This window comes from Rhizobium sp. KDH_Rht_773_N, assembly GCF_052946295.1.
In genome coordinates, this window is record NZ_JBRFNB010000002.1 from 114,480 (window position 1) to 227,555 (window position 113,076).

At 62.1% G+C, this 113,076-nt stretch carries 109 protein-coding genes (2 of these 109 running past the window's edge); 61 read left to right on the plus strand and 48 right to left on the minus strand.

All coding sequences use genetic code 11. The features are described from left to right. The 4 genes from ACU8HS_RS22465 to ACU8HS_RS22480 form a co-directional block, all read right to left on the minus strand. A protein-coding gene (locus ACU8HS_RS22465) for a class II D-tagatose-bisphosphate aldolase non-catalytic subunit (protein ID WP_447016223.1) crosses the window boundary here: on the minus strand, nt 1-449 show its 5' portion. The gene continues 826 nt to the left of window position 1, outside the view; the window shows 449 of its 1,275 coding nt (coding positions 1-449); the start codon lies at nt 447-449; its stop codon lies beyond the left edge, outside the window. Beyond that, on the minus strand, nt 449-1,426 hold the full coding sequence (locus tag ACU8HS_RS22470; RefSeq protein ID WP_113497177.1) for a tagatose kinase: 978 nt from the start codon (nt 1,424-1,426) through the stop codon (nt 449-451). Before ACU8HS_RS22470 ends, ACU8HS_RS22465 begins: the two co-directional genes overlap by 1 nt. Nucleotides 1,427-1,452: 26 nt before the next feature. Then, nucleotides 1,453-2,667 carry an ROK family protein gene (locus tag ACU8HS_RS22475; RefSeq protein ID WP_112754123.1) on the minus strand — a complete coding sequence of 405 codons (1,215 nt, stop codon included), beginning with the start codon at nt 2,665-2,667 and terminating at the stop codon, nt 1,453-1,455. Between the two features lie 64 nt (nt 2,668-2,731). Beyond that, nucleotides 2,732-3,616: a sugar phosphate isomerase/epimerase family protein gene (locus ACU8HS_RS22480; protein WP_112703495.1), complete on the minus strand. Its 885-nt coding sequence runs from the start codon at nt 3,614-3,616 to the stop codon at nt 2,732-2,734. Nucleotides 3,617-3,912: 296 nt separating this feature from the next. Between ACU8HS_RS22480 and ACU8HS_RS22485 the strand changes: the two genes are divergently transcribed. The 6 genes from ACU8HS_RS22485 (at nt 3,913) to ACU8HS_RS22510 (ending at nt 9,231) form a co-directional block, all read left to right on the plus strand. Continuing rightward, nucleotides 3,913-5,346 carry an extracellular solute-binding protein gene (locus ACU8HS_RS22485; RefSeq protein ID WP_112570195.1) on the plus strand — a complete coding sequence of 478 codons (1,434 nt, stop codon included), beginning with the start codon at nt 3,913-3,915 and terminating at the stop codon, nt 5,344-5,346. A 96-nt stretch (nt 5,347-5,442) separates the two neighbouring features. Then, the gene (locus tag ACU8HS_RS22490) at nt 5,443-6,318 is read left to right on the plus strand and encodes a carbohydrate ABC transporter permease (RefSeq protein WP_447016224.1); all 876 of its coding nucleotides are present in this window, start codon (nt 5,443-5,445) and stop codon (nt 6,316-6,318) included. A gap of 4 nt (nt 6,319-6,322) precedes the next feature. Beyond that, on the plus strand, nt 6,323-7,159 hold the full coding sequence (locus ACU8HS_RS22495) for a carbohydrate ABC transporter permease (RefSeq protein WP_447016225.1): 837 nt from the start codon (nt 6,323-6,325) through the stop codon (nt 7,157-7,159). A 4-nt stretch (nt 7,160-7,163) separates the two neighbouring features. Then, entirely contained in the window at nt 7,164-7,370 is a 207-nt protein-coding gene (locus ACU8HS_RS22500; protein WP_112570201.1) for a DUF2160 family membrane protein, read from the plus strand. Between the two features lie 61 nt (nt 7,371-7,431). After that, a complete protein-coding gene (locus tag ACU8HS_RS22505; protein WP_447016226.1) occupies nt 7,432-8,493 on the plus strand; it encodes an ABC transporter ATP-binding protein in 1,062 nt (353 codons plus the stop codon). Between the two features lie 12 nt (nt 8,494-8,505). Then, nucleotides 8,506-9,231: an SDR family oxidoreductase gene (locus ACU8HS_RS22510; protein WP_112753872.1), complete on the plus strand. Its 726-nt coding sequence runs from the start codon at nt 8,506-8,508 to the stop codon at nt 9,229-9,231. Between the two features lie 43 nt (nt 9,232-9,274). On the opposite strand, the gene ACU8HS_RS22515 is transcribed toward ACU8HS_RS22510, so the two are convergent. The 3 genes from ACU8HS_RS22515 to ACU8HS_RS22525 are packed head-to-tail and all read right to left on the minus strand — an operon-like array spanning nt 9,275 to nt 14,223. Continuing rightward, nucleotides 9,275-11,011: a dihydroxy-acid dehydratase gene (locus ACU8HS_RS22515; protein WP_113413730.1), complete on the minus strand. Its 1,737-nt coding sequence runs from the start codon at nt 11,009-11,011 to the stop codon at nt 9,275-9,277. Between the two features lie 13 nt (nt 11,012-11,024). Beyond that, the gene (gene araD, locus ACU8HS_RS22520; RefSeq protein WP_447016227.1) at nt 11,025-12,767 is read right to left on the minus strand and encodes an L-arabinonate dehydratase; all 1,743 of its coding nucleotides are present in this window, start codon (nt 12,765-12,767) and stop codon (nt 11,025-11,027) included. A gap of 10 nt (nt 12,768-12,777) precedes the next feature. Beyond that, nucleotides 12,778-14,223, minus strand: a complete 1,446-nt coding sequence (locus ACU8HS_RS22525) for an NAD-dependent succinate-semialdehyde dehydrogenase (protein WP_447016228.1) — start codon at nt 14,221-14,223, stop codon at nt 12,778-12,780. A gap of 223 nt (nt 14,224-14,446) precedes the next feature. Between ACU8HS_RS22525 and eda the strand changes: the two genes are divergently transcribed. Further along, entirely contained in the window at nt 14,447-15,085 is a 639-nt protein-coding gene (gene eda / locus ACU8HS_RS22530) for a bifunctional 4-hydroxy-2-oxoglutarate aldolase/2-dehydro-3-deoxy-phosphogluconate aldolase (protein WP_377312565.1), read from the plus strand. Here eda and ACU8HS_RS22535 read toward each other — a convergent pair whose 3' ends face one another. Beyond that, nucleotides 15,086-15,958: an SMP-30/gluconolactonase/LRE family protein gene (locus ACU8HS_RS22535; protein ID WP_447016229.1), complete on the minus strand. Its 873-nt coding sequence runs from the start codon at nt 15,956-15,958 to the stop codon at nt 15,086-15,088. 163 nt (nt 15,959-16,121) lie between these two features. On the opposite strand from ACU8HS_RS22535, the gene ACU8HS_RS22540 reads away from it, so the two are divergent. Next, nucleotides 16,122-17,306, plus strand: a complete 1,185-nt coding sequence (locus ACU8HS_RS22540; protein WP_447016230.1) for a Gfo/Idh/MocA family protein — start codon at nt 16,122-16,124, stop codon at nt 17,304-17,306. Between the two features lie 21 nt (nt 17,307-17,327). Here ACU8HS_RS22540 and ACU8HS_RS22545 read toward each other — a convergent pair whose 3' ends face one another. From ACU8HS_RS22545 to ACU8HS_RS22570, 6 genes are all read right to left on the minus strand, one after another. Then, a complete protein-coding gene (locus tag ACU8HS_RS22545; protein WP_447016231.1) occupies nt 17,328-18,389 on the minus strand; it encodes a sugar phosphate isomerase/epimerase family protein in 1,062 nt (353 codons plus the stop codon). Between the two features lie 29 nt (nt 18,390-18,418). Continuing rightward, the gene (locus ACU8HS_RS22550) at nt 18,419-19,213 is read right to left on the minus strand and encodes an aldolase/citrate lyase family protein (protein WP_112570222.1); all 795 of its coding nucleotides are present in this window, start codon (nt 19,211-19,213) and stop codon (nt 18,419-18,421) included. A gap of 10 nt (nt 19,214-19,223) precedes the next feature. Then, on the minus strand, nt 19,224-20,702 hold the full coding sequence (locus ACU8HS_RS22555; protein ID WP_112570224.1) for an NAD-dependent succinate-semialdehyde dehydrogenase: 1,479 nt from the start codon (nt 20,700-20,702) through the stop codon (nt 19,224-19,226). A 34-nt stretch (nt 20,703-20,736) separates the two neighbouring features. Next, complete coding sequence (locus ACU8HS_RS22560) at nt 20,737-21,861, minus strand: tartrate dehydrogenase (protein ID WP_112570226.1); 1,125 nt, start codon at nt 21,859-21,861, stop codon at nt 20,737-20,739. 18 nt (nt 21,862-21,879) lie between these two features. Then, on the minus strand, nt 21,880-22,644 hold the full coding sequence (locus tag ACU8HS_RS22565) for an SDR family NAD(P)-dependent oxidoreductase (protein ID WP_447016232.1): 765 nt from the start codon (nt 22,642-22,644) through the stop codon (nt 21,880-21,882). Nucleotides 22,645-22,716: 72 nt separating this feature from the next. Continuing rightward, the gene (locus ACU8HS_RS22570) at nt 22,717-23,403 is read right to left on the minus strand and encodes a GntR family transcriptional regulator (protein WP_447016233.1); all 687 of its coding nucleotides are present in this window, start codon (nt 23,401-23,403) and stop codon (nt 22,717-22,719) included. Between the two features lie 188 nt (nt 23,404-23,591). Between ACU8HS_RS22570 and ACU8HS_RS22575 the strand changes: the two genes are divergently transcribed. The 8 genes from ACU8HS_RS22575 to ACU8HS_RS22610 all read left to right on the plus strand — a co-directional run bounded on the left by ACU8HS_RS22575 (nt 23,592) and on the right by ACU8HS_RS22610 (nt 32,353). After that, nucleotides 23,592-24,737, plus strand: a complete 1,146-nt coding sequence (locus tag ACU8HS_RS22575) for a mandelate racemase/muconate lactonizing enzyme family protein (RefSeq protein WP_447016234.1) — start codon at nt 23,592-23,594, stop codon at nt 24,735-24,737. A 66-nt stretch (nt 24,738-24,803) separates the two neighbouring features. Further along, nucleotides 24,804-25,943 (plus strand): Gfo/Idh/MocA family protein, encoded by a 1,140-nt coding sequence (locus tag ACU8HS_RS22580; RefSeq protein ID WP_112570234.1) that lies wholly within the window; start codon nt 24,804-24,806, stop codon nt 25,941-25,943. A 336-nt stretch (nt 25,944-26,279) separates the two neighbouring features. Then, a complete protein-coding gene (locus ACU8HS_RS22585) occupies nt 26,280-27,203 on the plus strand; it encodes a sugar phosphate isomerase/epimerase family protein (protein WP_447016235.1) in 924 nt (307 codons plus the stop codon). Between the two features lie 91 nt (nt 27,204-27,294). After that, nucleotides 27,295-28,539 carry an ABC transporter substrate-binding protein gene (locus ACU8HS_RS22590; protein WP_377312574.1) on the plus strand — a complete coding sequence of 415 codons (1,245 nt, stop codon included), beginning with the start codon at nt 27,295-27,297 and terminating at the stop codon, nt 28,537-28,539. Nucleotides 28,540-28,609: 70 nt separating this feature from the next. Next, nucleotides 28,610-29,497: a carbohydrate ABC transporter permease gene (locus tag ACU8HS_RS22595; RefSeq protein WP_447016236.1), complete on the plus strand. Its 888-nt coding sequence runs from the start codon at nt 28,610-28,612 to the stop codon at nt 29,495-29,497. Beyond that, complete coding sequence (locus ACU8HS_RS22600) at nt 29,494-30,423, plus strand: carbohydrate ABC transporter permease (RefSeq protein WP_113413742.1); 930 nt, start codon at nt 29,494-29,496, stop codon at nt 30,421-30,423. Before ACU8HS_RS22595 ends, ACU8HS_RS22600 begins: the two co-directional genes overlap by 4 nt. 4 nt (nt 30,424-30,427) lie before the next feature. Next, nucleotides 30,428-31,519 (plus strand): sn-glycerol-3-phosphate ABC transporter ATP-binding protein UgpC, encoded by a 1,092-nt coding sequence (locus ACU8HS_RS22605; RefSeq protein ID WP_113413743.1) that lies wholly within the window; start codon nt 30,428-30,430, stop codon nt 31,517-31,519. A gap of 144 nt (nt 31,520-31,663) precedes the next feature. Then, nucleotides 31,664-32,353, plus strand: a complete 690-nt coding sequence (locus ACU8HS_RS22610; protein WP_377312575.1) for a GntR family transcriptional regulator — start codon at nt 31,664-31,666, stop codon at nt 32,351-32,353. Nucleotides 32,354-32,360: 7 nt separating this feature from the next. Here the strand turns inward: ACU8HS_RS22610 and ACU8HS_RS22615 are convergent, their stop codons facing one another. The 6 genes from ACU8HS_RS22615 to pobA all read right to left on the minus strand — a co-directional run bounded on the left by ACU8HS_RS22615 (nt 32,361) and on the right by pobA (nt 38,190). Further along, the gene (locus tag ACU8HS_RS22615) at nt 32,361-33,077 is read right to left on the minus strand and encodes an ABC transporter ATP-binding protein (protein ID WP_113413744.1); all 717 of its coding nucleotides are present in this window, start codon (nt 33,075-33,077) and stop codon (nt 32,361-32,363) included. Continuing rightward, nucleotides 33,058-33,822: an ABC transporter ATP-binding protein gene (locus tag ACU8HS_RS22620; RefSeq protein WP_112570248.1), complete on the minus strand. Its 765-nt coding sequence runs from the start codon at nt 33,820-33,822 to the stop codon at nt 33,058-33,060. The genes ACU8HS_RS22615 and ACU8HS_RS22620 overlap by 20 nt, the downstream gene beginning before the upstream one ends. Next, nucleotides 33,819-34,823 (minus strand): branched-chain amino acid ABC transporter permease, encoded by a 1,005-nt coding sequence (locus tag ACU8HS_RS22625; RefSeq protein WP_447016237.1) that lies wholly within the window; start codon nt 34,821-34,823, stop codon nt 33,819-33,821. The genes ACU8HS_RS22620 and ACU8HS_RS22625 overlap by 4 nt, the downstream gene beginning before the upstream one ends. Beyond that, nucleotides 34,820-35,683, minus strand: coding sequence for a branched-chain amino acid ABC transporter permease (locus ACU8HS_RS22630; RefSeq protein WP_447016238.1), 864 nt, complete (start codon nt 35,681-35,683; stop codon nt 34,820-34,822). The genes ACU8HS_RS22625 and ACU8HS_RS22630 overlap by 4 nt, the downstream gene beginning before the upstream one ends. Nucleotides 35,684-35,776: 93 nt before the next feature. Next, complete coding sequence (locus tag ACU8HS_RS22635) at nt 35,777-36,949, minus strand: ABC transporter substrate-binding protein (protein ID WP_447016239.1); 1,173 nt, start codon at nt 36,947-36,949, stop codon at nt 35,777-35,779. A gap of 68 nt (nt 36,950-37,017) precedes the next feature. Further along, nucleotides 37,018-38,190: a 4-hydroxybenzoate 3-monooxygenase gene (pobA, locus tag ACU8HS_RS22640; RefSeq protein ID WP_447016240.1), complete on the minus strand. Its 1,173-nt coding sequence runs from the start codon at nt 38,188-38,190 to the stop codon at nt 37,018-37,020. Between the two features lie 116 nt (nt 38,191-38,306). Between pobA and ACU8HS_RS22645 the strand changes: the two genes are divergently transcribed. Further along, nucleotides 38,307-39,197 carry a helix-turn-helix domain-containing protein gene (locus tag ACU8HS_RS22645; protein WP_447016241.1) on the plus strand — a complete coding sequence of 297 codons (891 nt, stop codon included), beginning with the start codon at nt 38,307-38,309 and terminating at the stop codon, nt 39,195-39,197. On the opposite strand, the gene ACU8HS_RS22650 is transcribed toward ACU8HS_RS22645, so the two are convergent. Then, the gene (locus tag ACU8HS_RS22650) at nt 39,194-40,054 is read right to left on the minus strand and encodes a sugar phosphate isomerase/epimerase family protein (RefSeq protein ID WP_447016485.1); all 861 of its coding nucleotides are present in this window, start codon (nt 40,052-40,054) and stop codon (nt 39,194-39,196) included. The two genes, ACU8HS_RS22645 and ACU8HS_RS22650, sit on opposite strands and share 4 nt — an antisense overlap. A gap of 70 nt (nt 40,055-40,124) precedes the next feature. Beyond that, nucleotides 40,125-41,495: an amidase gene (locus tag ACU8HS_RS22655; RefSeq protein WP_447016242.1), complete on the minus strand. Its 1,371-nt coding sequence runs from the start codon at nt 41,493-41,495 to the stop codon at nt 40,125-40,127. Nucleotides 41,496-41,767: 272 nt separating this feature from the next. Here ACU8HS_RS22655 and ACU8HS_RS22660 point away from each other — a divergent pair, with 272 nt between their 5' ends. Together ACU8HS_RS22660 and ACU8HS_RS22665 are read left to right on the plus strand one after the other, a co-directional pair. After that, nucleotides 41,768-42,061: a hypothetical protein gene (locus ACU8HS_RS22660; protein WP_377312712.1), complete on the plus strand. Its 294-nt coding sequence runs from the start codon at nt 41,768-41,770 to the stop codon at nt 42,059-42,061. 76 nt (nt 42,062-42,137) lie between these two features. Beyond that, nucleotides 42,138-42,578 carry a DUF1810 domain-containing protein gene (locus ACU8HS_RS22665; protein ID WP_447016243.1) on the plus strand — a complete coding sequence of 147 codons (441 nt, stop codon included), beginning with the start codon at nt 42,138-42,140 and terminating at the stop codon, nt 42,576-42,578. Here ACU8HS_RS22665 and ACU8HS_RS22670 read toward each other — a convergent pair. Both ACU8HS_RS22670 and ACU8HS_RS22675 read right to left on the minus strand, forming a co-directional pair. Next, entirely contained in the window at nt 42,575-42,760 is a 186-nt protein-coding gene (locus tag ACU8HS_RS22670) for a hypothetical protein (protein ID WP_112753916.1), read from the minus strand. The genes ACU8HS_RS22665 and ACU8HS_RS22670 overlap by 4 nt on opposite strands. Nucleotides 42,761-42,834: 74 nt before the next feature. Beyond that, nucleotides 42,835-43,458: a TetR/AcrR family transcriptional regulator gene (locus ACU8HS_RS22675; RefSeq protein WP_112570269.1), complete on the minus strand. Its 624-nt coding sequence runs from the start codon at nt 43,456-43,458 to the stop codon at nt 42,835-42,837. 130 nt (nt 43,459-43,588) lie between these two features. On the opposite strand from ACU8HS_RS22675, the gene ACU8HS_RS22680 reads away from it, so the two are divergent. Beyond that, nucleotides 43,589-43,804 (plus strand): hypothetical protein, encoded by a 216-nt coding sequence (locus ACU8HS_RS22680; RefSeq protein ID WP_112570271.1) that lies wholly within the window; start codon nt 43,589-43,591, stop codon nt 43,802-43,804. Nucleotides 43,805-44,316: 512 nt separating this feature from the next. After that, nucleotides 44,317-45,150 (plus strand): IclR family transcriptional regulator, encoded by an 834-nt coding sequence (locus tag ACU8HS_RS22685; protein ID WP_112570273.1) that lies wholly within the window; start codon nt 44,317-44,319, stop codon nt 45,148-45,150. 68 nt (nt 45,151-45,218) lie between these two features. On the opposite strand, the gene ACU8HS_RS22690 is transcribed toward ACU8HS_RS22685, so the two are convergent. The 7 genes from ACU8HS_RS22690 to ACU8HS_RS22720 form a co-directional block, all read right to left on the minus strand. Then, the gene (locus ACU8HS_RS22690; protein WP_112753920.1) at nt 45,219-46,031 is read right to left on the minus strand and encodes a cytochrome c4; all 813 of its coding nucleotides are present in this window, start codon (nt 46,029-46,031) and stop codon (nt 45,219-45,221) included. Next, complete coding sequence (locus ACU8HS_RS22695) at nt 46,031-47,653, minus strand: b(o/a)3-type cytochrome-c oxidase subunit 1 (protein ID WP_447016244.1); 1,623 nt, start codon at nt 47,651-47,653, stop codon at nt 46,031-46,033. Before ACU8HS_RS22695 ends, ACU8HS_RS22690 begins: the two co-directional genes overlap by 1 nt. Beyond that, nucleotides 47,643-48,200, minus strand: coding sequence for a cytochrome C oxidase subunit II (locus ACU8HS_RS22700; protein WP_112753922.1), 558 nt, complete (start codon nt 48,198-48,200; stop codon nt 47,643-47,645). Before ACU8HS_RS22700 ends, ACU8HS_RS22695 begins: the two co-directional genes overlap by 11 nt. Next, entirely contained in the window at nt 48,200-48,367 is a 168-nt protein-coding gene (locus ACU8HS_RS22705; protein ID WP_447016245.1) for a hypothetical protein, read from the minus strand. The genes ACU8HS_RS22700 and ACU8HS_RS22705 overlap by 1 nt, the downstream gene beginning before the upstream one ends. A gap of 7 nt (nt 48,368-48,374) precedes the next feature. Next, the gene (locus tag ACU8HS_RS22710; protein WP_447016246.1) at nt 48,375-49,637 is read right to left on the minus strand and encodes a c-type cytochrome; all 1,263 of its coding nucleotides are present in this window, start codon (nt 49,635-49,637) and stop codon (nt 48,375-48,377) included. Beyond that, nucleotides 49,634-50,257 carry a c-type cytochrome gene (locus ACU8HS_RS22715; protein ID WP_447016486.1) on the minus strand — a complete coding sequence of 208 codons (624 nt, stop codon included), beginning with the start codon at nt 50,255-50,257 and terminating at the stop codon, nt 49,634-49,636. Before ACU8HS_RS22715 ends, ACU8HS_RS22710 begins: the two co-directional genes overlap by 4 nt. A gap of 339 nt (nt 50,258-50,596) precedes the next feature. Beyond that, entirely contained in the window at nt 50,597-51,466 is an 870-nt protein-coding gene (locus ACU8HS_RS22720; RefSeq protein WP_447016247.1) for a sigma-70 family RNA polymerase sigma factor, read from the minus strand. 165 nt (nt 51,467-51,631) lie between these two features. On the opposite strand from ACU8HS_RS22720, the gene ACU8HS_RS22725 reads away from it, so the two are divergent. The 3 genes from ACU8HS_RS22725 (at nt 51,632) to ACU8HS_RS22735 (ending at nt 53,671) form a co-directional block, all read left to right on the plus strand. Next, nucleotides 51,632-52,294, plus strand: a complete 663-nt coding sequence (locus ACU8HS_RS22725; RefSeq protein ID WP_112703466.1) for an HAD-IA family hydrolase — start codon at nt 51,632-51,634, stop codon at nt 52,292-52,294. Nucleotides 52,295-52,326: 32 nt separating this feature from the next. Then, a complete protein-coding gene (locus ACU8HS_RS22730; RefSeq protein WP_447016248.1) occupies nt 52,327-53,025 on the plus strand; it encodes a RibD family protein in 699 nt (232 codons plus the stop codon). Nucleotides 53,026-53,212: 187 nt separating this feature from the next. Further along, nucleotides 53,213-53,671 (plus strand): carboxymuconolactone decarboxylase family protein, encoded by a 459-nt coding sequence (locus ACU8HS_RS22735; RefSeq protein ID WP_112753928.1) that lies wholly within the window; start codon nt 53,213-53,215, stop codon nt 53,669-53,671. Nucleotides 53,672-53,689: 18 nt separating this feature from the next. Here ACU8HS_RS22735 and rhaI read toward each other — a convergent pair whose 3' ends face one another. Further along, entirely contained in the window at nt 53,690-54,982 is a 1,293-nt protein-coding gene (gene rhaI, locus ACU8HS_RS22740; RefSeq protein ID WP_447016249.1) for an L-rhamnose catabolism isomerase, read from the minus strand. A gap of 49 nt (nt 54,983-55,031) precedes the next feature. After that, complete coding sequence (locus ACU8HS_RS22745) at nt 55,032-57,128, minus strand: bifunctional rhamnulose-1-phosphate aldolase/short-chain dehydrogenase (protein ID WP_447016250.1); 2,097 nt, start codon at nt 57,126-57,128, stop codon at nt 55,032-55,034. A gap of 197 nt (nt 57,129-57,325) precedes the next feature. On the opposite strand from ACU8HS_RS22745, the gene ACU8HS_RS22750 reads away from it, so the two are divergent. The 14 genes from ACU8HS_RS22750 (at nt 57,326) to ACU8HS_RS22815 (ending at nt 73,404) form a co-directional block, all read left to right on the plus strand. Continuing rightward, a complete protein-coding gene (locus ACU8HS_RS22750) occupies nt 57,326-58,138 on the plus strand; it encodes a DeoR/GlpR family DNA-binding transcription regulator (protein WP_112570296.1) in 813 nt (270 codons plus the stop codon). A 46-nt stretch (nt 58,139-58,184) separates the two neighbouring features. Then, nucleotides 58,185-59,180, plus strand: a complete 996-nt coding sequence (gene rhaS / locus ACU8HS_RS22755; protein ID WP_112570298.1) for a rhamnose ABC transporter substrate-binding protein — start codon at nt 58,185-58,187, stop codon at nt 59,178-59,180. Between the two features lie 73 nt (nt 59,181-59,253). Then, nucleotides 59,254-60,789 carry a sugar ABC transporter ATP-binding protein gene (locus ACU8HS_RS22760; RefSeq protein WP_112703564.1) on the plus strand — a complete coding sequence of 512 codons (1,536 nt, stop codon included), beginning with the start codon at nt 59,254-59,256 and terminating at the stop codon, nt 60,787-60,789. A gap of 9 nt (nt 60,790-60,798) precedes the next feature. Next, complete coding sequence (locus ACU8HS_RS22765; RefSeq protein ID WP_007825791.1) at nt 60,799-61,788, plus strand: ABC transporter permease; 990 nt, start codon at nt 60,799-60,801, stop codon at nt 61,786-61,788. Then, the gene (locus ACU8HS_RS22770) at nt 61,785-62,795 is read left to right on the plus strand and encodes an ABC transporter permease (RefSeq protein ID WP_447016251.1); all 1,011 of its coding nucleotides are present in this window, start codon (nt 61,785-61,787) and stop codon (nt 62,793-62,795) included. Before ACU8HS_RS22765 ends, ACU8HS_RS22770 begins: the two co-directional genes overlap by 4 nt. Beyond that, nucleotides 62,792-63,112: an L-rhamnose mutarotase gene (rhaM, locus tag ACU8HS_RS22775; protein WP_112703459.1), complete on the plus strand. Its 321-nt coding sequence runs from the start codon at nt 62,792-62,794 to the stop codon at nt 63,110-63,112. Before ACU8HS_RS22770 ends, rhaM begins: the two co-directional genes overlap by 4 nt. Beyond that, nucleotides 63,109-64,476: an FGGY-family carbohydrate kinase gene (locus ACU8HS_RS22780; protein WP_447016252.1), complete on the plus strand. Its 1,368-nt coding sequence runs from the start codon at nt 63,109-63,111 to the stop codon at nt 64,474-64,476. The genes rhaM and ACU8HS_RS22780 overlap by 4 nt, the downstream gene beginning before the upstream one ends. 78 nt (nt 64,477-64,554) lie before the next feature. Then, entirely contained in the window at nt 64,555-65,310 is a 756-nt protein-coding gene (locus ACU8HS_RS22785; protein ID WP_447016253.1) for a fumarylacetoacetate hydrolase family protein, read from the plus strand. 117 nt (nt 65,311-65,427) lie between these two features. Continuing rightward, on the plus strand, nt 65,428-66,312 hold the full coding sequence (locus tag ACU8HS_RS22790; protein ID WP_447016254.1) for a helix-turn-helix domain-containing protein: 885 nt from the start codon (nt 65,428-65,430) through the stop codon (nt 66,310-66,312). 162 nt (nt 66,313-66,474) lie between these two features. Beyond that, on the plus strand, nt 66,475-68,628 hold the full coding sequence (locus tag ACU8HS_RS22795) for a TonB-dependent siderophore receptor (protein WP_112755303.1): 2,154 nt from the start codon (nt 66,475-66,477) through the stop codon (nt 68,626-68,628). A 90-nt stretch (nt 68,629-68,718) separates the two neighbouring features. After that, entirely contained in the window at nt 68,719-69,498 is a 780-nt protein-coding gene (locus tag ACU8HS_RS22800) for an ABC transporter ATP-binding protein (protein WP_112703455.1), read from the plus strand. 3 nt (nt 69,499-69,501) lie between these two features. Further along, on the plus strand, nt 69,502-70,377 hold the full coding sequence (locus ACU8HS_RS22805; RefSeq protein WP_447016255.1) for an ABC transporter substrate-binding protein: 876 nt from the start codon (nt 69,502-69,504) through the stop codon (nt 70,375-70,377). Next, the gene (gene fhuB, locus ACU8HS_RS22810; protein ID WP_447016256.1) at nt 70,361-72,358 is read left to right on the plus strand and encodes a Fe(3+)-hydroxamate ABC transporter permease FhuB; all 1,998 of its coding nucleotides are present in this window, start codon (nt 70,361-70,363) and stop codon (nt 72,356-72,358) included. The genes ACU8HS_RS22805 and fhuB overlap by 17 nt, the downstream gene beginning before the upstream one ends. Continuing rightward, nucleotides 72,355-73,404, plus strand: a complete 1,050-nt coding sequence (locus ACU8HS_RS22815) for a DUF2218 domain-containing protein (RefSeq protein WP_447016257.1) — start codon at nt 72,355-72,357, stop codon at nt 73,402-73,404. The genes fhuB and ACU8HS_RS22815 overlap by 4 nt, the downstream gene beginning before the upstream one ends. 7 nt (nt 73,405-73,411) lie before the next feature. Here ACU8HS_RS22815 and mmsB read toward each other — a convergent pair whose 3' ends face one another. From mmsB to ACU8HS_RS22850, 7 genes are all read right to left on the minus strand, one after another. Beyond that, nucleotides 73,412-74,293: a 3-hydroxyisobutyrate dehydrogenase gene (gene mmsB / locus ACU8HS_RS22820; protein WP_447016258.1), complete on the minus strand. Its 882-nt coding sequence runs from the start codon at nt 74,291-74,293 to the stop codon at nt 73,412-73,414. A gap of 9 nt (nt 74,294-74,302) precedes the next feature. Continuing rightward, a complete protein-coding gene (locus ACU8HS_RS22825) occupies nt 74,303-75,898 on the minus strand; it encodes a GMC family oxidoreductase (protein ID WP_112703451.1) in 1,596 nt (531 codons plus the stop codon). A 115-nt stretch (nt 75,899-76,013) separates the two neighbouring features. Further along, nucleotides 76,014-77,003 (minus strand): branched-chain amino acid ABC transporter permease, encoded by a 990-nt coding sequence (locus ACU8HS_RS22830; RefSeq protein ID WP_112755287.1) that lies wholly within the window; start codon nt 77,001-77,003, stop codon nt 76,014-76,016. 1 nt (nt 77,004) lies between these two features. Beyond that, the gene (locus ACU8HS_RS22835; RefSeq protein ID WP_112570324.1) at nt 77,005-77,892 is read right to left on the minus strand and encodes a branched-chain amino acid ABC transporter permease; all 888 of its coding nucleotides are present in this window, start codon (nt 77,890-77,892) and stop codon (nt 77,005-77,007) included. 4 nt (nt 77,893-77,896) lie between these two features. Continuing rightward, complete coding sequence (locus ACU8HS_RS22840) at nt 77,897-78,598, minus strand: ABC transporter ATP-binding protein (protein WP_447016259.1); 702 nt, start codon at nt 78,596-78,598, stop codon at nt 77,897-77,899. Further along, nucleotides 78,598-79,383: an ABC transporter ATP-binding protein gene (locus tag ACU8HS_RS22845; protein WP_447016260.1), complete on the minus strand. Its 786-nt coding sequence runs from the start codon at nt 79,381-79,383 to the stop codon at nt 78,598-78,600. The genes ACU8HS_RS22840 and ACU8HS_RS22845 overlap by 1 nt, the downstream gene beginning before the upstream one ends. Before the next feature lie 3 nt (nt 79,384-79,386). Then, the gene (locus ACU8HS_RS22850; protein ID WP_112570330.1) at nt 79,387-80,598 is read right to left on the minus strand and encodes an ABC transporter substrate-binding protein; all 1,212 of its coding nucleotides are present in this window, start codon (nt 80,596-80,598) and stop codon (nt 79,387-79,389) included. A gap of 252 nt (nt 80,599-80,850) precedes the next feature. On the opposite strand from ACU8HS_RS22850, the gene ACU8HS_RS22855 reads away from it, so the two are divergent. Further along, nucleotides 80,851-81,798, plus strand: coding sequence for a LysR family transcriptional regulator (locus ACU8HS_RS22855; RefSeq protein ID WP_447016261.1), 948 nt, complete (start codon nt 80,851-80,853; stop codon nt 81,796-81,798). On the opposite strand, the gene ACU8HS_RS22860 is transcribed toward ACU8HS_RS22855, so the two are convergent. Further along, a complete protein-coding gene (locus ACU8HS_RS22860) occupies nt 81,799-82,137 on the minus strand; it encodes a cupin domain-containing protein (RefSeq protein ID WP_112570334.1) in 339 nt (112 codons plus the stop codon). Between the two features lie 182 nt (nt 82,138-82,319). Between ACU8HS_RS22860 and ACU8HS_RS22865 the strand changes: the two genes are divergently transcribed. The 4 genes from ACU8HS_RS22865 (at nt 82,320) to ACU8HS_RS22880 (ending at nt 86,027) form a co-directional block, all read left to right on the plus strand. Beyond that, nucleotides 82,320-83,507, plus strand: coding sequence for an acyl-CoA dehydrogenase (locus tag ACU8HS_RS22865; protein ID WP_112570336.1), 1,188 nt, complete (start codon nt 82,320-82,322; stop codon nt 83,505-83,507). A 96-nt stretch (nt 83,508-83,603) separates the two neighbouring features. After that, nucleotides 83,604-84,062, plus strand: a complete 459-nt coding sequence (locus tag ACU8HS_RS22870) for a DUF4126 family protein (RefSeq protein ID WP_112570338.1) — start codon at nt 83,604-83,606, stop codon at nt 84,060-84,062. Beyond that, nucleotides 84,062-85,423 carry an FAD-containing oxidoreductase gene (locus ACU8HS_RS22875; protein ID WP_447016262.1) on the plus strand — a complete coding sequence of 454 codons (1,362 nt, stop codon included), beginning with the start codon at nt 84,062-84,064 and terminating at the stop codon, nt 85,421-85,423. Before ACU8HS_RS22870 ends, ACU8HS_RS22875 begins: the two co-directional genes overlap by 1 nt. A gap of 34 nt (nt 85,424-85,457) precedes the next feature. Next, nucleotides 85,458-86,027 carry a DedA family protein gene (locus ACU8HS_RS22880; protein ID WP_113413766.1) on the plus strand — a complete coding sequence of 190 codons (570 nt, stop codon included), beginning with the start codon at nt 85,458-85,460 and terminating at the stop codon, nt 86,025-86,027. A gap of 6 nt (nt 86,028-86,033) precedes the next feature. Here ACU8HS_RS22880 and ACU8HS_RS22885 read toward each other — a convergent pair whose 3' ends face one another. Next, on the minus strand, nt 86,034-87,077 hold the full coding sequence (locus ACU8HS_RS22885) for an NAD(P)-dependent alcohol dehydrogenase (protein WP_112570344.1): 1,044 nt from the start codon (nt 87,075-87,077) through the stop codon (nt 86,034-86,036). A 238-nt stretch (nt 87,078-87,315) separates the two neighbouring features. Here ACU8HS_RS22885 and ACU8HS_RS22890 point away from each other — a divergent pair, with 238 nt between their 5' ends. Beyond that, nucleotides 87,316-87,516: a hypothetical protein gene (locus tag ACU8HS_RS22890; protein WP_112570346.1), complete on the plus strand. Its 201-nt coding sequence runs from the start codon at nt 87,316-87,318 to the stop codon at nt 87,514-87,516. 74 nt (nt 87,517-87,590) lie between these two features. Continuing rightward, nucleotides 87,591-87,953: a copper resistance CopC family protein gene (locus ACU8HS_RS22895; protein WP_112703446.1), complete on the plus strand. Its 363-nt coding sequence runs from the start codon at nt 87,591-87,593 to the stop codon at nt 87,951-87,953. A 102-nt stretch (nt 87,954-88,055) separates the two neighbouring features. Here the strand turns inward: ACU8HS_RS22895 and ACU8HS_RS22900 are convergent, their stop codons facing one another. Together ACU8HS_RS22900 and ACU8HS_RS22905 are read right to left on the minus strand one after the other, a co-directional pair. After that, nucleotides 88,056-88,763 (minus strand): LuxR C-terminal-related transcriptional regulator, encoded by a 708-nt coding sequence (locus tag ACU8HS_RS22900; RefSeq protein ID WP_447016487.1) that lies wholly within the window; start codon nt 88,761-88,763, stop codon nt 88,056-88,058. Nucleotides 88,764-89,323: 560 nt separating this feature from the next. Continuing rightward, nucleotides 89,324-90,412 carry a hypothetical protein gene (locus ACU8HS_RS22905; RefSeq protein WP_112703444.1) on the minus strand — a complete coding sequence of 363 codons (1,089 nt, stop codon included), beginning with the start codon at nt 90,410-90,412 and terminating at the stop codon, nt 89,324-89,326. A gap of 562 nt (nt 90,413-90,974) precedes the next feature. Here ACU8HS_RS22905 and ACU8HS_RS22910 point away from each other — a divergent pair. The 11 genes from ACU8HS_RS22910 to ACU8HS_RS22960 all read left to right on the plus strand — a co-directional run bounded on the left by ACU8HS_RS22910 (nt 90,975) and on the right by ACU8HS_RS22960 (nt 104,110). Next, a complete protein-coding gene (locus ACU8HS_RS22910; protein ID WP_112570354.1) occupies nt 90,975-91,550 on the plus strand; it encodes a PE-PGRS family protein in 576 nt (191 codons plus the stop codon). A 103-nt stretch (nt 91,551-91,653) separates the two neighbouring features. Further along, complete coding sequence (locus tag ACU8HS_RS22915) at nt 91,654-93,369, plus strand: type I secretion system permease/ATPase (RefSeq protein ID WP_112570356.1); 1,716 nt, start codon at nt 91,654-91,656, stop codon at nt 93,367-93,369. A 14-nt stretch (nt 93,370-93,383) separates the two neighbouring features. Next, on the plus strand, nt 93,384-94,829 hold the full coding sequence (locus ACU8HS_RS22920) for an HlyD family type I secretion periplasmic adaptor subunit (protein WP_112753964.1): 1,446 nt from the start codon (nt 93,384-93,386) through the stop codon (nt 94,827-94,829). A gap of 7 nt (nt 94,830-94,836) precedes the next feature. After that, complete coding sequence (locus ACU8HS_RS22925; RefSeq protein ID WP_162702903.1) at nt 94,837-95,109, plus strand: transposase; 273 nt, start codon at nt 94,837-94,839, stop codon at nt 95,107-95,109. Between the two features lie 350 nt (nt 95,110-95,459). Beyond that, on the plus strand, nt 95,460-95,549 hold the full coding sequence (locus tag ACU8HS_RS22930) for a K(+)-transporting ATPase subunit F (protein ID WP_007825856.1): 90 nt from the start codon (nt 95,460-95,462) through the stop codon (nt 95,547-95,549). A 52-nt stretch (nt 95,550-95,601) separates the two neighbouring features. After that, the gene (kdpA, locus tag ACU8HS_RS22935) at nt 95,602-97,305 is read left to right on the plus strand and encodes a potassium-transporting ATPase subunit KdpA (protein WP_112753966.1); all 1,704 of its coding nucleotides are present in this window, start codon (nt 95,602-95,604) and stop codon (nt 97,303-97,305) included. A 211-nt stretch (nt 97,306-97,516) separates the two neighbouring features. After that, a complete protein-coding gene (gene kdpB / locus ACU8HS_RS22940; RefSeq protein ID WP_112753968.1) occupies nt 97,517-99,577 on the plus strand; it encodes a potassium-transporting ATPase subunit KdpB in 2,061 nt (686 codons plus the stop codon). Nucleotides 99,578-99,589: 12 nt separating this feature from the next. Then, the gene (gene kdpC, locus ACU8HS_RS22945; RefSeq protein WP_112570366.1) at nt 99,590-100,159 is read left to right on the plus strand and encodes a potassium-transporting ATPase subunit KdpC; all 570 of its coding nucleotides are present in this window, start codon (nt 99,590-99,592) and stop codon (nt 100,157-100,159) included. 65 nt (nt 100,160-100,224) lie between these two features. Then, complete coding sequence (locus ACU8HS_RS22950) at nt 100,225-102,936, plus strand: DUF4118 domain-containing protein (RefSeq protein ID WP_112753970.1); 2,712 nt, start codon at nt 100,225-100,227, stop codon at nt 102,934-102,936. Continuing rightward, nucleotides 102,933-103,625, plus strand: coding sequence for a response regulator transcription factor (locus ACU8HS_RS22955; RefSeq protein WP_112703437.1), 693 nt, complete (start codon nt 102,933-102,935; stop codon nt 103,623-103,625). Before ACU8HS_RS22950 ends, ACU8HS_RS22955 begins: the two co-directional genes overlap by 4 nt. A gap of 29 nt (nt 103,626-103,654) precedes the next feature. Further along, the gene (locus ACU8HS_RS22960) at nt 103,655-104,110 is read left to right on the plus strand and encodes a PTS sugar transporter subunit IIA (protein WP_112753972.1); all 456 of its coding nucleotides are present in this window, start codon (nt 103,655-103,657) and stop codon (nt 104,108-104,110) included. A gap of 87 nt (nt 104,111-104,197) precedes the next feature. On the opposite strand, the gene ACU8HS_RS22965 is transcribed toward ACU8HS_RS22960, so the two are convergent. Continuing rightward, entirely contained in the window at nt 104,198-105,214 is a 1,017-nt protein-coding gene (locus tag ACU8HS_RS22965) for a porin (RefSeq protein ID WP_112753974.1), read from the minus strand. A 354-nt stretch (nt 105,215-105,568) separates the two neighbouring features. Between ACU8HS_RS22965 and ACU8HS_RS22970 the strand changes: the two genes are divergently transcribed. The 5 genes from ACU8HS_RS22970 (at nt 105,569) to ACU8HS_RS22990 (ending at nt 110,357) form a co-directional block, all read left to right on the plus strand. After that, nucleotides 105,569-106,594, plus strand: coding sequence for a sulfate ABC transporter substrate-binding protein (locus ACU8HS_RS22970; RefSeq protein ID WP_112703434.1), 1,026 nt, complete (start codon nt 105,569-105,571; stop codon nt 106,592-106,594). Between the two features lie 8 nt (nt 106,595-106,602). Next, complete coding sequence (gene cysT / locus ACU8HS_RS22975) at nt 106,603-107,460, plus strand: sulfate ABC transporter permease subunit CysT (RefSeq protein WP_112570379.1); 858 nt, start codon at nt 106,603-106,605, stop codon at nt 107,458-107,460. Then, a complete protein-coding gene (cysW, locus tag ACU8HS_RS22980) occupies nt 107,450-108,337 on the plus strand; it encodes a sulfate ABC transporter permease subunit CysW (protein WP_447016263.1) in 888 nt (295 codons plus the stop codon). The genes cysT and cysW overlap by 11 nt, the downstream gene beginning before the upstream one ends. Before the next feature lie 10 nt (nt 108,338-108,347). Further along, nucleotides 108,348-109,388: a sulfate/molybdate ABC transporter ATP-binding protein gene (locus ACU8HS_RS22985; RefSeq protein ID WP_447016264.1), complete on the plus strand. Its 1,041-nt coding sequence runs from the start codon at nt 108,348-108,350 to the stop codon at nt 109,386-109,388. Nucleotides 109,389-109,547: 159 nt separating this feature from the next. Continuing rightward, a complete protein-coding gene (locus ACU8HS_RS22990; protein WP_112753982.1) occupies nt 109,548-110,357 on the plus strand; it encodes a cell wall hydrolase in 810 nt (269 codons plus the stop codon). A gap of 90 nt (nt 110,358-110,447) precedes the next feature. Here the strand turns inward: ACU8HS_RS22990 and pepT are convergent, their stop codons facing one another. The 3 genes from pepT to ACU8HS_RS23005 all read right to left on the minus strand — a co-directional run. After that, nucleotides 110,448-111,680, minus strand: a complete 1,233-nt coding sequence (pepT, locus tag ACU8HS_RS22995; protein WP_112570387.1) for a peptidase T — start codon at nt 111,678-111,680, stop codon at nt 110,448-110,450. A 107-nt stretch (nt 111,681-111,787) separates the two neighbouring features. Continuing rightward, nucleotides 111,788-112,645, minus strand: a complete 858-nt coding sequence (locus tag ACU8HS_RS23000; RefSeq protein WP_447016265.1) for a metallophosphoesterase — start codon at nt 112,643-112,645, stop codon at nt 111,788-111,790. Beyond that, a protein-coding gene (locus ACU8HS_RS23005; RefSeq protein ID WP_112753988.1) for a sn-glycerol-3-phosphate ABC transporter ATP-binding protein UgpC crosses the window boundary here: on the minus strand, nt 112,611-113,076 show its 3' end. It continues 593 nt past the right edge of the window; the window shows 466 of its 1,059 coding nt (coding positions 594-1,059); the start codon falls outside the window, past its right edge; its stop codon occupies nt 112,611-112,613. The genes ACU8HS_RS23000 and ACU8HS_RS23005 overlap by 35 nt, the downstream gene beginning before the upstream one ends.

The following is a 113,076-nucleotide window of genomic DNA, read 5'->3' on the forward strand; positions in this document are numbered from 1 at the left end:
GCCGCGCGACGGGCGGTCGCCTCGTCGTCCAATGCGGCGGGTTCCCCCAGGCAGCCCATCGATGCGTCGAGATGGATCTTGCGGAACCCGGCCTCGATATAGGCCGCCACCATCCGCTCGGCTTCAGCTATGGCCTCGTCAGCCGCCCGATCCCGCCAGGGGTTCGGTCCGAGATGGTCGCCGCCCAGCACAATGAGGCTTTCCGGGCAGCCCTCCTCTTTGGCAATGCGCAAAACCAGAGCCGCAAAGTCTGCGGGGGTCATCCCGGTATAGCCGCCCAGATGGTTCACCTGGTTGCAGGTGGCTTCGATCAGAACCGTGCTCGAACGGTCGCGCCCGTGACGCAGTGCCGCCCGCAAGACGACCGGATGGGCCGAGCAGACGGAGGTAATGCCGGCCGGACGACCCTCAGCCCTGAGCGCAGCCAGTTCGGTGAGCGCAATCTGCATCAGGAGCGCCTTTGCGTTGAGGCGATGAACGCGTCGAGTTCCCAGCGGGTGCCTGCACCCTCCATCGGGCCGCGGACCGTCACGTTGCGCGCACCAGCGGCCGACCCGTAGGTGAGTGCCTCGCCTGGTGACATTCCGAGCCGCCGGCAGGTGAGGTAGGCCCCGCCGAAACAGTCGCCGGCGCCGGTCGGATCGACCTCCTCGACGAGGAAGGCAGGAGCATCGATACGGTCCCCCTCTCTGCCGAAATAGGTCGCGCCCTCTGCACCGCGCTTCAGCACGATCTCCTTCACGCCGATGTCGAACAGGCGCCGGATCGCATCGGCCTCGCCCGCGATGCCTGCGGCGCGCTCGAGTTCTTCCCCCGACGGCAAGAGCAGATCGGCCGTGGCGACAAGCCGGGAAAACCGGCGCTCGGTATCCTCGTCGAGCTGCAATTCCTTGCGCAGGTTCGGATCGACCGAGAGCGTGCCGCCGCGCGCCTTCACGATATCGACCGCCCTGTCGATGACCTCCCGCGCGCTGGGAACGGAGAGAGCCGAACCCATGACATGAAGATGCCCGCTGCGGCTCACGAGATCGCTGACCCCCGCGGACCAGCCGAAGCGGGCGGCCGCCGATCTGGCTATATTGTAGACGAAGTCGCGGGAGCCGTCCTTGCGGTAGCGGACGAAGGCGCTTCCCGTCGGATAATCGGGATCGACGGTGATGGCGGACACATCGACACCATCGCGCTTGAGGCGGTCGATATTGACGCGGCCGAAATCGTCGTTGCCGACCGCCCCCACCATTGCTGCCGCTCCGCCGAGCCGGCCGCATTGCGAGATGAAGATTGCCGGCGCCCCGCTTGCGAACGGCCCGACAAGCGGCTGGGCTTCAAGGAACCCCTCGCCGAGCGTCGTGGCGACGATCTCCACCAGGATCTCGCCGACGCAAACCGTGGGGCCGAGTTGGTCCGGAGCCAGCACTGAAGCCATTGCAATCCCGCTTTCGATAGATGCCGCTAAATCGCAGTTGATCGTTGTATTGCACCGTCTTCGCCACCGAATTCCTCGTTTTCGAGGGAAAGGAAGCGCCCGTGCAGCATGCATGCCGCCCCAAAGGCGGAACCGAATTCCGCGTCGTCATCGACGACGATCGCGGGTGTCGGAAAAGGAATATTCTGGCCCTCCGACATGTGGACGGCCACGCGGGCCGCCACCATCGGATAAAGCGAGGCGACGGAACCGCCCAGAACGATCCGGTCCGGATCGAGCAGGCGGCAGGCCTGCAGCAGCGCATAGGCCAGATGCCGCGACCAGATCTCCGCTATGTTTACCGCGTCCGGAACGCGATCGCGAACGTCGGTGAGAAATTCCTGCAGGTCGGCGTCGGCGCGGCCGGTCGCTTCCCTGTACTGCCGGATCAGCACCTCGCGGCCGATCAGCTGCTCGAATTTCTGCCCGCCGCTTCCCGGCACGAGGGTATGGCCGATCTCACCCGCGAGGCCATGGCCGCCGCGAAACAGCTTTCCATCGATCATGATCCCGCCGCCGACACCGGTCTCCATGAGCAGGAAGAGCGTCACGCCGGCAACGCCGTGACGATAGCTGTCGCCGATCGCGAAAGCGTTGGCGTCGTTTTCCACCGCGATCGGCACCTCGGCCGGAAAGGCGCTGCGGCCGATCTCCTTCAACGGCACGTCCCGCCAGCCGATGATCGGCGCAAGCGTGACAATTCCGTCCGGCCGGATATGGGCCGGCACGGATATGCCGAGCCCCTTGCAGCGCTCGATCATCTGCTTCGGCATGGCGTCCGTGATGAGCTCGACCCCGCGCGCCACGGCCTCCTCCACGCTTGAGGACTGGGCGTGGAAAGCGAGCCTGCGGCAGACCCGGACATCTGCCGAAAAATCCACGACAACGGCAGATATATGCTCGACGCCGAGTTCGATCCCGGCAAAGAACGCGGCATCCGGCACCAGTTCGAGCATGATTCCCGGACGGCCGGCGCGGGATTGCTCCGAGCGCTGCTTGCTGCTCTCCTCCGATTCCTGGACCAGGCCGCTTTCCGTCAGTTCGGCAACGATCTCGCCTGACGACGAACGGTTCATGCCGAGCTTCCGCGCCAGATCGGCCCGGCTCAGGCGGCGATGGCTGTAGATCGTCTGCAGGGCGGCAACGATGTTGTTCTGCCGGATCCTGCGCGGCGAGCTTCCGATGGAGACAGTGTCATTCATTTTCATTTCTCTTCAAATCGACTGCTCCAGCCTATACGTGCGAAGCAGATCGGCAGAAGGATTATCACGGGCGCGCGTTCGTGACGCGCCGCCGCTTGGCTTCCTCGTATTTCAGTTCGATATAGCGCTTGGCATGAGCGGCCAGCGGATCGTTGTCGGTCCAGGTATCGCGCCAGATTGCACAGGCGAGCGAGAGGCCTTCGTCGACCACGGCGGTCGAAAAGCTTTCGAACACGATGTCGCGCCTGTAGTCGATATCGAGCAGCGCATCGAAAATAAGGTCGAAATTGATGACGCCGTCGCCGAGGTAGCCGCGATTGCTTTCGCCAATGTGGAAATAGCCGATCTTGTCGCCGGCAAGCCGGATCGCGGCCGCCGGATTTGCTTCCTCGATATTCATGTGGAACGTGTCGAGATGCAGCCGGACATGGTCCGACCCGGTTTCGGAGATGAACTTCAATCCCTGGGCCGTGGTGTTCAGAAGGTTCGTCTCGAAACGGTTCACGATCTCCAGGACGAGATCGACCCTCGCATCCCGCGCGATATCCGCAGTCGCGGCGATCGCGGCGACGCTGTTGTCCCAGCCCCTCTTCGTCGGCTGCCGGTTATATTTGGTATGCGCGGAATAAAGGATGCCGCCGAGCTTGTTTCCACCGATGTCACGAACCGCCCGCACGGCATCGGCCAGCATCTGCCTGCCGGCGGCAACGGCCGCCATATCCTCGCTAGAAATATCCTTGTCGACAGGCAGGCCCATCGTCACGCCGATCTCGACATCGAGCGACTGGGCGAGCTTCGCCAGACGATCGAGATTGAATCTCTCGGGGCGCAGATAGGCAAATTCGATCGTACGATATCCGTGCTCGGCTGTCTTGTTGAGAGCCATTTCGAGCCCCTCCTGCGTTTGGCCGCCTGTCCATACAAATGAATGGATACCCAATCGACGCATAGCCGTTTTCCTCCGCTGGATGCCTATCTCCGCGCCACAGCTATGCCATTTAGTATGGTAACGCAACAAATAAATTTACAGATCGTAATTTTGCTTCCGCGAGAAATCTGATTGCGATGCAGCAATTTCCATCGTATCTGCGTCGCCATGGATTTTATGCGAAAATTACTTTCTACCGAAATCAACGACATAGCCCACATATTTGCAGGTTTAGACAACAAATATTGCGCGGACACCGATTTTCATCTACACAATGACCCGGCGAAATGATCTCGCTGCTATCTGGGAGGATTGAAATGAACTACGCTTTGAAAGCCAGCGCGCTTGCGCTGACGCTCAGCCTCGCCACCGCCGCGTCGCCGGCCTGGGCAGACTTCTGGTCGGACGCCGGCGCCAAATTCAAGGGCGTGACCCTGCACGGCGTGACCGAAAGCACGCCGCCGTCCAATTACATCAAGGATGTGCTCGCGCCCGAATTCGAGAAGAAGACCGGCATCAAGGTCGAAATCGAGACGACGTCCTGGGATCAGATGTACGACAAGGCCATCAAGGACATGGAGGCCAAGACCGGCATCTACGACATGGTCTACATCGAGCAGGACATCATCTACTCGTATCTGGCGCGCAATTTCCTGGTCGACATCACCCAGACGCTGAAGGATCAGCCGGATCTGAAGGCGCCGACCTACGATGACGCGAACTTCACCAGCTTCGCCGACTATTTCAAGGACGCGAAGGGAGATCTCTTCGGCGTGCCGATGGAAGCCTTCCTCAAGACCTACCTCTACCGCAAGGACCTCTTCGACGACCCGAAGATCAAGGAAGCCTTCAAGAAGGAAACCGGCAAGGACCTGAAGCCGGCGACCACGCATGAGGACTACACACAGATCGCCGAATTCTTCACCAAATACGGAAAGGACAACGGTCTCGAGCTCTGGGGTACGACCGCTCAGGCCCATACGGGCCACGCCGCATCCTGGTACGAATATTTCGAATCCATCGCGCCGACCTTCGGCGTCTACAACTGGGGCATCGACGCCAGCAACAACTACGCGGCGACGGTCGAGCATGGCGGCGCCATGAACAGCGACAAGGCGAAGGCCGCGTTGAAATACTGGCTGCACCTGCGCGATATCGCGCCGCCGGAATCGACGCAATCGACCTGGACGGAAACGGCGACGACCTTCGCGGCGGGCCGCGTCGCCCAGGGATTGATCTACGGCGAGAACGCGGCCTGGATCGCCAGCGATCCTGCGCAGTCAAAGGTGGTCGACAAGGTAGGCTTCGCCCTGCCGCCGCTTGAACCGGGCGTTCTGGAGGATGCCAAGTCCGGAAAGGGCTACATCGGCTATTATGACGGTGGCGCCTTCGGCCTGCCGATTACATCCAAGAACAAGGAAGCCGCGCTGCTCTTCCTCGAATTCATGGGGCAGAACGACGTGCAGCCCGATTGGGCGATCGCCGCACCGCGCATCACCAACACGGCAACCTTCGACGATCCGAAGGTCAAGGCGATGGATGTCAAGCTCGGCGGCTTCTATACGATGCTGAAGGATCAGGGCAAGCTCTTCGCCGGCGCCCCCCCGTATCCGTTCCACGCCCAGCTGCGTGAAGCCACCCTGCCGATCTTCTTCGACATTCTGACCGGCAAGATCGCCCCCGACGAAGGCCTCGACCAGATGGCGGCCAAGACGGAAGAGGAGCTCACGTCGCTCGGCTATCGCAAATAAGTCATCCTCCCCACCTTGGCGGGTCGTCTTCGCTTGGCGACCCGTCTCTTTCCTGGCTCGATAGGTCGCCCAACGGGCGCCAAAGAGGATGAAGCGATGCATTCGCAAAAGTTTGGATGGCTGCTGCTGTCACCGACGATCCTGATCCTCGGGCTCTTCGGTATTTTTCCTTTCATCTATGTCGTCTGGGTTTCCTTTCATCAATGGAACCCTTTTGCCGCAAATCCGCTGATGGTCTTCAACTGGGCTTCGAACTACCGAAGTCTCGTCTTCGACAAACAGTTCCTCGCCTCGCTCGGCATCACCGTCGCCTTCGTCTTCTTTGCCGTCGTTTCCGAGCTCGTGCTTGGATATATGCTCGCGCAGGCACTGATGAAGGACTTTCCGGGAAAGGCCTTCTTCCGCACCATCCACACTCTTCCGCTGATCATGGCGCCTATCATCGTCGGCTCGGTGTGGAAACTGATGACCACACCGTCGATCGGCATCATCCCGTACCTGCTGCGAAACTGGTTCGGCTATGATCTGAACATCGGCCAGAGCGCGCTCGCCGCCTTCACCATCACCGTCATCATGGACGTCTGGCACTGGACGCCATTGGTCACGCTGTCCCTGATCGCCGCCCTGGTTTCGCTTCCGCCCGATCCCTTCGAACAGGCGCAGATCGATGGCGCCGGCAAGAGCCAGATCTTCTGGCATATTACGCTGCCACTGATCCGCCCTGCCCTTCTGGCAACGGTATTCATCAGGCTCATGGACGCGCTGCGCACGGTCGACGAGGTTCTGATGCTGACCGGCGGCGGTCCGGGGTCCTCGACGCGCTATATCGGCGTCCACATCTTCAGGGAAGTCTTCCCGAAAACGAACTACGGCTACGGTTCGGCGATCTCGGTCGTCGTGCTCTACCTCACCATCGTCGTCTGCTGGCTGCTCTATGTCGGCCTGATTGCTCCCCGCGCGAAGAGAGGCTGATGCCATGAAGAGACAGAACCCCTGGCTTTCGGTTCTCCTGTGGACGCTGATCAGCTTTGCGACCCTTTTCCCGATTTACTGGCTCTTCGTCATCTCGGTGAAGCAGCCCTTCGATCTGTTCTCTACGCCTGATGTCGTCCTGCGGAGCTTCTTCTGGAAGAATTACCAGGACGTGCTGACGAACGAGACCCTGCGGCGATACATGATCAACTCGCTCGTCATCTCGTCCGGCAACGCGGTCCTGGTCACGACACTCGGCTTCCTGGCCTGTTACGCGCTGTCGCGCTTCGACCTCGCCGGCAAGGAAAGCATCTTCTTCTGGACGATCACCAACCGCATGGCGCCGCCGGCGGTCTTCCTGCTGCCGCTCTTCCTGCTTCTGACCCAGGTCTACAAGTTCGGCGACTTCTCACTCGCGGATTCCAGGCTCGGCATGATCCTGGTCTACTGCTCGTTCAACCTTCCCTTCGCCATCTGGACGCTGCGACCGACGGTAGAGGGCATTCCGAAGGAACTGGACGAAGCGGCCTATGTGGATGGCGCAAGTCCCTGGATGGTCCTCTACGACATCGTCTTCCCCCTGGCGCGACCGGGCCTTGCGGTGACGCTCATCCTCACCTGGGTCTTCGCGTGGAACGAATATCTGCTTGCCGCCACGCTGACCAATTTCAACGCCCGAACGCTTACAACCGGCCTATCGGAATATGTGACGACGACTGGCACGGCCTGGGGCATCATGGCGGCGATCTCCATGCTGACTTTGATCCCGGCGCTCATCGTCTTCTCGGTCGTGCAGCGTCACATCGTTGCCGGTCTGACCTTCGGCGCAGTGAAAGGATAGCAAGATGGCTTCGGATTCTGAAAACAACGAAAAGCAGCCGGGCTTCCTGCCGATCGAGACCAACTGGTTCGACCGGCTGTTCATCTCGGTCGTCATCTGGGTCGCGCTGTCCCTGCTCTGGATGCGGTTCATCGAACCGTTCGGGCTTTCGGTGTGGTTTGCGGTGGCAATCTCCGCCGCGCTTGGCGCCTACATTATCTGGAAAGGGTGAACCGATGGTCTTTTTGAACAAAATCAAGACGCAAGCCGTGCTGGACTAGGGAGAAACGACATTGGCAAATGTACAGGTCAGCGACGTCACCAAGAGATATGGCGCTCTTCAGGTCATGCACGGCGTCAGCGTCGATATCGAGGATGGCGAATTCGTCGTTCTGGTCGGCCCTTCCGGCTGCGGCAAGTCCACGCTGCTGCGCATGATCGCCGGTCTCGAGACCGTCAGCAGCGGCGATATCAGGATCGGCGGGCGCGACGTCACCAACGCTCCGCCGAAGGAACGCGACATCGCCATGGTCTTCCAGAGCTACGCGCTCTATCCGCACAAGACGGTCGCCGAAAATATGGGCTTTCCGCTGAAGATGGCCAAACGGCCAAAGTCGGAGATCGACGAGAAGGTCGGAAAGGCAGCCGCAATCCTCGATCTGACGCGGTATCTCGACCGCTATCCGAAACAGCTGTCGGGCGGGCAGCGGCAGCGCGTCGCCATGGGCCGGGCGATCGTGCGCGACCCGCAGGTCTTCCTTTTCGACGAGCCGCTGTCCAACCTCGACGCCAAACTTCGCGTCACCATGCGTGTCGAGATCAAGGAGCTGCACCAGCGGCTGAAAACGACCACAATCTATGTCACGCATGACCAGATCGAAGCCATGACGATGGCGAACAAGATCGTCGTCATGCGTGACGGACGGGTGGAACAGGTCGGCAAGCCCCTCGACCTCTACGACTTCCCGGCCAATCTCTTCGTCGCCGGCTTCATCGGCAGCCCGTCGATGAACTTCCTCCAGGGCAAGATCGCAACGCGGGACGGCAGGCAGGTCGTCGTCACCGATCAGGGCGTCGTCCTGCCGGTGGACCGCGTGAATGCCGAGGACGGCAAGACGGTGACATACGGCATTCGGCCGGAACACATCACCATCGCCGAGGACGGCATTCCGGTTGAGGTGTCGGTCTATGAGCCGACGGGCTCCGAAACGTTGATCTTCGGCCGTGTCGGCGGCGTGCCGATCGACGCGCTTATCCGCGAGCGCATCGAAGTCACGCCCGGCAAGGTGCTGCATTTTCATATTGATCCCCGCCGCGTTCACATCTTTGATCAGGCAACGGGTCAACGATTGTAAGGTGAGGAACAGATGGATTTCCAAGGCAAAAAAGTAATCGTCACCGGTGCCGGCAAGGGCATCGGTCGCGTCGTCGCAGAAACATTGGTCAGGCGGGGCGCTGACGTCGCGGCATTGACGAGAAGTGCCGATGATGTCGTATCGCTCCGCGAGGAACTGGGCTGCCAGGCCGTTCAGGTCGACCTTGCCGATGCGAAGGCGACGCGGGAGGCTGCACGCGCCGTGCTCCCGGCCGATTTTCTGATCAATTGCGCGGGGACCACCGAACTGCAGTCCTTTCTCGATACGACCGTCGAGGCCTTCGATCATCTGATCGCCGTCAACACGCGCGCGCCGATGATCGTCGCCCAGGAATATGCGCGCTCGTTGATCGAGGCCGGCCGTCACGGCGCCATCGTCAATGTCTCCTCCGTCGCCGCCTTCGTCGGCATCCCCGACCATGCGGCCTATTGCGCTTCAAAGGGCGGTCTGGACGGGTTGACGCGGGTCATGGCCAAGGAGCTGGCGCCACAGGGCATTCGCGTGAACGGGGTGCACCCGACGGTGACGCTGACGCCGATGGCGATCAAGGCCTGGAGCGATCCGGAAAAGGCCGCCGGCATGCTGAAGCGCATTCCCGTCGGGCGGTTCGCAGAGTCTCAGGACGTGGCGGAGGTGATCCTGTTCCTGCTCTCGGACGAAGCCGCGATGGTCAACGGCATTTCGATGCCGGTTGACGGCGGCTACATGATCGCGTGAGGCTTCGCATGACCTGGCCGGACAGATCTTGCCCGGTCAGGCCTCAAGCCTTGGCGGGCATTTTCATCACCCTGGCCTCGGCTGCGTCCTGCGCATCCGGCAGCATGAAATCCAGGTCGCAGCCGTTTTCGGCCTGCATTACATGCCGATTGTAAAGCCCGAGCCAGCCGCGGGTTTCGGCGGCCGGTGCAGGCGTCGGCAAACGTCTGGCAAGTTCTGCCTCCTCGACCAGCAGTTCCAGCCGGCGCTCCCGGACGCTCATGCGGATCATATCGCCGTTGCGCACCAGCGCCAGCGGTCCCCCGGCTGCCGATTCCGGCGAGACGTGCAGCACGATCGTGCCATAGGCCGTACCGCTCATGCGCGCATCGGAAATGCGCAGCATGTCCTTCACACCCTTGCGGGCAAGTTTGGACGGAATCGGCAGATAGCCCGATTCCGGCATGCCCGATGCCTTCGGTCCGGCATTCTTCAGCACCAGAATATCGTCTTCCGTGACATCCAGATCGGGATCGTCGATGCGGTCGGAGAGATCCTTCAGCCCTTCGAACACGACCGCGCGGCCGGTCTTTTCGAACAGCCGCTCGTCGGCTGCCGCACGTTTCAGGATCGCGCCCTTCGGCGCCAGGTTGCCGAAGAGGGCAACAAGCCCGCCATCGGCGCGGATCGGCGTTTCCACCGGCCGGATGACGCTGCCGTCGATCCAGCTGTCGTCGGGCGGCACGAGGTCGGCCAGCGCCTCGCCCGTCACTGTGCGGGCCGAAAGGTCGAGATGGTCGCCGAGCCGCCGCAACAGCGCGCCGACGCCGCCGGCATAGAAGAAGTCCTCCATATAGGCGTCACCGGTTGGCTTGAGATCGACAAGCACGGGTGTGGCGTCCGACATGGCGTTGAGCTTGTCGAGATCGACCTTGAGGCCGAGCCGGCCGGCGATGGCCGCCAGATGGATGATGGCATTGGTGGAACCGCTGATGGCGAGCAGCGTCTTCAGCGCGTTGTCGATCGTCGCCTGCGTCACCGTCTCCTTGAACGTGCGGCCGGAAGCGATGAGACCCATGGCCGCCGTACCCGTGGCTTCGGCGGCACGGAGGCGATCGGCATGGACGGCGGGAATGGCAGCCGTTCCCGGCAGCATCAGACCCATGACCTCGAGCATGATCGCCATGCTGGAGGCCGTGCCCATGACGGCGCAGGTGCCGGCCGTGGTCGCCAGCGAACCTTCGACCTGATCGATCTGTTTGTCTTCCAGCTCCCCGGCGCGATAGCGCGCCCAGAAACGGCGGCAATCGGTGCAGGCGCCAAGGCGCTCGCCCTGATAGCGCGATGTCATCATCGGCCCGGTCGCAAGCACGATCGCCGGCTTGTTGGCCGAGGCGGCCCCCATGACGAGCGCCGGAAGCGTCTTGTCGCACCCGCCAACGAGCACGACGGCATCCATCGGCTGGGCGCGGACCATTTCCTCCACGTCCATCGCCATCAGGTTGCGGAAAACCATGCTGGTCGGGTTCAGAAAGACCTCACCGAGCGAGGTGACGGGGAAATCGAGCGGCAGGCCGCCCGCGGCGAGAACCCCGCGCTTGACGGCTTCCACCAGCTCCGGCACGCCGCGATGGCAATTGTTGAAGCCGCTTGCCGTCCAGGTAATACCGACGACAGGCTTTTCCAGCATCTTGCGGGAATAGCCCATGGAGGATGCGAAGGAGCGGCGCAGATAGGCGGCGAAGCGCGGATCGCCGTAGTTCGTCAGGCCGTTGGTAATGCCTTTCTCGGTCTTGGTCATGCGGGCCGGCCTTTCAGGAGAAACGTGCTTCAGGGTCCGGCGTATCGCCAGGCTTGGCCAGAAAATCGAGGTCGCAGCCCTCATCCGCCTGCAGCACATGCTGGGAGAAGAGCGCACCGTAACCCCGCTCGTAATGCGGTGGCGGCGGGACCCATTCGGCGCGGCGACGGGCAAATTCTTCCTCGGAGATCAGCAGATCAAGGCTGCGCCCCTCTGTGTCCAGGCTGATGAGATCGCCGGTCTTGACCAGCGCCAGAGGGCCGCCAACGCGGCTTTCCGGACAGACATGCAGGATGCAGGTGCCATAGCTCGTGCCGCTCATGCGCGCGTCGGAGAGGCGCACCATGTCACGCACCCCCTGTTCGAGCAATTTCTTGGGGATCGGCAGCATGCCCCATTCCGGCATGCCCGGCGCGCCGGTCGGCCCGGCATCCTGCAGCACGAGGACGCTATCGGGTGTCACGTCGAGATCGGGATTGTCGATCTGTGCGAGCATCTCCTTGAAGTTCTTGAAGACGATTGCCGGACCGGTGTGCTGCAGGAGGTTCGGGCTTGCCGCAGCGCGCTTCAGCACAGCGCCGCGCGGCGCAAGATTGCCCTTGAGCACCACGAGCCCACCGGCCGCATAGACCGGATCGGACAGCGGCCGGATGACCTCGTCATCGTAGGGTGCCGCCCCCTCGATCTCCTCTCCGAGCGTACGACCCGTCACGGTCATGCAGGAAAGATCGAGATGATCCCTGATGACGGAGAGCAGCGCGCGAAGCCCGCCGGAATAATAGAAGTCTTCCATCAGGTATTTGCCCGACGGCTGCAAATTGCAGATGACGGGCACGGCCTCGGCCGCCGCGGAAAAGTCATCGAGCGACAGGTCGACATTCAGGCGCCTTGCCATCGCGATCAGATGGATCAGCGAATTGGTGGAGCCCGACAGCGCCATGTCGGTGACGATAGCATTAAGGAAGCTTGCCCGCGTGACGACGTCGCGCGGGCGCAGGTCTTCCCAGACCATCTCGACGATGCGCCGGCCGGCTGTGCTCGCCATCTGCGAATGCGTGGAATCGACGGCCGGAATGGAGCTTGCGCCCGGCAGCGTCATGCCGAGAACATCGGCAAGCGAGGTCATGGTGGAAGCCGTGCCCATCGTGTTGCAGGTGCCGGGCGAACGTGCCGTGCCTTCGCCGAAGGCCCGCCAGGTCTTCTCGTCGATCTTGCCGGCGCGGAAATCGGCAAGTGCTGCCCAGGTGCTGGAGCCCGTGCCGAGATTGCGACGGCCACGGAAATGGCCGCTCAGCATCGCGCCCGCCGGCACGAAGATCGCCGGAATGTTCATGCTGGCCGCGCCCATCAGCAGGGCCGGCGTGGTCTTGTCGCAGCCGCCCATCAATACGGCGCCGTCGATCGGATGCGAGCGGAGGATTTCCTCCGTGTCCATGGCGAGCAGATTGCGATAGATCAGCGTACTCGGGCGCACATAGGTCTCGCCGACGCTAAGCGCCGGCAGTTCCACCGGAAAGCCGCCGGCCTGCCAGATGCCGCGCTTCACTTCCTCGACGCGCTGCGGGAAATGCGTGTGGCAGGAATTGAGATCGGACCAGGTATTGAGGATGCCGATGACGGGCTTGCCCTGAAAATCCTCGCTCGTATAGCCCATCTGTTTGGTGCGGTAGGACTTGTGGTTGCCAGGCTGGCCGCTTGCGCCGAACCAGCGCTGGCTGCGCAGATCCGCAAGGGCAATCTTCTTGTCTTTTGTCATCGGCTTGCCTTCAGAGCAGACGCGTATGCGTGAACTTGATGTTGAGATAGTCGTGGATCGCCGTCGGCCCACCCTCGCGGCCATAACCGCTCTGCTTGACGCCGCCGAAAGGCCCTTCTGGGATCGCAACCACGCAGGTGTTGATGCCAACCATGCCGGCCTCGATGCGTTCGGAGACCATGGTCGCCGCACTCAGCGAACGGGTGAAGAGATAGGAGGCAAGGCCGGCCTCAAGCGCATTGGCCCGAGCGATCGCTTCCTCGACGTCGGAGAAAGGCAGGATGGGGGCGACCGGCGCGAAAGGCTCCTCGCGCAGAATCTCCGAGTCCGGATGCACATCCATCATCACGGTCGGCTCGAAGAAATAGCCGGCATTGATATCGGCAGGACGCCCGCCGCCGCACAGGATATTTGCGCCGCGCTGGCGGGCATCCGCCACCAGCGCTTCGGCGCGGTCGCGCTGGCGGATCGTGGTCATCGGTCCCATGGTGACGGCGCGGTCGAGCCCGTTGCCGAGCTTGAGACGCTTGGCGACTTTCACAAAACCATCGGCGAATTCATCGGCCAGCTTTTCGTGCACATAGAAGCGGCTCGGAGCGGCGCAGACCTGTCCGGAATTGCGGAATTTGGCGAGAGCCGCCGTTTCCGCCGCAAAGGCGACATCGGCGTCTTCGAGCACGAGGACCGGCGCATGGCCGCCAAGCTCCATCGTCAACCGCTTCACCGTATCGGCGCTCTGGTGAATCAGGATCTTGCCGACGCGGGTCGAGCCGGTGAAGGAAACCTTGCGTACCGAGGTTGCTGCCATCAGTGGCGCAATCACCTCTTCCGGCGTACCGAAGAGCAAGGTGATGGCGCCTGCCGGCAGGCCGGCGTCCACGCAACATTGCACCATGGCGGCAACGCAGGCCGGCGCTTCCTCGGCGGGACGTACGATGACGCTGCAGCCGGCGGCAAGCGCCATGCAGATCTTGCGGGCCGAGAGGTTGATCAGGAAATTCCAGGCCGTCAGCGCCAGCACGACACCGACAGGCTCGTAGGTCATCAGGCCGCGACCGCCCGGGCCACGCGAATTGACGGTTTCGCCGGAAAGCTGGCGGGCCTGATCGGCGGCCCATTCGAAATGCTCAGCGCCGGAGATGACCTCCGCCTCGGCTTCGCCGATCGGCTTGCCGACCTCCATCGTCAAAAGCCGGGCGATCTCCGGCATGCGTTCGCGGATCAGGCCGGCGATCTTGCGCAGCATGTCGGAGCGTGCCCAGGGACCGACCTTGCGCCATTCGGCAAAGCCGCGCTCGGCCGATACCAATGCGTCAGCGACGTCGGCACCGCTGGCGAAAGCCAGCTCGCCGAGGACCTCTTCGGTTGCGGGATTGATCACCGCAAAATCGCTGCGGCTGCGGCCCTTTCGAAGCTCATTGCCGATGATCAGCGCAGGCGCCTGATATGTCATCATTCCTCCCTGTCCCGCCTCCGTCAGATTTGCCATGTGCCTATAATCTCTGCACTATCGGCCTCTGCCGGCGAACGGGGACAATTCCTGTCGGCTCCACATTCCAAATTGCGCACAAAATTGTCAACAAAATAGTTGCCGAAAAATTTCATCCGTGCCAGTTTTTCTTCGCCGTGTGGTGATATGGTCTTTCCGTCACCCTTTCTCCTTTCACATGTGATCCGCTATGACCCAATATCCCGTCGCCGCCCTCATCGCCCCGCATGCCAAGCTCATCCCGGTTCTGCATGTGGAAAATGCCGATCATGCCGAACCGCTGCTGGAGGCGCTTGTCAGCGCCGGCATCAAGATCCTCGAAGTGACGCTGCGCAGTGCGGCCGGCCCCGAAGTCATCCGCCGTATGCGCAAGATGAACACCGATGCGGTCATCGGTGCCGGTACCGTCACCAAGGCCGATCAGCTGAAACCGGTCGTCGAAGCCGGCGCGATGTTTGGTGTCAGCCCTGCCCTCACACCCGCGCTTGCCGAGCAGGTCCGGCTTTCCGGCCTTCCCTTCCTGCCGGGCATCTGCACGCCGAGCGAATCCCTCTACGCGCGCGAATGCGGCTTCTTCGAACAGAAGTTCTTTCCCGCCGACCTCTTCGGCGGCATGGGCTTCATCAAGCATGTCGATCCGCTCTTTCCCGACGTGCGCTTCTGCCCGACCGGCGGCATTTCGGACGAGAACTCGAGCCAGTATCTGGCACTGCGCAACATTTTCGCCGTTGGCGGCGCCTTTCTCGCGCCACGCGATCTCATCGAAAAGGCCGACTGGAAGACGATTCACGAACGCGGCAAGGCATCGGTGGCAGCCGCCAGCCGTTGATCAACCTTCGAACAGCGGCTCCGGCAGGCCCGTGACGTCGAGATGGATGGCAAAGAGGCCGCCCACCAGGGGTTCGGCCTCCTTTTCCGCAGCGCTCATGCCCTCGTTTGCCGTGGTGATGAACAGCGTGCGGTAATCCGCGCCACCGAAGGCGCACATGGTCACGCGGCTCGCCGGCACTTCGACAATGCGATCGACCCGGCCATCGGGCGTGAAGCGGACGACGCAGCCGCCCATCCAGCGGCCGCTCCAATAGCAGCCATCGGCATCGACAGCGCCGCCGTCGGGCCTTCCCGGTGCACTCTCCCGCTCCAGCCAAAGGCGCCGGTTGCAGGCGATACCGTCGGAGCCGTAGTCGAACCGGAACACTTGCTGTCGGCCGCCGTCGACCCAGTACATGACCCGTCCCTCCGGGCTGAAAGCGAGGCCATTGGCGATGGTGCTGTCATTGGCGAGCGGACGAACGCATTTATCCCGGCTGAGCTGCCAGAGCCGCGCCGAGGCGGCATCGCGCGCCAGATTCATCGAACCTGCGAGAAACCGCCCCTCCCGGTCGCAGCGCCCGTCATTGAAGCGGTGGTTTGCAAGACCGACCTCGGGCTCTGCTATTGTCTCGATCGCACCGCTATCCGGATCGAAGAAGGAAAAGCCGTGCTCCATGGCAAGCACCAGTCCGCGGCTGCGCCGCAACGCGAAGCACCCCACGCGTCCGGGCATCGTGAAACTCCCCACGAGACCTGTCGCCGGATCGATCCGGTGAAGGCGTTTCGCCGGAATGTCCGTCCACCAGAGACACTGGCTTCGTTCATCCCAGACCGGCGATTCCCCGGTCTCGTTTCCGGCCGCCAGCAGCAGTTCAGCCTTCAGTCTCATCCTTTGCCCGCCCCCCGATCCATGCGATAAAAGGACCGTGCCCAGGGGTGGCGAATTTTGTCAACAATTTTGTAGATAAAATGGATGACATTTCACAAGCCGCTGCTAGTGTGACCGCAACTCTCCGCCAACTCCTTCATTCGATTACAGGAAAGGTAAATCCATGTCACAGGCTGCGGTTTTGAACCTCCTCGGCCGGCGGGTCCGGCTCGGTCTCGTCGGTGGGGCGCAGGGCTCGCTGATCGGCCCGGTCCACCGCACTGCCGCCCGCCTGGACGATTGCTTCGAGATCGCCGCCGGCGTCTTCTCCTCCAACGCGACGCGCTCCCTGGAATCGGCGGCCGCTTTCGGCATTCCGCGCGGCTATGCCGATATCGCCTCGATGATATCGGCGGAGAAGGCGCGGCCCGACGGTATCGATGCGGTCGCCATCATGACGCCGAACGACAGCCACTACGACTACGCTGCCGCAGCCCTCGAAGCCGGGCTGGACGTCATCTGCGACAAGCCGCTCACCAATGATTTCGACAGTGCGCAGGCGCTTGCTCGCAAGGCTCGAGAAAAGGGCCGCATCCTGTCGCTCACCCATAATTATTCCGGCTATCCGATGGTGCGCGAAGCTCGCGCCGCCATTGAAGCCGGCGAGATCGGGCCGCTGCGCCTCGTCAATGTCCGCTATGTCCAGGGCTCGCTTGCCAAATATGTCGAGGCCGAGCCGGACAAGATCTCGTCCCGCGTCAAATGGCGTCTCGATGCGGCCAAGGGCGGCAAGAGCCATGTGCTCGGCGACATCGGCACGCATGCGCACCAATTGATGAGCTTCGTCACCGGGCGGCGCATCACCTCCGTGCTCGCCGACGTCGGCCCGTCGCTGCCCGGCCGCACGACCCATGACACGGCACAGATCATTCTCAGGCTCGACGATGGCACGCGCGGACAGATGCTGGTGAGCAAGGTCGCCACCGGCGCCCAGAATGTCGTCGCCATCGAAGCCTATGGCGAGGAAGGCGGTGTCTACTGGAGCCAGTCGGACGCCGACGACCTTCGTGTCATGCGCGCCAATCGTGGCGACGAAATCCGCACCCGCGGCCTGCCGTCGCTGCATCCGCTGGCGCAGCGCGCCACACGCCTGCCCGTCGGCCACCCCGAAGCCTTTTTCGAGGCCTTTGCCAATATCTATACGGATTTCGCCGAACTGGTCGCCGCGCGTATCGCCGGCTCAGCACCCGATCCGCTCGCCAGCCTGATCCCGGACGCATGGACGGGCGTCGACGGCCTCGCCTTCATCGATGCCTGCCTGCAATCGACCGAGACCGGCACCTGGGCCGATGTGAGACCGGTAGAATAAGAAGGCCCGAGCCGCTAAAAATCAGCGGCTCCCGATCCCGAGGATCGACGCGACGGTCTTGTCTTCCAGCGTCTTGCGCATGCCGGCGTCGAAGGCGGATTCTGTGACCTTGATCAGATGGTCGCTGATGAACTGGCGGCCTTCGCGCGCACCGTCATATTTGTTCTTGAAGCAGCATTCCCATTCCAGCGTCGCCCAGCCGTCGTAGCCGAGCCCCGTCAGCCGCGAGAAGATCGTCTTGAAGTCGATCTGACCGTCGCCGGGGCTGCGGAATCGGCCGGCGCGGCCGGCCCAGTCGTTGTAACCGCCATAGACGCCGGTTTTCGCCGACTTGACGAATTCGGCATCCTTGACGTGGAAGGCCCTGATGTAATCGGCATAGAGATCGATGAAGCCGATGTAGTCGACATGCTGCAGCAGGAAGTGGCTCGGATCGTAGAGCAGCTTGCAGCGGGAATGGTTTCCAATCAGGTCGAGGAAGCGCTCGAAGGTCGACCCGTCGTGCAGATCCTCGGTCGGATGCAATTCGAAGCAGATATCGACACCTTCGCTTTCGCAATGATCGAGCACCGGCCTCCAGCGCCTGGCAAGCTCCGCGAAACCCGCCGAAACCAGTTCCTGCGGTACCGGCGGATAGGGATAGAGATAGGGCCAGAGCAGCGAGCCGGAGAACGTGACCATGCGGTCGATGCCGAGACGGCGAGAGGCGGTCGCCGTCAGCTTCAGCTGCTCTTCGGCCCATTGGCGTCGTGCTTCCGGACTGCCGCGAACCTCCACGGGCGCAATCGCATCCTGCGTCACGTCGAAAGCAGGATGCACGGCCATGAGCTGGCCCTGCCGCTGGCTGGTCAGTTCCGTGAGCTCGAGACCATATCTGGCAAGCGTGCCCAGAAAGTCGTCCGCATAGGCCTGGCTTTCGGCCGCTCTCTTCACGTCGAACATATACGGGAAGAAGGTCGGCACCTGCAGAGCCTTGAAGCCGAGATCCGCCGCCCATTCGCAGAGCCCGTCGAGGGTGGAAAGACGGGCATCGGCATTGACGAACTGCGCGATGAAAAGCGCGGGACCTCTGATGGTACGCATGGACGAACTCCGTGGGGGACTGGGATGGATCAGCCGCCGGAAGCAATCTTCCTGGCGGCGTTGATCGCCTTGCGGGCACCGGAGCGCAGCTGCGCGGTTTCGGCGCCGGCAATGACGAAGGCGAAGCCGAATTTCAGAAGCTCGCCTGCGCGTTCGCCGTCACCGGCAAAGGCGCAGGCGAATTTTCCATGTGCGCTGCAGCGCGCGACGGCGTGCTGCATGGCGCTGTCGATCTCGGCGGCATTCGGCGCCACCTGATCGCCGTTCGAGAGCGCGATGGAGAGATCCGAAGGGCCGATGAAGATGCCGTCGATACCGGGCACGCCAAGAATATCGTCAATCGCCTCGAGCGCTGCGCGCGTCTCGATCATGGCAATTGCGACAGTCAGGTCATTGGCCTTCTTGAGATAGTCGTCAGCCGACAGGCCGGTATGGTTGAGCGCGAGCGACGGACCCCAGCTGCGTTCGCCGACCGGCGGATATTTGGTGGTCTTGACGAATGCCTTCGCATCCTCGGCCGAATTGATCATCGGCGCGATGATGCCGGACGCACCGGCATCGAGCAGGCGCGAGGCGGAAGCGAAATCGCCGACCGGAATGCGGGCAATCGCCGGCTTGCCGGCAATGCGCACATGGCCGACGGCGGCGGCCGCAGACGGCAAGTCCCACATCCCGTGCTGCATGTCGAGCACGACGGCATCGAAGGCCTCCTGGGCCAGATGATTGACCAGCAGCGGATCGGGAATACCCACCCAGGCAGAAATCATCTGGCTTTCATGGGTTCTGATCCGGGCCGCAAAGCCGTCGATGTCCGCTGCACTCATGGCATTCTCCTCAATTCGCCAGGCCACCAATGGCCATGTATTTGACCTCGAGGAACTCTTCGATGCCGTATTTCGAACCTTCCCGGCCGATGCCGGACTGCTTCATGCCGCCGAAAGGAGCGACTGCCGTCGAGATGAGTCCCTCGTTGATACCGACAATGCCGAATTCAAGAGCCTCGGCAACCCGGAAGATGCGGCCGACGTCACGCGCGTAGAAATAGGCGGCAAGGCCGAAGGGCGTATCGTTCGCCATTTCGATCGCCTCTTCCTCGGTCTTGAAGCGGAAAAGCGGAGCCACCGGGCCGAAGGTCTCGTCCGAAAAGATCTCCGCCTTGCGGGAGACATCCGAGAGAATGGTGGGCAGATAGAAATTGCCGCCGCGCTGATCGCGCTTGCCGCCGGAGACGATCCTGGCACCGTGTTTGACGGCATCCTCGACATGCGTCTCGACCTTCCTGACCGCCGCTTCGTCGATCAGCGGACCGAGAGTGACGCCCTCCTCCATGCCGTCGCCGAGTTTCAGCTTGGCAACGGCAGCAGCAAGCTTCTCGGCAAAGGCGTCATGCACCTTGTCCTGAACGAGAATGCGGTTGGCGCAGACGCAGGTCTGCCCGGTGTTGCGGAACTTCGAACCGATGGCACCCTTGACCGCCTCATCGAGATCGGCATCGTCGAAAACGATGAAGGGCGCGTTGCCGCCAAGTTCCATGCTGGTCTTCTTGATGGTCGGCGCGCATTCGGCAAGCAGCTTGGCGCCCACCGCGGTGCTGCCGGTGAAAGTAAGCTTGCGCACCTTCGGGCTGCCGGTGATCGCGGGACCTGTTTCAGAGGACGGTCCCGTGATGACATTGCACACGCCGGCAGGAAAACCCGCCTCCTCGGCCAGCACGGCAAGTGCGAGCGCCGAATAGGGTGTCTGGCTTGCCGGACGAATGACGCCGGTGCAGCCTGCCGCCCAGCCCGGGCCGGCCTTGCGGGTGATCATCGCCGAAGGAAAGTTCCAGGGCGTGATGGCCGCAAAAACGCCGATCGGCTGTTTCTGGACGATCAGGCGGCGCCCCGGAACGGGAGATGGGATCGTCTCGCCATAAACGCGCCTTGCCTCCTCGGCAAACCATTCGATGAAGCTTGCGGAATAGACGACCTCGCCGCGGCTTTCGGACAGCGGCTTGCCCTGCTCGATCGTCATGATTGCCGCAAGGTCCTCAAGGTTCTCGTGCATCAGTTCGGCGAGCTTCCAGAGGTGATTGGCGCGCTGCTCGGCAGTCAGCGCCGCCCATGCCTTCTGCGCCTTATAGGCAGCGTCGATCGCGCGGTTCGTCTCGACCGCGCTCATGGCCGGCACAGTGCCGATCACCTCGCCCGTCGCCGGATTGGTGACATCGTAGGTGCGGCCGCTATCGGCCTGGACCCACTGGCCACCGATATAATTCGCTTCGCGGAAAAGCTCCGGGCGGCGGAGCTTGTAGCCTGAAAGTCTTTTGATCATGACTGGATACCTTCCATGAAACGCAGCCCGAAGATCAGGCCGCCGGAATATTCTCGTCATCAGGGGCGAAATTCGATCCTCGCAACGCGTCGCAAACGGCGCGCGTCACCTCCGCCGTCGTTGCCCTGCCGCCGAGATCGGGCGTCAAAATGCCGGCAGCGCAGACCTGTTCCACCGCCGAAATGAGGATCTTTGCCGCGGCCGTCTCGCCAAGATGCTCCAGCATCAGCGAGGCCGTCCAGAAGCTCGCGACGGGATTGGCGATGCCCTTGCCGGTAATGTCGAAGGCCGAACCGTGAATGGGCTCGAACATGGACGGGAAACGGCGTTCGGGATCGACATTGCCCGTCGGCGCAATGCCGAGCGAGCCGGCGAGTGCCGCCGCAAGATCGGAGAGGATGTCGGCATGCAGATTGGTCGCAACGACCGTGTCGATGCTCTTCGGTTTTGCGACCATGCGGAACGTCATGGCGTCCACCAGTTCCTTGTCCCAGGTCACGTCCGGGAAATCCCCGGCGACCTCGGCGGCAATCTCATCCCACAGCACGAGGCCGTGGCGTTGCGCATTGGACTTGGTGACGACCGTCAGGAGCTTGCGCGGCCGCTTCTGCGCCTCGCGGAAGGCAAAGCGCATGATGCGCTCGACGCCGCGCCGGGTGAAGATCGAGGTTTCTGTGGCCACCTCTTCCGGCAGGCCGATATGGGCGCGGCCGCCATGACCGGAATATTCGCCCTCGGAGTTTTCACGCACGATCAGCCAGTCGAGATCGCCTTCCTCGACACCGCGCAGCGGGCTTTTCACACCGGGAAAGATGCGGGTCGGGCGGATATTGGCGTATTGATCGAGACGCTGGCAGATCGGCAGGCGCAGGCCCCAGAGCGTCACGTGATCGGGCACGTCAGGCGCGCCGACGGCGCCGAAATAGATAGCGTCGGCTTCCTTGAGCAGAGACAGGGCGTTGTCCGGCATGAAGGCGCCGGTCTTCCGGTAGCGCTCACTGCCCCAGTCATAGTGGTCGACATCGAGCGTGAAAGTGCCGGCGCGCGCGGCCAGCACCTCAAGCACTTCGAGGCCGGCTGCGATGACTTCGGGGCCGATGCCGTCGCCCGGAACGGAGGCGATGCGATAGCGGCGAGGCTGATTGGTATTGGCGTTCATGGGACCCCCACTAAATCGTCAGATGAGGCCGCCATTGATCAGCAGCATCTGCTTGGTAATCATCCGGCTGTCATCGGCGGCGAGGAAGAGGCAGGCATTGGCCACGTCCTCGACCTTGATCTCTTCGGGGATGCATTGCAGCTTCAGCCCGTCGGCGATCTTGATTTCATCCTGGTACCAGAGCTCTCGCTGACGCGGCGTAATGACCATGCCGGGCGCCAACGCATTGACGCGAATGCGGAATTCGCCGACCTGCCGGGCGAGCGAATTGGTAAAGCCGACGATCGCGGCCTTTGCGGTGCTGTAGGCCTGCATTTCGCGAATGCCGCGCACCCAGGCGCCCGATGTCATGTTGATGATCGAGCCGTAGCCGAGTTCGCGCATCTGCGGCACCACCGCCTGCGCGGCAAAGAAGACGTGGCGCAGGTTGACAGCCATCATCCAGTCGAACTCCTCAACGCTGACATCGAGGAAATTCGCCCGCTTGTCATTGGCGGCATTGTTGACGAGCACGCCGACCGGTCCGAAATGCGCCTTCACATCCGCCATCGCCGCGCGCACCGCTTCGATATCGGTCAGGTCGCATTGCAGGAATTTGGCGTTGGCGCCGCCGGCCGACAGTTCCGCAGCAAGCTTGTTTCCAGCATCCTCCTGCAGGTCGAGAAAAGCAACATTCGATCCGTTGCCGGCAAAGGCGCGAACGAGCGCTTCACCGATGCCCGAGGCTCCGCCGGTGACGACAACCGTCCGGCCCTTGAGACTCGGGAACTGAGTCCTTTCCATATGACTGCCGCTCCTCCCGGCTTCATGTCTGGTTGCCCGCGCTTGCGCGGACAGAAGGTGGGGACGACGACGTCAGAGACGCTCGATCGCCTTGATGATCTCGCCGCTGGCGCGGGTGCGGTGCCCTTCGGCCGCGGCGCGGGCGCCGAGCGTGTCGCCGGCGCGGATTGCGGATATGATGACGCGGTGCTCCTGCACCGACGCGTGCGGCAGCGGGCGGAACTGCAAGGTGACGGTGCGGGCGCGCTGTGCCTGATCGACCATGGTCGCCGCCATCTTTGCCAAGCGCTGGTTGCCACACTCGCTGACGAGCACACGATGGAACTGATCGTCGGCGCGCGCCCAGCCGCGCAGATCCTCGGCCTTCAGCGCCCGCTCCATCTGGTTCGTCGCATCTTCCATCATGCGGATGGAAGCTTCGGCCCGTTCCGGATGCTCGGCCAGCAGCATCGCCGCCATGCCCTCCATGGCGACCAGCACCTGATAGACCTCGACCATATCGGCCGCCGAGATCGGCAGCACCTGCACGCCGCGGCGCGGCAGCACCCGCACAAGGCCTTCGTGCTGCAGACGGATGACCGCCTCGTGCACCGGCGTGCGGCTCATATTGAGCTGATCGGCAATGCGATGCTCCACCGCCTGGTAGCCGGCCGGCAACGTGCCATCCAGGATGCTCGCCTTCAGTGCCCGATAGGCGTCCTCGACCAGCGATTCCTTCTTGTCGACCCGCGCTTCGAGATCGTGCGGGTAAACGCGCAATGCGCTGGTGCCAGAATGAGGAAAAGTCGGGTCCGCCATCAAAGATACTGCCGTCGCCGGTCCGTTATTTGCGATTGCTCATAGTCGTTTTTGCCGGCTCCCGCTTGACGGAAGCGACAATTTATGCGCTCTTGCATACCAGATAACATTTTATCAAGCAAGCGGCCAAGCGCCTTCGAAGTTGCATCATGAAGATCACATCCATTCACGGCTATCACCTCGCCTTCCAGCTTCCGGAAGCGGTCGGAAATTCGACCGGCTTCTTCGACCGGCGCGAGGCCTTCGTGCTGCGCCTCGAAGGAGAAGGCGGCATCAGCGGCTGGGGCGAGGCAAGTGCGGCCCAGCAGGCGGTTTCGGGTTATATTCGCCAGAAGCTCGCCAAGCTCGTGCTCGGCAGGCCAGCGCACGAAACCGGCAGGCGTTATGCGGAAATAACCGAGGGTTTCGGTTACGACCGGCAGGGAACGGCGATGCTGGCCGTGTCGGCTGTCGATATGGCGCTGCACGATGCGGCGGCCCGCGAACAGGGCGTCTCGATCGCCACCATGCTCGGCGGCGCGCTGCGCGAGCGCGTGCTCGCCTATGCGAGCGGGCCTTTTTTCAAGCCTGACGGAGATCCCTACCGCGATTTCGAGAAGGACGCGGATGCGCTGCTGGAGCGGAATTTCAGGGCGATCAAGCCGCGCTGCGGCTACACGCCGGAAGCCGACGGTCGCATGGCACTGGCGCTGCGACGGCAGCTCGGCTGGGACCGGGCGCTGATGGTCGACATCAATCAGGGCTATACGGCTGCGGCGGCGCTGGATTCCGCGCGGCACATGCAGGAGGCCGGCCTGCTCTGGATCGAGGAGCCTGTGCGGCCGGATGACATTCCAGGCTACCGGCGCATGGCCGAGGGGAGCGCGACAGCAATCGCCGGCGGCGAGTCGCTCTCCACGCTTGCCGGCTTCCGTGATTTCCTTGCTGCCGGCTGCGTTTCCGTACTGCAGCCGGATCTCAGCATTTGCGGCGGCTATACCGGCTTCAAGAAGGTCGCAGCACTTGCGGAAGCCTATGGCATTCCCGTCATGCCGCATGTTTTCGGCACGGTCGTCAATCTCTACAGCTCGCTGCAGATGGCCGCGACACTGAAGGCCTATCGCGGCGGCGGTCCGCTGCCCTATCCGTTCATCGAATGCGATGCGACGCACAATCCGCTGCTGGAACTCGCCGGCCGGGTCAACCCGGATGCCGACGGCTGCATCGCCATTCCCGACGGTCCCGGCATCGGCCTGACACTGACCGAGGAAGAGCTCGCCCCCTTCGTGACGGAACACTGGGTCGAGCGCCTCTGATTTCTATTCGTTCTTCAATTGCAAGGCGGCGGGCGTTTTCCGCCGCCATTACCATGGGAGTGAGACGTGGAACCTGTAAAAATCGGCATTATCGGCACCGGCAACATCAGTGACTGGTACCTTCGCGGCGCTGCGCGCTCGAACCTCATCAAGGTGAAGGCCATCGCCGACATCCGCCTTGATGTCGCCAGGGCCAAGGCCGAGACCTTCGGCACGCAGGCCGTTACCGTCGAAGACCTGCTGGCCGATCCCGAAATCGAGATCGTCATGAACCTGACGCTGCCGATGGTGCATGCCGAGGTCAGCCGCAGGATCCTCGAGGCCGGCAAACACGTCTATGTCGAGAAACCCATCACCGCGACCTTCGCCGAAGCCGGCCCGATCCTGAAGCTCGCCAAAGAGAAGGGCCTGCGCATCGGCGGTGCGCCAGATACGTTTCTCGGCGGCGCGCACCAGGCGGCGCGCGGTCTCGTCGATGCCGGCGCGATCGGCCGGCCCGTCGGCGGCGCCGTCACCTTCATGACGCGCAGCTCGGCACATCGCTACGCCAATCCGACGTTCTTTATCTTCAAGCAAGGCGGCGGCCCGATGCTCGACATGGGCGCCTATTACATCACGCAGCTCATCAACATCATGGGACCGGTCAAGCGCGTCACGGCCGTCTCGACCAACGGCATCCCGCGCCGTGAGGTCATCGAAGGCCCGCTGAAAGGCTCCGTCATCGATGTCGAAGTGCCGACCTTCCACAATGGCGCGATCCAGTTCGCCAACGGCGCCAATGTGGCGATCTCGCTGTCCTGGGAGGTTCATCGCCACCGCCGCTCGCATACCGAGATCTACGGCACCGAGGGCAGCCTGACGATGACCGATCCGAATTTCTTCGGCGGCACGCCGCAGATTACCAGGGGCAACGGCGACTGGACCGATATCGACACTTCGGCCTACGCCTTCGGCAAGCCGAACCGCGTGATGGATGACGGTCGCTCGGAAGGCGACTACCGCATGATCGGCGTCGTCGACATGGCGATGGCAATCCGCAACAACCGCCCGCACCGCGCAAATGGCGATATGTGCATGCATGTTCTCGAAGTTCTTGAAGGTTTCGAGCGCTCCTCCAATGAAGGACGCCACATCGAAATTGCGACGCCCTGCGAACGTCCGGCCGCCGTGCCGAAGGGCACCGACGAGGAAGTCTTCACCGTCTGAAATGCATCCTCCCAAAGGCTGACGGCCAGGCCGGAGCGGATCATGTGCGATCCGCTCCGGCTTTCTTTTTGTCCCTTTTATTTGACGCGCAGCGATGTGATCACGCCATTGCCGCGAGAAGGGTTGACGGGTTCCGAATTTTGTGGCTTGTTGCATACCACGAATGTTGACAATCCTGTTGCCATCAATGCATACCAGAAAAAATGCATTTAGGCATGGTTTTGAGGCCGGCCTTAATTTCATTGGATAACCGGCGCTGGCGGTACACGCCGCAGCGCCGGCCGGAAAGCGGGCCGGCCGGTCCGTCTAGCCAAAGTCTTTGGAGGAGTTGCACAAATGACTGCCCTTTCGCCGCGCGTCACGCCCGATGGATATCGCATTGCCATCAACCCTATTCAGTGGGTCGCTTCCGACGACGGCCACCTTGACCGCAGCCTTCAGCCGCCGCTCCCCGACCTGCTTGCTCAGATCAAGAAAGCCGGCTTCCCCGCCGCCGTCGTTACCGCGCCGGGTGTTTCGCTGGACGATTACAAGAGGGCCTATGCCGCTGCCGGCATGCTGCCTGCGCCCGCCTATTTCGGCACGCCAAGCCCGGAAGCAGGCGTTCCGCTCGCCTCCACACTGGAAGAAGCCAAGGCTTTCGGCGCCCGTCAGGCTTCGCTCGGCCTGAAGGACACGTTCATTGCCGTTCACATGCCGCCGGTCGTTCGCCCGCGTGTCGATACACCTGCGATTGGCGTTGGTTTCGATCAGGGGCGCCTCAACCAGGTCATCGACGAACTCGGCAAGGCCGCGGAGGTCATCAAGGCCGAAGGCGTGATGCCGGCCTTGCACCCGCATGTCGGCACCTGGATCGAAACCGAAGACGAGACCCGGCAGACGCTCGACGCGATCGGCGCCGGCACGCTGAATTTCGGCCCGGACAGCGGCCATCTCTCCTGGGCGGGCGCTGATGTCATCGGCCTTTTCCGCAGCTATCGCGACCGCATTTCGATCATGCATCTCAAGGATATCCGCCTCGACGTGCGCGAAGCCTCGATGAAGGCGGGCAAGAGTTATCCGGAAGCCGCACTCGCCGGCCTCTGGGCGGAGCCCGGTAACGGCAATCTCGACATCAAGGCAATGATCGCCGAGCTCGGCGCCGGCTTCGACGGCTGGCTTATTGCCGAAGTCGATCGTCCGACGATGCCGCCTTACGAGAGCGCCATCGTCAGCGCCAACTATCTGCGCGCGCTGAAGCGGCCCGCCGCAGCCGCGTAAGACCATGAATTTGGCCCGGCAGATCATGTCCGGGCCGAATGCCCGACGAGGAACGGGCAGAGCGGCATTTCGCAAAATGGGAGGAAGAGACGTGAAACATATCCTGAAGTCGGCGCTCGCAAGCGTCGTTATCTTTGCCGGAACGGGTGCAGCAATCGCCCAGGACGGCCCGCATGCAGAAGTCATCCACTGGTGGACGTCGGGCGGTGAATCCGCGGCCGTCAAGACCTTTGCCGATTCCTTCTCAAAGGCCGGCGGCGTCTGGGTCGATGCGGCAATCGCCGGCGGTGACAATGCTCGCGCCGCAGCCGTCAACCGCATGATCGGCGGCAATCCGCCGGCTGCGGTGCAGTTCAATATCGGCAAGCAGTTCGACGACCTCGTCGACCAGGGTCTGCTGCGCAATCTCGACGACATTGCTGCGGCCAACAAGTGGAAGGAAACGCTTCCGAAGCCGGTTCTGGATTCCATCACCCGCAACGGACACATCTATGCCGCGCCGATCGATATCCACGGCCAGAACTGGATGTGGTATTCGAAGCCCGCTTTCGAGAAGGCGGGCATCACCAATCCGCCCGCGAATTTCGACGAGCTTTTCGCCGACCTCGACAAGCTGAAGGCAGCCGGCGTCGTGCCGCTCGCGCTCAACGGTCAGGCCCGCCACATGGCGTTGATCTTCAATTCGCTGCTGCTGGCAGAAGGCGGCCATGACCTTTACCTGAGGGTCTATCGCGATCACGACGCCGACGCCGTCAACTCGCCCGAGTTCAAGAAGATCGTCGAGCGCTTCGGCAAGTTCCGCGCCTATACCGATGCCGGCTTCACCAGCCGCCTGTGGAACGACGCGACCTCGATGCTGATCAAGAATACTGCCGGCGTGCAGTTCATGGGTGACTGGGCAAAGGGTGAGTTCACGGTTGCGCAGAAGAAGCAGGGCACCGATTACGGCTGCATCGTCGGCCCCGGCACCCATAACTACATCATTGGCGGCGACGTCTTCATCTTCCCGAAGAGTTCCGATGCCAAGCAGACGGCAGCGCAGGATCTGCTCGCCAAGACGCTTCTGACGCCTGAGGCCCTGATCGCCTTCAACCTTAAGAAGGGCGGCATTCCGACACGAACCGACGTCGACATGTCCGCATTCGACCAGTGTGCGCAGGATGCCGCCTCCTACATCAAGGATCCGGCAAACCAGCTTCCTGACTACGGTCTCGTCATGCCCCCGGATGTCGTCGGCAGCATCCAGGATCTGGTCAGCGAATATTTCACCGACCCGAATTTCGCGGTCGATGATTTCATCTCCCGCTTCGCCGACGCCATCCAGACGGCTGGCTGATCGCTCCATACACAGGCCGGCGGAGCGTCTTCGACGCCCGCCGGCGTTTCCCCTGTTTCCGAGGACGGTGATGAAGCCCAGGTTCTGGCAAAACATCATGGCGACGCTGAGCTTGCTGCCTGCATGGGCGGTGCTGCTGGTTGCCTATGCCGGATCGATGATATGGTCGATCCAGATCTCCTTTACCTCGTCGAGAGCCCTGCCGGTTTCGAACTATGTCGGCTTCGACCAGTACGAGCGGCTGTTCAGCACTTCGCGCTGGCTGATCTCGCTCGAGAACCTGGTCATCTTCGGCATCCTTTTCGTCGTCATCTGTCTGGTGCTCGGGTTTCTTCTGGCGGTCTCGCTCGACCAGCGCATCCGCTTCGAGAACGGTTTCCGCACCATCTTTCTCTATCCGCACGCCATGTCCTTCATCGTCACCGGCCTCATCTGGCAATGGCTGCTGAACCCGACGCTCGGCATCCAGAAGGGAGTGCGCGATCTCGGCTGGCAAAGCTTTACCTTCGACTGGATCGTCAGCCGTGACCTTGCCATCTACGCGCTCGTCATCGCCGGCGTCTGGCAGGCGGCGGGCCTCGTCATGGTGCTGATGCTGGCGGGACTGCGTGGCATCGACAGCGAGCTCTGGAAGGCGACCCGCGTCGACGGCATTCCGGCCTGGCGCGTCTATCTGTCGATCGTGCTGCCGCTGATCCGCCCGATGATCGTCACTTCGGTGGTGCTGCTCGGCATCGGCGTCGTCAAGTCCTACGACCTTGTTGTCGCGCTGACAGGCGGCGGCCCGGGCATGTCGTCCGAACTGCCCGGCAAGTTCGTCATGGACTATCTCTTCGAACGCCAGAACATCGGCCTTGCGCTTGCGGCTTCCACCGTGATGCTGATCACCGTGCTCGCCGTTCTCGTGCCCTGGCTTTATTTCCAATATTTCCGCAAATCCGGAAGGAGCCCGGCATGAGCCTCTCAGCCACGGCAACCTCACCCCTATCCGCCGCCAAGGGAAGCGCCGTGACCGCGCGCGGTCGCAAGCGGCAGACGCTGACGGCCGGCCGCATCGGCCTCTACGTCTTCCTGCTTGTCTCCGCCGCCTTCTTCCTGCTGCCGGCCTATGTGATGGTCGTGACCTCGCTGAAGCCGATGGACGAAATCCGCGACGGCCAGATCTTCGCCTTCCCGCACACGCTGACCTTCGAGGCGTGGCGGGCCGCGTGGTCGAGCGCCTGTACGGGCCTTGCCTGCAACGGCATCAGTGTCGGCTTCTGGAATTCGATCAAGATCCTTGTGCCGAGCGTCTTCTTCTCGATCGCCGCCGGCGCCCTCAACGGCTACGCCATGTCCTTCTGGCGGGTGAAGGGGGCCGATATCCTATTCGCCAGCCTGCTGCTCGGCGCCTTCATTCCCTATCAGGTCTTCATGTACCCGCTGGTGCTGATTTCCTCGAAGATCGGCATCTACAATTCGGTCGCCGGCGTCGTCGTGGTTCATACGATCTTCGGCATGCCGCTGATGACGCTGCTTTTTCGCAACTATTATTCCAGCCTGCCGGTGGAACTCTTCAAGGCGGCGCGCATCGACGGCGCGGGCTTCTGGCGCATCTTTCTCTGGGTGATGATCCCGATGTCGACGCCGATCATCATCGTCGCAGTCATCCTGCAGGTCACCGGCATCTGGAACGACTTCATCCTCGGCCTGATCTTTGCCGGGCGCGAGAACCAGCCGATGACCGTGCAGCTCAACAATATCGTCAATTCAGTCACCGGCGAGCGCCTGTACAACCTCAACATGGCCGCGACCATCCTGACCGCCGCCGTGCCGTTGCTGTGCTACTTCGTCTCCGGCCGCTGGTTCGTGCGCGGCATCGCAGCCGGCGCCATCAAGGGATAAAGACATGCAGACTTCCGTTGCGATCAAGGATCTGGCCATCGAATTCGGCGCCGTCAAAGTGATCGAGAAGCTCGATCTCAACGTCGGACGCGGCGAATTCGTCGTCCTGCTCGGCCCGTCGGGCTGCGGCAAATCCACCCTTCTGAACGCCATTGCCGGCCTAATCGATATCGTCGACGGCGAGGTCTGGATTTCGGACAAGAACGTCACATGGTCCGAGCCGAAGGATCGTGGCATCGGCATGGTGTTCCAGTCCTATGCGCTCTACCCGCAGATGAGCGTGCGCCAGAACCTCTCCTTCGGCCTGAAGGTCGCCGGCCTGCCGCGAGAGGAAACGGAACGGCGCGTCGGCAAGGCCGCATCCATGCTGCAGCTCGAGGCTCTGCTCGACCGCAAACCGTCGGAACTGTCGGGCGGCCAGCGCCAGCGTGTCGCGATCGGCCGTGCGCTGGTGCGCAATGTCGATGTCTTCCTGTTCGACGAGCCTCTGTCCAACCTTGACGCCAAGCTCCGCAACGAGCTGCGCGTCGAGATCAAGCGGCTCCATCAGGAGCTTGGCAACACGATGATCTATGTCACCCACGACCAAATCGAGGCGTTGACGCTGGCGGACCGCATCGCCGTCATGCGCAAGGGAGTGATCGAGCAGTTTGCGACACCGCACGAGATCTATCACCGCCCCGCCAACACCTTCATTGCCGGGTTCATCGGCTCGCCGACCATGAACTTCCTGAAGGGTGCGCTGGAGAGGACCGGCGATACCCTGACCTTCATCGGTACGGCCGAGGCCCGTTTCGACGTCAGCTCCCATGCGAATATCGCTTCCCATGCCGGCAAGCCGGTCGTTCTCGGCATTCGTCCGGAGCACATGGTTCTCGGGCCTGCCACCGACACCCGCATGCATGCGGGCAAGGCAACCGTGAAAGTGGTGGAACCGATGGGGGCGGATACCGTCGTCTGGGTCGATTTCGGCGGCGATCTGCGCGGCATGCGCATTGCCGGCGATCCGACCGTTGCGCCTGGCGATACGGTCGACTTCCACTTTCCGCCGGAACGCGTGAGCTTCTTCGAAGCCGAAAACGGCGTGCGGATTTGAAATATCAGCCACGGCATTGAACTTTCGGCGCAACAGGGCCGCTCAGTTCTTGCACCAGAAGCCAAGATTCTCGACAATATTGTTGCGATATTCGCCGCACGCGTGTAGGGCGCGGAAGACTATGAATATGCGACAGGAGACAGCGTGGATCAGATCGAGACGCAGGATGACACTTCATCTGTAGCCCCCATCGAACGGATCGTGCGCAGCCTTGAGGAAGAAATCGTACTCGGGCGGCTGAGACCACGCGAGCGCCTGCTTGAGGAGGAACTGGCCAAGCATTTCGATGCCAAGCGCCACGTGATCCGCGCAGCGCTCGCCGAACTGGAGACGATGGGCATCATCGTCCGCCAGCCGAACAAGGGCGCGGCCGTGCGCGATTTCTCGCCTCTGGAGGTCGAGCAGATCTATGACGTGCGGCTGCTGCTTGAAGGCCACGCCGCCTCGATCATGCCGCTGCCGGCGGCACCCGAGGTGCTGGAGAAGCTGCGCCTCATCCACGCCCGCCACAGCAAGGCGGTCGACGACCAGGAACCGCGCACGGTTTTCCGCGCCAACCTGGAATTCCACCGCGTGCTTTTCGGCGCCTGCGGCAATCCCTATCTGGCCGAACAGATCGATGCGCTCGCCTCGCGCGCCCATGCGATCCGCTTCCATGCGATCACCGACGAAAGGCTCGTCAACCGCGCCCGCGAGGAGCATGGATTGATGATCGACTATATGGAGAAAGGCGACCGCGAAAAACTCGTCGAGATCGTCGGCCGCCATATCCAGCCATCGAAGGAAGCCTATCTGCGGCTGGCGAGCACGCAATGGGCGCGTCCCTTCCGCTAGGTCTCAATCAGTGCAGGCCGCCGACTCCAAGCAGCCGCTCCACGGCATCGTGATCGGCTGACAGTTCCGAGGGTGTACCGCTCCAGGCAAGCCGACCGCGCTCAAGGATGATGACGCGATCGGCAAAATCGAGAGCGCTCTGGATACGCTGCTCGACGAGCAGGATGGTCATGTCGCCGGCCTCGGCGAGCTCGGTGAAAGCCGCCATCAATTCCTCGCAGATGACGGGCGCCAATCCTTCCAGCGGTTCGTCGAGCAGCAGCACGGACGGACGACCGAGAATGGTGCGGGCCGTCGAAAGCATCTGCTGTTCGCCGCCCGAAAGCTGGTTTCCGAGGTTCCTGCGCCGCTCCTTCAGCCGCGGAAACATCGCGTAAGCTTCCTCAAGCGCCGACTTCGGCCGGCCTTTCAGGCCGACGAACAGATTTTCCTCGACTGTCAGCGTCGGGAAGACGCAGCGCGCCTGCGGCACATAACCAAGGCCGTGATGCGCACGCGCAGCACTCGGTGCATCCGTCAGATCCGTCTCGCCAAGCCGGATGCGCCCCTCATAGCGTTTCGTCTGGCCGGCGAGCGTTGCCAGCAACGTCGTCTTGCCCATGCCGTTTCGCCCGAGCACAGCAAGCCGACAGCCCGAGGGTGCGGAGAAGGAGAGGCCTTCAAGCACCTTTGTCGGACCATAGCCGGAAGAGAGATTTTCGACCTCAAGCGACATGGCTGGCATTGGCATAGCTCCCCAGATAGGCCTCACGGACACGCGCATCCTTCGTCACCTCGGACGGCGCACCGTCAAAGATGATCGCGCCGGCCGCGAGGACGATGACGCGCCTGGCGAAACGGAAAACGAGGTCCATGTCATGTTCGATCATCAGGACGGCGAGATCGGCCGGAAGATCGGCCAGCGCCTGTTCGATACGGCCGGTATCGCTCTGCGGCACGCCGGCCGCCGGTTCGTCGAGCAGCAGTACCTTGGGCTTGAGCGCAAGTGCGAGCGCGATTTCAAGAAGCCGCTGCTGGCCGTAAGCGATTTCCGCCACCTTGCGGTGCATGAGTGGACCAAGGCCGAGTTTGTCCAGCAACTCGTCCACCTCTGTCATCACGTCAGGCATGGCCAGGAAGTTTCCGATAAGGCGGCCGGTCCGGCCTTTGCGGCGCAGAACGGCGAGTGCCACATGTTCTGCGGGCGTCATATCCTGAAACAGGCGGGTGACCTGGAACGAACGCACCAGCCCTCGCCTCACCCGACCGATCGCATCCACTTTCGTCACCGTTTCGCCGGCAAGCCGCACCTCGCCGGAATCGGGCGCCAGATTGCCGGTGACGAGATTGACGAAGGTCGTCTTTCCCGCACCGTTCGGGCCGATCAGGGCAATACGATCGCCTGATGACAGCGAAAGCGAGACATCATTGGTCACAGCAAGGCCACCGAAAGCCTTCTTCAGATGGGCGACTTCGAAAACGGGGCTCATGGGCGGGCCTCCTTGCGGCGGGCGACGAAGGCTGCAGCAGTGCCGTAAAGGCCTTTGGGCGCGAAAAGCACGACCGCAATCAGCAAGGCGCCGATCATCGTCAGCCAGTGGAAGGGATTGGCGGCCGAGACATGATCTTCAAACAGCATGAAGATGACAGTGCCCGACAGCGCCCCAAACAGCGAACCGGTGCCGCCGAGCACCAGCATGACCAGCGCTTCCGCCGACTGGGTGAAGGAGAGGCTGTCGAGGCCGACGACCTGCGTGGAGATCGCGTTCAAGGCACCGCCGACGCCGGCGACTGCTCCTGACAGCACATACATTTTCGCAAGCGCCGCTTGCGGAGACGCGCCCATGGCGCGGATACGCAGCGGATCCTCCTTGATCCCCCGGCAGAGCATGCCGAAGGGGGAGCGCACGAGCAGACGCAGCAGCACGAAGACGATCAGGAGCAGCGCGACGGCGAAGACATAGGCCGTGTGGCCGTAGAGATCGAACTCGAACAAGCCGAAAATCGGATCGGGCGAAATGCCCGAAAGACCATCGCTGCCGCCCGTCCAGGAGGAGGCCTTGTTGGCAAACTCATGGAAGAGATTGATGAGCGCAATCGAAAGCACGAGTTGCGGCAGGCCGTGGGCACGAAGGATGACGGCGCCACAAAGGAGGCCGGCGATCGCCCCGCCGAGAATGCCGGCAAGCGTCATCAGCAGCGGATCGTTCATGCCGTAATGGGCCGACAAGATACCAGCCGCATAGGCGCCCGAGCCGAACAGCGCCGCATGGCCGAGCGTGGCGATGCCGGCATAACCGGTGACGAGATCGAGCGACAGGACCAGAAGCGCAATGGCGATGATGCGGGTCAGGAGCGCCAGATTGTCCGGAAAGGCGAAATAGCCGATGACGGCAGCGGCGATGATGACGGCGATGCCGCCGAGATCGCGGCTCAACGCGGTGCGCCGACGCTGGATCAGGATTTCCTTGTCTTGCAGGGCAAGCGTCATTTCGCCCTCCCGGCAAGGCCGCGCGGGAAGATGCAGATGATGGCGATAACAGCGAGATAGAAGAAGAATTCGCCGAATTCCGGCATGAGATAACGTCCTGTCGTATCGATTGCGCCAAGCAGCAGGCAGGCGATCAGCGCGCCGGGAATGGAGCCCGCACCGCCGACCGAGACGACCACGAGGAAGGTCACCATGTAGCGCAGCGCATAATAAGGCTCGACCGGCAGCAATTCCGCGCCGACGACGCCGCCGAGCGCGGCAAGGCCGACCGCAACGCCGAAGCTGACGGCATAGATGATCTCGGTGCGTACGCCGAGGGCAGCCGCCATCGCCGCATTATCGACCGAGGCGCGCAGCTTCACGCCAAAACTCGTCCTCTCGATCACGAACCAGAGGCCGAGAGCGACGGCGAGACCGCAGACGATGGCAAAGAGCCGGTGGACAGGAATGGTGCGGAAGCCAAGATCGGCCGACCCCTGCAGCGCCTCGGCAAGTGGAATGGTCTTCAGCGTCGGCCCCATAAGATAATTGGCGATGCCAATGACGCAGAAGGTGATGCCGATCGTCATCAGCACCTGCGTCAGCTCCGGAGCGCCATAGATGCGTCGGTAGAGAAAGCGCTCGATCGGAATGGCGATGATGATGGTTGCCGCAACCGCGGCAACGACCGCCACCGCATAACCGAGCCCCAGATCGCGGGCGACGTAAGACGCCACATAACCGCCGATCATCGCGAAGGCGCCATGGGCCAGGTTGACGACGCGCATCAAACCCATCGTCACCGAAAGGCCGATCGATATGACGAAAAGCACCATGCCATAGGCAAGCGCATCCACGGCTATGCTGAAGACTGTCTGCATGGAACTACCCTGCTTTGATGCGACGGACCCTGCCGGAAGCCGGCGGAAGACGCCGCCGGGCCCGTCGCATGTCTCTTTCGGAATCCGTGGCCTTTACTTGGCGGCCGCCAGGCCTGGATCACCCTGCTTTTCGAAAGTCTGGACTTCCTTGTTGATGTAGGTCCCGTCATCGGCCTTGGCGACTTCGCGCAGATAGATGTTCTGCGTGATGTGCCGGCTTTCCGGATCGATGGATACCGGGCCGCGCGGGCTCACCCACGAGAGGCCCTTTACCGCATCAACGGCCTTCTGCGCATCCTGCTTGCCGCCGGTCGCCTCGATCATCTTGTAGATGACGTACATGCCGTCATAGGCGCTGACGGCCGGGAAGGAGAGTTCGGCCTTGTTGCCGATCGCCTTGGCAGCGGCATCGACGAAAGCCTTGTTTTCCGGCGAGTCGTGCGAGACCGCATAGTGGAACGTCGTCTGGATGCCGAGTGCGGCATCACCGAGCGTCGGCAGGTCGGATTCCTGCGTCAGGTCGCCCGGCGCAAAGAACTTGATGCCGGCGGCCTTGAGGCCGTTTTCGTTGTAGGCCTTGACGAAGCCGAGCGTCGTCGGCCCAGACGGCAGGAAGGCGAAAACGCCCTGCGCGCCGGAATCCTTGATGCGCTGCATGATCGGGCTGAAGTCGTTGGTGGCAAGCGGCATGCGGATCGCCTCGACCACCTGGCCGCCCGCCTTTTCGAAACCGGCCTTGAAGGCGTTTTCGGCATCGATGCCCGGACCGTAATCGCTGACGACCGAGATCACCTTCTTCACACCGGAATCAAAGGCGACCTTGGCGATCGGGGTCGAGGTCTGCCAGGTGGTGAAGGATGTGCGCACGACGAGCGGGCTCTTGGTGACGATCGCCGAGGTCGCGGCGTTCATGATCACCATCGGCACATTGCCCTGCTTGAGGATCGGCGTCACCGCCATGGCGTCAGGCGTGAAATAGAAGCCGGCGAGATACTGCACCTTTTCCTTGACGATCAGTTCCTGAGCCAGCGCCTTGGACTGGGCCGGGTCGGCCTGCGGCACGTCGCGATAGACGACCTCGACCGTATCATCGCCGACCTTGTTGCCGTTCAGCGCCATATAGGCGTCGATACCGGCCTTGAAATTCTTGCCCTGCAGGGCAAACGGACCGGAGAACGGCCCGATCACGCCGACCTTGATCGTGTCGGCATAGGCAGTCCCGCCAAGGACCACGGCCGCGACGGCGGCGATTAGCAGCTTTTTCATTGTGACAATTCCTCCCTTTGTCAAAGGTGCAGCCCTCCATGGCATTACACCGGTCTTAAATCATCCCGTCAGAACGGCAATCCGACGTAGTTTTCCGCAAGCGCCGTCGAGGCGGCGCGGGAATGGGTGAGATAGTCGAGTTCGGCTTCCTGGATCTTCTGGTCGAAATCACCGGTATCCGGGAAACGGTGCATCATCGTCGTCATCCACCAGGAAAAGCGCACCGCCTTCCAGACGCGGGCGAGAGCCTTCTGCGAATAGGCGTCGATGCCGGCGCCGGAGCGATCCCGGTAGAATTCCCGCAAGCCCTCGAACAGATAGTGCACGTCGCTCGCAGCAAGGTTCAGCCCCTTGGCGCCGGTTGGCGGCACGATATGGGCGGCATCGCCAACCAGGAACAGGCGGCCGAAGCGCATGGGCTCGGCGACGAAGGAACGCAGCGGCGCGATTGATTTCTCGAAGGACGGCGCAGTCTTCAGCGCTTCGGCGTGATGGGCCGGCAGGCGGCGGCGGAGCTCGTCCCAGAAGCGATTGTCACCCCAGTCCTCGACCTTCTCGCCGAGCGAACACTGGATGTAATAACGGCTGCGGGTTTCCGAGCGCATGGAACAGAGCGCAAAACCGCGGGGGTGATTGGCATAGATAAGCTCGTGATTGACCGGCGCGACGTCGGCAAGCAGGCCAAGCCAGCCAAAGGGATAGAGCTTCTCGAAGGTTTTGATCGCCGTTTCCGGGACCGCCTTGCGGCTTGCGCCGTGGAAGCCGTCACAGCCCGCGATGTAATCGCAATCGATGCGGTGGGTGGCGCCGTCCTTCTCGTAGGTCACATAGGGCGCGCTGCCATCAAAATCGTGCGGCGTCACATTGGCGGCGTCGTAGATCGTCAGCGCGCCACTTGCCTCCCGCTCGGCCATCAGGTCACGCGTCACCTCCGTCTGCCCGTAGACCGTCACCCGCTTGCCGCCGGTCAGGCCGTGGAGGTCGATGCGGTGATCGCGTCCGTCGAAGGCCAGTGAAAAACCGTCATGCGGCAGGCCTTCCGCATGCAGGCGCCCGGCCGACTTCGCCTCGTCCAGGAGGCCGACCGTGCCCTCTTCCAGAACACCGGCGCGTACGCGCCCGAGAATATAGTCCTTGCCCACGCGATCGAGGATGACATTGTCGATACCGGCGCCGCTCAGCAACTGACCGAGCAGCAGACCCGAGGGTCCCGAGCCGATGATGGCGATTTGCGTGCGCAATTGCTTCCTCCCTGCAATTTGCCTTTTGCCAAATTTTGAACCGCCGGCCGCGGGGCGACAATGGACTTTCCGACCGAAAAATTGCACAAATCGAACATGGGAACGGGAGGAAGCCCATGACGCGATACGTACCGACCTATGAGCTCTACGGCGAAACATCGGGCAAGGAGCCCGATTTCTGGCTGCACTGCGAGACAATTCCCTCGCGCAGCAGCCTGCATCATTGGGAGATCAAGCTGCATCGGCACGCGAGTTTCTTTCAGATATTGTACATCGATGCCGGCGCAGGCGATGCCATTTTCGGTGATCGGAGCCATGCCATCCAGCCGCCGGCGGTCGTCACCGTTCCTCCGGGGCTCGACCACGGCTTTCGTTTCTCGCGAGATATCGACGGTATCGTCATCACCATGCTGAGCGCCAATCTCAGCCACCTTCCCAGCGACCGCAGCCGGCTCGGCGAGTGGCTTGCAGCCCCGCGCCTGACGGCGCTTGATCCAGATGATCCCGACGCCGCCTATCTCATGCAGAGCCTCAAGCGGCTCGGCGAAGAATATCGGAGCAACCGCAGCGGTCGCAGCGAGCTTCTTGCCTCCTATGTCGCCCTGGCGCTGCGGCTGACGGCGAGAATCTCCTACCAGGAGGATGTCAGCCAGTCTCCCGCCGATGAGAACGAACAGCGGATGGAGCAGCTGACCGGCCTTATCCAGCGGCATTTCCGTTCGCACAGACCCGCTTCGTTCTACGCCAGGGAAATCGGCGTTTCGCCGACCCATCTCAACCGCATCGTCCGCTCGATGACGGGAAGGACCGCCCACGACCTGATCGCCGGCAAGCTCGTCGACGAGGCCAAGCGGGAACTGGTCTTCACGCTGGCGAGCGTCCAGGAGATCAGCTACCGGCTGGGCTTTGCCGACCCGGCCTATTTCTCACGCTTCTTTCTCAAACATGCAGGCGAGACGCCCAAGGACTGGCGCAAACGGCAGAAAAGCAGCCTGGAGCGCGCCTAGGCCGTGCGGCGGGCCGGCGTCCCCTGCAGGAACTCCTCGATGAAGCGCTTCTGCAGCAGGATACCGTCCCATTCATCGGCAAAGAACGGCGAGTCGTAGATCAGCGTGTAGGGACCGGCATAACCAGCCTCTTCGCACATTTCCAGGCAATGGCGGTAATCTTCGGCATCAAGTTCGGAGGCATTGTAATCGGCCTTGGCATGGCAGATTTCGGCACGGCGCATGATATTGGCGAGCCCTTCATACTTCGCCGGCGCCGCCCAGTTCCCCAGGTCGCCGTTCAGCCCGATCTTGCCGTCGAGTTCATCGAGCAGCCAGTTCATTTCCTTCGGTGAGGGCAGAAGCGCAAACCAGTTTTCGGTGACGACGCGCACGCCGCTTCCCTCCGCCTGCCCGGCCAACCATTTCAAATGTTTTGCCGAACGCTCGAGATTTTCCTCGTTCGGCGCCTGCTTGCCGGCGATGACGCGGATACGCTCGGCACCGAGAGCTTTTGCGATATCGATCCAGCCGGCAATCCAGCCGATATCACGCTCCGCGGTCTCGGGATTGCTGGGATCGCCATCCTCGACGAGGAGCGTCTGGAAAAGGATGTTCGAGGCTTTCAGCGCATCGCGGAATTCGGCGAGATAGGAAGCATCGAGGCTCGGCAGGTGGAAGGAGCAGACCTCAAGCCGGCCAAACCCACGCTCGGCCAGCATAGCGGGTACATCAAGGAGGTTCACGGTGCCTGGCCCGTAAGGCTCCTGGCGCGCAGCACTTTTCTGCGGATCGGGACTATGGGGGTAGGTTGGCCCCAGCATCCGGTGAAGCGACCATGTGGAAACCGCAAATCGGCCGTTCTGCAAAACCTGCATCATTCAACTCCTCCCATTTCCTCGGGAGGAGATTGGCAAGAATGGTGCGCGGCATCAAGCCCGCAACGGCCTAGATCCGTTCGCCGCGAATGACAGTTTCCGCTGCCAGCGAGACGGCGAGCAGCGCCTCGTCCCGGTTTGCCGGGGCCGACAACAGGAAACCGACCGGCATGTCCGCCTCGCCCGTGCCGCAGGGAATGGAAACGCCGCACCAGTCCAGGAAATTGCCGAGCGCGGTGTTGCGCAGGGTCTTGCCATTGGTGGCAACGAACAGTTCGTCGTCCCGTTCCAGCGCAGCAATCGGCGGCGCGACATGGGCGACCGAAGGGAAGGCGACCAGGCGGCTGCCGACCAGCCGCTCCGTATCGGCGACCAGCCGGGCACGCGCGGCAAGAATGGCGATATAGTCGGCCATGCTCGTCTTCTCGCCAAGTCGAGTGCGCATGACGACGCGGTGGTCCATGCGCGCAGCTTCCGGCCCCGCCAGCCGCTCGCGGTGAAGAGCAAAGGCCTCGGCAGTGACGAGCGCACCATGTTTCGTCATCAACGACAGGATCTCGTCAAAGGCCGGGATTTCGATCGGGCTGATATGCGCGCCAGCGGCGCGCAGCCGCGAAATGCCGCTTTCGAAGGCGTCCGCAACACCCGAACCCAGACCGTCAAAGACGACATTCCGGGGAATGACGATCTCGACGTCCTGCAACGGTCGCCGGGCGACGGTCGGCATCGTCAAACCGCGCATGGCGGCATCGATCCAGACGGCGTCCTGCACCGAGCGGCAGAGAGGGCCCAGCGAATCGAGGCTCGTCGCCAGCGGATAGACGCCTTCCATGGCGTAGCGGCCGCGGGTCGCCTTGTAGCCGACGATACCGTTCAGGGCGGCTGGAATACGCACCGAGCCGCCGGTATCCGTGCCCATGGCGACCGGCACCAGGCCGGCGGCGACCGCCACGCCCGCGCCGGACGACGAGCCGCCGGGAATACGCGGTTCGTCCTTGCTGTGGGGATTTTCAGGCGTGCCGTAGTGGGGATTGATGCCGAGGCCGGAGAAAGCAAACTCGCTCATATTGGTGCGGCCGACCGCCACCATGCCGGCATTCTGCAGCGTCGTGACGATGGCGGCGTCCCGACTTGCCGGCGCATTGTCGGCCAGAACCACCGATCCGGCCGTTGTGGCAAGACCCCTGACGTCGAAAAGGTCTTTCCACGCGATCGGAATGCCATCGAGAGCACCGAGCGAACGACCGTCGCGAACGCGTTTCGAAGACGCATGCGCCTCCCGCATCGCCCGCTCTCGCAGCAACACGGTGAAGACGGCCTTGTCGGCATATCGATCGATTCCGTCGAAGATCGCCTCCGCAACGTCGACCGGATCGGCCTTGCCGCTCTGGATGAGCAGGGAAAGCTGAGCGATGGACATCGCACCGAAAGTAAGGGGCATGGGGAGAGTCCTGTGGATATCACACAGGATTTACCGCCTATCGTTTCGCAGGACCAGCCCTTGCACGGCTTTTCACAATGATTGGTACGATATTGTGAACACTGAGTTTGATTTAGCACCCTTCAATTTACCGCAGTTAAGACACACATGCGGTGCTGCACGCGGGGAGCGGACAGGCGCGCCACAAGCTTGCCTTCCCAAGCCGCATCCCAGTGCATTGCAGGAGACTTGAAATGACACAATCTGAAACTTGGACCTCCGGTCACCAGGATATGGTGCACCAGCATGTGAAGGAGGACGTGAGTTCCGGCGAAGCTGAACGCGACTACGCCGACCACGTCAGCGCACAGAAGCTGTCGGTCCTGGAGCGGGTCGTCGTCGTGGGTGCCCTCGTACTGCTGAGCTTTGTCGGCTTCACAGCACCTTCGGCACAGACATCGACGACCGATCCGATGACGACCTCGGCTATTGAAGAGCCGACACCTCCGGGTGATAGTCTGGTACCGCACCACCAGCGCTACGGCCATTGCCGTGAAACGAGCCCCTACGCAGACAAGGTCTGCTAAGAGCCACAGCGATTTTCGCCGGGCATGGAAATCTTTCGTCTGACGTGCATGAGAAGCATAGAAAAGGGAAAGAGCCATGACCGGTGACATAGATTACGACCTCCACCGCTTCATCGACGCGCAGAACGGCATCTACGAACAGGCTCTTGCGGAGTTGCGAGCCGGTCGCAAGCGCTCTCACTGGATGTGGTTCATCTTCCCCCAGATCGCCGGTCTCGGAACGTCTTCCATGGCGGAGAAATATGCCATTCGCTCCGCGGAGGAGGCCTCAGCCTATCTCGGTGATCCGATCCTCGGCAGCCGCCTTTTGCGCTGTGTCGAGGCAATCCTCTCCGTCAACGGTCGAAGCGCTCACGATATCATGGGCTCCCCGGATGACCTGAAGCTGCGTTCGTCCATGACATTGTTTGCCGCGGTCAGCGATCACGGCTCGCCCTTTCACAAGGCGATCGATCGCTTTTACGACGGAAAATTCGACGAACGGACGATTTCCATCCTGAGCGCCGGCAAGGATTAGCCGGGGGAATGCTCCAGCGCGGCAATCTCCTCGGAGATTTCCTCGATGCGCTGTTTCAGCTCGTTTTCCGTACCGTCATCCACTTCTTCCTCGCCGAAGCAATAACGCGCGTCGTACAGTTCGAGCTTGGCTTCAAGCTCGGCACGTCTGGCATATAGGCGCCGGAGATAAGTGTAGTTCATCTCTGCCTCCAGATTGCTTCCAGATCAGCAGAAAAACGGCCTGGCAACCACAAGGTTCCCTCGCCGCGTCGATCTCAGCCGAAGGCGGAGATCGCCACGTTGCAGGCCTTTTCGAAATGACAGGAACAGCCGCCATCCGCCATGGCCTGGCGGGTGACGCGCGCGCCTTCGAGCAACAGCGTCAGCGTATCGGCCAGAAGTTCCGGCTCGCGCGCGCCGGCTGCCACGCACAGCGCCGCGAGGCGGTTGCGCTGCATCGCCTTGTGGCGCTCGATCAACTCGTGTGCCGGATGGCCTTCGCCCTTCAGTTCGATAGCGGCATTGGCGAGATCGCAACCTGCCGGCTCGCCGTTCAGACAGTGCGCCCGGTTCTCGACCCAGGCAAGCAGCTGGCCGCGGGCATCGCCGGGATGGGCTGCCTCGAGATCGCGCCATATGCTCTCGGCCTTTTCGGAGGCGCGGCGCAGTGTTTCGCAGACCAGCTCGTCCTTGGAGCCGAAATGCCTGTAGAGGGTCATCTTGTTGGTGGCCGCCGCATCCGCAATGGCATCGACGCCGATGCCGCGAATGCCCCGCTCGCGGAAAAGCTCCGAAGCGGTCGAAACGATCCGCTCCCGCGGAGGGATTCGATCGTCTGAAACAACTGCGGAGATTTCGTTCAATGATTCTGCTTTTTTCGCGGACGAAGTCCTTGACATCGATGTGACCGATCGGTAACAAGTCTATTGTTACTTACCGGTAACACCACTCTCTGCAGAAGTCAATGCCAGGAGCGTTTGGCAGCGGGCGTGGAACACGGGCGACCGCCCACGAAAGGAGGACTGCACCATGAGAAAGACCAGAGAAGACTTGACCATTTCCGAAGCCCTTCGCGACCCGCTGATCGCCATGGTGCTGCGCGCCGATGGCGTGAAGCTTGACGATTTCAAGCAGCTCCTTGAGACGGCCGCACGTAAACGCGAGCCGCGTTCCTCCACGGTGAGCGATATGATCGGGTCCTTTGCCAGCCGCGCCAATCTGCCGGCGATGCCCTGCTTCGGCTGATCTGACCGCTGGCCTCAACAAGGCCCGATCGGCACTGGGGTTAAGCCCTGCCCCAGACGGGCTGCCGCTAGCAAGCGGCAGCCCTTGCGATATGGCGATACCGGTTCACGCTTGTCGCTCCCGTCAAGACGGACCTGTCCGATGGCAACCCTGACAATCCGAACGGTTCTGCCGCCCGCGGTCAGGCGACGCTCGCCGCCGGCGACGCCGTCATCATGACGACGCCCACCGGCGGTGGCTTCGGCAGGCCGCAGAGGGGGCGCCAGCTTGCCGCCGCTGACCGCCATGCCTGGCCGGAGACATAGCCTGCATCCGATCAGCCGGTACCTGCTCTGATGAAACAAAACTCGCACTGCGGCTGGTTGTTCCGGCATAAGCTCGGGACGTATTGCGCCGGCGAGCGATCGCGCATCGGACGGCGGTTTTTGTCTCCAAAGATTTTGGGATTTGCTTCGCGAGCCGCTATGCCATAGTAATGTAACAGGTTCGCGTGATATCAGAGGTGCGTTGAATTGGACGGCAAAACATCCCCCGCAGTCTATCCCGAAGACGAAAGCCAGGCTGAAGAGAACGGCGCCAAGGGTGCGCGCCGCGCGCGCGTCAGCGGCATCGACCGTGCGCTGCAGGTGATCGACCACCTCTATGAAACGGGATCGCCGGCGGGCGTCTATGCCATTGCCAAGGCGGTGAAGGCACCGCTTTCGACGGTCTATGTCATCGTTGACGATCTTGTCGAAAAGAACATGCTGACACGCCAGTCCGACGGTTCGATCTGGCTCGGTTCGCGGCTCTACCATTACGGCCTTGCCTATGCCCGTTCGCTCGATTTCATGAGCGTTGCCACGCATGAAATGCATGACCTTTGCCGTCAGGCCGGGGAGACTGTACAGGTGTGCGGCCGCGACGGCGACTACATGCTGGTTCTCGCCATGGCGGACGGTCCAAGCCATTTTCAGGTCGCCTCGCGCGTTGGCACACGCGTACCGCTCAACTGGACGGCATCCGGCCGTCTTCTCGTCGGCCATCTGCCGGAAGAGGAGCGCATCGAACTCTTCAAGCGTTGCGCCCGCTCGTCGCCGACGGGGCGCGCCGAAATCGACGCGGCAACCCTGTCTGAAGCGGCGGGTAAAGCCTTCGAATCGCGCCTGTCCATCCAGGCTGGCGAATCCGACTATGCGGTCGCCTGCATCGCCTCACCAATCTGCGATCGCGACGGCCAGTGTGTTGCCACCATTTCCATCGTTCTCCCGGAGCAGAAGGCCTTTTCGGACGAAAGCCACTATACCGCGCATGTGCGCAGTTCTGCCGAACGCATCGAAAAGCTGATGGGCTGGCGCGGCCACTGAGCTCTGCCTAAAGGGGGCGAAGCGCCGCCATCTTCTCGAGATCGGCCCTGGCGCCCCGCGCTACCGGCTTATTCGCCCGCCAGATAAGGCGGCTCCTTGTTCGCGTAATATTTCGCCGCCGCGTCGATTTCCTCCGGCGTCATGGCGCGGGCCACATTGCGCATCTGGCTGCTGATATCGTTCTGGCGCGAACCGGATACGAAGGCCAGAAGCTGCGTCTTCAGGTACAATTCCGACTGGCCTTCCAGCCAGGGGCTGCCGAGCTTGTTCTCGATGCTCCCGTGGCAGGAACCGCAAGGCGCGATGCCGCGTGTCGGCGCGCCGCTGGCGACGATCCGCGGAACGGGATTGCCGCCGGGCGGATGGAAACCCGGCAGTCGCGGCAGGTAGGAATAATATGCGGCCAGGTCCTGCATGTCCTGCTCGGTCAGCTTCACGGCAAACGGGCTCATGACCGCGTTGACGCGCACACCGTCCTTGAAGTCACGAAGCTGCTTGTAGATGACGCTTGCATACTGACCCGCAAGATTGGGAGAGTCGGCGCGGCTGACGCCGGTCGGGCCATGACAGATCGCGCATTGCTGGGCCAGGGTCGCGCCTCGCCCGATCGCCTCCTCGTCCCGCTTTCTCGGCACCGCCGTCGCGACCTTGACCAGGGACGTCCTGTAATCGGGCTTGACCGTTTCGGAAGGCGCTCCCGGTCGCGGCAATCCGGCGGCCCGGCAGATGGAATCCCAAATGCCGGCCACCTGCTCTCCTGCTTCCAGGCGCGGCAGCAGCACGAAACCCAGACCTGCCGCGACGACGAAGATCCCGGCCGTGAGGCTGACGCTCGCGACTGTCCAGCGATTGCGGAAGCTGATCAGTTTTTCCCCGGCCATCACCGTTCTCCGACATAGACTGCAGGCACGGACGTATCGTCACGGACGGCAAGCTGAAGAATTGGATATCCATAATTCGTGATGGTCAGCCCGATCATGAGCGCGATCCACAGCCCATAGCTGTTGAGTGCCGCAGGCACCCGGGTCGGCGGATGAACAGCAACCGCGAAACGATATTCCTCGGCCTGTTGCGGCTCTGCAAACTGCGTACGGACCAGAATGGCGATGAAGAGAATGCCGGCCGCAACCAGAATGAACCCGCCGAATGCCGAGAACACGACGGACAAAGCCTCGTTGGCAAGCGCCGGATCCGTATAGTCGAAGAACGACATTCGGCGCGGCATGCCAAGGATGCCGACATAGTGCCAGGGGAATGTCGTCACGATCATTCCGATGAACCACAGCCAGAGCTGCAGCCTGACGAGCCGGAGGCTTGCGATCGGGCGACCGGTCAGATGGGGCCAGAGATCGTAGGCGATCGCAAAATACATGATGACGATCGCGCCGCCGAAGATGAGATGAAAGTGCCCGGTGATCCACTGCGTATTGTGGATCGACGCGTCGAGCTGGTAGCTCATGTTGATGAGGCCGCCCGCACCGCCGAAGCCGAGCATGATGAAGGAGAACGTCACCGCCAGCATGATCGGATTGCGCCAGGGCAGCACCTTCAGCCAGCCGAATATGCCCCGGCCGCCCCGCGCGCGGGCGGCAATCTCCACCGACGCACAGATAGTGAAAACCGTAAGCAGCGTCGGCAGCGCGACGAGGGCCGTAAAGGCGGAATGGATGAACTTGAAGCCTGCGCCCACCTGCGGATCGGCAAAGGCGTGGTGGATGCCGATCGGCATTGCGACGACCAGGAACAGAATGAAGGAAATCCGCGCCATCGTATCGCTGTAGATTCGCCCGCCGATCGAACGCGGGACAATCGTATAGTAAGCGATATAGGTCGGCATCAGCCAGAAGTAGACGATGGCATGCAATGTCCACGAGAAGAACACGCGGGCAAGGCCCGCATCGATCGTCGACTTGAAGCCGAGCGCCACCGGAATGATCTGCAGCAGAAGCTCGAGTGCTGCCCCGACCGCAGTCCAGCCCCAGAGATACGATCCGGCGACATTGGCAAACATCGGCAGCGGCACCGGAACACCGGGATTGACCTTTTTCCAGGCCGCGAGATTGACGGACATCAGCGCCACCCAGATCCAGGAACCGACGACGACCATCACGACGCCGATGTAGTAGAAGGGACTTCCGATCAGCGGCGGGTAGAAGGTGTAGAGAACAGAAGCCATGCCCAGGGCCACCGGGATCATCGCGATGACCGAACCGACGGCGATCAGCCAGAATCCGGCCCACGCCCAACGCACGCCGATCAGATGCTGCTTCAGGGAGGACTCGCTGATCGCATAGCCGAAGGCCATTGCCACAAGGGTCGGGAACACATAGCCCATGACGGTGCCATGCGCCGTCAGCAAGCGGTAATACCATTCCGGGTTGTTGACCCAGGGCGACAAGGGGCTGCGCACATACATCTGCCAGGCGCCGAGCAGCAATGCGACGCCGAATACCGCAAAGGCCAGCCAGAAATGCGCGAGGATCAGTCTGCGATTATGGAGCACAGGAAAGCCTCCTCTTGTCCGCCATTTCCGAGAGGAACTGTTGCTTGTCCACGACCTTCACCCTTGCCCACATGCCTTCATGGCCGACACTGCAGAACTCCTGGCAAGGCATCAGGTGGTCGCCCGGTGCTGCGAAACTCGCTTTCTGGACCGAGACGTAGCCCGGCACCAGCATCGTGTTGATGTTCGTGCCCTGAATGAGGAACCCGTGCACCACATCTGCGCTGGTCGCGCGGAATGTGACCGGCGTTTCCGCAGGCACCACGATGCAGGGCGGCGAGAAGGAATATTGCTGGCCGATGGCCCGTACCGTTACCGAGCCATCGGATTCGATTGCGCTGCCGAGATTGGATTCGACGAACTCGCCCGCGAGATGGATCGTGGTCGGGTCGATCGTCTCGACGGTCGTCTGCGGCATCGTCGCGTTGTGAACACCGGCATAAGCCGCCATTCCTGCCAGAAACACGATGATGAGGACTGCAACGGTCGCCCAGCGCCGTTCGATGCGCTCGGAAACTGCCACTGCCTGGTTATGCATATCGGTCATCAACCGCTCCTGGGCACGAAGACAAGCAGATAAAAAAGGATCCACATGAGAACGACGATCGCGGTCGCGATACCCGCGACGACGACGGCACCACGCGGCCCTTCGGCGACGATCTTTTCGACGAGAGCATCGTCAGGAGCGCCTGCAGGATCTTCCGAATTGATCATGACGTCCTCATTGGAGTGGAGCGGAACGGAGTTTGTTTGCCTCGGCCGCACTGACCGGCGTGCCGCGATTGCCCCAGGCCGTCCTGATGTAGGACACCACCGCGGCGACCTCGTCATCGGACAGCGTCACGGCAAAGGGCGGCATGCCGTGCGGCATGGGGTTCTTTTCCGTCGCCGGCGGATAGCCGCCGTTCAGCACCATGCGGATGCCATTGACGGCCGATTCCATCTGGATCGACTGGTTTCCGGCGAGCGGCGGATAATGCGGCGGCCGGCCTTCACCCTGGGCGCCGTGGCAACTGGCGCACTGCTTGTCATAGACGGACTTGCCGAGACTGATGAGAAGGCTCGCCTCCTCGGTCCTGACAGATGATCGAGGCGGCGTCGGCTCATCCTGCGCGATGCTCTTGAGGTAGACTGCCATGGCGCGGATATCCTCGTCCGTCATGTACTGGAGGCTGTTGAAGACCACTTCCGCCATCGGACCGTAGACAGCGCCACGAGTCGAAATGCCCTTTTGCAGGAGATCGGAAATCTCCTCGATCGACCATTCGCCCAGCCCGGCCTCCTTGTTGGAGGTCAGCGACGGCGCATACCAGTCCTGCATCGGGATCAGCCCGCCCTGGAAAGCTTCCGATTCACGGCTTCCGCCGAGCGCATTGATCGGCGTGTGGCACATGCCGCAATGTCCGAGACCTTCGACCAGATAAGCGCCCCGGTTCCATTCGTCGGATTGCTTGGGATCCGGCTTGAACTCGCCCTCCTTGAAGAAGAGCGTCCTCCACCCGAGAATGAGGGAGCGGTTGTTGTAGGGGAAGTCGAGTTCATGCGCGCGGTTCGGCTGACGCACGGGCGCGATCGTCTTCAGATAGGCGAAGATCGCGTCGCTGTCCTCGCGCGTGACCTTGGTATAGGAGGCAAACGGCATGGCCGGATAAAGCAGGCCTCCATCCGGGTAGCGGCCATGATGCATCGTATTGTAGAAGTCGTCGGCGGACCATCTGCCGATGCCGGTCTCATCCGGCGTGATGTTTGACGTATAAAGCGTGCCGAACGGTGTCGGCATGGCGCGGCCACCCGCGAAGAGCTTGCCTTCGGGCGCCGTGTGGCAGGCCACGCAGTCTCCGGCGCGCGCGAGATATTCCCCCTTTTTGACCACGTCGGAGGGAGCCTGCTGCGGGGACTGCGCTGCAACCGGCGACAGAGCTGCCGCGAGTGCCAGCATCGACGACAGGGCGAGGGCAGACAGAACTTTCATATATGCGCTCATGGCTTGTTGCCCTCCGGCTGGCTGCCGCATGCGAAAGGCAGGGAATAGGATCCCGCAGGAGACGGCGCGGGATCTGCCGGCTCGGGCTGATTGGCGAGATAGGCGGCGACGGCACGCACGTCGTCTTCGGTCAGGTGCCCGGCCACGAGTTGCATGCAGTCGGGCGCAATCGCCGTGCGCGTGCCGTAGCGCCATCCGCCGAGCTGCGCGCTGATATAGCTCGCCCGCAATCCGAGCAGGCCGGGAATTCCGGGCGCCTGTCCGGTCAGCGCGCCGCCGTGACAGCTCACGCAGGCCGGAATCGAACGATCGAGGTCGCCCTGCGTGACAAGCGCGTGGCCATGATCGAGGACCGTCTGGCTGACGTCAGGCGGAGATTGCTCAGGCAGGGCCGGACGCTGGTCGGCAAAATATTCCGCAAACTGTCGCAGATAATCATCGGTCAAATAGGCGAGCAGATAGTTCATCGGCGGATATTTGCGCCGGCCGGATTTGAAGGCTTCCAGCTGGTTGTAGAGATATCCGGCCGGCTTGCCCGCAAGCCGCGGGAAATAGGGGTCGTTCGTGCCCTTCCCTTCCACCCCATGGCAGGGCGTGCAGGCTTGGACGCGCTCCGCCATATCGGCCGGATAGGGTCTGGCTTCCTGGGCAGAGGCAAGACTTGCGCCCAGGAAGAAAAGACAGCATGCCAGGAAGGCCTCTCGTATGGGCACTACGTTTCTCCGAAGCACAATCACAGAACAGCGAAAATCTCGTTGGGCGGAGCCCAGAAAGGCTTGAAATCTACGAGCTGGAGAATCTGTCTCCGGTCCGCGCCGAATAAGTAGCCGTATTCGGCTGCCCTCGCCTTGACAGAAGTCAAGAAAGCGGACGATCTGCTTGACATTAGCGATTTTTTCATGGGGTCAGGCGACCTGCCGGAGGTCGCCTGTCTGGAAAGGAGAGCGGATCGAAATCCCTCAGCCTTCGAAGATCGACCAGGCCATGTCGCGCAGATGGTCCGGATCGGCGATCGCATCGACCGTCGATATCCGGTCACCCTCGAAGCTCAGCGTCAGCACAACGCGCAACTGACCCTCGATGAAGACAACGAGGCCCACTTCGTCGTCAACAAGCGCCACTCGTGCCGACGTCGCCCGTCCCTTGAAGCTTTCGGCGACGGCAGCGGCGCCGCGAAGCGGAACGACGTTGCCGAGACGGGTGGCGGCTGCATCCGGCCGGAACACGGCGTCCGGCGCAAGGACTGCGATCAGCCCCTCGATATCGCCGTTGCGGGAGGCGATGAGGAAGGCTTCGGCGATACTCCGCTTGCGCGCGAGATCGACGTCCGGGGTTTCCGGCTGACCCTGCACCCTGCGGCGAGCCCGGCTGGCAAGCTGGCGGGCGGCGGCGGCACTTCGCCCGATGACCGTGGCAATCTCTTCAAAGGGCAGATCGAACATGTCATGCAGCACGAAGGCGACGCGTTCGGCTGGCGAAAGGGTTTGCAGGACGACGAGCAGCGCAAGGCCGACCGAATCGGCAAAGGCCGCTTCCCGTTCCGGATTGCTGGCGATATCGACGATCGCGCCATGCGCCGGCAGGTCGAGCGGCTCTTCGCGGCGTGTCTTGCGCGAGCGCAGCATGTCGAGGCAGATGCGTGCCACGACCGTCGTCAGCCAGCCGCTGAGATTATCGACATCGCTCCTGTCGGATCGTGTCAGGCGCAGCCACGCCTCCTGGACCGCATCCTCCGCCTCCGAGCGGGAGCCGAGCATGCGGAAGGCGACAGCCCGCAGATGCCCGCGGTTCGCCTCGAATTCGTCGGCCAGCCATTTTTTCTCGCCCATCTGCCCATTCCTCATCCTGTTGCGTCAAAGACCATGACGAACGGAAGCGGGACGATGTGACAGGAAAGGCATCACATCAAGCCCGGTGAAATTTTGCCGGCGACTTGACCTGCCGCGTTTTTCATTGGCTGATGGCGCGCCTATCCCTCCCAATGGTGTTTCCCGATGTCCCTCCGATTTGACAGTTCCAAACAATATGCCGCCTTCCTGTTCGACATGGACGGGACGATCCTGAGTTCGACTGCGTCGGCAGAACGCGTCTGGGGGCGCTGGGCTGCGCGACACGGGCTGGATGTGGAGAAATTCCTGCCGACCATGCATGGATCGCGCGGGATCGACACGATCCGCCGGCTGAACCTTCCGGGTGTCGATGCCGAAGCGGAAGCGGCGGAGATCACCGAAGAGGAAATCCGCGACGTCGAGGGCGTCGTGGCATTGCCGGGTGCCGCCGATTTCCTGGCTTCGCTTCCGCCGAACCGGTGGACGATCGTCACCTCCTCCCCGCGCCGCCTTGCGGAGCGGCGCCTCGAGGCCGCCGGCCTTCCTCTGCCGCAGGCGATCGTGACCGCGGAAGACGTGACGATCGGCAAGCCCGACCCGCAATGCTATATTCTCGGCGCGGAGAAACTCGGCTTCGCGACGCATGAATGCCTGGTCTTTGAAGACGTCGAAGCCGGCGTGAAGGCCGGGACGGCAGCGGGCGCCGATGTCATGCTGATTACGGCGGCAGGCCACAAACATTCGCTGCAAGGCTATCCCGAGATCGAACATTATGCCGACGCGACCGTTGTCATTGCTGACAGCGGCCACCTTTCAATCAAGTTCTGATTGCCTGCGGCGCCTGCCGGAAAGGAAGTGCCATGAAACCGGAAGTCATCTGCCTGATGATGTCGTCGCTCGACGGCGGCCTGCACCCGAGCAAGTGGACGGAAAGCCCTGATGGCGGCCGCAAGGAATGGACGGCGCTCTATCAGAAGGCGCATGAGGAACTCCAGGGCGATGCCTGGATCGTCGGGCGTATCACGATGGCCGAAATGGCGAAAGGCGAGCCGCATCCGCCGCAATCTGCCGGGGCGGTGGAACGGCCGCACCGTTTTGCCGATCGCAAGGCCGGCAGCTACGCGATAGCCCTCGACACGTCGGGCAAGCTGCATTTCACGCAGCCCGACATCGATGGCGACCATATCGTCGTCATCCTCGGCAATAGCGTGCCGGACCGGCATCTTGCGGAACTTGCCGCTGATGGCATCTCCTACATCGTCTCGCCATCTGCCGAGATCGACCTGGCCGCAGCGCTTGACGTGCTGGGGAAGGAACTCGGCATCCGCAAACTGCTGCTCGAAGGCGGAGCGGCGATCAACGGCGCCTTCTTTGCCGCGGGGCTGATCGACGAATTCCATCTGCTTGTCGCCCCGGCCCTGGACGGCAGCGGCGGCCAGCCTGTCGTCACCTTCGAGGGCGGACTGGCCGGCAGAACACAGCTCTCGCTGCTCTCGGCAGAGACGAAAGACAACGGCGCCGTTGCCCTGCGCTATAAGGTCCACACCCGACGGGGATGATGGAAATCGGCGGTACGCGTCTGAGCAGGCCCCTTGCCGCCCGAGGGGCAGCTGCCGCGGTTTGCTTCTCAGCTTTTTCCCCGTCCTCGTCACATTCTCTCATCTCGATCCGTCAACGCCATGACGAACGAAAGCCGGCAACCAGCGGGCTGCGCGTCAAACGGACCACGTTATCAGGAGATCGAACATGCAAGAGAGAATGGGAAATCCGGCCCTCGTCATCCCGGAAGCCATGCAGGCACTGAATGCGCTTGGCAAATTGCCGACCGCAGCCGGACTTGCGCCGGGATTTCTGGAAATCGTCTATCTTCGGGCCAGCCAGATCAATGGCTGCAGCGTTTGCATTGACGGGCATTGGCGCATCGCCCGCAAACACGGAGAGACCGACGAACGGCTCTTTGCCGTCGCCGGCTGGCGCGACGCGCCCTATTACAGCGATGCCGAACGCGCGGCACTGGCACTGACGGAGGCTGTCACCCGTCTCGGCGACCGCGCCGATCCGGTGCCGGACGAGGTGTGGGACGAGTGCACCCGCCATTACGACGGCAAGAGCCTTGCGGCCCTCGTCATCGCAATCGCCAATATCAACGTCTGGAACCGGCTGAACGTTGCCACCCGGCAGGTTGCAGGTCAGTGGAAGCCGTAACTGGCGGCTTGCCTTCAATCAGATGATGCCGCCGCCGCCGGAAACGGAGGCGGGGCGTTCGGCGGCGACCTTCTTGCGGTAGCCGCTGGCACGGTAGGTGGCGACCGGGTCGATCGCGCCGCCGGCGCGGCGGCGGGCCTCGGCCAGGATCGGCTCGACATCGGCACGGTAGGCCCGCTTCAGTGTCTCCGACGCCATCAGCGCGTCATTGTCCTGCTGGTATCCGTCGAGCGCCTTGCGGTCGACGATCAGTGCCTGCGCATAGGCGCGGCGAATCTCATTGGCGCTGTTGATCAGGCTTTCGATCGGGTCCGTCACATTGTGCGACTGGTCGATCATATGGGCCGGGTGAAAATCGTTCACACCGCGCTGATCGGCGTCCACGAGCTCGTTGAAGACGAGGAACAGCCGGTAGGGCTCGATCGCGCCGGCATCGAGATCGTCGTCACCATATTTCGAATCGTTGAAATGGAAGCCGCCGAGCTTGCCGAACTGGATCAGGCGGGCAACGATCATCTCGATGTTGGTGTTCGGCGCGTGATGACCGAGATCGACGAGGCAATAGGCTTTCGGACCAAGCGTCTGGGCGATCAGATAGTTCGTGCCCCAATCCTGCACGACCGTCGAATAGAAGGCCGGCTCGTACATCTTGTGCTCGGAGAACAGCCGCCAGTCGTCGGGAAGCGCGTTGTAGATTTCGGCCATCGAGGCGAGATAGCGCTCGAAAGCCTTGGTGAAATTGCTCTGGCCCGGGAAGTTCGAACCGTCGCCGATCCAGACGGTCAGCGCCTTGGAGCCGAGCGCCTTGCCGATCTCGATGCATTCGAGATTATGCTCGACTGCCTGCCGGCGGGTCGCCGCATCCGTGTGGCTGAGCGAACCGAATTTGTAGGTCAGCTTCTGGCCGGGTGCGTCCGAGAAGGTGTTGGAATTCATCGCGTCGAAGCCGAGGCCGAGCGCGTCGCCCTTCGCCTTCAGCTCCTTCACATCGGTCTTGTCCCAGGGGATATGCAGGGACACGGTCGGCGTTGCCTGCGTCAGCTGGTTGATGACGGCGCAATCGTCGAGCTTGTCGTAAATGCCGCGCGGCTCGCCCGTGCCGGGGAAGCGGGCAAAGCGCGTGCCGCCGGTGCCGACACCCCAGGAGGGGACCGCGACGGTAAATTCCGCGACCTTGCGGGTAATCGCCTCGATATCGACGCCACGGCGGGCGAGCGTTGCGCCCAGCGCCTCGTAGTCAGCCTTCAGCGCGGCGGCGCGCCTGTCGTTTTCCGTCGCGACCAGATCCGGCGCAATCCTGAATTCAGCCATGTCTTCCTCCCAGAGATTTATGGCGGCGGGCAAAGCCCGCCGCTTGCTGTCAGCGCGTGAAGCTCTGAACGTTGCCCGCATCGACATTGATGATGTTGCCGGTCGACTTGGCAGACAGATCGGACGCCAGGAAGTAGACGGCTTCGGCAATGTCTTCCGGGAAGACGTTGAGCTTCAGCATGGAGCGCTTGCGGTAATGTTCCTCGAGCTCGTCCACCTCGATCTTCGAGGAGGCCGCCCGCTGTTCGCGCCACTCGCCGCTCCAGATCTTCGAGCCGCGCAGCACCGCATCCGGATTGACCGTATTGACGCGGATACCGGCTTCTGCGCCTTCGAGCGCAAGGCAGCGGGCAAGGTGGATTTCGGCGGCCTTTGCGGTGCAATAGGCAGCCGCGTTGGGCGAAGCGGCAAGACCGTTCTTCGACGCGATGAAGACGACATTGCCGCCGAGCGCCTGACGGCGAAACAGGCGGAAGGCCTCACGAGAAACCAGGAAATAGCCGGTCGCGAGAATGTCGATATTGCGGTTCCACATCGAAAGCTCGGTCGCTTCGATCGGCGCCGAGGAAGCGATGCCGGCATTCGAGACGAGAATGTCGATACCGCCGAATTCGACGCAGGATTCGGCAAAGGAAGCGATGACCGCATCTTCCTTGGTGACGTCGAGCTTTACCGTGCGCACAGCGTCAGCGCCGTACTTCTTGACGAATTCCGCTTCGGTCGATTCCAGTGCCGCCTGATCGATATCGGCAAGCACCACGCAGGCGCCCTCGCCGACCAGACGCGCGGCTGTTGCGCGGCCGATGCCGCCGGCGCCGCCGGTGACGAAGGCGACCTTGCCGGCCAGGCTCTTCGGCTTCGGCATGCGCTGCAGCTTGGCCTCTTCGAGCAGCCAGTATTCGATATCGAAGGCTTCCTGCTCCGGTAGGCCCTGGTATTCGGAGACCGTCGAGGAACCCCGCATCACGTTGATGGCGTTGACGTAGAATTCGCTGGCAATGCGGGCCGTCGCCTTGTCGCGGGCAAAGGAAAGCATGCCGACGCCCGGCACCAGGAAGATGACCGGATTGGCGTCACGCATAGCCGGCGAATTGTCATGTTTGCAGGCATTGTAATAGCGGGCGTAATCGGCACGATAATCTTCGAGCGCCTTGTCGAGGCCGGCGATGATGGCATCGACGTCAGGCTTTGCCGGATCGAAATCGACGATCAGCGGGCGGATCTTGGTGCGCAGGAAATGGTCCGGGCAGCTGGTGCCGAGCGCGCCGAGCGGGCGCAGGTTCTTGGAATTGACGAATTCCAGCACCGCGTCCTGATCGTCGAAATGACCGAGCTTGCGCTCCTGCTTGCCGATGCGGCCACGAATTTCCGGCATCAGCCGGGCAGCGATGGCGCGACGCTCGGCGACCGGCAGGCTTTCGACGGCAGCACCGCCGAAGATCGTCTTGCCTTCCGTCTGGCCGGCAAACCATTCGATCGCCTTGTTGATGATATCGAGCGTCAGTTCGTAGCAGGCCTTGGCATCGTCAGCCCAGGTGAAGAGACCGTGGCTCTCGAGGACGACGCCCTTGGCGTGCGGGTTCGCCTTGACGAAGGCTTCGAGATCGAGGCCGAGCTGGAAGCCCGGACGGCGCCAGGGCAGCCAGCCGATCGCGTCACCGAAGACCTGCCTGGTCAATTCCCGGGAATTCTTGGAGGCGGCAATCGCGATGATCGCGTCCGGATGCATGTGGTCGACATGCGTATAAGGCACGAAACCGTGCAGCGGCGTGTCGATCGAGGCGGCGCGGCCGTTCAGGTTGAAGGTGCAATGCGGCAGGAAGCCGACCATGCGGTCCTCGTCCTCGACACCCTTGTAGATGCCCTTCAGCGATTCCAGCTTGTCCTGATAGAGCGTTGCGAAACCATCGAGCTTGATCGTGCCGACGTCGCCGCCCGAACCCTTGACCCAGAGAACCTTGACTTTGCCGCCGGTCAACGGATCGGTTTCCATGACCTTGGCCGAGGTATTGCCGCCACCGTAATTGGTGATGCGCTTGTCGGCGCCGAGCAGATTCGAGCGATAGAGAAGCTTGCCGGGCTCATCAATGCCCGCCGCGTAAGCATCATCCCACCGGTTCTCGAGAAGTCGAACCTTTGCCGCCATGTCATCCTCCCATATAGGCTTGCGGGGCGCGGCGATGAGCGCGCCCTTTCGCTCACGGTATCGCGCATCGAAATGGCGCTTGTCAATCGAAAACGATCAAAATCGATTATGTTGCATCGCAATATGAAAATTTATGATCGTTTCTGATTGACAGGCTTTAACGGATACGAAATAAATATGACAAGAGGAGGAGCCCAATGCACGAACGCGAACGCCATCGCATTATCTTAAGCGCCGTTCAGGAAAAGTCCGTCGTTACGATTCAGGACATTTCCGAGCTGACGGATGCTTCTGAAGCGACGATAAGGCGCGACATTGCGGCTCTTCATGTGCAGGGCAAGATCCGGCGCGTGCGTGGCGGCGCGGAAGCCGTCCACCCGCCGCAGCTCGGCAATCTCGCGGGGCGGCCCTTCAGGGTTTCAGAATCCGTCAACATCGATAAAAAGCGCTCAATCGCGCGCGCAGCCGTCGATCTCTGCGAAGCGGGCGACGCCATCATCATCAATGGCGGCACCACGACCTTCCAGATGGTGCATTATATGGCCGGCCATCGCATGCAGGTCATGACCAATTCCTTTGCTATCGCCGAACATCTGGTGAAGCATTCCAAGAACACGGTGACGGTGCCGGGCGGCGCGATCTATCGCGAGCAGAGCCTGATCCTGTCGCCTTTCGACAATGATGCGATCCGCAACTTTTATGCGCGGCGCATGTTCATCGGCGCCCAGGGCGTCGGCCCGCTCGGCATCATGGAGGCGGACGCCCTCATCATCCAGAGCGAGCAGAAACTGATGCACCAGGCCGACGAGCTTGTCGTCATGGTCGATTCAAGCAAATTCAATCGCCGGTCGAGCCTCATTCTTTGCCCGCTCGACCGCGTTTCTGTGGTCATCACCGATGACGGCATCTCGGAGGAAGCGGCGCGCATGATCGAGAATGCCGGCATCCGGCTCGTTGTCGCAAGCCCGGTGGCCCAGGTTGTGAAGGAGGATTCCTCGTCGGTCGCATGAGGCGCCGCCGGGGTGTGGAAGTCTAATCTTAGTGGGAGGACATGACATGAAACTTGCAAAGACACTTGCGCTCGGCGTAGCGCTCGCCGTCGCCATGATGGCCGGCAACGCCAGCGCCAAGGACATCAAGATCGGCCTCGTCGTGAAGTCGCTCGGCAACGGCTTCTTCGACGCCGCCAACAAGGGTGCTCAGGAAGCAGCCAAGGAACTCGGCGGCGTGGAAGTCATCTACACCGGCCCGACGACGACGACGGCCGAAGGCCAGATCGAAGTCATCAACTCGCTGATCGCGCAGGGCGTCGACGCCATCGCGATCTCGGCAAACGACCCGGACGCCGTCGTTCCGGCTCTGAAGAAGGCTGCCCAGCGCGGCATCAAGGTCATCTCCTGGGACTCCGGCGTTGCTCCGGAAGGCCGCATCCTGCAGCTCAACCCGTCTTCCAACGAGCTGATCGGCAAGATGTGCCTGACGCTCGCCAAGGATCATCTGGACGGCGGCAAGGGCGACTTCGCCATCCTGTCGGCGACGACGACCTCGACCAACCAGAACATCTGGATCGACCAGATGAAGAAGCAGCTCAAGGACTTCCCGGGCCTCAACCTCGTCACCACGGTTTACGGCGACGACCTCTCGGACAAGTCCTATCGTGAAGCCGAAGGCCTGCTGAAATCCAACCCGAACGTCAAGGTCATCGTCGCTCCGACGACGGTCGGCGTTCTGGCCGCCTCCAAGGTCGTCGAAGACAAGGGTCTGGTCGGCAAGGTCTACGTGACCGGTCTCGGCCTGCCGTCCGAAATGGCCGGCGCGATCAAGTCCGGCGCGACGAAGGAATTCGCCATCTGGAACCCGATCGACCTCGGCTATTCCGCAACCCAGATCGCCTATCGCCTTGTGAAGGGTGATACCGACGGCAAGCCCGGCAGCGAAATCGAAGCCGGCCGCATGGGCAAGATCAAGGTTGGCGACAACGGCGAAGCTGCCATGGCCGATCCCTTCGTCTACAATGCCTCGAACATCGACCAGTTCTCCAAGGTCTTCTGATTTTCAGAGATCATGAACAGACACCCGGCGGCCCTGCCGCCGGGCTTCTCTTTCGATGATGGTAAGCTTGCTGATGACCCCTGCCCTTCAACACCCCGTCCCGGACGCAAAAGCCGACGACGTACCCGCCATTCTGGAAATGCGCGGCATCTCACAGATCTTTCCGGGCGTCAAAGCGCTCGATAATGTCAGCATCGCGCTCTATCCCGGCAAGGTGACGGCACTGATCGGCGAAAACGGCGCCGGCAAGTCCACGCTCGTCAAGATCCTGACCGGCATCTACCGCCCCAACGAGGGCGAAATCATCGTCGATGGCAAACCGGCACATTTTGCGACGGCGCAGGCCGCCATCGACGCCGGCGTGACTGCCATCCATCAGGAAACCGTGCTCTTCGACGAGCTTTCGGTTGCCGAAAATATCTTCCTCGGTCACGCGCCGCGCACCCGCTGGCGCACGATCGACTGGAGCGAGATGAACAACCGCTCCCGGGCGTTGCTGACCTCGCTCGAAAGCAATATCGATCCGACGATCCGCCTGAAGGACCTCTCGATTGCGCAGCGCCATCTGGTGGCGATCGCTCGCGCCCTGTCGATCGAGGCCCGCATCGTCATCATGGACGAACCCACTGCCGCCCTCTCGCGCAAGGAGATCGACGACCTCTTCCGGATCGTCGAGGGCCTGAAGGCGAGTGGCAAGGCCATTCTCTTCATCAGTCACAAGTTCGACGAACTCTACGAGATCGCCGACAATTACGTCGTCTTCCGCGACGGCCGCGCTGTCGGTCATGGCAAGCTCAAGGAAACGCCGCAGGACGAAATCGTCCGCATGATGGTTGGCCGCGACGTTGAAAACGCCTTCCCGAAGATCGACGTGGCAATCGGCGCGCCGGTGCTCCAGGTCGAGAAATACAGCCACCGCACCGAATTCCGCGATATTTCGCTGACGCTGCGCAAGGGCGAAATCCTCGGCATCTACGGCCTGATCGGCGCCGGACGCTCGGAACTCGCACAATCGCTCTTCGGCATCACCAGGCCGCTCTCCGGCAGGCTGACGCTTGAAGGCCAGGAGATTTCGATCAACTCGCCGCATGAGGCCATCCGCGCCGGTATCGTCTATGTGCCGGAAGAACGCGGCCGTCACGGCCTGGCGCTGCCGATGCCGATTTACCAGAACATGACGCTGCCATCGCTGGCGCGCACGTCGCGCAAGGGCTTCCTGCAGGCGGCCGAAGAATTCGCGCTCGCGCGCAAATATGCCGAGCGGCTGGACCTGCGTGCCGCTGCCCTTTCCGTGCCGGTCGGTACGCTTTCGGGCGGCAACCAGCAGAAGGTCGTCATCGGCAAGTGGCTGGCGACCAAACCGAAGGTCATCATCCTCGACGAGCCGACCAAGGGTATCGACATTGGCTCGAAGGCTGCCGTTCATGGCTTTATCAGCGAACTTGCGGCCGAAGGCCTCTCCATCATCATGATCTCCTCCGAACTGCCCGAGATCATCGGCATGTCGGACCGTGTGCTGGTCATGAAGGAAGGCCTGTCGGCCGGGCTCTTCGAGCGCGATCAGCTTTCGCCGGAAGCGCTGGTGCGCGCGGCGACCGGAAATGCGTGAGGTGACGGCATGATGAGACTGATCAGAAAACGCGAAACCCTGCTCTTTGCCATCATCGTGGTGATGATCGCCGTCTTCTCGACGCGTGCGGCAGATTTCGCGACCCCGGACAATCTCGCCGGCATCTTCAACGATACGGCGATCCTCATCATCCTGGCGCTTGCCCAGATGACGGTGATCCTGACGAAATCGATCGACCTTTCGGTTGCGGCCAACCTCGCCTTCACCGGCATGGCGATCGCGATGATGAATGCGGCCTTTCCCGGACTGCCGCTGATCGTGCTGATCCTTGCCGCAGTCGTGATCGGCGCGGCTCTCGGTTCGATCAACGGCTTCCTCGTCTGGCGCCTCGAAATCCCGCCGATCGTCGTCACCCTCGGCACGCTCACCATCTATCGCGGCATGGCCTTCGTGCTGTCGGGCGGCGCCTGGGTCAACGCACACCAGATGACGCCCATCTTCCTCTCCGTTCCGCGCACGCCGATCCTCGGCCTGCCGGTCTTGAGCTGGGTCGCGATCATCATCGTCGCGCTGATGTACATGCTGCTGCGCTACAGCCAGTTCGGCCGCTCGGCCTATGCGACCGGCGGCAACCCGACGGCCGCCGTCTATGCCGGTATCGATACGGGCAAGACGAAATTCCTGGCCTTCGTGCTGTCAGGCGCGCTTGCCGGCCTTTCCAGCTACCTCTGGGTCTCGCGCTACGCAGTCGCCTATGTCGATATCGCCAACGGTTTCGAACTCGACAGTGTTGCGGCCTGCGTGATCGGCGGCATTTCCATTGCCGGCGGCGTCGGCTCGGTTGCCGGCACCGTGCTCGGCGCACTCTTCCTCGGCGTCATCAAGAACGCCCTTCCCGTCATCGGCATTTCGCCTTTCACGCAGATGGCGATCTCGGGAACCGTCATCATCCTCGCCGTCGTCTTCAACGCAAGGCGTGAGCGCAATCGCGGGCGCATCATCCTGCGTGACCGCGCAGCAGCGGAGGTCGCAGCATGAGCATGGTTTCCTCCAGTCCTGAAAAGCGCGTCATTCCCGATCGCCTCGGCACGCCGTTCAAGCGCTTCATGGCGAGCTGGGAAGTGCTGCTTTTCGGCGTGGCCGTCCTGATCTTCATCTTCAATTCCGTGGCCTCGCCCTATTTCCTCGATGCCTGGAACCTCTCGGACGCGACCTTCAACTTCACCGAAAAGGCAATGATCGCCTTTGCCATGGCGCTGCTCGTCATCGCCGGCGAGATCGACCTGTCGGTTGCCGCCATCATTGCGCTTGCCTCGACGGCGATGGGGGCTGCGGCTCAGGTCGGCGTCGGCACGCCGGGCCTCGTGCTGATCGGCATCGGCACGGGCCTGCTCTGCGGCATCTTCAACGGCTTCCTTGTCTCGGTGCTGAAGCTGCCGTCGATCGTCGTCACGATCGGCACGATGAGCCTGTTCCGCGGCATTTCCTACATCGTGCTCGGCGATCAGGCCTATGGCAAATACCCGGCGGATTTCGCCTATTTCGGCCAGGGTTACGTCGTCTGGGTCTTCTCCTTCGAATTCGTGCTCTTCATCGTGCTGGCGATCCTCTTTGCCATCCTGCTGCATGCGACGAACTTCGGAAGGCAGGTCTATACGATCGGCAACAACGATTTCGCCGCCCGCTTCTCCGGCATCCCGGTCGAGCGCGTGAAATTCATCCTCTTCCTGCTGACCGGCGTGATGAGCGGAGTGGCCGCCGTCTGCCTGACCTCGCGCCTCGGCTCCACCCGTCCGTCGATCGCGCAAGGCTGGGAGCTTGAAGTCGTCACCATGGTGGTGCTCGGCGGCATCTCGATCCTCGGCGGCTCCGGCACGATCGGCGGCGTCGTCATTGCCGCCTTCGTCATGGGGCTCGTCACCTTCGGGCTTGGCCTGTTGAACGTGCCCGGCATCGTCATGTCGATCTTCATCGGCCTGCTTTTGATCATCACCATCGCCATCCCGATCATCGCCCGCCGCATCAAAACGATGAGCGCCAAATGACCCTGGAAAAACACGCCTTCAAGATGAAGCTCAATCCCGGCATGGAGGCCGAATACAGGAAGCGGCACGACGAGATCTGGCCGGAACTGGTCGATCTTCTGCACCGGTCCGGCGCCAGCGACTATTCCATCCACCTCGACCGCGAGACCAACACGCTTTTCGGCGTGCTGACCCGGCCGAAGGATCACACGATGGCAAACCTGCCGGACCATCCCGTCATGAAGAAGTGGTGGGCGCATATGGCCGATATCATGGAAACCAATCCGGACAATTCACCCGTCCAGAGCGACCTCGTGACCGTCTTCCACATGCCATGAGCGACTACCGCCACATCGCCGTTCTCGACATCGGCAAGACAAACGCCAAGGTCGTCGTGCTCGACAGCGCGACAGGCGCTGAAATCGCGGTCCGCAAGCAGCCGAATACGGTCATCCGCGACGGCCTCTATCCGCATTACGATATCGAAGCGCTCTGGCGCTTCGCGCTTGCCGCTCTGAAGGCTTTTGCCAGCGAGCCAGGCTTCGACGCGATCTCGATTACCACACATGGTGCGGCCGCTGCCCTGCTGGGGGCTGACGGCAAGCTTGCCATGCCGGTCATCGACTATGAGCACGAATATCCGCAGGAGATCCGCGAGGCCTATGATGCGCTGCGCCCGCCTTTTGCCGAGACCTTCTCTCCGCGTCTGTCGATGGGGCTGAACATCGGTGCGCAGCTTCATTACCAGAAGGCTGCATTCCCCGAAGAATTCGCGAAAGCGGCTGCGATCCTGACCTATGCGCAATATTGGTCGGCGCGCCTGACCGGTGTCGCCGCAAACGAGACGACCTCGCTCGGCTGCCATACGGATCTCTGGAACCCGAAAACCGGCGCCTATTCCTCCCTGGTCGACACACTTGCCATTCGTGACCGGATGGCGCCGATCCGTTCGGCCTTCGATGCGCTTGGCCGCGTTCTGCCGGAGATCGCCGAAGAGATCGGCGTTTCCGTGCCCGTCTATTGCGGCATCCATGATTCCAATGCCTCGCTGCTGCCGCATCTCGTCGGCCGCAAATCGCCGTTTGCCGTCGTTTCGACCGGTACATGGGTCATCAATTTCGGCGTCGGCGGCGATCTCGACCATCTCGACGCGACGCGCGACGCGCTTGCCAATGTCGATGCCTATGGCCGTGCCGTGCCCTCCTCCCGCTTCATGGGCGGCCGCGAATTCGAAATGCTGTCGGCCGAGATCGGCCAGGTCGGGGATGCGGCAGCGCGTGCGGTCATCAATGACGTTGTGGCGAAGGGCATCATGCTGCTGCCGAATGTGGCACCGGGCTCCGGTCCCTTTCCTGGCAAGGTCAGTCGCTGGATCGGTGCGGAAAGCGCCAGCCGCGAGCAGCGCTTTGCCGCCGCCTGCCTCTATCTCGCATTGATGACCGAGGCCTGCCTCGGCCTGATCGGCGCCAAAGGCCCGATCATCGTCGAGGGTCCCTTCGCGTTGAACGAAACCTATCTGTCGCTGCTTGCCGCAATCACCGGCCGCGACACGATGGCGCTGCCGGGATCGACCGGCACCAGCCAGGGAGCGGCCCTTCTTGCCGGCATCAAGCCGGTATCCGGGGTTGAAAAACACGTCCCGCCTCGGCCGATTCCGGGCCTTCCCGACTACCGGAAGCGCTGGTACGCCGCGATGGAATAACAGTCTTTCCAAGAGTGGCCTTGTTCAAGTCGGCTGCGCCGCTAGTGTGGCACCTCCCGATCTGATGGAGGAAAGAGCATGACTGATTCATTCGACCCGCGCGCCGTGGCCGCCAAGCTCCACGGCCTGCGCCAGGCCGGAAAGCAGGAACCGACGAGCGCCTTCCCGCTGCCGGCCGACCTGCAGCAGGCGATGGAAACGCAGAATGCCCTGAAGGCCGAAGAAGGTGTTGCAAGCAACGCCTGGAAGGTGACGGTTTCTCCCGAGGGGCAGCCGGTCACTGCGCCCCTCCATCCCTATGCCGAGACTGTCTCCGGCGCCACTATTGCCTGGTATCCGGGCCTGAAATTCGAAACCGAAATTGCCGTCCGCTTCGGCAGGGACCTGCCCCATCGCAAAGGCGCCCCCTACAGCCGCGCCGAAGTTCTCGATGCGATTTCCACCGCCTATCTCGGCGCCGAACTGCTGGTCAGCGCGGTCAAGGAAAGCGGCGCCGTCTCCTTCCTGCTTTTCCTTGCAGACCGCCTCGGCAACAGCGGCTACGTGCTCGGTCCCTCCATATCCAAGAGTTTCATCGATACCGCCGCAAGCACGCCGCTGACGGTCACTCATGGCGGCAGGACGATCTATGACGGCCTCGCCAAGCACCCGAAGGGCGACGTCCTGTCCTGGCTGGTCGACTATGCCAACGATCCTCTGCGGCCGGAAAGTTCACTGAAGTCAGGCGCGCTCGTCACCACCGGCACGCTCAGCGGCGCCGTCGAACTCGCCGAACCCGGCGAGATCGATATCCGCTTTGGCGACGGCGCACGGCTGGTGTTCTCCGTCGTTTGACCTCGGCATTTTTTCACGCCCAAACTGGGTGATTGTCATGCTGCCCCGCTTCTTGTATTAAACTTGAGTTTATGGCGAAGGTTTATGCCGGCCATCTGGCCGGAGGCGGAAGTGGAAATGACGTTTCAACCGCGCATGCAGAACAGGATCCACGGCTTTTCCGTCACCAAGGGCGTCAACCGCCGGGTGTGGAACGGTATCGTGGCCGATGTCTGGGATGTGGACTGCGCTCCCCGTTCCGGCGGCTACTATGTATCCCGGGACCCGCGGCTTTTCATCTTCCTCGAAAAGCGCGGGCCGGGCGATTCGCGGGTGAAACTTTCGCCGCGTGCGCAAGGCACAGTGCAGGACGCAGAAAAGCGGCCGATCTCCTACGTTCCTGCCGACATGGAAGTCTGGGCCGATCTGGTGGATGTGCATTCCGTGCGCCATCTCGACATCCATTTCGACGTCGAGACCATCAGCCGCCGGCTCGGCGACGACCTTGATCCCCAGCGGCTTGCCAGTGCGCAGCTTCTGTTTTCCGACGAGCGCCTGTTGTCGCTCGCCCAGCTGATCGCCGCCGAATGCGTCAATCCGCAGCCGCTGCATGATCTCTATGGCGACGGCCTGTCGCTCGCCCTCATCATCGATGTCCTGAAACTCACAAGAGTGCAGCCACGCAAGCGCAGCAAGCTTGCCGCCTGGCAGTTGCGGCGCGCCACGGAGTTCATCGAAGAGAATTGCCTGCGCAATATCCGCCTCGAAGAACTGGCCGCCGTCACCGGCCTGTCGCAATCGCATTTCAGCCATGCCTTCAAGGCTTCGACGGGCGTGGCGCCGCATCAGTATCAGACCAATACGCGCCTCGAGCGCGCAAAGCATCTGCTGATCACGAGCGAATATCCCCTGACGACCATCGCCGTGGAAACCGGCTTTGCCGATCAGGCGCATTTTACCCGAGTCTTTCGCAAGCATCTCGGAATCACGCCGGCGAACTGGAAAAAGGCGCAGCTTGCCTGATTGCAACACTTCCGGGCATTTGCTTGCAATGCGGAAAATTGCCCAAGAACGTTCAATTTCCACCCGATCGCGACAATCCGCCTGATTAAATTTGAGTTAAACACTCGACTTATTCGAGGCCATACCGCGGCAGCAAGGGCCGTGGCACGAGTGGGGTAATCTATGCGAGCGCAGACCAAAGGGCTCATCTTCAGGACATGTTTACTGGCAGGAACGGCCGTCGCCGGCATCATGGCGGCATCCTCCGCTCCTGCTCAGGATGCCAATCCGACGCAACTGGCGCCGATCGTCATCCAGGACGGCGATGACAGTGCCACCGGCCCGGTCAAAGGTTATGTCGCGAGGAACTCGTCTACCGGCTCCAAGAGCGATACGCCACTCAAGGAAATCCCGCAGTCGGTCTCCGTCATCGGCAAGCAGGAAATGGACGATCGCGGCATCACCAACAAGGTCGACGAGGCGCTGCTCTATACGCCCGGTGTCACCACCCAGCCCTTCGGCAACGATCCCGATACCGACTGGTTTTACATTCGCGGCTTCAACGCCACGCAGACCGGCGTTTTCTTCGACAACCTCAACCTCTTCAGCTACGGCTTCGGCGGCTTCCAGATCGACCCGTTCATGCTCGAGCGTGTGGAAGTTCTCAAAGGCCCGGCCTCCGTGCTTTACGGCGGCTCCAATCCGGGTGGCATCATCAATCTCGTGCGCAAGCGCCCGCTGGACGAGCCGTTGTATTACACAGATATCGGCATCAACAGTAACGGCAACGCCTTTACCGGCTTCGACATTTCCGACAAGGTCGGCTCCAGCGATACGATGACCTATCGCCTCACCGGCAAGGTCGCGGGCGGCGACAATTACTCGGATTTCTCGCATGATTTCCGCGGCTTCATCATGCCGCAGCTGAAGATCGCGCCTGACGACGCGACGAGCTTTACCGTCTGGAGTTATCTGGGCGGCCTGGACCAGGTCCATACTGGCAACGGCTTCTTCCCCTATGTCGGCACGGTCGTGGACGCACCCTTCGGCAAGATCCCGCGCGACGCCTTCTACGGCGAGCCCGACCTCGACGACGGCAGCTATGTCCAGAAGATGGTGGGATACGAATTCGAGCATGAATTCGACGGCGGCGTGAAATTCACCTCGAACTTCCGCTACGGCCACCTCGACAAGCATGAGCAAGGCCCATATCTCAACGGCTATGTCGGCGGGCCACCCGACTACGACCTTGCCCGCATCGGCTTCGAAGGCCGCTCCGGCGTCGATTCCGTCGGCATCGACAACCGCCTGGAGGGCGAGGCCGAACTCGGCGGCTCGACTCATAACCTGCTGGCCGGCATCGACTACAAGTACTACCGGCTGGACAACTGGCAGGCCTGCTGCGGCTCCAACCCGATCAGCGCAATCGATCCGGTCTACGGCACGCCCCAGGGCGCCAATTTCGTCTATGCCGATGGCATCGTCACCATGAAACAGATCGGCATCTACGCTCAGGATCAGATCCATTTCGGCGATGGCTGGCTGCTGACATTGAACGGCCGCTACGACCATGTCGATATCGATTCCGATGCCGCGATCGGAACGAGCTACAGCTTCGATGACGGCGCAGCCAGCGGTCGTGCCGGCCTTGCCTACGAGTTCGACAACGGCCTGACCCCTTATGTCAGTGTCGCAAGCTTCTTCAACCCCTTGATCGGCACCGGCATTTCCGGTCCTCTCAAGCCCGAGGAAGGCTATCAGATCGAAGGCGGCGTCAAATACGAGCCGACCTTCTTCGACGGAACGATCACCGCCTCTGTGTTCCAGATCGACAAGCGCAACAATGCCGTGACCAATCCGCTCACATTCGAGCAGAGCCAGCTCGGCAAGGTCCGCTCGCGCGGCTTCGAACTCGAGAGCAAAGTCAACGTCAACGACAACTGGAAGGTCACTGCCGGCCTCGACTATACCGATATGGAAGTGCTGGAAAACGAAGCCAATCCTCTCCTCATCGGCAAATCCCCCTATATCACGCCGAAGGTCAAGGCCTCGCTCTGGGTCGATTACCTCGTCACGACGGGCACGCTGGAGGGCCTGAGCTTCGGTGCCGGCGTCCGGCATCAGGGCTGGTCATGGGCAGACGAAAACAACACCGAGAAGGTGCCGGCCGCGACCGTATTCGACGCCGCAATCCGCTACGAGAAGGAAAACTGGGCCGCCTCGCTCAACGTCGCCAATCTCTTCGACAAGGAATATGTTTCAAGCTGCCAGGGCCTGACGGTCTGCGGTTACGGCGATGCCCGCACGGTCACTTTCAAGCTCAGCAAGAAATGGTAAGTTGACAAATCGAGTTCAGTTTTTCAGGAAGCTGCGATAAAGGGAGGGCTCGGCCCTCCCGAACCTTTGCAGCAAAGCCGGAGTTTCCTCGTGTCCACGCCCTTCCTGAACCTTGCCGGGATCGATTATGCGATCGGCAGCAGATCCATTCTCAACGGCATCGATCTGACGCTTGAGGCCGGCCGCATCTACGGGCTTGTCGGCCCGAACGGTTCCGGCAAGAGCACGCTTCTGAAAATCATTGCCCGGCAGATCGCCCCGAAGAGCGGCTCGATCTCTTTCGACGGCAAGGCCGCCGCCGATTGGGGCAGCCGCGCTTTTGCCCGCCACGTCGCCTACATGCCGCAATTTACGCCGGCGACCGACGGCATGACCGTGCGTGAGCTCGTGGCACTCGGCCGTTTCCCCTGGCACGGCACGCTCGGCCGTTTCAGCACCACCGACCGCGACATGGTCGAGGAAGCGATCGTCCGCACGGAGCTGGAGGATTTCGCAGACCGCCTTGTCGCGAGCATGTCCGGCGGCGAGCGTCAGCGCGCCTGGATCGCCATGATGCTGGCCCAGAACGCCCGCTGCCTGCTGCTCGACGAACCGACCTCGGCACTCGACCTTGCCCATCAGGCGAGCGTGCTCTCGCTGGTGCAGGAACTCAGCCATGAACGCGGGCTGACCGTGATCATCGTGCTGCACGACATCAATCTCGCCGCACGCTATTGCGATGCCATCATCGCGCTCAACCGTGGCCGGATCAGCGCCGAAGGCAAGCCTGTCGATATCATGCAGGCCGACAAGCTGCAGTCGATCTTCGGCGTCGGCATGGGCGTCTTCCCGCATCCGGTTCGCAACGAGCCGGTCAGCTACCTTTTGTAGACCATGGCATTGTTCTCGCGCAGGCAGTTTCTCGCCGCTGCGGCGGCCACGCTGTCGGCCCCCGCACTTCTGCGGGCGGGCGAAAGCCCGCGCGTGGCGACCCTTGATTGGGCTCTGCTGGAGACCCTGCTGGCGATCGGCGCCAATGTCGTTGCCGGAACGGAGTTGCGACAGTTCCGCGAAGTGGCGGTGACACCTGTTGCTCGCGATGACATTGCCGATCTTGGCCTGCGCGGCACGCCGAATTTCGAGGCGCTGCGCTTCGTCCGTCCGGACCTGATCTTCAATTCGAATTTCTACGCCTGGGCGGATGCCCGCATGCGGCCGATCGCCCCCGTGGAAAGCCATGCGATCTATAAACCGGGCGAAAGCCCTTACGTGCTTGCCGAACAGGCAACGCTCGCGATCGGCGAACGGCTGCAGCTGGCTGCCGCAAGGCAGCTCGCAGAAGAGCTTTCCGGCAGGCTCGACCGCTGCCGGGCGACCTTTGCTGCAGGCGACGGCCGCCCCGTGATCCCGATCAATCTCGGCGACAGCAGGCATTTCCGCGTCTTCGGCTCCGACAGCATGTTCGGCGAGGTTCTGAAACGTGTCGGCCTGACCAATGCCTGGCAGGGCGCGACCAGCTATTCGGCCGCCGCTCCTGTCGGCATCGAGACGCTGGCCTCGATGCCGGATGCCTGGATCGTCATGATCCCGCCGCATCCTGCCGATGCGCTTGCCGCACTTTCGACAAGTGCCTTCTGGAATGCGCTGCCGGCCGTGCGCGAGAAGCGGGTACTCGTGCTCGGCTCCATCAATCCCTATGGCGCACTGCCAGCTGCCATGCGTTTTGCCGATCTTCTTCGGGAAGGGCTTGCCCATGCATGGAACGGTTAGTCACGCAAGGCCAGCCCGCGGCGCCGGCATTCCCTTTGCCGCGGTTGCGCTTCCGGCCCTGTGCATCGCCGCCTTCGTGCTGTTGATCGCGACGCGCCCGCAGGTGCCGGGCGATGCGGCTCAGGCCGCCACCCTCGATGGCATCCTGCTCTGGAACAGTATCATGCCGCGGGCCGTCCTGACGCTGATTGCCGGTGCCGCACTCGGCCTCTCCGGCGCGCTGCTGCAACAGGTGCTGCGCAATCCGATTGCCGATGCCTCGACGCTCGGCATTGCGTCGGGCGCCGAGCTGGCGATGACGGCGGCGCTCAGCGTCTCGCCGCTGCTGATTGGCTTCCCGCGGGAGATCGTTGCCTTTGGCGGCGGGCTCGGTGCGGTCGCGATCGTGCTGGCACTCAGCTGGCGACGCGGGCTCGACCCCGTCACCGTGGCCCTGTCGGGCATGATCGTCAGCATGATCGCCGCAGCCTTGAGCGTCACGCTCATTCTGGCGCGCGGCGAATACGCCATGTCGATCTATATCTGGGGCGCCGGCTCGCTCAGCCAGCAGGACTGGAGCGGCGTGCTTTCGCTCGGTCCCCGCCTCATCCTCGGCTTTGCGGCGGCAATGCTTCTCGTGCGGCCACTTCGCATTCTGACGCTCGACGACACCAGCGCCAGGAGCCTCGGGCTGGCGCTGCACTCGGCACGATTTGCCATCCTCGCGCTCGCGGTCTGGCTTGCGGCCTCGGTCACGGCAGAGGTCGGCGTAATCGGCTTCCTCGGGCTGGCCGCCCCTGCAATTGCCCGGCTTTTCGGCGCGCGCAGCACCGCTACTCTGATGATATCGGCGCCGATAACAGGCGCCGGTCTGCTGCTCTTCACCGATTGTCTGATGCAGATCCTCGGTCCCGGCTTTACCGATCTCGCGCCGACGGGAGCTGCAACCGCCCTGCTCGGCGGCCCCCTGCTGCTCTTCCTGCTGCCGCGTCTGCATTCCGTTTCCTCCGCTGGCGCAGAGCCGGCACCGAGCTTGAGGCGGCTCACAAAGCCGCTTGCCGTACTGGCCGCACTTTGCGTCGCCATCCTGCTGCTCTTCGTCACTTTCCTCGCGCTCGGGCCGGCCGACGACGGCTGGCATGTCGCAACCGGCCCGCTATTCACCGACCTTCTGCCCTTCCGCCTGCCCCGCCTCATCGTCGCGGCTGGTGCCGGCGGCATGCTCGCGGCGGCCGGTTTCATCATGCAGCGGGTGACGGGCAATCCGATCGCAAGCCCGGAAGTGTTGGGTATCAGCAGCGGTGCAGGCGCAGGCCTGACGGTCGCGCTCTTTCTGTTCGGCTTTCCCCCGCCGGTCGTCATGCTGCCTGCCATGGCGCTCGGCGCGCTCGCGGCCTTTGCGGCCATGATCGCCATGTCCGCCCGCACGCAATTTTCGCCGGAGCGCATGCTGCTTGCGGGTGTCGGCATCGGCGCCTTTGCCATGGCAATCGTGACGATGGTGCTCGCGCAGGGCGACATGCGCGGCTACGTCCTGCTCACCTGGCTCTCCGGTTCGACCAATCGCGCCGGCGCCTTTGAAGCCTGGACGGCAGTGATCTCGCTCCTTGTGCTGGTGGCACCCTTGCCCTTCCTCGGCCGCTGGCTGACGATGCTGCCGCTCGGCAGCAATTCCAGCCGCGCACTCGGACTTCGCGTCGGGACAAGCCGTCTGGCGCTGGCGACGCTGGCGGCGCTGATGACGGCGATCGCCTCCTTCCTCGTCGGCCCGCTCAGCCTCACGGGGCTCATCGCACCGCATCTTGCCCGCCTTGCCGGTTTCCACCGGCCGGGCCAGCAGCTTGCTGCCAGCGTGCTCTTCGGAGCCGGTGTGTTGATGACGGCGGACTGGCTCTCGCGCATCGTCATCTACCCCTACCAGGTGCCGGTCGGTCTCTTCGCGGCGCTGATCGGCGGCCCCTACCTCATCTGGCTGCTCTCGCGAAAGGACATCAGGCAATGATGGCTGAACGTTTTACCGCATCCGGCGTCGCGATCGCCGTCGATCCCGGCAAGATGCTCGACGAGCTTTGCGCCCATTTCGTCGAACACAGCACCGTCAATCGCGACGGCGATCTCCTGACACTGGAGATGACAATCGGCAAGGCGGATATCCGCCATGAGGGGCGCGCGCTTGCTATCGAGCTTTCCTGCCGAAGCGCCCGGGCACTCCAGAACGTGCGATCGGTTCTTGCCGAACATCTCTTCGAGTTTGCCGGCGAAGACAGGCTGGAACTCACGTGGTCGGACGCGCCAAAAGCCGACCGCCTGCCGGACCTGCGCGAAATCCGCGTGGTCAGCGCCCGCAATATCAGCCCGCATATGCGGCGGGTGACCGTTGCCTGCGACGATGCCAGACATTTCGCGCACGGCGGCCTGCATTTCCGCCTGTTGATCCCGCCGAAGGGCCGTGTTCCGGTCTGGCCGAAACTGCGCGCAGACGGCCGCATCGAATGGGCAAAGGGCGAGGATGCGCTGACCGTGCGCATCTACACGTTCCGCAACATCAACCTGGAGCGTGGCGAGATCGATATCGATTTCGTGCTGCACGAGGGAGAGAACATGCCCGGCGCCGAATGGGCCGTGAATGCCAGGCCCGGCGACATCGCCGGTGCGCTCGGTCCCGGTGGCGGCGGGGTACCGGACGCCACATCGATGATCCTTGCCGGGGACGAGACGGCGCTGCCCGCTATTTCCCGCATGGCCGCGGAAATTCACGCGGGAACACGGCTGCGGATATTCCTCGAAGTCGACAGTCCTTCGGAAGAGCTGCCGCTGGTCTCCGCCGGTATCGTCGACCTCACCTGGATGCATCGCAATGGCGCACCCGCCGGCACGCTCGGCCTGGTCGAAGGCGCCATCAGGAACGCGCTGGCGGACGCTGATGGCGACACTTTCGTCTGGGCCGGCTGCGAACGGTCCGAGGCCAAGCGCATCCGGGATTTCCTGAAGACCGAGCGCGGCCACGACCGCCACAGGATGAGCATCGGCGCTTACTGGGAGCGGTAGATCCGTCTTACGCCTTTTCGCGGAACATCTCGATGATCGCGGAGAAATCCCGGCCGCCATTGCCGAGCTTTTCGAAGAGTGCGTAGAGCTGCGCGGCCTGCGCGCCAAGCGGTGTGGACGCCCCGCTCGCAAGTGCGGCCTCCTGGGAAAGCCTTAAGTCTTTCAGCATGAGTGCGGCGGCAAAACCCGGCTTGTAATCGTTGTTGGCCGGCGAGGTCGGCACGGGCCCCGGTACCGGGCAATAGGTGTTGATCGACCAGCATTGGCCGGATGAGGTGGAGGCGACGTCGAAGAGCGCCTGATGCGAGAGGCCGAGCTTTTCCGCAAGCGCGAAAGCTTCGCAGACGCCGACCATGGAAATGCCGAGGATCATGTTGTTGCAGATCTTTGCCGCCTGTCCGGCCCCCGCCTCGCCGCAATGGACGATCTTCTTGCCCATGGCCTCGAGGATCGGCCTCGCCTGGGCGAAAGCCTCTTCCGAGCCGCCGGCCATGAAGGTCAGCGTACCGGCGCTCGCGCCGCCCGTGCCGCCCGAAACCGGCGCATCGAGCGACAGGCAGCCCGCGGCTTTTGCCATTTCATGCGCCCTGCGGCTGCTTTCGACATCGATCGTCGAGCAATCGATGACGAGCGTGCCCTGCGCGGTCGATTGCAGGATATCGGTCCAGGCGGTCAGCACGTGCTTGCCCTGCGGCAGCATGGTGATGACCACTGCTGCCTCCTTGACCGCCTGGCTGGCGTGGCTGGCGGGCTTCACGCCGCTTTCCTCGGCCGCCTTCAGCACGGGAGCGGCCAGATCGAAACCCAGCACCTCGTGGCCGGCCTTGACGAGGTTGGCCGCCATCGGCCCGCCCATATTGCCGAGCCCGATAAATCCGATCCTTGCCATGGTCATCTCCTATCTGTTGTCTTCGAGGATCATGGCCGCCGCCTTTTCGGCGATCATGATCGTCGGCGAATTGGTATTGCCCGAGGTGATGGCCGGCATCACCGAAGCGTCGGCGATCCGGAGCTTTGCCAGCGCCCGCAATCTCAGCCGCGGATCGACGACACTTTCCCTGTCGATGCCCATGCGGCAGGTGCCGACAGGATGGAAGATCGTCGTGCCGATATCGCCGGCCGCCTTTTCCAGCTCGGCCTCGCTCTGATAGCTCGGCCCCGGCTTGAATTCCTCCGGACGAAACCGGGCGAAGGACGGTTGCGCCACGATCCGGCGTGTCAGCTTTATCGATCGAACAGCTATGTCGCGATCGCGCTGCGTCGAGAGGTATTTTGGCGCAATTGTCGGCTGGGCGGCAAAATCCGGGCTGGAGACATGCACTGAGCCGCGGCTTTCCGGCCGCAGATTGCAGACGCTCGCCGTGATCGCCGGAAAGGGGTGCACGGGATCGCCGAACTTGTCGAGCGAGACCGGCTGGACATGATATTGCAGGTCGGGCGTTTCCTTGTCGGGACCGGAACGCGTGAAAATGCCAAGCTGGCTGGGCGCCATCGCCATCGGGCCGGAGCGGCGCATGAGATACTCGAGCCCGATTGCCGCCTTTCCCATCAGCTTCGATGCCTTTTCGTTGAGCGTCGGCACGCCCGTCACCTTATAGGCCAGCCGAAGCTGCAGATGATCCTGCAGGTTCTCGCCGACGCCTTTCACTTCCGTCAGCACGTCGATCCCGGCCTGCTGCAGAACCTCGCCACGGCCGATGCCCGACAGTTCCAGAATATGCGGCGAGCCGATGGAGCCGGCCGACAGCACGGTTTCCTTCGTCGCATAGGCGCGTTTGGCCGCGCCGCCGTGCTGGAATTCGACGCCGACGACGGCTCCCTCCTCGATCAGCAACCGGCGCACCTGCGCCTTGGTCAGCACCTGGAGATTGCCGCGTTTCATGGCCGGTCGCAGAAAGGCCTTGGTCGTGTTCCAGCGGATGCCCGAGCGTTGGTTGACGTCAAAATAGCCGGAGCCTTCGTTGCTGCCGCGATTGAAATCCGCCGTTTCGGGAATGCCGGCCTCCTTGGCTGCCTGCTGGAAGGCGTCGAGCACATCCCAGCGCACGCGCGCCTTTTCGACGCGCCACTCGCCGCCGGCGCCATGCATGTCGTCCCCGCCCCTGTAATGGTCTTCCGACCGGCGGAAAAACGGCAGCACGTCGTCCCAGCCCCAGCCGATGCAGCCCATCTGCCGCCAGAGATCGTAGTCGCGGGCCTGGCCGCGCATATAGATCATGCCGTTGATCGACGAGCAGCCGCCGAGCACCTTGCCGCGCGGATAGTTCAGCGCCCGCCCGTTCAAGCCGTCCTCGGGCGCTGTCGTAAAACACCAGTCGGTGCGCGGATTGTTGATGCAATAGAGGTACCCGACGGGAATGTGGATCCAGTGGTAGTTGTCGTTGCCGCCCGCCTCCAGCAGCAGGACCCTTGCGTTACGGTCGGCCGACAGCCGGTTTGCGAGGACGCAGCCGGCGCTGCCTGCCCCGACGATGATATAGTCATAACGATCCATGGATCACGCACTCCGAAATGGCTGCATCCCGCCTCCCCCGTCCGAGGCAGAGGGAGGTGGGATTTCGCGGCGCCGCTGCACATCTTTCCCGTTGCAGGAAAGAAGGTCCGCCCGTTCAGCGGCGATAGACAAAGCCCAACATGCGCCCGAGCCGGGAGGCGTAGAATTCTCCGATGATGCCCCGGCGGAAGATCAGCACGCAGATCATGAAGACGACGCCCGTGATGATGGTCACCGGAAATTCCGAGGTCGCCAGATAATTCTGCAGCGCGACGACGAGGCCCGCACCGAAGACCGGTCCGATCAGGGTACCGATACCGCCGAGCAGCGTCATCAGGATCACCTCGCCCGACATCTGCCAGGCGACGTCCGTCAGCGTCGCAAACTGGAAGACGAGAGCCTTCACCGATCCCGCAAGGCCTGCAAGTGCCGCAGACATGACGAAGGCGCCAAGCTTGTAGCGCGCGACCGAATAGCCGAGCGAAATCGCCCGCTGCTCGTTCTCGCGGATCGATTTCAAAATCATGCCGAAGGGCGAATTGATGAAGCGCCAGATGATGAGCAGCCCGATCAGGAACACCGCCAGCACGAAATAATACATGTTGGTCGAGCTGTTGAGATCGATGAAGCCGAAGAGGTGGCCGCGCGGCACCGACTGGATACCGTCCTCGCCTTCGGTAAATTCCGCCTGCAGGCAGAAGAAGAAGAACATCTGCGACAGCGCCAGCGTGATCATGGCGAAATAGATGCCCTGCCGGCGGATCGCGAAGAAGCCCATGACGAGGCCAAGCAATGCCGCCCCGGCAACGCCGACGAGAATGCCGAGTTCCGGCGGGAAACCCCAGCTCTTCACGGTGTAGGCCGTGAAATAAGCCGCCCCGCCGAAAAACGTCGCGTGGCCGAAGGACAGCAGCCCCGTATAGCCGAGCAGCAGGTTGAAGGCGCAGGCAAAAAGCGCAAAGCAGAGCAGCTTCATCAGGAAGATCGGGTAGAAGAAGAAGGGCGCAAGCAGCAGAAGCAAGAGCCCGATGATCAGGAACCCGGTCTGCACCGAAAGGGCGGTGCGGCTTTTTTCCGTGCGGATGGTTTCGGTGATGTCAGCCATGTCACGCATCCCGGCCGAAGAGGCCCGCGGGCCTGATGAGAAGCACGATCGCCATGATGACGAAGATGACGATGTTGGAGGCTTCCGGATAGAAGACCTTGGTCAGGCCCTCCGCGATGCCGAGCACATAGCCGGTGATGATGGCGCCCATGATCGAGCCCATGCCGCCGACGACGACCACCGCGAAGACGACGATGATCATGTTCGAACCCATCAGCGGCGAGACCTGATAGATGGGTGCGGCGAGTACGCCGGCGAAGGCGGCAAGCGCCGCTCCGAGCGCATAGGTGAAGGTCAGAAGGACCGGCACATTGACGCCGAAGACCTGTACGAGCGTGGCATTTTCCGTTGCCGAACGCAGATAGGCGCCGAGCTTGGTCTTTTCGATCAGCAGCCAGGTACCGATGCAGACGACAAGCGAGACGACCACCACCCAGCCGCGATAGATCGGCAGGAACATGAAGCCGAGATTCGTCCCGCCCGCCAAAGCAGGCGGCGTTGCGTAGGGCTGGCCGGAGGAGCCGTAGAGGTAACGGAAGGTGCCTTCGACCGCGAGCGCCAGGCCGAAGGTGAAAAGCAGGCCATAGAGCGGATCGAGATCATACAGCCGACGCAGGAACAGCCGCTCGACGACGGCGCCCGCAAGCCCGACGATGACGGGCGCCACGATCAGCGACGGCCAGTAGCCGATGCCGAGGTAGTTCAGGAGCAGATAGGCGACGAAAGCGCCGAGCATATACTGGACACCGTGCGCGAAGTTGATGACGCGCAACAGGCCGAAAATGATCGCAAGACCGAGGCTCAGCAGCGCATAGAAGGAGCCGTTGATCAGGCCGATCAGCAGCTGGCCGAACAGCGCCTGCAGGGGAATGCCGAAGATCGTCGTCATCGCGTCACACTCCCAGAACCTTGTGCAGCACATCCATGCGCTGCGGCAGTTCGCCGACAGGGAACTCCGAGACCATCCGGCCATGATCCATCAGATAGAAACGATCGGCAATACGGCTTGCAAAACGGAAATTCTGCTCGACGAGCACGATGGTCATGCCGCGCTCCTTCAGTGCCTTCAACACTTCGCCGATGCGCTGCACGATAACGGGCGCCAGCCCTTCCGTCGGTTCGTCGAGCAGCAGCATGCGCACGCCGGTGCGCAGGATGCGAGCGATCGCCAGCATCTGCTGCTCGCCGCCGGAAAGTTTGGTGCCGGAACTCGTGCGCCGCTCGTAGAGATTCGGAAAGAGCTCGTAGATTTCGTCGAGGCTCATGCCGCCGGGTGCGACGACGGGCGGCAGCATCAGGTTTTCCGAAACCGTCAGCGTCGCAAAGATGCCGCGCTCCTCCGGGACGAAACCAATGCCCTTGTGCGCCGTCCTGTGCAGCGGCACCTGCATCATGTCCGTGCCGGCAAAGCTGATCTTTCCCCTGCGGGAATGCACGATGCCGGTGATGGTGCGCAGCGTCGTCGTCTTGCCGACGCCGTTGCGGCCGAGAATGGTGATCGTCTCACCCTCGCCGACAGTCATGTCGATACCGTGCAGAATATGGCTCTCGCCATACCAGGCGTTCAGGCCCTGGACTTCGAGAAGGGCCGCCATCAGTGGTGTTCCTCCGTCCCCATATAGGCCTCGCGTACGCGCTCGTCCTGGCTGACGGTCGCGTAGTCGCCCTCGGCAAGGATTTCGCCGCGCTGCAGCACGGTGACCTGCTGGCAGATATTGGCGACGACCGAGAGATTGTGCTCGACCATCAACACCGCGCGGTCGCGCGCGACGTCTCGGATGATGGCGGAAACGACGCTGACATCCTCCTGCCCCATGCCGGCCATCGGCTCGTCGAGCAGCAGCACTTTCGGATCAAGCGCCAGCGTGGTGGCGATTTCGAGCACGCGCTTGCGGCCATAGGAGAGGTCGGCGGCAATATGATCGCGCTCCTTGGAAAGCCCGACGCTGGCAAGCAATTGCTCGGCCCGGTCGTTGAGGCTGTCGAGCGCCGAAATCGGCCGCCAGAACTGCGTGGAAAGATTGTTCGGCCGCTGCAGAGCAACCCGGACATTGTCGAGTACGGAAAGATGCGGGAAAACAGCCGAGATCTGGAAGGAGCGGACAAGACCCATGCGCGCCACGCGGTCGGGCGGCGTTCGGGTAATATCCGTCCCCATCAGCGTGATTGTGCCCGATGTCGGCTGCAGGAACTTGGTGAGCAAATTGAACACGGTCGTCTTGCCGGCGCCGTTCGGCCCGATCAGCGCATGCACGCTCGCATCATGCACATCGAGATCGACATTCTTGACGGCCGTGAAGCCGCCGAAATCGCGGCGCAGGCCGCGGGCGGAAAGCACCACCCGCGGCTTGGCCCCAGTTTCAATCGCGGAAACCGCCATCGCTCAGTTCACCAGATTGCAACCGCTCTTGGCGGGATCGATGTAAGCCTCCTTGCCCGGAATGGTGGCGAGGACATTGAAATAGTCCCACGGCTCCTTGCTTTCCGACGGCTTCTTGACCTGCAGCAGGTACATGTCGTGGATCATGCGGCCGTTCGGACCAACCGTGCCGCCACGGCCGAAAACGTCGTCGACGGGCATTTGGTGGAGCTGCTTGGCGACGGCTTCGGTTTCATCCGTGCCGGCCTTCTGGATCGCCTTCAGATATTGCAGCACGGCCGAGTAGGTGCCAGTGTGGACCATGTTCGGCATCTTGCCGGTACGGGCAAAGAACTTCTTGCCGAATTCGCGGCTCTGGTCGTCCCGGTTCCAGTAATAGCCTTCGGTCAGCGTCAGGCCCTGCGCCGCTTCCATGCCAAGACCATGAACTTCGGCAAGCGTGAAGAGCAGGGCTGCCAGGTGCTGGCCCCCCTGGGTGATGCCGAATTCGGCCGCCTGCTTGATGGCGTTCGACGTATCGAGACCGGCATTGGCAAGGCCGATGACCTTGGCGCCTGACGACTGCGCCTGCAGCAGGAAGGACGAGAAATCCTGCGTGGACAGGGGATGGCGCACCGAACCGACGACCGTGCCGCCGCTCGCCTTCACGTAGTCGGTGGTCTGCTGTTCCAGCGAATAGCCGAAAGCGTAGTCCGCCGTCAGGAAGAACCAGCTGTCGCCACCCTGCTTGACGAGCGCCCCGCCGGTGCCGACGGCCAGAGCATGGGTGTCATAGGCCCAATGGAAGCCGTAGGGCGAGCAGGCCTTGCCGGTGAGGTCGGTCGTCGCGGCACCGGTCACGATGTCGATCTTCTTCTTTTCCTTGGCGATGGCCTGCACGGCAAGCGCCACGGAGGAGGTCGTCAGTTCCATGATGGCATCGACCTGCTCGGTGTCATACCACTGGCGGGCAATGTTGGAGGCAATATCGGGCTTGTTCTGGTGGTCGGCATCGACGATCTCGATCGGCATGTCGAGCACCTTGCCGCCGAAGTCCTCGACGGCCATTTTCGCAGCCTCGACGGAGGACTTGCCACCGAAGTCGGCATAGACGCCCGACTGGTCGTTCAAAATGCCAATCTTGACCTTGCCATCGGAAATGGCAGCACTTTGGGCAAACACGGCGGTGCTGCTTGCAAGCAGAAATGCAACGGACGCAATGAGATTCTTTCGCATAGTCTCTCCTCCCAGAGATTGGCCAGATTGCGAATCTGTTCAAATTTGGCGACCAACCCTCCTCAAAGCGGCCGCTCCGCCCCTACGATCACGGAATTTCCTCCATGAGGCAACTGGCGGTTTACATCTAATTCCAAACAGTATCTGTTCGTTTTTGAACAGAATCCGTCATAATGCCGCTCCAGCGACAGTCCCGACGCGCTGCTTGCCGGGCTGCATTAGACCAAAGACGTAGACCGATGGACGACGCCGATGAGCCATGCATCGCAATTTACCTGGGACGATCTGCAGTTTTTTCTAGCCGTCGCCCGCACCGGCCAGCTGTCGACCGCCGCGCGGCAGCTGCGCTCCAGCCATGCGACTGTCTCGCGACGCATAGACCGGCTGGAGTTTGCGCTGAAGGTCAAGCTCTTCGAGCGCAACCCGCGCGGCTATGTGCTGACCGCCATGGGCACGCGCTTTGTCGAAACCGCCGAGAGGATGGAACAGGAAACGGAACGGCTGCGGGCCGATCTCGCCGACGGATCGCTCAGCCAGCGCGGCCTCGTGCGCCTCAGCGCTCCGGAAGGTTTCGCCAATTTCTTCTTTGCGACCGTCCTGCCGCAATTTGCCGCCCGTCATCCGCATCTGGCGCTGGAACTCGTCACCATCCAGCAGATCATGTCGCTTTCCCGCAAGGAGGCGGATATTTCCGTCGTCCTGGACGAGCCGAAGGGCGGCCCCTATTTCGTGGAAAAGCTGACGGACTATCATCTGCAGGTCTATGCCTCGCGCGATTATCTTGCGCGCTCCGAGCCGATCAGGACACGTGGCGACCTGCTGAACCACCCCTTCATCAGCTATATCGAGGAGATGATCTTCGCACCGGGGCTCGACTATCTCGGCGACGTGCATCCGCGCATCAAACCGCAATTCCAGAGCTCCAGCATCTTCGCGCAGCTGACGGCCACCAGAAACGGCCTTGGCCTCGGCATCCTGCCCTATTTCTTTGCCTGCCGTTATCCCGAGCTGGTGCGCGTGCTGCCAGACGAGATCGATCTCAAGCGCCACTACTGGATCACCTGCCACAAGGATTTGAGGCAGGCGCCGCGGGTGCGCGCCGTGATCGATTTCCTGCGTGAAGCCGTGCGCAGCGAGGACGCGCGTTTCATCCCGCCCTATATCGGCGCGGCGGCTCGAAAGACGAAGGCCGAAGGCTGACTATTTCAGGAATTCGGCGCGGTGGGGCGTGAACGTGTCGATCAGCCGGCCTTTTTCCAGCGCCTTGACGCCATGCACAAGATTGGGCGGCACGATGAAGCTGCCGCCCTGCCGCAGCACTTCGGTGCGCCCGTCGATCGTGACCTCGAAGCTGCCTTCGGCAACATAGCTTGCCTGGATATGCGGATGGGAATGGGCCGCACCGACGGCGCCGGATTCGAAGGCGACCTCTACCATCATCATCTCCGGCAGATAGGTCATGATGCGGCGCGTCACACCCGGCTCGGGGTTCACCCATTCGGCGCCTTCGGCCGATACGAAAAGATCGCTCGCTGACATTGTCTGCCTCCTCCAAGAATCTGTCGCGCGCAAACTGGCGCAGCTGCTGCCGTTTGAAAAGATGGGTTTTGCATCTTCGGCGCGATCGCCGCCTTGTTGACGCCGCAAACGGGCGGGTCTATGCGACCTTCAATCAGGCATGGCTGAACAATGGCCCCTGAACAGCGGCGAGGAGACTGGACATGCAGCATACGCGCGAGGTTTTCGACTGGGCCGATCCCTTCCGGCTGGCGGAGCAGCTGACCGACGAGGAGCGCATGGTGCAGGAAACAGCCCATGCCTATGCGCAGGAAAAGCTTGAACCGCGCGTGCTCGAAGCCTTCCGGCACGAAAAGACCGATCCCCGGATTTTCCGCGAGATGGGCGAACTCGGCCTGCTCGGCCCGACGATCGCTCCGGAATACGGCGGCGCCGGCCTCGGCTACGTCGCGTACGGCCTGATCGCCCGCGAAGTGGAGCGCGTCGACAGCGGCTACCGTTCGATGATGAGCGTGCAGTCTTCGCTCGTCATGGTGCCGATCGACGCATTCGGCTCCGAGGAGCAGAAGAAGAAATATCTGCCCAAGCTTGCGACCGGCGAATGGATCGGCTGCTTTGGCCTCACCGAGCCCAATCACGGCTCCGATCCGGGCTCCATGGCAACACGGGCCAAGACAGTCGATGGCGGCTACAGCCTGACCGGTTCCAAGACCTGGATCTCCAACGCTCCGATCGCCGACGTTTTTGTCGTCTGGGCAAAGACCGAGGATGGCCTCATCCGCGGCTTCGTTCTGGAAAAGGGCTGGAAGGGCCTCTCGGCACCGAAGATCCAGGGCAAGGTCGGGCTTCGTGCCTCGATCACGGGCGAAGTGGTCATGGACAATGTCTTCGTACCGGAAGAAAACCTGCTGCCCAAGGTCAGCGGCCTCAAGGGGCCGTTTACCTGCCTCAACTCCGCCCGTTTCGGCATCGCCTGGGGTGCGCTCGGTGCGGCTGAAGCCTGCTATGCCACGGCCCGACAATATACGCTGGACCGCCAGCAATTCGGCCGGCCGCTCGCCGCCAACCAGCTGATCCAGAAGAAGCTTGCCGATATGGCAACGGAAATCTCGCTTGGGCTGCAGGGATGTCTGCGCCTGGGACGCATGAAGGAAGAGGGCCATCCGCCCGTGGAACTGACCTCCATCCTCAAGCGCAATTCCTGCGGCAAGGCACTGGAGATTGCCCGTGCGGCCCGTGACATGCTTGGCGGCAACGGCATTTCCGACGAATTCGGCGTCGCCCGCCACCTCGTCAATCTCGAAGTGGTCAATACCTACGAGGGAACGCATGACATTCATGCGCTCATCCTCGGCCGCGCGATCACGGGCATTGCGGCCTTCTCCAACTGATTCAATCGCGCGCAAGGCGAATTGCAACCTGGATGACAATGTGCAAACCTTCCCTTGCCGCGGCAGAGAGGCCGGCGGCTCAAGGGGGATCTGCGCATGTTTCTGCTGCTCGCACTTCTGATCGGCATCGTTGCCGGTCTTCGCGCCATGACCGCGCCTGCAGCCATCGCCTGGGGCGCGGCACTCGGCTGGTTCGATATCTCTCAGACGCCGCTCGCCTTCATGGGCTACCGGTGGACGCCGTGGGTCTTTACGGCCCTTGCCGTCATTGAACTCATTACAGATCAGTTGCCGACCACGCCTTCGCGCAAGGTTCCGATCCAGTTCGGCACCCGCATCATCGTCGGCGCGCTGTGCGGCGCCGTCATCGGTGCCGCAAACAGTCTGCTCTTCGGCGGCCTGATCGCGGGCGTCATCGGTGCCGTCATCGGCACGCTCGGCGGTGCGGCCGCCCGCGCCAGGCTCGCAGCCTCCTTCGGCCAGGATCGCCCGGCAGCCCTGATCGAGGATGCCGTCGCCGTCATCGGCGCCCTTATTATCGCGTGGGCAGTCTGATGAAGAGCTTCGACGCAATTTTCATCGGCGCCGGCCAGTCCGGCCCGTTCCTCGCCGCCCGCATGGCGGAAAAAGGCATGAAGGTGGCGCTGATCGAACGCAAGTTCCTCGGCGGCACCTGCGTCAATGCAGGCTGCATGCCCACGAAGACGCTGGTCGCCAGCGCGCGCGCCGCCCATGTGGCGCGACGCGGCGCCGAGTACGGGGTGCAGATCTCGGGCGAAATCGCAATCGACATGAAGACCGTGCGCAATCGGGCAGAGACGATCATCGCGAATGCCCGCAACGGTTTGGGCGGCTGGTTCGCCGGCATGAAAACCATGACCGTCATCTACGGCCATGCCCGCTTCACGGGTCCGAAAGAAATCGTCGTCAACGGCGAGACGCTGACGGCGCCGAAGATCTTCCTCAATGTCGGCGCGCGCCCGACCATCCCCGACATGCCGGGCCTTGCCGATATCGACTATCTGACCAGCACCGGCATCATCCATCTCGACAGCCTGCCGAGCCATCTCGTCATCGTCGGCGGCAGCTATATCGGCCTGGAATTCGCACAGATGTATCGGCGTTTCGGCGCGGAGGTGACGGTGATCGAGCGCGGCCCGAAGCTCGCCTCCCGCGAGGATGAGGACATTTCCGACGCGATCGCCGATATCCTGACGTCCGAGGGCATAAGGATCCATACCGACGTCAAGGACATCCGCTTCGCCAGGAGCGCCGATGGCGCAACCGTAACGGTCGATTCCAAGACGATCGAGGCAAGCCACGTGCTTGTCGCCACCGGCCGGACGCCGAATACCGACGACCTCGGGCTCGATGCCGCGGGCGTCGCCGTCGACAAGCGCGGCTTCATCACAGTCGACGACCGGCTGGCCACCAACGTGGAAGGCATCTGGGCGCTTGGCGACTGCAACGGCCACGGCGCCTTCACCCATACGTCCTACAATGATTTCGAGATTGCCGCTGCCAATCTGCTCGACGGCGGCGACCGCAGGGTTTCGAGCCGCATTCTCGCCTACGCCCTCTATATCGACCCGCCGCTCGGCCGCGTCGGCATGACGGAAAAGCAGGCGCGCGCCTCCGGCCGCAAGATCATGGTCTCGACCCGCCCGATGAGCCGTGTCGGCCGCGCCAACGAGCGCGGTGAAACCAAGGGCTTCATGAAGGTGGTTGCGGATGCGGAAACCAAGGAAATCCTGGGTGCCGCCATCCTCGGCATCGAGGGCGACGAAGCGATTCACGGCTTCATCGACGCCATGAATGCCGGCACGACCTATCCGGCACTGCAATGGTCCGTGCCGATCCACCCGACGGTTTCAGAACTGATCCCGACGCTGCTGGGTGACCTGAAGGCGGTCTGATCCGCCGGAACTGCAATCAGCCGGAGGCCAGCCATTGAATATCGAACTGCTGATCGAGAACTACGGCCTTCCGGCGATCTTTCTCGGCACCGCGTTCGAGGGCGAAACCGCCGCCTTTCTCGGCGGCGTCATCGCCCATCGCGGCCTTCTGACCTATTGGGCGGCCTCGATGGCAGCCTCGGCAGGATCCTTCGCCGGGGATCAGATGTGGTTCTTTGCCGGCCGCTATGCCGCCCACTGGACCTTCGTTCGCCGCGTGATGGAGACGCCGGCGCTCGCACGCGTCACGCAGCTTCTCGAAAAATATCCGACCGGCTTCATCTTCGCCTTCCGCTTTCTGGTCGGGTTGCGGACAATCAGCCCGATCGTCATCGGCACGACGCGCATATCGACGCAGAAGTTCCTCGTCCTCAACCTGCTTGCGGCACTCATCTGGGGTCAGCTCTTCACAGCGCTCGGCTATGCCTTCGGCCATGGAATCCACCAGATATTCGGCCGCCTGCCGCTGCATCACCATCTGCTCTTCGCCCTCGGCGCCGGCGCCCTCGTGGCGGGCGCGGCGCTGATGCTTCGCAAGATGAAACCCGGCGTCAGGCACCCGTAAGGCATCTTACTCCATGACGATCTGCAGCTTGACGTCCGTGGGACGTGCCTCGACGGCGCGGTCGAAGGCCTTGATCGAATCCTCGAAGGTGAAGGTCTCCGAGATCAGCGGTTTCAGATCGACACGACCCGATCCGAGGAGCGCGATCGAGCGCTCGTACTGGTGCGCATAGCGGAATACCGTCTCGATGCGGATTTCCTTCGTCGAAGCCGTCGAAACGTCGAAGCCGATCGGATTGACCGGCAGGCCGACGGCGACGATGACACCGCCCGGGCGCGGCAGGGCCATGATCGTCTCCCAGGCCTTCGGCGAGCCCGAGCACTCGAACACGACGTCGGCCCCCCAGCCGTCGGTCAGGCGAGCGACTTCTTCGGCGAGGTTCTTCTCGCGGATATTGACCGGGATAACACCCTGATATTGCGCGGCAATGTCGAGTTTCGGCTGGGCAAGGTCGGCGACGATGGCGCGGGCGCAGCCGCCGGCAAGGGCAGCAATCGCCACCATCGTGCCGATCGGGCCGGCGCCGAGCACGACAGCGGTGTCGCCAGGCGCGATCTTCGCCTTGGTTGCCGCCTGCATGCCGACGGCGAAAGGCTCGACCATGGCGCCTTCGGCGAAGCTGACATTGTCCGGCAGCTTGAACGTGTAGTTGGCGGGATGGACGACCTCGGGCGTCAGCACGCCATGGATCGGCGGCGTTGCCCAGAAGGTCACGGCCGGATCGACATTGTACATGCCGAGACGGCTTGCCTTGGAATTGGGATCTGGAATGCCGGGCTCCATGCAGACGCGATCGCCGACCTTCAGATGCGTCACACCGGCGCCGACCTCGACGACTGTGCCTGCCGCTTCATGGCCGAGCACCATCGGCTCGTTGACGATGAAGGGGCCGATCTTGCCATGCGTATAATAATGCACGTCGGAGCCGCAGACCCCCACGGTATGGATCTTGATCTTCACCTGCCCGGGGCCCGTCTCCAGAGGCAGATCGATTTCGCGAAGCGCAAGCTCATGCTGACGCTCCAGTACGAGCGCGCGGACTTTGGTCATGATCGGTTTCCTTCCCTATGGCTCCCGCGATTCATGGGCGCCGTTGCTGCGACTATAGGACCGCATGGCCCCGCAGTTCAATCATATCCGAGAGGCTTTTGCCCGCCGTGTGACGAAATGCTCACATGGGCATCACCCGAAAGATAAACCCGGCCTAGACATCCGTATGATTCCGGAAAAGCCCGGCGAGGACTACATTTATCAATGACGACGACGACAAGGCGGAAGGAGAAAAGCGATGAAGCACGACAACGACAACATCCGCAGAAACCCGTCATCCAACGCACAGATCACGCGTCAACTCCGCGAATTCTGGCGCAACGTGCTCGACGAGGCGATTGCTCTCCTCCAGCCGGACCGCCAGGCGCAGCCCCTGCTTCAGCCGGTGCGGGTTATTGCACGGGCGCGGGATCGAAATCGCCCGCCGCAGCGTTATTAGGCATGCGCCGGCATGGCGTGGCGGGAGCATGACGCGCCCGGCACCATGCGGACGGCAACGTAAGGAAGACCGTCATGAAATCGATTGTGTCATTCTGCCTGTTCGCATCCCTTTTCCTTGCTGCAAACGAGGCGTCTGCGGCAATCGAAGAAGCATCGCTTCCGCCACCGCAACAGGAAGAAAAGCTGGTGCCGGCCAATCTCGAACTCACCTTCACCGGCCCTGTCGATCTTGCCCGCTCGACCGCGACCCTGCTCGACGAGCAGGGGCTTACCTTGCCCACCGGCAAACCCTTCCTGTCGGGACCGGACGGCTCCGTTTTCAAGGTCCCGCTCGATCCGGCGATGGCGCCCGGCATCTACACGCTTAACTGGCGGGTACTGTCGATGGATGGCCGCAGCGCCGAAGGCCGCTACCAGTTCCGGGTCGAGCCCTGAACCTTCGGGCGTGCGGCGGCAACTGTCGCGCCCACGGAGAAATCAAACCGTGCTGCGAACCCGAGCACAATGCTGCGACACTTCCGATACCGACGGCACTGCCTAACTCGGCGAAGCGTCGTGGCCGCCGGCGGCGCGCTGACCGAGGCGGGCGACCACTTCGGTACGGTTCTGCGCCTGCAACTTGCGCATTATGTGCTGCAGATGCATCTTCACCGTATGGCCCGACAGATTGAGTTTTCCCGCAATGACCTTGTTTGAGCAGCCGCATTGCAACTCGGCAAGGACATCCGCTTCCCGAGGGGTAAAATCGGCGATCGCCAGGTACTGCGTCCTGTCCTCCAGGCTTTTCTCGGCCTCGTTTCTGGCCGGAGCGTGCTCGTCTGAGCCGTTTGTCACAGCGCCCAGCAATTGCGGGAAGAATGTCCCCCCTGCCAGCACGAGACGAAGTCCGGCAAGGGCGATGTCAACGGGAAGTGAGGTCGAGAAAAAGCCGCGGATGCCGATCTTCAGCGCCTGACGGGCTATGTCGACGTCATCCGTACCTGAGAGCAACGTGATAGGAGCCTCAGGAAACCGCGCGACAATCGCTGCCAGATCATCACGCAGGCTGGCGCTCTCAACGCTCCTGCCGGCCAGATCCAATGCAATCAGACGCACTTCCGCTCCAAGAGCCCTATCGAGACTCTCGGTCGAGACCAGATCGATGAAGTTCCACCCTGCAAGCTCTCGCTCAAGAAGCTTCACCACGGTGGTGCGCGCCAGAGTAGAGTGCTCAATGATGATCACAGTTGGTGTATTGCGCCCCATGCGGCGCTTAGTTCCAGCACTGTCGGACACTTGCGTGCTCCCCCCGAATATGTGCGACCCAACAGCAATCCATATTATTCCTGTTCTCGCTTCATGTCATGATAAAAAGCGAGTGTATTATCCATATCAATAGTCTGATCTCTCAGCATAATTCTTATAGTCTATGAGATCTCGGCGAGAGATAGCTGGGGCTGCGGAGCGCGTTCACGAGCTTACTATGAGGGCCACCGGTTCGACTTATCGGCGCAAACTTTCCATTCCCCGCCGAATTCACGTATGGCAAGCGGAGTCAACAAAGCTTTCAAAGGCACTGATAATACAACCGATCTATTACGGACCCGTTCAGGAAGAAGCCGCGGAATATGGCGAGATGCCGATCAGCCCGGATTTGTTTCGATATTTCAACCCAAGGCAGTCGCAGACCTTGGCAGCAAGTCGGTCAACGGGAAAAGCGACAAGGGCACGGGACTGATAATCGCCCATTATGATTAGGGAAACCGGACACTCCGATAACGTGTTGATACCGTTCAACATGGCTTTTGCCGGCCGGAGGCGATCCGCTAGCTGTGCATGAAGCCTAGAATGTCGTCTACGAGGGCCGAATGGGCGTCCGTAAGATTGCCATCTCCGCCGTGGCCCGCGATGCCGGCCAGTTGAAGCGCATGCTGGTCGTAGAGAACGTGGTCGATCTGTTGGGCATCCGCCGTCCCACCGGCGGGAACGGCGATGTTGATGGGATGGAAATAGGCGAAATTGACGTCCAGCATGCTTCCGGTCGACGACCCGACGCCACCACCGCCGCCCACCTGGCTGCCGGTAAAAATCGTGTCCGACGACAGGTTGAAGCCGCCGCCATCGCCGCCGATACCCGCAATCTGCACCGTACCCTGGTCGAAAATCACATTGTTCGTCTGATGAGCCTCGGCAGAGCCGCCTGCGGCGCCTATGGCAATGTTGATCGGTGAGAATATGGCGACACTCACATCGACCATGCTGCCGATGAAATATCCATCGCCGCCGTGGCCTGCATAATTGTCGCCGGTCAACGTGAGCGCCGTTCCCGGGCTCATCAACGGGCCGTGGCTTGCGATGTTATGGTCCCCGCCCGCGCCGCCGACACCACCAATCTGGGTTGCTCCCTGCAGGAACAGTGCGTTGTTCGATTGCTCGGAATGCGCCACCGCGTCGGGGCCAACGGCCACCGCAGTATTGACGGGGGTGAACACCGCGACCGCGGTGCTTACGAGGCCGCCGTAGAAGAGGCCGTCACCCCCGGCGCCGGCATGGTTGGCACCGTCGCCGCCACCGATGGAAACGTTGCCGCTTCCGCCATTTCCGCCGATCCCGGCCATTTCGGTGGGATGCTGGTTGATGAGCGCGTCGTTGCCCTGGAAGGCATCCGCAGCCGAATGAGGTCCCGCAATAGCCGCGTTGGACGGCATGAAGACGGCCAACGCGTTGCTGCTGATCACGCCCTCGCTTATTCCATCCCCTCCGCTGCCGGCTGAATTGTAGCTCGGGCCGGAAGCGACATCCAATGGAAGCCAGGTCGGCACCAGCGCCAGATGCCCCGCAGCCACGTTGGAGGCGAGGTGTTGGTCGGTGCCCGCTTTGGGCGGGTCTTCCAGCAAGGGACGAGCTTCCGTCATTACCGTCTCCAGTCTGCCGGCAGCCACACGGCCATCGTGTGCGCAGCGGCTTGCACCTGAATTGCTCCGGCATTTTGCATCCGAACGGGAAAAAAGCAGAGCCTGCAATTCGTCTACGCCCTGTCGGCTAGTTCTGTAGCCGTTTGGCTGTCATGGCCGCAGCGTCCCTTTGTGGGAGGTCGGCAGCGGACGGCCCCCTTCTGGGGCAGACATCCTGGATATGTTTCTTGGTCCCGAACAGGATTTCCTCCGCCGGGCGCCCCATGATCGGGACCTTGAAATTCAGGCGGTTTGCCTGGGTTTCTCCGGGCCAACGCGATCGCAGACATGATCTTGTTCACGCCGTCCGGCGCCAGCCGCCAAGTATCATTGCAAAACAACGGCCCGCCCCAAGCATACACCCGAAGGAACGTCGCCGAATATCTAGATAGTTCGCAGATTAAATTGCGAGCAATATTCACCCGCGGTTGTATTGGCTGGCGGTGACATGATGAACACCCACACCGTAGGGGGAACGCCGTAGAACAATCACGGACGAAACGGAGTAGAAGGAGTAACATCGATGCCTATTCCACAAGTATCTGACACGATTCACCTCAACAACCCGGATGCTGGCGACGCGAATGCCGGCAACGGTGGTGATGGCTTCAACTATGGAAACATTGACTACAACCCGGTCGCGTATGTCTCGCCCGTGCAAACGGTCGAGGGAGCATATACCGATCTGCACAACGGCGATCACGTTTGGCAGTCGGCAGGCTGGGGATCCGGCGACGGCGGAGCCGGTGGCTTTGCCCAGGCCCAGAACGGATTCCTGGCGGCGGTCACGAACAGCGGTTCCGGCGGCGCGGGGGGAGATTCCAACTCCAACGGCGACCAGGGAAACACCAGCGGCGGCGACACCGCTACGGTGAATGCGGCAACGACCGCGACACAATATACGCAACTGATGGCCGATCAGCATGCCACGATTCTCGCCGGTGTCGGCGGCAACGGTGGTAACGGGAACATGGCCCGGGGCGGCGATATCGCATCAGCTCTGGTTCACACGGATCCGGAAACGACGACGGTGAACAACGCTCTCGATCATTTCGTAAACGCCTTCGGCGACATCGATCTCAGCCATATTGGCTCATGAACTCAAGTGCCGAGGGTCGCCGGTTCCGGCCGGCGACCCCGATAGGTTGCTGAACGAGCAGGCAGCCTCTTCTTGTCAGTATCAAGTGCAGCGAGATCTGATAATGACAACGAATTCCACAAAGCCGTCGCACCCTCAGACACATCTGGTCGTTGCGCTCCGGGCGTGCGCCGGAGCCTTCGGGTTGGTCTTCCTCTACAGCTGCGGCTACAACCTCTTTCTTCTGGCGCCTTCCATCTATCTGCTGCAGATCTATGACAGGGTCCTGTCGAGCCGAAGCGCCGACACGCTGCTGATGCTGACGATCATCATTGCCATCGCCGTGTTGGTCGGATCCACCCTGGACATCGTTCGCAGGGCAGCGCTTTCGCGTATCGGCAGCTGGCTGGACCACAGGCTGCGGCCGATGGTGCTCACCGCGTCATTCGAATACGCCGCTCGCGCCGATACGGGGGCCGCCTCGGAATGCTACCGGGATTTGGCCGCATTGCGCCAATTCCTCGATTCACCGGCCAGTTCGCTTTTTTTCGACGTTCCCTGGGCGCCGGTATTCCTGCTCCTGCTCTTTCTTGTTCATCCGCTGCTGGGGACCATCGGCCTCGTGAGCGCAACTGCGCTCCTTCTGTTTGCGCTTCTGACGGAGCTGGCGACGCGAGAGCCGCTTGCCCATGCCAATCTCGCCCTTTCAAGGAGCTACCTGCGGTTTGCGACCGCCCTCAAGAACATCGAGGTGATCCGGGCAATGGGCATGCAGGACGGTGCAGCGCTGATCGTCTATCGCGATGCGGAAATGGCAAGAAGATCGCAGGACGTCGCGATGCACCGGACGGAGATCATTCTTGGTTTCTCCAAGTCGATCCGCACGCTCGCGCAGATCCTCATGATGGGGTCCGCCACATGGCTGGTGCTCGCCGGCAACGGCAGTCCGGGTATCATCTTCGTTGCGAGCTTGCTGCTCGGCCGCGGGCTCGCACCGATCGAGGGCGCAATCGGCGCATGGCGCTCCTTTACGTTTGCCCGCAGCGCCTTCGATCGCCTGAACAGAATGCTGATAACAGTCGCATCCGGGCAGGACGCCCGAATGGTGCCGATGCCGGAACCCAACGGACTCGTGCTCGACCATGTCAGCTATATTCAGCCATTCGCCAATCGGCCGATACTGACTGATATCACATTGCGCCTCGCGCCAGGCGAATGCATAGCGCTCATCGGCCCGTCGGGGTCGGGAAAATCGACACTCGGCCGCATCCTGGCGGGCGTCCTGCCGGCAACGAGCGGATGTGTTCTTCTCGGCGGGGTCGATATTTCAGCCCTGCGCCTTTGCGGCGGAACCCGCCACGTCGGATACCTGCCGCAGGACATCGAACTCTTCGGCGGCGCCATCAAGGATGTGATTGGTCGGCTGGACGGTGGAGATCCCGGCAAAGCGATCGACGCCGCAAAGCTGGTTGGGTTGCATGAGGCGATCATGCGGCTGCCCCGAGGCTACGAGACCGATATCGGCGAAGGTGGCAACCTGCTCCTTCGAGCACAACGCCAGCAGCTCGGGCTGGCACGGGCAGCCTATGGCAATCCGTCGCTCGTCGTTCTCGACGATCCGAATTCAAGCCTGGATTATGACGGCGAACGCATGCTGTTCCAGGCGATCGAGCGCATGAAATCGAGACGGATGACGGTCGTTATCATAACCCACCGGATGGGAATCCTGTCCGTCACCGACAAGATTGCCATCATGCGCAACGGGACGGTGGCCGCCTTCGGGGACAGTGAGCGAATTTATGAAACCTACCTTCAGCCACCGTCTCGAACAGGAACATAGGGAGCGACGCCGCCATGACCCTTGTTCAACTGGAGCCGATGCTGGCGAGACTTTCAAACCTGCCGAGGACGGGTCTGCGTTTGGCTCGACGGTCGGCAACGGCAGCCAGACGGCAGACGACCTATTGGCCGGTCATCGAACCGGAACAGCGCGCACCCGCCCCCGCGTCGCCGATGTCGAGGCTCAGGGGCGTCGCCTGGACGGGAAACATGCTGATCCTGGTCTTCATAGTCGGATTGGGAACCTGGTCGGCCATGGCACCGCTGAAAAGTGCTGCGATCGCATCGGGCGTTATCGAACCGGAGTCCAGCCGCAAGACCATTCAGCATCTGGAGGGCGGCATCGTGCGACGGATACTCGTCAGAAACGGCGATACGGTCATGGCCGGGCAGATTGTGATTGAACTTGACGACACGAAGGCTCGCTCGGAGCGCGACAGCATTCTAGGGCAACTTTGGGACGCCGAAGGAAACCGCGCCCGCCTGCTTGCGGAGCAGACAGGCGCCGACCATGTCGCCTATCCGCAAGAACTCAGGGCGGCAATGGACAAATATCCTTCCGTCGGGACGATCCTGACCGGCCAGCAGAAAATATTCGAAGCCCGTCGCCGGGTCATGCAGGCTGAAATCCAGATTGCCAATGAAAAGATCGCGCAGGTGCGGCAGGAAATCATCGGCCTTGGTGCGCAGAAGGCGTCGCTGGCCGACAGAGCCGCAATCTCGCAGCAGGAACTGGCTCAGGTAACAACCCTCAACACGAAGGGACTGGAAAAAAAGAGCAGGCTTCTCAACCTCCAGCGGGAAAAAGCCGACCTCGATGGTCGACAGGGTGAAATTGAAGCACAGATCTCTCGCGCCCATCAGGTCATCAGCGAGACACAGGCCGATATCGCAAAACTCGAAAGCGACCGGTTGAGCGAAATCGCCCAGGGCATGCGCGAGACGGAAAGCCGGATCATGCAACTGCGCGAACGCCTGCGGGCAATCGACGACCAGCTCTTGAGAACCGATATCCGTGCCCCCGAAGATGGGACGATCATGAACCTGCGCGTCCACACGACCGGTGGCGTGATCGGCGCGGGTGAACCGCTTGTCGATCTTCTGCCGCGCGCCGATCGCCTCATCGTGTCCGCCCATGTCAGGCCGGAAGACATCAACCTCGTGCGTGCGGGGCTTGAGGCACAGGTTCACCTGCTTCCATACAATCAGCGACGCGTTCCACTCCTGAAAGGTCGGGTCGAGTATGTGTCAGCGGACCGTCTCACCGACACGCAGAGCGGCCAGCCCTACTTTGCCGCGACGATCCGTGTGACGGACGCACGGCTGGCGAAAATGAGGAATGTCGAACTGATCGCGGGCATGCCCGCACAGACACTGATCGAAACCGGCCAAAGCAGCGTGGCGCTCTATGCCATCAGACCGCTCCTCGACAGTTTCAACAGAGCATTTCGTGAGGACTGACGCGGTGATGGGCAAGAGAAAATTCGACGACGACCAGATCACGGGTATCTTGAAGGAGCATCAGGCCGGGGTGACGGTGGCGGATGTCTGCCACAAGCATGGCATCAGCGAACCGACCTTCTATCGGTGGCAATCCCTCCAGTCCGGAAATGTCGGTCTCTACGCCAAGAGGGTGCGGGCACTGGAAGAAGAAAACCAGAAGCTCAAGAAGCTTTTGGCCGAAGCCATGCTGTCGGCGGCAACGCTGAGCGAAATGCTGGCGAAGACACCGAAAGGGTGAGGCGGGCCCCCGAACAGAGGGCTTGTCGCCGGATAGCGCCGGACTGGTCCTTGCCGCATAAAGACATTTATAAGATTTTTATATTGATGCCTCCGGCTCAATCTCGAACCTTTATGCGCTTCGGCTGCATATTAATGTCCGAGAGATCGCAAAGATCATCTCCACGCCAGAAAGCATAAAAGGTGCCGCCTCCCAGGAGCCGGCGCCCTTTGTCTTGTCTGACTCCAAGAATAACAAACCGGAGTCACGATCGATGATGGATATAATTCTACTCGGCACTGCAATCATATTCTTCGGCCTTTGCTTTGCCTATACGCGCGCCTGTGACAGGCTCTGACAGGAGAGAACCGATGACCCTCGATTATGTCTTGAGCGGTGCCGTAACCGTGTTTCTCACCGTCTACCTCACCTACGCTCTCATCCGCCCAGAACGTTTCTGAAAGCGCCGGCGCTTCTCCTGTGGAAGCGGCCGGGTACTGAAAGTTTCCTCCCATGACCCTCAACGGATGGCTTCAGATCCTGCTTTATTGCGGGATCGTCCTTGTGCTCGTCAAACCGCTCGGCGGCTACATGACGCGCGTCTTCAGCGGCGAGCGCACATTCCTTTCACCGGTCCTCGTTCCGATCGAGCGGGGACTTTATGCCGTTGCCGGCACCAGCGAGCGCGAAGACCAGCACTGGACCTCCTACGCCTTCGCTCTTCTGATGTTCAACCTGATGGGCGTCATCGTGCTTTACGCGCTGATGCGCCTGCAAGGGGTTCTGCCTTATAATCCGGCCGGCATGACCGCCGTGCCCGAACAGCTCACGTTCAACACCGCCGTCAGCTTCGTGACCAACACGAACTGGCAGAACTACGGTGGCGAGAGCACCATGTCGTATCTGACACAGATGATGGGCTTTACGGTTCAGAACTTCGTGTCTGCCGCGACAGGCATAGCGATCGCCGTTGCCTTCATCCGCGCCTTCTCGCGCGCATCGGGCAAGGCGATCGGCAATTTCTGGGTCGATATGACCCGCGCCACGCTCTACGTGCTGCTGCCGCTCTGCATCGTGCTGACGCTCGTCTATGTCTGGCTCGGCGTGCCGCAGACCCTCGGCCCCTATGTGGACGCAACCACGCTTGAAGGTGCCAAGCAGACGATCGCCGTCGGCCCTGTTGCCTCCCAGCTCGCCATCAAGATGCTGGGGACCAATGGCGGCGGCTTCTTCAATGCCAACTCCGCCCATCCCTTCGAAAACCCGGATGCGATCTCCAACCTCATCCAGATGGTCTCCATCTTCGCGATCGGCGCAGCCTTGACCAACGTCTTCGGCCGCATGGTCGGCAACCAGCGGCAGGGCTGGGCAATCCTCGCCACGATGGGCGTTCTCTTCATCGTCGGCGTCGGCATTACCTATTGGGCGGAGGCTGCCGGCAACCCGCTGATGCATGCCTTCGGCTTGGCCGGCGGCAACATGGAAGGCAAGGAAGTCCGCTTCGGCGTTGCCATGTCCTCGCTCTTTGCGGTCATCACCACGGCCGCCTCCTGCGGCGCCGTCAACGCCATGCACGGTTCCTTCACCGCCCTCGGCGGCCTGATCCCGCTCATCAACATGCAGCTCGGCGAAATCATCGTCGGCGGCGTCGGCGCCGGCTTCTACGGCATCCTGCTCTTCATCATCGTCGCCGTCTTCGTGGCAGGCCTCATGGTCGGCCGCACGCCGGAATATCTCGGCAAGAAGATCGAGGCGAAGGAGATGAAGATGGCCGTTCTCGCCATCCTCTGCCTGCCGCTCGCCATGCTGGTCTTCACGGCCATCGCGACAGTGCTGCCGTCCGCCGTTGCCTCGATCGGCACGGCCGGCCCGCACGGCTTCTCCGAAATCCTGTATGCCTATACGTCGGCTGCGGCCAATAACGGCTCGGCTTTCGGTGGCCTGACCGGCAATACGCCCTGGTACAACGTCACGCTCGGTATCGGCATGCTGATGGGCCGCTTCCTCGTCATCATTCCGGCGCTCGCCATCGCAGGCTCGCTGGTTGCGAAGAAAACGGTTCCGGCCTCTGCCGGCACCTTCCCGACAGACGGGCCGCTTTTCGTCGGCCTGCTGATCGGCACGATCCTGATCGTCGGCGGTCTCACCTTCTTCCCGGCGCTGGCCCTCGGCCCGATCGTCGAGCACCTGGTCATGATCGCCGGTCAGACCTTCTGAGGTAAGCGTCATGCTCATCCGCCACAGGCTCCGAAAAGCCTTCCATCCACGTCCCGGTCTGCCGGGGCGTGGAGCCCAGCGGGCACCGCGCGCCTCCGACATCATCCTGGTGATGATGGCAGGCCTGCTCGTGATCGTCTGCGCCATCAGAATTTTACAGGGCTGACCGGCCGTCCGGTTCGCCATCCTCGTTTCAAAGCTGGAGTCTCTCATGAGCCAGGCAAAATCCGCGAGTATCCTCGATTCTCGCATCCTCATTCCGGCCGTGGGTGCTGCTTTCACCAAGCTCAACCCGCGCACCCTCGCCAAGAACCCGGTCATGTTCGTCGTGGCCACGGTCTCGGCACTGACCACCATCCTCTTCGTCCGCGACCTGATCGCCGGAAACGGCAATCTCGGCTTCTCCTTCCAGATCAACCTCTGGCTCTGGTTCACCGTGCTCTTTGCCAACTTCGCCGAAGCCGTCGCCGAAGGCCGCGGCAAGGCGCAGGCAGATTCGCTGCGCAAGGCGCGCACCGAAACCCAGGCCAAGCTTCTGACCGCCAACAACGGCAGCGGCTACCGCATGGTGCCCGGCACCAGCCTGAAAGTCGGCGACCTCGTTCTCGTCGAAGCCGGCGACATCATCCCATCGGACGGCGAAGTCGTCGAGGGCGTCGCCTCGGTCAACGAAGCGGCGATTACCGGCGAGTCCGCCCCGGTCATCCGCGAATCCGGCGGCGACCGCTCGGCCGTCACCGGCGGCACGCAGGTTCTCTCCGACTGGATCCGCGTGCGCATCACCGCGGCTGCCGGTTCGACCTTCCTCGACCGCATGATTTCGCTCGTCGAAGGCGCCGAACGCCAGAAGACGCCGAACGAAATCGCGCTCAACATCCTGCTTGCCGGCATGACGCTGATCTTCGTGCTCGCCACCGCGACGATCCCGAGTTTTGCGGCCTATGCCGGCGGCTCGATCCCGATCATCGTGCTCGTTGCCCTTTTCGTCACGCTGATCCCGACCACGATCGGCGCCCTTCTCTCGGCGATCGGCATTGCCGGCATGGACCGTCTCGTTCGCTTCAACGTTCTCGCCATGTCCGGCCGCGCGGTCGAAGCTGCCGGCGACGTCGATACGCTGCTGCTCGACAAGACCGGCACGATCACGCTCGGCAACCGCCAGGCCACCAGCTTCCGCCCGGTACGCGGCGTCTCCGAACAGGATCTCGCCGATGCGGCGCAACTCGCCTCGCTGGCCGACGAGACGCCGGAGGGACGCTCGATCGTCGTGCTCGCCAAGGAAAGATATGCCATCCGCGGCCGCGACATGGCCGGCCTGAAGGCTACCTTCGTGCCCTTCACCGCCCAGACCCGCATGAGCGGTGTCGATCTCGAAGGTTCTGCCATCCGCAAGGGCGCCGTCGATGCCGTACTCGCCTATGTGAACGGCGATGCCTCCGCGAAGAACGGCGCCGAAGTCGTGCGCGAACTGCAGTCGATCGCAGACGAGATCGCCAAGGCCGGCGGCACACCGCTCGCCGTTGCCCGCGACGGCAGGCTGCTTGGCGTCATCCAGCTCAAGGATATCGTCAAGGGCGGCATCCGCGAGCGCTTCAACGAGTTGCGCCGCATGGGCATCCGCACCGTCATGATCACGGGCGACAACCCGATGACGGCGACCGCCATCGCAGCCGAGGCCGGCGTGGACGACTTCCTTGCCCAGGCAACGCCTGAAAACAAGCTGCAGCTGATCCGCGAGGAACAGGCCAAGGGCAAGCTCGTCGCCATGTGCGGCGACGGCACGAACGATGCCCCGGCTCTCGCCCAGGCCGACGTCGGTGTCGCCATGAACACCGGCACGGTCGCTGCCCGCGAAGCCGGCAACATGGTCGACCTCGACTCCGACCCGACGAAACTCATCGAGATCGTCGAAATCGGCAAGCAGCTCCTGATGACCCGCGGCGCGCTGACGACCTTCTCGATCGCCAACGACATCGCCAAGTATTTCGCCATCATCCCGGCGATGTTCCTCACCTTCTATCCGCAGCTCGGCGTGCTCAACATCATGGGGCTTGCCACGCCGCAGAGCGCGATACTGTCGGCGATCATCTTCAATGCGTTGATTATCATCGCTCTGATCCCGCTCTCGCTGAAAGGTGTGCGCTACCGTCCGATCGGTGCCGGTGCGCTGCTTTCCCGCAACCTGCTGATCTACGGCCTCGGCGGCATCATCGTCCCCTTCATCGGCATCAAGGCGATCGACATCGTCATCACGGCCGTCGGCCTCGCCTAAGGAGTCCAGACAATGTTTAGAGAATTTCGTCCGGCAATCGTCATGATCGTTGCCACCACCGCCATCACCGGCCTTCTCTACCCGCTTGCCATGACGGGAGCCGCCCAGGCTCTCTTCCCCTTCCAGGCGAATGGCAGCCTTGTCGAAAAGAACGGCCAGGTCGTCGGTTCCGAGCTGATCGGCCAGGCCTTCACCAGCGACAAGTATTTCCACGGCCGCCCCTCGGCTGCCGGCGACGGCTACAATGCCGCCTCCTCCTCCGGCTCCAACCTCGGCCCGACCAGCCAGAAACTGATCGACCGCGTGAAGGGCGACTATGAAGCGGCGAAAGCAGCCAACCCGAATGCCGCGGTTCCCGCTGACCTCGTGACAGCCTCGGGCAGCGGGCTCGATCCGCATATTTCGCCGGATGCCGCCTATTTCCAGGTGCCGCGCGTCGCCAAGGCCCGCGGCGTCGATGAAGCCAAGGTCAAGGCGCTGGTCGATGCGGCCGTCACCGGCCGCGAACTCGGCCTGCTCGGGGAGCCGACCGTCAATGTTCTGGCGTTGAACCAGAGCCTTGATGCTTCTATGACTCAGTGAAGGTTGAGAGCCCCGGAGCGCTGCAAGGCGCGCCGGGGCTTGCTTGCGAAGAAAGACCGAACCGCATGCCAGACGACAACCGCGACCAGGCCGGCAGGCCCTCGCCCGATGCGCTTCTCGAAAAGGCCCGGGCGGAGTCGCGCGGGCGCCTGAAAATCTTCCTGGGTGCCGCCCCCGGCGTGGGCAAGACCTATGAAATGCTGGTCTCCGGCCGCGCCAAGATGGCCGACGGCCTCGATGTGGTGATCGGCGTCGTCGAAACCCACGGCCGCAAGGAGACCGAGGCGCTGCTTGCCGGTTTCGAGATCGTACCGCGTGTGAAGATCGCCTATCGCGGCCAGTCGCTCGAAGAGATGGATCTCGACGCCATTCTCGCCCGCAAGCCCGATCTCGTTCTCGTCGACGAGCTTGCCCATACCAATGCCGAGGGCAGCCGCCACCCGAAGCGTTATCTCGATGTCAAGGAACTGCTCGACCGCGGCATCGACGTCTATTCGACCCTGAACATCCAGCATGTGGAGAGCCTGAACGACGTCGTTTCGCAGATCACCCGCATCCGGGTGCGCGAAACCGTCCCGGACTCCGTGATCGATATGGCCGACGATATCGAGATCATCGACCTGACGCCCGACGACCTCATCAAGCGCCTTCACGATGGCAAGGTCTATGTGGCAAAGACCGCCGAGCGGGCGCTGACCAACTATTTCACGCCCGGCAACCTGACGGCGCTGCGCGAGCTTGCGCTCCGCAAGACCGCCCAGCGCGTCGACGACCAGCTGCTCAACCATATGCAGGCGCACGCCATTTCCGGTCCCTGGGCGGCCGGCGAGCGCGTGCTGGTATCGATCGACGATCATCCCCGCTCCGCCTCGCTGGTTCGCTACGCCTCCCGCATGGCCGCGCGGCTGCGCGCACCCTGGGCAGCCGTCTATATCGAGACCAACCGCTCGATCAATCTTTCTGAAACACAGCGCGATACGATTGCCGCGACGCTCCGGCTGGCCGAACAGCTTGGCGGCGAAGCGATCACCATTCCCGGCCGCGAGGTAACCGAGGAGCTGGTGCGTCACGCCACCGCCAACAACGTCACCCACATCGTCATCGGCGCGCCGAAGACGCCGACATGGCGCGAATGGTGGTGGAGCCGCTCGACGACCGACGAGCTGATCCGGCGGGCCGGCGACATCAGCGTTCACGTCATCTCCGGAAACGAGAAGGACACAAGCTCCCAGCGTGGCGTCAAGGCCGCGGCGGCTGCCCCGGCGCTGAATTTCAGGGCCTATATCGTCTCGACAGCCTATGTCGCCATTGCGCTGGCTGTCGGCGTCGTGCTCGATCAGGTCCTCGACGTGCGCAACCTGGCCCTCGTCTTCCTGATGGCCGTGCTGACATCGGCAGTCATCCACGGGCTGAGACCGGCGCTCTACACCTGTATCGCCAGTGCCCTCTCCTTCAACTTCTTCTTCCTGCCGCCGCGCTATACGCTGACGATCAGCGACCCCGAGAGCGTGCTGGCGCTCTTCTTCTTCCTCGGCGTCGCCGTCATCGCCTCCAACCTGACGGCAACCGTGCAGAGGCAGGCGGCCGCGGCCCGACAGAGGGCGCGAACGACGGAAGATCTCTACCTCTTTTCCAAGAAGCTCGCCGGCACCGGCACGCTGGACGACGTTCTCTGGGCCACCGCCTTCCAGATCGCCTCGATGCTGAAGGTGCGTGTCGTTCTGCTGCTGCCGGAGGACAATTCCATTGCGGTCAAGGCCGGTTATCCGCCCGACGATACGCTCGACGATGCCGATATTGCCGCCGCCCGCTGGGCATGGGAGCACAATCATGCCGCCGGTCGCGGCGCCGATACGCTGCCCGGCGCCAAGCGCCTCTATGTACCGCTGCGCACCGGCCGCACCGCCGTCGGCGTCATCGGCCTCGACAGCGACCGCCGTGACGGCCCGCTGCTGACGCCCGAGCAGCAGCGTCTTCTGGATGCTCTTGCCGACCAGGCGGCACTCGCCATCGAGCGCGTCCAGCTCGTCGCCGATGTCGACCGGGCGAAACTTGCAGCCGAGGCCGACCGCCTGCGGTCTGCGCTGCTGACCTCGATTTCGCATGATCTGAAAACGCCGCTTGCGGCAATTCTCGGTGCGTCCGGCACGCTGCGCGACTATTTCGATTCCATGTCGGCAGACGATCGCGCCGACCTTCTCTCGACGGTCGTCGACGAATCCGAGCGGCTCAACCGCTTCATCGCCAACCTGCTCGACATGACGAAGATCGAGTCCGGCGCCATGGAACCGAATTATGCATTGCACTATGCCGGCGACATTGCCGGCAGCGCCTTGCGCCGCGCCGCAAAGATCCTCGATCATCACAGGACGGAGATGGCGATCCCGGCCGACCTGCCCATGGTCCGCGTCGATCCTGTTCTCTTCGAGCAGGTGCTCTTCAACCTGCTCGACAACGCCGCGAAATATGCGCCCGAAGGTTCCGTCATCCGCATCGAGGGTTGGGCGGATGCCGACAATGTCGTCGTACAGGTCTCCGACGAAGGCCCGGGCATCCCGCCTGCAGACCTTACCCGTGTCTTTGATACCTTCTACCGCGTGCGCAAGGGCGATCAGGTGCGCGCCGGCACCGGCCTCGGCCTCTCGATCTGCCGGGGCTTCATCGAGGCGATGGGCGGGACGATCACCGCCGGCAACCGGACGGACCGGTCCGGCGCCGTCTTCACCATCCGCCTTCCCAAACCGAATGACATTCCCAAACTGGATGAACTCAAATGACCGGTTCAGCCGTCAAGATCCTCGTCGTCGATGACGAGCCACCCATCCGCAAGCTCTTGCGTGTCGGCCTCACCGCGCAAGGCTATGAGGTCCACGAGGCGCCGAACGCCGGTGCGGCCCGCCAGTCTGTCAAGGACGACCAGCCCGACCTCATCGTGCTCGATCTCGGCCTTCCCGACATGCCGGGCCACGATCTCCTGCAGGAATGGCGCGAGGACGGGCTGACCATGCCCGTCGTCATCCTGTCGAGCCGCACCGACGAAGCCGGCATCGTCAAGGCCCTGGAAACCGGAGCCGACGACTATGTGACCAAGCCTTTCGGTATCAACGAACTCGGCGCCCGCATCCGCGTCGCGCTCCGCCACCGGCTGCAGCAGCAGGGCGAAAAGGCGATCTTCCAGACCGGCGGCCTGTCGATCGACCTTGTCAAGCGCATCGTCAAGGTCGACGGCAGGGAGATCAAGCTGTCGCCGAAGGAATACGACATCCTGCGCGTGCTCGCCCAGCATGCCGGCAAGGTACTGACACATCAATTTCTTCTGAAGCAGGTGTGGGGTCCGGCGGCGGACGTGCAGTACCTGCGCGTCTATGTGCGCCAGCTGCGGCAAAAGGTCGAGCAGATTCCCGACCAGCCGCACTATATCACCACAGAGACCGGGGTCGGCTATCGGCTCCGCGAGCCCGACTGATACCTGCCAAGAACAGCATCGAGAATGAAATGAACCTCCCCAACATCATCCGGCCGGAGCACACCTTCATTGGCCTGTCGGTGACGACCAAGTGGCGCGCGCTGCAGGCCATCGCCGAAAGGGCCGGCAACGCCTTCGGAATTGACGGCCAGACCGTTCTGAAAGCGCTCGAATCCCGGGAGAAGCTCGGTTCCACCGGCATCGGCAACGGCATTGCCGTTCCCCATGCAGCCATCGACGGCATGACAAGCCCACGCGGTCTCCTGATCCGCTTTGCCCAGCCGCTGGATTTTGATGCGATCGACGACATCCCGACGGATATCGCCGTCGTGCTGCTTTTCGGGGAAAACAATCGCGGGGAATATCTGAACGTGCTCGCCGCCATCGCCCGCAGGCTTCAATCGGATGGCGTGCTAGCGGCCATGCGCAAGGCCAGAAGCACCGATGAATTCTATTCGGATTTCATCGCGGATTCGCGCGTTTAAGGAAAGTTCGCTTAACTTTCGACCTTCTCCCCGCCGTGGCGGGGAGAAGGCAAAGCGGAAACAAGGGGCCACTTCGGCCCCTTTTTATTAGAAGTCGCGCTGCAGACGCAGGAAACCGAAGGTTTCGTCGTCGCCGTCTTCTTCGTCGTGATACTGAACGCTGAGCTTGCTGCGCAGGTTGTCAACGATCTGGTAATCGACGGTGACGCCGGTCGTGTAGGCGCTGCCGCCGCTGAAGCCCTTGCCGTCAGCATCGAGTTCGATCTTGTCGAAGTACTGGAAGGCCGGGGTAACGGCCCACTTGTCTGTGAGCTTGACCTTGTACTCGGCAGCGATCGTCCATTCGGACTCTTCGTAGTAGTAGTTAGCGCCGCTAGCCCAGATGCCAGCGAGGCCGAGGGTGCCGGGGCCGATGTCGGCATAGAGGATTGCGCGGATGGCGCCTTCTTCGTTGTCGGTATCGTAACCGCCGAGCAGGTAGCCGCTGAATGCGCCGCTCTTGAACGAAACCTGACCTGCGACGCCGAAGTTGTTCGGGCCTTCGCCGGGCTTCTCGTCGTAGGTATATTCAAGTTCGTCGAGCGAGACACCGGCCGCGAACGTGTCGGTCTCGTACTGATAACGGATCGAGTTGTGAGTCGTTTCGTTGCTCGAGAGCGTGTCCGTCTCGCCGCTCAGATCGTCATCCCACCAGCTGTACTGCTTACCAACGCGGAAGCCGGCGATGTCGATATAGCCTTCGTCGAGCGTGGTGACCTGGTCGGTAGCGTTGTCAGCGTTGGTACGCAGCGTGATAACGCCCGTGAGCGTGCCGTACTCGGTGTCGTTCTTGGTCTGGAAGGTGACCTGACCGCGGGTAGTGGCATCCCAGTCAGCGTCGCCGCTCTGGCCCGGACCAGCATTCAACTGGAAACGGATGTAACCGCTGATCTGGAGGCAGGTTTCGGTGCCGGGGATGTAGAAGTAGCCAGTCCCGTAGGCGTCGCAAACGCGAACATATTCTACGGGCTCCGGCTCGGCTGCGACGATAGCGTCTGCTGCATGTGCTCCGGAAACCGCTGCAAGGGCGGCAACAGAGCCAAGAAGGATAGTTTTAATAGACATCAGAAAGACCTTTTACGGTTTGAAAGAGGCAAGCAATGCTTCAAGGGCACCCCTGCCATCGGTCGCCGAATCCCAACGACCGGAAGTCCATGTAGGCATTCGAAAACGTCAGCGCTGCAAAAGAAGACCAAAAATCGACACACCAATGACACTTTCGGGGTCGAACTGTGGCAGAAAAATCACGGCTGTGGCGCAGCGCCTTAATTGGCCGCGGCCAACTGGCAGCACGTCCCGTTCGCAATCACCCGCTGAAAATGGGATGGCTTTCTAAGGTTGGTCCCCGGAACCGAAACAATCTTCGTTTCATTATACGACTTAGTTGATAGAGTTTAGCTATAACCACGGAGGGTTCCTATGCAGATTTTACGGTTCACCCGGCTCATCGCGGCCGCGGTCATGGCGGGCAGTTTTGCGATCGGCAGCGTCGCACCGGCATTCGCCGACCAGACACTTCTGAACGTATCCTATGATCCGACGCGCGAATTGTATAAGGATTTCAATGCTGCCTTCGCTGCGAAGTGGAAGACCGACACGGGCGAAGCCGTAACGATCCAGGCCTCCCACGGGGGGTCCGGCGCGCAGGCGCGCTCGGTCATCGACGGTCTCGACGCCGACGTCGTGACCCTGGCTCTCGAAGGCGATATCGACGCGATCGCCAAGGCGACGGGCAAGATCCCTGCCGACTGGAAGACCAAATTCCCGAACAATTCGACGCCCTACACCTCGACGATCGTCTTCCTCGTGCGCAAGGGCAACCCCAAGGGCATCAAGGATTGGGCTGATCTCATCAAGGACGACGTCCAGGTCATCACGCCGAACCCGAAGACCTCGGGCGGCGCCCGCTGGAACTTCCTTGCCGCCTGGGCATGGGCCAAGCAGGCAAACAGCGGCGACGAAGCCAAGGCGCAGGACTATGTGACCAAGCTCCTGCAGCACGTTCCGGTTCTCGACAGCGGCGCACGCGGTGCGACCACCACATTCGTGCAGCGCGGTCTCGGCGATGTGCTGCTCGCCTGGGAAAACGAGGCCTATCTCTCGCTCGAGGAACTCGGCCCCGACCAGTTCGAGATCGTCACTCCCACCTTCTCCATCCGCGCCGACCCGCCTGTCGCAATCGTCGATGTCAACGTCGACAAGAAGGGGACCCGCAAGGTCGCGGAAGCCTACCTGAATTACCTCTATTCGGATGAAGGCCAGAAGATCGCGGCCAAGCATTACTACCGCCCGATCAAGCCGGAAGCTGCCGACCCAGCCGATATCGCCCGCTTCCCGAAGCTGACGCTTGCCACGATCGACGACTTCGGCGGCTGGAAGGATGCACAGCCGAAATTCTTCGGCGATGGCGGCATATTTGACCAGATCTACAAGCCTGCCCAATAATAGGTCTTATGAGCGCACATAACCCCACACGGTGGCGGTTCAAGCGGCCGAGCGTCATTCCGGGTTTCGGACTGGCGCTCGGCCTTACCTTGATCTGGCTGACCCTCATCGTCCTTATCCCGCTGTCGGGCCTTGCCTGGCGGTCGAGCACACTCGGCTGGGAAAAGTTCTTCGGCATTGCGTTCGACCAGCGAACGCTGAGCGCACTGCGCATCAGCTTCGGATGCGCCTTCATCGCTGCCTGTCTCAACGCCGTCTTCGGCGTCGTCCTTGCCTGGGTGCTGGTGCGTTACCGGTTTCCCGGCAAGCGCATCATCGACGCCATGGTGGACCTGCCCTTCGCCTTGCCGACGGCCGTCGCCGGCATTGCGCTGACAACCCTCTACGCGCCGAACGGCTGGGTAGGACAGTTCCTGACGCCGCTCGGCATCAAGATCGCCTTCACGCCGGCCGGTATCGTCGTCGCCCTCATCTTCGTCGGCCTGCCCTTCATCGTGCGAACGGTGCAGCCGGTCATGGAAGAGATCGACAAGGAAGTCGAAGAGGCTGCCGCCACGCTTGGCGCCAACCGTTTCCAGACGATCACCCGCGTGCTGCTGCCGGGCCTTGCCCCGGCCGTGCTCACGGGCTTCGCGCTCGCCTTCGCCCGCGCCGTCGGCGAATACGGCTCGGTCATCTTCATCGCCGGCAACCTGCCGTTCAAATCGGAGATCGCGCCGCTTTTGATCGTCATCAAGCTCGAAGAGTTCAACTACGCGGCAGCGACGGGCATTGCCGCGATCATGCTGATCATCTCTTTCACGATGCTGCTCGTCATCAACCTTATCCAGAGCTGGAGCAGACGGAGGTACGGTTATGGCGTCTGATCGTTTCGCAAGCGCTTCTGCCGCCGAGCCTCGCACGGTCCACTCGGCCGTCACCGAAAGCAGGATCGCCCGCATCACACTCGTGGTCATCTCGCTCGTCTTCCTGCTGCTGATCCTGCTCTTGCCGCTGGCGGCCGTCTTCATCGAGGCCTTCCGCAAGGGGGCCGGCTCCTTCCTGACAGCCCTTCAGGATGCCGAAACCTTTTCGGCAATCCGCCTGACGCTGATCGTGGCGGGCATCAGCGTGCCTTTGAACCTTGTCTTCGGCATCGCCGCTGCCTGGGCGATCGCCAAATTCGAATTCAAGGGCAAGGCGTTTCTGACGACACTGATCGACCTGCCCTTCTCGGTCTCGCCTGTTATCTCGGGCCTCGTCTTCGTGCTGCTCTTCGGCGCCAATACCTGGCTTGGCCAGTGGCTGAGCGCCAACGACATCAAGATCCTGTTTGCGGCGCCGGGGCTGATCCTGGCGACGATGTTCGTCACCTTTCCCTTTGTGGCGCGCGAACTCATCCCGCTCATGCAGGAACAGGGGACACAGGACGAAGAGGCTGCCCTTTCGCTCGGCGCGAGCGGCTGGCAGGCCTTCTGGCACGTCACGCTGCCCAACATCAAATGGGGCCTGCTCTACGGCGTGCTCCTCTGCAACGCGCGCGCCATGGGTGAGTTCGGCGCCGTATCCGTCGTCTCCGGCCACATCCGCGGCCAGACCAACACGATGCCGTTGCAGGTCGAAATCCTCTATAACGAGTACAATTTCACCGGGGCCTTTGCGGTCGCTTCGCTTCTGGCCCTGCTTGCGCTTGTCACCCTTGTTTTGAAGACGCTGCTGGAAATGCGCTACAGCGCGGAAATCGCCGCCAGCCGGCGGCACTGAAGGAAATAGAATGGAAGTACGCGTCCAAAACCTACGCAAGGAATTCGATCGCTTTCCGGCCCTGCACGATGTCTCGCTCAGCATCCGCTCCGGAGAACTGATCGCACTGCTCGGCCCGTCGGGCTCCGGCAAGACCACGCTGCTGCGCCTCATCGCCGGCCTTGAAAGCCCGACCGAAGGCCAGATCTTCTTCGGCGAGGAAGATGCGTCGAGAAAGACGGTCCAGCAGCGCAATATCGGCTTCGTGTTCCAGCATTATGCGCTTTTCCGGCATATGACGGTGCTCGACAACGTTTCCTTCGGCCTGAAGGTGCGCAATGCGTCGCGCCGTCCGCCGAAGGCGGAGATCCGCAAGCGGGCGCTGGAACTGCTCGATCTCGTGCAGCTTTCCGGCCTCGAAAGACGCTATCCGGCACAGCTGTCCGGCGGCCAGCGCCAGCGCGTGGCGCTGGCGCGCGCCATGGCGGTCGAGCCGAACGTGCTGCTGCTCGATGAACCGTTCGGCGCGCTCGATGCGCAGGTGCGCAAGGACCTGCGCAAATGGCTGCGCGAAATCCACGATCGCACCGGCCATACAACCGTCTTCGTCACCCACGATCAGGACGAGGCAATGGAGCTTGCCGACCGTGTCGTCGTCATGAGCCAGGGCGCGATCGAACAGGTCGGCACGCCGGACCAGGTCTACGACAGTCCCAACTCGCCTTTCGTCTTCGGCTTCGTCGGCCAGTCCAACTGCCTGCAGGTGGAAATCGCCGGCGGCGATATCCGCTTCGAAGGCCGCTCACTGGGTCTCAACGCCGAGGGTGAGGCCGATGGAGCGGCACAGCTCTATTTCCGCCCGCACGACGTCCGGCTCTGCGAATCGGCCGAGAACTGCATTGCCGGCCAGCCGGTCTCCAGCCGGCGCGTCGCGGGCACCCGCCATATCGAACTCGACATCGGCAAGGACCGCCCGCATATCGAGATCGAGCTTCCGCCGAGCGAGGCCGACAGGCTCGATCGCTTGCGCGTTGCCTTCAAGCCGACACGCTGGAAGCTTTTCCGGCATTGATATTGCCGCAACAACGGTTCCCGCCAGAATCGTATTTCCGGCGGGAACCCTTTGTTATTTTTGTGATCTCCGGTTGTTTGTATTTTTGTCACATGCCGGGTAAAACGTTTTCGCTTGGATCGAAAAGGGCTGGACTAATCCAATAGGAGGCACCTGGCGTTGAGGGCGGAGATTTCCTTTGGAAAATCCCTGGTTGGGATTTTGTTCGTAGGACTGGCAGCCGCGAGCTGCACGACGACACCGAAACCGGCAACTGCGTCGGTCAAAACCAAACCGAAACAGGTTCAACCGGCAAAGGTCACATTCAATTACACCACCAAGGATCGCGACTGCCTGAAGCGGGCCATGTATTTCGAATCGCGACCTTCGGACGAGGCCGGGTACATGGCCGTCGGCAGCGTCGTCATGAACCGGCTGACCTCCGGCGCCTATGCCGACTCCATCTGCGGCGTCGTAGCCCAGAGGAAACAATTCGCGCCCGGCGTCATGACGCGCGAGGTCAAGCCCCAGGCAGAACCGGAGCTGACGACCGCAGCCGATGCTATCCTGAGCGGCGAACGCCATCCGGCTGTCGGAGACGCGATGTTCTTCCACACGGCAGGATTGAAATTTCCCTACAACAACATGCACTACGTGACGGTCGCCGGCGGCAACGCCTTCTACGAGAAGCGCGACGAGGATGGCACGCTCGAAACGCCGCCGCCATTGCCCTCCTACGAAGTTGCAATGAACTATATACCCGGCGAGAGCATGCTCCCGCCGCAGTTCGAGGTGCTGATTCCCTCGGACGTTCCCGTACCGCTCCCGTCTCCCGACCCGACACCGACGGCAAGCATCAGCCCCTTGCCGATGCCGGCAGCGGCGACCGCGATCGTGCCCGAACCCGGCACGCCCATCGCCATCCCGACGCCGCGCCCTGCTTATGACAGCGTGATGCTGCGACCGAGCATTCCGGCAAACGGCGGCTGAGCCGGGAAGATCAAAAAGCGCGAAAGCGCGTCATCGCAAAAACGCAGAGCCAAGGCGTCGCAGGCGGATCTGAAAGGATGGCGAGACGCTTCAGGCGCGCTCTTCCCAGACTTTCGCAAGCTCCACGATTGTGCTGACAGCCTTTTCCATATCCTGACGGCTGATCCATTCGAGCGGGGAGTGGAAAGCGTGGCCGCCGGCAAAAATGTTGGGGCACGGCAGGCCCATGAAGGAAAGACGGGAGCCGTCGGTGCCGCCTCGAATGCTGCCGCGCACCGGCGTCATGCCCGCCCGGCGCACCGCCTCGACGGCATTTTCGACGATTTCGGGATGACGGTCGAGCACCACCTTCATGTTGCGGTACTGTTCCTTCACGTCGAAACGATAGGTCGATCCCGGATAGGATTTCATCACATCCTTGACGATCGCTTCGAGCATAGCTTCCTTTTCGGTCAGGCCCTCGTCGGTAAAATCGCGAATGATGAGGCTGATCGCAGCCTTTTCCATGGAGCCCGCCACACCCGTCGGATGGATGAAGCCCTGTTTGCCCTCAGTCGTTTCCGGGGCGATCTCTTTCGGCAACCGGTCGATGATCGCGCCGGCGATCTTGATGGCGTTTTCCATCCGGTCCTTGGCAAAACCCGGATGAATCGCCACGCCGGCGATAACGATATCGACACTATCAGCCGAGAAGGTCTCGTCCTCGATATGACCGGCGGTTTCGCCATCCATCGTATAGGCGAAATCCGCGCCGAGCTTCTTCAGGTCGACCTTGTTGACGCCGCGGCCAACCTCTTCATCCGGGGTGAAGAGGATCTTGATCACTCCGTGCTTGATCTGCGGATTGTCGACGAGGATCTGCGCTGCGGCCATGATTTCGGCCAGGCCGGCCTTGTCGTCGGCGCCGAGCAGCGTCGTTCCGTCCGTCGTGACGATGTCGTTGCCGATCTGGTTCTTGAGTTCCGGATGTTCGGAAACACGGATCACCCGGCTCGGATCGCCCGGCAGCTGAATATCTCCGCCGGCATAGTTTCTTACCATCTGCGGCTTGACGTTCTTGCCGGTGAAATCAGGCGCCGTGTCCATATGCGAGCAAAAACAGATGACCGGCACCTTCTTGTCGGTATTGGCCGGGATGGTCGCATAGACATAACCATGCTCATCCAGATGCGCATCCGAAAGGCCGATCTCCAGGAGTTCCGCAACCAGGACCCGGCCGAGATCCTTCTGCTTTTCGGTGGTCGGCTGCGTGGACGAGGCAGGATCGGATTGCGTATCGATAACGACATAGCGGAGAAAGCGGTCGATAACGGCGTTTGTCATATTGTCCAGTCCAGCATGATCATCGTCCGATCATATAGCCACCGAAGGTCCTATGATGAAAGCTCTTTTCCACTCCAGGCAGACGGGCACCCGCCATTCAACCCGTCTTATACATTGTCGGCAATCGACCGTATCGAAACCACATGCGACAGGAGCTGATCCTTCCTGAGCTCATGCACCAGAAACGAGGGGGCGTCGAGAAGCGGAAGATCGTGCCGACCTCGGAAGAGAAGTGGATTGGGCGGACAAAGCGAACCGCAGGTCTGGAGCGCAATCGATCCCCATCTGCCGGAAACCGGCCGATGCACATGACCGCAAAGAACGCCAAGTGGCGGACGCGTCCCCGCTTCCAGGAACTCACGCAGTGCATCGCCGTTTCTGCACCCGACCTGATCAAGCACCTCGATGCCGACCTCGAAGGGCGGCTGATGCGTGAAGAGGAGAACCGGGATCGCGACATCGGAAAGCGCATTCCTCAGCCACGGCAGATGCGGCCGGATTTCGCCATAGCTTTGGCCGGGTACCGTAACATCGACGCCGACAAGGGAAACGCCATTGACAGCCGCCCGGAAATGCATCGGCCCCGACATACCTGTCCAGCGTCCGACTTCGGAAAGCTCGGCCCGCATCACCGATCGATCATCACCGTTACCCGGCAGGAGATAAACGGGAAAATTCAACGCCCGCAGGCCTTCGGCAATCCGGCGATAGCCTTGCTGCCATCCGTCGTCCACCAGATCTCCGGTCAGGACAAGCGCGTCCGGACGAAATGCCTTCAGCCAGTCGATTGCTCTTTCGAATGCGAGCAAGGACGGACCGTCCGGGCTGGCATGGATATCGGATATCTGCGCAATAAGCATATCGCCCTCTCCTTCCCTAGTGAAGGCAATATGCCGGAAGCGACGGCGATGCTCTATCGCCTTGCTGCATTCAGTCGACGCGATTGCCCTCGCCGTTGAAGACATGCAGATGCTTGGCCGGGAAGGCAACCTTGACCTTCGGCCCGGCACTCAGAGCCTCGCGATCGAGCGTGAATATCTTGAACGGAAGGCCGTGCAGCGAAAGATGCAGGATGATGCCGAAGCCGGTCGGCTCGACGAGCTCGACATCGGCGGCGATCCCGGCTCCGTTGTCCGTCATGACGACATGCTCCGGCCGGATCCCGAGCGTGAGTTTTTCGCCGTTCGACAAGGGGAGCGATTTGTCGAGCGGCACGATCGTGCCGTCCTTCAGCTTCACGCCGCCCGTCTCATAGCTCGCCTCCAGGAAGTTCATGCCCGGAGAACCGATGAAGCCCGCGACGAAAAGGTTGGCGGGGCGGTCGTAGAGCTCCAGGGGGCTGCCGACCTGCTGCACGACCCCGCCATGCATGGCGACGATGCGGTCCGCCAGCGTC

Coding starts and splice junctions, on each gene's coding strand:
- ACU8HS_RS22470 (WP_113497177.1), bottom strand. CDS start 1,426: ATGGCTTCAGTGCTGGCTCCGGACCAACTCGGCCCCACGGTTTGCGTC.
- ACU8HS_RS22475 (WP_112754123.1), bottom strand. CDS start 2,667: ATGAATGACACTGTCTCCATCGGAAGCTCGCCGCGCAGGATCCGGCAG.
- ACU8HS_RS22480 (WP_112703495.1), bottom strand. CDS start 3,616: ATGCGTCGATTGGGTATCCATTCATTTGTATGGACAGGCGGCCAAACG.
- ACU8HS_RS22485 (WP_112570195.1), top strand. CDS start 3,913: ATGAACTACGCTTTGAAAGCCAGCGCGCTTGCGCTGACGCTCAGCCTC.
- ACU8HS_RS22490 (WP_447016224.1), top strand. CDS start 5,443: ATGCATTCGCAAAAGTTTGGATGGCTGCTGCTGTCACCGACGATCCTG.
- ACU8HS_RS22495 (WP_447016225.1), top strand. CDS start 6,323: ATGAAGAGACAGAACCCCTGGCTTTCGGTTCTCCTGTGGACGCTGATC.
- ACU8HS_RS22500 (WP_112570201.1), top strand. CDS start 7,164: ATGGCTTCGGATTCTGAAAACAACGAAAAGCAGCCGGGCTTCCTGCCG.
- ACU8HS_RS22510 (WP_112753872.1), top strand. CDS start 8,506: ATGGATTTCCAAGGCAAAAAAGTAATCGTCACCGGTGCCGGCAAGGGC.
- ACU8HS_RS22515 (WP_113413730.1), bottom strand. CDS start 11,011: ATGACCAAGACCGAGAAAGGCATTACCAACGGCCTGACGAACTACGGC.
- araD (WP_447016227.1), bottom strand. CDS start 12,767: ATGACAAAAGACAAGAAGATTGCCCTTGCGGATCTGCGCAGCCAGCGC.
- ACU8HS_RS22525 (WP_447016228.1), bottom strand. CDS start 14,223: ATGATGACATATCAGGCGCCTGCGCTGATCATCGGCAATGAGCTTCGA.
- eda (WP_377312565.1), top strand. CDS start 14,447: ATGACCCAATATCCCGTCGCCGCCCTCATCGCCCCGCATGCCAAGCTC.
- ACU8HS_RS22535 (WP_447016229.1), bottom strand. CDS start 15,958: ATGAGACTGAAGGCTGAACTGCTGCTGGCGGCCGGAAACGAGACCGGG.
- ACU8HS_RS22540 (WP_447016230.1), top strand. CDS start 16,122: ATGTCACAGGCTGCGGTTTTGAACCTCCTCGGCCGGCGGGTCCGGCTC.
- ACU8HS_RS22545 (WP_447016231.1), bottom strand. CDS start 18,389: ATGCGTACCATCAGAGGTCCCGCGCTTTTCATCGCGCAGTTCGTCAAT.
- ACU8HS_RS22550 (WP_112570222.1), bottom strand. CDS start 19,213: ATGAGTGCAGCGGACATCGACGGCTTTGCGGCCCGGATCAGAACCCAT.
- ACU8HS_RS22555 (WP_112570224.1), bottom strand. CDS start 20,702: ATGATCAAAAGACTTTCAGGCTACAAGCTCCGCCGCCCGGAGCTTTTC.
- ACU8HS_RS22560 (WP_112570226.1), bottom strand. CDS start 21,861: ATGAACGCCAATACCAATCAGCCTCGCCGCTATCGCATCGCCTCCGTT.
- ACU8HS_RS22565 (WP_447016232.1), bottom strand. CDS start 22,644: ATGGAAAGGACTCAGTTCCCGAGTCTCAAGGGCCGGACGGTTGTCGTC.
- ACU8HS_RS22575 (WP_447016234.1), top strand. CDS start 23,592: ATGAAGATCACATCCATTCACGGCTATCACCTCGCCTTCCAGCTTCCG.
- ACU8HS_RS22585 (WP_447016235.1), top strand. CDS start 26,280: ATGACTGCCCTTTCGCCGCGCGTCACGCCCGATGGATATCGCATTGCC.
- ACU8HS_RS22595 (WP_447016236.1), top strand. CDS start 28,610: ATGAAGCCCAGGTTCTGGCAAAACATCATGGCGACGCTGAGCTTGCTG.
- ACU8HS_RS22600 (WP_113413742.1), top strand. CDS start 29,494: ATGAGCCTCTCAGCCACGGCAACCTCACCCCTATCCGCCGCCAAGGGA.
- ACU8HS_RS22605 (WP_113413743.1), top strand. CDS start 30,428: ATGCAGACTTCCGTTGCGATCAAGGATCTGGCCATCGAATTCGGCGCC.
- ACU8HS_RS22615 (WP_113413744.1), bottom strand. CDS start 33,077: ATGCCAGCCATGTCGCTTGAGGTCGAAAATCTCTCTTCCGGCTATGGT.
- ACU8HS_RS22620 (WP_112570248.1), bottom strand. CDS start 33,822: ATGAGCCCCGTTTTCGAAGTCGCCCATCTGAAGAAGGCTTTCGGTGGC.
- ACU8HS_RS22625 (WP_447016237.1), bottom strand. CDS start 34,823: ATGACGCTTGCCCTGCAAGACAAGGAAATCCTGATCCAGCGTCGGCGC.
- ACU8HS_RS22630 (WP_447016238.1), bottom strand. CDS start 35,683: ATGCAGACAGTCTTCAGCATAGCCGTGGATGCGCTTGCCTATGGCATG.
- ACU8HS_RS22635 (WP_447016239.1), bottom strand. CDS start 36,949: ATGAAAAAGCTGCTAATCGCCGCCGTCGCGGCCGTGGTCCTTGGCGGG.
- ACU8HS_RS22645 (WP_447016241.1), top strand. CDS start 38,307: ATGACGCGATACGTACCGACCTATGAGCTCTACGGCGAAACATCGGGC.
- ACU8HS_RS22650 (WP_447016485.1), bottom strand. CDS start 40,054: ATGCAGGTTTTGCAGAACGGCCGATTTGCGGTTTCCACATGGTCGCTT.
- ACU8HS_RS22655 (WP_447016242.1), bottom strand. CDS start 41,495: ATGCCCCTTACTTTCGGTGCGATGTCCATCGCTCAGCTTTCCCTGCTC.
- ACU8HS_RS22660 (WP_377312712.1), top strand. CDS start 41,768: ATGGTGCACCAGCATGTGAAGGAGGACGTGAGTTCCGGCGAAGCTGAA.
- ACU8HS_RS22665 (WP_447016243.1), top strand. CDS start 42,138: ATGACCGGTGACATAGATTACGACCTCCACCGCTTCATCGACGCGCAG.
- ACU8HS_RS22670 (WP_112753916.1), bottom strand. CDS start 42,760: ATGAACTACACTTATCTCCGGCGCCTATATGCCAGACGTGCCGAGCTT.
- ACU8HS_RS22675 (WP_112570269.1), bottom strand. CDS start 43,458: ATGTCAAGGACTTCGTCCGCGAAAAAAGCAGAATCATTGAACGAAATC.
- ACU8HS_RS22680 (WP_112570271.1), top strand. CDS start 43,589: ATGAGAAAGACCAGAGAAGACTTGACCATTTCCGAAGCCCTTCGCGAC.
- ACU8HS_RS22690 (WP_112753920.1), bottom strand. CDS start 46,031: ATGGCCGGGGAAAAACTGATCAGCTTCCGCAATCGCTGGACAGTCGCG.
- ACU8HS_RS22700 (WP_112753922.1), bottom strand. CDS start 48,200: ATGACCGATATGCATAACCAGGCAGTGGCAGTTTCCGAGCGCATCGAA.
- ACU8HS_RS22705 (WP_447016245.1), bottom strand. CDS start 48,367: ATGATCAATTCGGAAGATCCTGCAGGCGCTCCTGACGATGCTCTCGTC.
- ACU8HS_RS22710 (WP_447016246.1), bottom strand. CDS start 49,637: ATGAGCGCATATATGAAAGTTCTGTCTGCCCTCGCCCTGTCGTCGATG.
- ACU8HS_RS22715 (WP_447016486.1), bottom strand. CDS start 50,257: ATGGCGGAGCGCGTCCAAGCCTGCACGCCCTGCCATGGGGTGGAAGGG.
- ACU8HS_RS22720 (WP_447016247.1), bottom strand. CDS start 51,466: ATGGGCGAGAAAAAATGGCTGGCCGACGAATTCGAGGCGAACCGCGGG.
- ACU8HS_RS22725 (WP_112703466.1), top strand. CDS start 51,632: ATGTCCCTCCGATTTGACAGTTCCAAACAATATGCCGCCTTCCTGTTC.
- ACU8HS_RS22730 (WP_447016248.1), top strand. CDS start 52,327: ATGAAACCGGAAGTCATCTGCCTGATGATGTCGTCGCTCGACGGCGGC.
- ACU8HS_RS22735 (WP_112753928.1), top strand. CDS start 53,213: ATGCAAGAGAGAATGGGAAATCCGGCCCTCGTCATCCCGGAAGCCATG.
- rhaI (WP_447016249.1), bottom strand. CDS start 54,982: ATGGCTGAATTCAGGATTGCGCCGGATCTGGTCGCGACGGAAAACGAC.
- ACU8HS_RS22745 (WP_447016250.1), bottom strand. CDS start 57,128: ATGGCGGCAAAGGTTCGACTTCTCGAGAACCGGTGGGATGATGCTTAC.
- ACU8HS_RS22750 (WP_112570296.1), top strand. CDS start 57,326: ATGCACGAACGCGAACGCCATCGCATTATCTTAAGCGCCGTTCAGGAA.
- rhaS (WP_112570298.1), top strand. CDS start 58,185: ATGAAACTTGCAAAGACACTTGCGCTCGGCGTAGCGCTCGCCGTCGCC.
- ACU8HS_RS22760 (WP_112703564.1), top strand. CDS start 59,254: ATGACCCCTGCCCTTCAACACCCCGTCCCGGACGCAAAAGCCGACGAC.
- ACU8HS_RS22765 (WP_007825791.1), top strand. CDS start 60,799: ATGATGAGACTGATCAGAAAACGCGAAACCCTGCTCTTTGCCATCATC.
- ACU8HS_RS22770 (WP_447016251.1), top strand. CDS start 61,785: ATGAGCATGGTTTCCTCCAGTCCTGAAAAGCGCGTCATTCCCGATCGC.
- rhaM (WP_112703459.1), top strand. CDS start 62,792: ATGACCCTGGAAAAACACGCCTTCAAGATGAAGCTCAATCCCGGCATG.
- ACU8HS_RS22780 (WP_447016252.1), top strand. CDS start 63,109: ATGAGCGACTACCGCCACATCGCCGTTCTCGACATCGGCAAGACAAAC.
- ACU8HS_RS22785 (WP_447016253.1), top strand. CDS start 64,555: ATGACTGATTCATTCGACCCGCGCGCCGTGGCCGCCAAGCTCCACGGC.
- ACU8HS_RS22790 (WP_447016254.1), top strand. CDS start 65,428: ATGACGTTTCAACCGCGCATGCAGAACAGGATCCACGGCTTTTCCGTC.
- ACU8HS_RS22795 (WP_112755303.1), top strand. CDS start 66,475: ATGCGAGCGCAGACCAAAGGGCTCATCTTCAGGACATGTTTACTGGCA.
- ACU8HS_RS22805 (WP_447016255.1), top strand. CDS start 69,502: ATGGCATTGTTCTCGCGCAGGCAGTTTCTCGCCGCTGCGGCGGCCACG.
- fhuB (WP_447016256.1), top strand. CDS start 70,361: ATGCATGGAACGGTTAGTCACGCAAGGCCAGCCCGCGGCGCCGGCATT.
- ACU8HS_RS22815 (WP_447016257.1), top strand. CDS start 72,355: ATGATGGCTGAACGTTTTACCGCATCCGGCGTCGCGATCGCCGTCGAT.
- mmsB (WP_447016258.1), bottom strand. CDS start 74,293: ATGGCAAGGATCGGATTTATCGGGCTCGGCAATATGGGCGGGCCGATG.
- ACU8HS_RS22825 (WP_112703451.1), bottom strand. CDS start 75,898: ATGGATCGTTATGACTATATCATCGTCGGGGCAGGCAGCGCCGGCTGC.
- ACU8HS_RS22830 (WP_112755287.1), bottom strand. CDS start 77,003: ATGGCTGACATCACCGAAACCATCCGCACGGAAAAAAGCCGCACCGCC.
- ACU8HS_RS22835 (WP_112570324.1), bottom strand. CDS start 77,892: ATGACGACGATCTTCGGCATTCCCCTGCAGGCGCTGTTCGGCCAGCTG.
- ACU8HS_RS22840 (WP_447016259.1), bottom strand. CDS start 78,598: ATGGCGGCCCTTCTCGAAGTCCAGGGCCTGAACGCCTGGTATGGCGAG.
- ACU8HS_RS22845 (WP_447016260.1), bottom strand. CDS start 79,383: ATGGCGGTTTCCGCGATTGAAACTGGGGCCAAGCCGCGGGTGGTGCTT.
- ACU8HS_RS22850 (WP_112570330.1), bottom strand. CDS start 80,598: ATGCGAAAGAATCTCATTGCGTCCGTTGCATTTCTGCTTGCAAGCAGC.
- ACU8HS_RS22855 (WP_447016261.1), top strand. CDS start 80,851: ATGAGCCATGCATCGCAATTTACCTGGGACGATCTGCAGTTTTTTCTA.
- ACU8HS_RS22860 (WP_112570334.1), bottom strand. CDS start 82,137: ATGTCAGCGAGCGATCTTTTCGTATCGGCCGAAGGCGCCGAATGGGTG.
- ACU8HS_RS22865 (WP_112570336.1), top strand. CDS start 82,320: ATGCAGCATACGCGCGAGGTTTTCGACTGGGCCGATCCCTTCCGGCTG.
- ACU8HS_RS22870 (WP_112570338.1), top strand. CDS start 83,604: ATGTTTCTGCTGCTCGCACTTCTGATCGGCATCGTTGCCGGTCTTCGC.
- ACU8HS_RS22875 (WP_447016262.1), top strand. CDS start 84,062: ATGAAGAGCTTCGACGCAATTTTCATCGGCGCCGGCCAGTCCGGCCCG.
- ACU8HS_RS22885 (WP_112570344.1), bottom strand. CDS start 87,077: ATGACCAAAGTCCGCGCGCTCGTACTGGAGCGTCAGCATGAGCTTGCG.
- ACU8HS_RS22890 (WP_112570346.1), top strand. CDS start 87,316: ATGAAGCACGACAACGACAACATCCGCAGAAACCCGTCATCCAACGCA.
- ACU8HS_RS22895 (WP_112703446.1), top strand. CDS start 87,591: ATGAAATCGATTGTGTCATTCTGCCTGTTCGCATCCCTTTTCCTTGCT.
- ACU8HS_RS22900 (WP_447016487.1), bottom strand. CDS start 88,763: ATGGGGCGCAATACACCAACTGTGATCATCATTGAGCACTCTACTCTG.
- ACU8HS_RS22905 (WP_112703444.1), bottom strand. CDS start 90,412: ATGACGGAAGCTCGTCCCTTGCTGGAAGACCCGCCCAAAGCGGGCACC.
- ACU8HS_RS22910 (WP_112570354.1), top strand. CDS start 90,975: ATGCCTATTCCACAAGTATCTGACACGATTCACCTCAACAACCCGGAT.
- ACU8HS_RS22915 (WP_112570356.1), top strand. CDS start 91,654: ATGACAACGAATTCCACAAAGCCGTCGCACCCTCAGACACATCTGGTC.
- ACU8HS_RS22920 (WP_112753964.1), top strand. CDS start 93,384: ATGACCCTTGTTCAACTGGAGCCGATGCTGGCGAGACTTTCAAACCTG.
- ACU8HS_RS22925 (WP_162702903.1), top strand. CDS start 94,837: ATGGGCAAGAGAAAATTCGACGACGACCAGATCACGGGTATCTTGAAG.
- ACU8HS_RS22930 (WP_007825856.1), top strand. CDS start 95,460: ATGACCCTCGATTATGTCTTGAGCGGTGCCGTAACCGTGTTTCTCACC.
- kdpA (WP_112753966.1), top strand. CDS start 95,602: ATGACCCTCAACGGATGGCTTCAGATCCTGCTTTATTGCGGGATCGTC.
- kdpB (WP_112753968.1), top strand. CDS start 97,517: ATGAGCCAGGCAAAATCCGCGAGTATCCTCGATTCTCGCATCCTCATT.
- kdpC (WP_112570366.1), top strand. CDS start 99,590: ATGTTTAGAGAATTTCGTCCGGCAATCGTCATGATCGTTGCCACCACC.
- ACU8HS_RS22950 (WP_112753970.1), top strand. CDS start 100,225: ATGCCAGACGACAACCGCGACCAGGCCGGCAGGCCCTCGCCCGATGCG.
- ACU8HS_RS22955 (WP_112703437.1), top strand. CDS start 102,933: ATGACCGGTTCAGCCGTCAAGATCCTCGTCGTCGATGACGAGCCACCC.
- ACU8HS_RS22960 (WP_112753972.1), top strand. CDS start 103,655: ATGAACCTCCCCAACATCATCCGGCCGGAGCACACCTTCATTGGCCTG.
- ACU8HS_RS22965 (WP_112753974.1), bottom strand. CDS start 105,214: ATGTCTATTAAAACTATCCTTCTTGGCTCTGTTGCCGCCCTTGCAGCG.
- ACU8HS_RS22970 (WP_112703434.1), top strand. CDS start 105,569: ATGCAGATTTTACGGTTCACCCGGCTCATCGCGGCCGCGGTCATGGCG.
- cysT (WP_112570379.1), top strand. CDS start 106,603: ATGAGCGCACATAACCCCACACGGTGGCGGTTCAAGCGGCCGAGCGTC.
- cysW (WP_447016263.1), top strand. CDS start 107,450: ATGGCGTCTGATCGTTTCGCAAGCGCTTCTGCCGCCGAGCCTCGCACG.
- ACU8HS_RS22985 (WP_447016264.1), top strand. CDS start 108,348: ATGGAAGTACGCGTCCAAAACCTACGCAAGGAATTCGATCGCTTTCCG.
- pepT (WP_112570387.1), bottom strand. CDS start 111,680: ATGACAAACGCCGTTATCGACCGCTTTCTCCGCTATGTCGTTATCGAT.
- ACU8HS_RS23000 (WP_447016265.1), bottom strand. CDS start 112,645: ATGTCTTCAACGGCGAGGGCAATCGCGTCGACTGAATGCAGCAAGGCG.